At 45.6% G+C, this 115,343-nt stretch carries 87 protein-coding genes, 4 tRNA genes and 1 pseudogene (1 of these 92 cut by a window edge); 34 read left to right on the top strand and 58 right to left on the bottom strand.

Features of this window, described 5'->3' with window-relative positions:
* The first annotated feature begins 134 nt into the window (after window positions 1-134).
* Window positions 135-2,339: a DUF5686 family protein gene (locus tag BDI_RS01415; protein ID WP_011965946.1), complete on the top strand. Its 2,205-nt coding sequence runs from the start codon at window positions 135-137 to the stop codon at window positions 2,337-2,339.
* On the opposite strand, the gene BDI_RS01410 is transcribed toward BDI_RS01415, so the two are convergent.
* The 12 genes from BDI_RS01410 to BDI_RS01355 all read right to left on the bottom strand — a co-directional run bounded on the left by BDI_RS01410 (window position 2,333) and on the right by BDI_RS01355 (window position 21,909).
* A complete protein-coding gene (locus tag BDI_RS01410) occupies window positions 2,333-3,205 on the bottom strand; it encodes an N-acetylmuramoyl-L-alanine amidase-like domain-containing protein (RefSeq protein WP_041525534.1) in 873 nt (290 codons plus the stop codon). The genes BDI_RS01415 and BDI_RS01410 overlap by 7 nt on opposite strands.
* Window positions 3,206-3,208: 3 nt before the next feature.
* Window positions 3,209-5,230: an excinuclease ABC subunit UvrB gene (gene uvrB / locus BDI_RS01405; protein WP_005861822.1), complete on the bottom strand. Its 2,022-nt coding sequence runs from the start codon at window positions 5,228-5,230 to the stop codon at window positions 3,209-3,211.
* 3 nt (window positions 5,231-5,233) lie between these two features.
* Window positions 5,234-5,428 (bottom strand): PspC domain-containing protein, encoded by a 195-nt coding sequence (locus BDI_RS01400; RefSeq protein WP_005861820.1) that lies wholly within the window; start codon window positions 5,426-5,428, stop codon window positions 5,234-5,236.
* A gap of 183 nt (window positions 5,429-5,611) precedes the next feature.
* On the bottom strand, window positions 5,612-6,508 hold the full coding sequence (locus BDI_RS01395) for a sugar phosphate isomerase/epimerase family protein (RefSeq protein ID WP_005861818.1): 897 nt from the start codon (window positions 6,506-6,508) through the stop codon (window positions 5,612-5,614).
* 32 nt (window positions 6,509-6,540) lie between these two features.
* Entirely contained in the window at window positions 6,541-8,340 is a 1,800-nt protein-coding gene (locus BDI_RS01390) for a RagB/SusD family nutrient uptake outer membrane protein (protein WP_009276573.1), read from the bottom strand.
* A gap of 17 nt (window positions 8,341-8,357) precedes the next feature.
* Window positions 8,358-11,555: a SusC/RagA family TonB-linked outer membrane protein gene (locus BDI_RS01385; protein WP_237702612.1), complete on the bottom strand. Its 3,198-nt coding sequence runs from the start codon at window positions 11,553-11,555 to the stop codon at window positions 8,358-8,360.
* A 346-nt stretch (window positions 11,556-11,901) separates the two neighbouring features.
* Entirely contained in the window at window positions 11,902-14,547 is a 2,646-nt protein-coding gene (locus tag BDI_RS01380; RefSeq protein WP_011965944.1) for a DUF5916 domain-containing protein, read from the bottom strand.
* A 232-nt stretch (window positions 14,548-14,779) separates the two neighbouring features.
* Complete coding sequence (locus BDI_RS01375) at window positions 14,780-16,222, bottom strand: efflux transporter outer membrane subunit (protein WP_011965943.1); 1,443 nt, start codon at window positions 16,220-16,222, stop codon at window positions 14,780-14,782.
* Window positions 16,212-19,370: an efflux RND transporter permease subunit gene (locus tag BDI_RS01370; protein WP_005861806.1), complete on the bottom strand. Its 3,159-nt coding sequence runs from the start codon at window positions 19,368-19,370 to the stop codon at window positions 16,212-16,214. Before BDI_RS01370 ends, BDI_RS01375 begins: the two co-directional genes overlap by 11 nt.
* Window positions 19,371-19,375: 5 nt before the next feature.
* The gene (locus tag BDI_RS01365; protein ID WP_005861805.1) at window positions 19,376-20,539 is read right to left on the bottom strand and encodes an efflux RND transporter periplasmic adaptor subunit; all 1,164 of its coding nucleotides are present in this window, start codon (window positions 20,537-20,539) and stop codon (window positions 19,376-19,378) included.
* A 90-nt stretch (window positions 20,540-20,629) separates the two neighbouring features.
* Window positions 20,630-21,010: a hypothetical protein gene (locus BDI_RS01360; protein ID WP_005861803.1), complete on the bottom strand. Its 381-nt coding sequence runs from the start codon at window positions 21,008-21,010 to the stop codon at window positions 20,630-20,632.
* Between the two features lie 167 nt (window positions 21,011-21,177).
* Window positions 21,178-21,909, bottom strand: coding sequence for a copper homeostasis protein CutC (locus tag BDI_RS01355; RefSeq protein WP_005861801.1), 732 nt, complete (start codon window positions 21,907-21,909; stop codon window positions 21,178-21,180).
* Window positions 21,910-22,286: 377 nt separating this feature from the next.
* Between BDI_RS01355 and atpD the strand changes: the two genes are divergently transcribed.
* The 13 genes from atpD to thrC all read left to right on the top strand — a co-directional run bounded on the left by atpD (window position 22,287) and on the right by thrC (window position 35,707).
* On the top strand, window positions 22,287-23,804 hold the full coding sequence (atpD, locus tag BDI_RS01350) for a F0F1 ATP synthase subunit beta (protein ID WP_005861799.1): 1,518 nt from the start codon (window positions 22,287-22,289) through the stop codon (window positions 23,802-23,804).
* Window positions 23,805-23,809: 5 nt separating this feature from the next.
* Window positions 23,810-24,043: an ATP synthase F1 subunit epsilon gene (gene atpC, locus BDI_RS01345; protein ID WP_005861798.1), complete on the top strand. Its 234-nt coding sequence runs from the start codon at window positions 23,810-23,812 to the stop codon at window positions 24,041-24,043.
* Window positions 24,044-24,055: 12 nt separating this feature from the next.
* Window positions 24,056-24,487: a hypothetical protein gene (locus tag BDI_RS01340; RefSeq protein ID WP_008774073.1), complete on the top strand. Its 432-nt coding sequence runs from the start codon at window positions 24,056-24,058 to the stop codon at window positions 24,485-24,487.
* Window positions 24,465-25,514: a F0F1 ATP synthase subunit A gene (gene atpB, locus BDI_RS01335; RefSeq protein WP_008780815.1), complete on the top strand. Its 1,050-nt coding sequence runs from the start codon at window positions 24,465-24,467 to the stop codon at window positions 25,512-25,514. Before BDI_RS01340 ends, atpB begins: the two co-directional genes overlap by 23 nt.
* Before the next feature lie 62 nt (window positions 25,515-25,576).
* A complete protein-coding gene (gene atpE / locus BDI_RS01330; RefSeq protein WP_005861792.1) occupies window positions 25,577-25,831 on the top strand; it encodes an ATP synthase F0 subunit C in 255 nt (84 codons plus the stop codon).
* Between the two features lie 14 nt (window positions 25,832-25,845).
* Complete coding sequence (gene atpF / locus BDI_RS01325) at window positions 25,846-26,346, top strand: F0F1 ATP synthase subunit B (protein WP_005861790.1); 501 nt, start codon at window positions 25,846-25,848, stop codon at window positions 26,344-26,346.
* Between the two features lie 3 nt (window positions 26,347-26,349).
* Window positions 26,350-26,892, top strand: a complete 543-nt coding sequence (locus tag BDI_RS01320; protein ID WP_011965942.1) for a F0F1 ATP synthase subunit delta — start codon at window positions 26,350-26,352, stop codon at window positions 26,890-26,892.
* Between the two features lie 12 nt (window positions 26,893-26,904).
* Window positions 26,905-28,482: a F0F1 ATP synthase subunit alpha gene (atpA, locus tag BDI_RS01315; RefSeq protein WP_005861786.1), complete on the top strand. Its 1,578-nt coding sequence runs from the start codon at window positions 26,905-26,907 to the stop codon at window positions 28,480-28,482.
* Complete coding sequence (locus BDI_RS01310; RefSeq protein ID WP_005865919.1) at window positions 28,470-29,333, top strand: F0F1 ATP synthase subunit gamma; 864 nt, start codon at window positions 28,470-28,472, stop codon at window positions 29,331-29,333. Before atpA ends, BDI_RS01310 begins: the two co-directional genes overlap by 13 nt.
* A gap of 156 nt (window positions 29,334-29,489) precedes the next feature.
* Window positions 29,490-30,455: a DMT family transporter gene (locus BDI_RS01305; RefSeq protein ID WP_005861782.1), complete on the top strand. Its 966-nt coding sequence runs from the start codon at window positions 29,490-29,492 to the stop codon at window positions 30,453-30,455.
* Window positions 30,456-30,737: 282 nt separating this feature from the next.
* Window positions 30,738-33,179, top strand: coding sequence for a bifunctional aspartate kinase/homoserine dehydrogenase I (thrA, locus tag BDI_RS01300; RefSeq protein ID WP_005861780.1), 2,442 nt, complete (start codon window positions 30,738-30,740; stop codon window positions 33,177-33,179).
* A 2-nt stretch (window positions 33,180-33,181) separates the two neighbouring features.
* On the top strand, window positions 33,182-34,390 hold the full coding sequence (locus BDI_RS01295) for a cofactor-independent phosphoglycerate mutase (RefSeq protein ID WP_011965941.1): 1,209 nt from the start codon (window positions 33,182-33,184) through the stop codon (window positions 34,388-34,390).
* Between the two features lie 3 nt (window positions 34,391-34,393).
* Window positions 34,394-35,707 (top strand): threonine synthase, encoded by a 1,314-nt coding sequence (gene thrC, locus BDI_RS01290; RefSeq protein WP_011965940.1) that lies wholly within the window; start codon window positions 34,394-34,396, stop codon window positions 35,705-35,707.
* A 1,003-nt stretch (window positions 35,708-36,710) separates the two neighbouring features.
* Here the strand turns inward: thrC and BDI_RS01285 are convergent.
* Window positions 36,711-37,151: a DUF695 domain-containing protein gene (locus BDI_RS01285; RefSeq protein ID WP_005861774.1), complete on the bottom strand. Its 441-nt coding sequence runs from the start codon at window positions 37,149-37,151 to the stop codon at window positions 36,711-36,713.
* A 118-nt stretch (window positions 37,152-37,269) separates the two neighbouring features.
* The gene (locus tag BDI_RS01280) at window positions 37,270-37,752 is read right to left on the bottom strand and encodes a ferritin (RefSeq protein ID WP_005861772.1); all 483 of its coding nucleotides are present in this window, start codon (window positions 37,750-37,752) and stop codon (window positions 37,270-37,272) included.
* Between the two features lie 157 nt (window positions 37,753-37,909).
* On the opposite strand from BDI_RS01280, the gene BDI_RS01275 reads away from it, so the two are divergent.
* From BDI_RS01275 to BDI_RS01255, 5 genes are read left to right on the top strand one after another with little or no spacing between them, the layout of a single operon-like run.
* On the top strand, window positions 37,910-38,410 hold the full coding sequence (locus BDI_RS01275; RefSeq protein ID WP_011965939.1) for a methylated-DNA--[protein]-cysteine S-methyltransferase: 501 nt from the start codon (window positions 37,910-37,912) through the stop codon (window positions 38,408-38,410).
* Window positions 38,411-38,422: 12 nt separating this feature from the next.
* Window positions 38,423-39,619 (top strand): hypothetical protein, encoded by a 1,197-nt coding sequence (locus BDI_RS01270; protein ID WP_011965938.1) that lies wholly within the window; start codon window positions 38,423-38,425, stop codon window positions 39,617-39,619.
* 10 nt (window positions 39,620-39,629) lie between these two features.
* Complete coding sequence (locus BDI_RS01265) at window positions 39,630-40,181, top strand: condensin complex protein MksE (protein WP_011965937.1); 552 nt, start codon at window positions 39,630-39,632, stop codon at window positions 40,179-40,181.
* Window positions 40,165-43,830, top strand: coding sequence for an ATP-binding protein (locus tag BDI_RS01260; RefSeq protein ID WP_011965936.1), 3,666 nt, complete (start codon window positions 40,165-40,167; stop codon window positions 43,828-43,830). Before BDI_RS01265 ends, BDI_RS01260 begins: the two co-directional genes overlap by 17 nt.
* Before the next feature lie 11 nt (window positions 43,831-43,841).
* Entirely contained in the window at window positions 43,842-44,711 is an 870-nt protein-coding gene (locus tag BDI_RS01255; RefSeq protein ID WP_005861765.1) for a DUF7281 domain-containing protein, read from the top strand.
* A gap of 114 nt (window positions 44,712-44,825) precedes the next feature.
* Here the strand turns inward: BDI_RS01255 and BDI_RS20005 are convergent.
* From BDI_RS20005 to BDI_RS01155, 21 genes and pseudogenes are all read right to left on the bottom strand, one after another.
* Window positions 44,826-45,182: pseudogene (locus tag BDI_RS20005) on the bottom strand (GNAT family N-acetyltransferase).
* 11 nt (window positions 45,183-45,193) lie between these two features.
* Complete coding sequence (locus BDI_RS01250) at window positions 45,194-46,231, bottom strand: PDDEXK nuclease domain-containing protein (RefSeq protein WP_011965933.1); 1,038 nt, start codon at window positions 46,229-46,231, stop codon at window positions 45,194-45,196.
* A gap of 19 nt (window positions 46,232-46,250) precedes the next feature.
* Complete coding sequence (locus BDI_RS01245) at window positions 46,251-46,565, bottom strand: exonuclease (protein ID WP_011965932.1); 315 nt, start codon at window positions 46,563-46,565, stop codon at window positions 46,251-46,253.
* Complete coding sequence (locus tag BDI_RS01240) at window positions 46,546-46,752, bottom strand: metallophosphoesterase (protein ID WP_005861762.1); 207 nt, start codon at window positions 46,750-46,752, stop codon at window positions 46,546-46,548. The genes BDI_RS01245 and BDI_RS01240 overlap by 20 nt, the downstream gene beginning before the upstream one ends.
* Before the next feature lie 6 nt (window positions 46,753-46,758).
* The gene (gene herA / locus BDI_RS01235; RefSeq protein ID WP_005861761.1) at window positions 46,759-48,513 is read right to left on the bottom strand and encodes an anti-phage-associated helicase HerA; all 1,755 of its coding nucleotides are present in this window, start codon (window positions 48,511-48,513) and stop codon (window positions 46,759-46,761) included.
* Window positions 48,514-48,518: 5 nt separating this feature from the next.
* Entirely contained in the window at window positions 48,519-49,694 is a 1,176-nt protein-coding gene (locus BDI_RS01230) for a DUF4297 family anti-phage-associated protein (protein ID WP_005861760.1), read from the bottom strand.
* Between the two features lie 2 nt (window positions 49,695-49,696).
* The gene (locus BDI_RS01225; protein WP_005861759.1) at window positions 49,697-50,488 is read right to left on the bottom strand and encodes a type ISP restriction/modification enzyme; all 792 of its coding nucleotides are present in this window, start codon (window positions 50,486-50,488) and stop codon (window positions 49,697-49,699) included.
* 240 nt (window positions 50,489-50,728) lie between these two features.
* On the bottom strand, window positions 50,729-51,682 hold the full coding sequence (locus tag BDI_RS01220; protein WP_005861757.1) for a transporter: 954 nt from the start codon (window positions 51,680-51,682) through the stop codon (window positions 50,729-50,731).
* A gap of 112 nt (window positions 51,683-51,794) precedes the next feature.
* Window positions 51,795-54,365 (bottom strand): glycoside hydrolase family 38 C-terminal domain-containing protein, encoded by a 2,571-nt coding sequence (locus tag BDI_RS01215; RefSeq protein WP_011965931.1) that lies wholly within the window; start codon window positions 54,363-54,365, stop codon window positions 51,795-51,797.
* A 67-nt stretch (window positions 54,366-54,432) separates the two neighbouring features.
* A complete protein-coding gene (locus tag BDI_RS01210; protein WP_041525533.1) occupies window positions 54,433-55,818 on the bottom strand; it encodes an SGNH/GDSL hydrolase family protein in 1,386 nt (461 codons plus the stop codon).
* A 163-nt stretch (window positions 55,819-55,981) separates the two neighbouring features.
* Window positions 55,982-57,496 carry a RagB/SusD family nutrient uptake outer membrane protein gene (locus BDI_RS01205; RefSeq protein ID WP_005861752.1) on the bottom strand — a complete coding sequence of 505 codons (1,515 nt, stop codon included), beginning with the start codon at window positions 57,494-57,496 and terminating at the stop codon, window positions 55,982-55,984.
* Window positions 57,497-57,529: 33 nt separating this feature from the next.
* Window positions 57,530-60,844 (bottom strand): TonB-dependent receptor, encoded by a 3,315-nt coding sequence (locus BDI_RS01200; protein ID WP_005861750.1) that lies wholly within the window; start codon window positions 60,842-60,844, stop codon window positions 57,530-57,532.
* A 190-nt stretch (window positions 60,845-61,034) separates the two neighbouring features.
* The gene (locus tag BDI_RS01195) at window positions 61,035-62,075 is read right to left on the bottom strand and encodes a FecR family protein (RefSeq protein WP_005861748.1); all 1,041 of its coding nucleotides are present in this window, start codon (window positions 62,073-62,075) and stop codon (window positions 61,035-61,037) included.
* A gap of 65 nt (window positions 62,076-62,140) precedes the next feature.
* Window positions 62,141-62,707 carry an RNA polymerase sigma-70 factor gene (locus BDI_RS01190; protein WP_005861746.1) on the bottom strand — a complete coding sequence of 189 codons (567 nt, stop codon included), beginning with the start codon at window positions 62,705-62,707 and terminating at the stop codon, window positions 62,141-62,143.
* Window positions 62,708-62,865: 158 nt separating this feature from the next.
* On the bottom strand, window positions 62,866-64,851 hold the full coding sequence (locus BDI_RS01185; RefSeq protein ID WP_005861744.1) for a glucosamine-6-phosphate deaminase: 1,986 nt from the start codon (window positions 64,849-64,851) through the stop codon (window positions 62,866-62,868).
* Window positions 64,852-65,033: 182 nt separating this feature from the next.
* A complete protein-coding gene (gene nagA, locus BDI_RS01180; RefSeq protein WP_005861742.1) occupies window positions 65,034-66,200 on the bottom strand; it encodes an N-acetylglucosamine-6-phosphate deacetylase in 1,167 nt (388 codons plus the stop codon).
* 12 nt (window positions 66,201-66,212) lie between these two features.
* Window positions 66,213-67,379: an N-acetylglucosamine-6-phosphate deacetylase gene (gene nagA / locus BDI_RS01175; RefSeq protein ID WP_008774091.1), complete on the bottom strand. Its 1,167-nt coding sequence runs from the start codon at window positions 67,377-67,379 to the stop codon at window positions 66,213-66,215.
* Between the two features lie 585 nt (window positions 67,380-67,964).
* The gene (locus BDI_RS01170; protein WP_008774092.1) at window positions 67,965-69,914 is read right to left on the bottom strand and encodes an ABC-F family ATP-binding cassette domain-containing protein; all 1,950 of its coding nucleotides are present in this window, start codon (window positions 69,912-69,914) and stop codon (window positions 67,965-67,967) included.
* Between the two features lie 38 nt (window positions 69,915-69,952).
* Window positions 69,953-70,918, bottom strand: a complete 966-nt coding sequence (locus tag BDI_RS01165; RefSeq protein ID WP_005861736.1) for an alpha/beta hydrolase — start codon at window positions 70,916-70,918, stop codon at window positions 69,953-69,955.
* Window positions 70,919-71,044: 126 nt separating this feature from the next.
* The gene (locus tag BDI_RS01160) at window positions 71,045-72,652 is read right to left on the bottom strand and encodes a RagB/SusD family nutrient uptake outer membrane protein (protein WP_005861734.1); all 1,608 of its coding nucleotides are present in this window, start codon (window positions 72,650-72,652) and stop codon (window positions 71,045-71,047) included.
* Between the two features lie 30 nt (window positions 72,653-72,682).
* Complete coding sequence (locus BDI_RS01155) at window positions 72,683-75,772, bottom strand: SusC/RagA family TonB-linked outer membrane protein (protein ID WP_011965929.1); 3,090 nt, start codon at window positions 75,770-75,772, stop codon at window positions 72,683-72,685.
* A 518-nt stretch (window positions 75,773-76,290) separates the two neighbouring features.
* Here BDI_RS01155 and BDI_RS01150 point away from each other — a divergent pair.
* Window positions 76,291-76,845 (top strand): DUF3332 domain-containing protein, encoded by a 555-nt coding sequence (locus tag BDI_RS01150; protein WP_005861730.1) that lies wholly within the window; start codon window positions 76,291-76,293, stop codon window positions 76,843-76,845.
* 104 nt (window positions 76,846-76,949) lie between these two features.
* Window positions 76,950-80,288: a glycoside hydrolase family 2 TIM barrel-domain containing protein gene (locus tag BDI_RS01145; protein WP_011965928.1), complete on the top strand. Its 3,339-nt coding sequence runs from the start codon at window positions 76,950-76,952 to the stop codon at window positions 80,286-80,288.
* Between the two features lie 124 nt (window positions 80,289-80,412).
* Here the strand turns inward: BDI_RS01145 and BDI_RS01140 are convergent, their stop codons facing one another.
* Together BDI_RS01140 and BDI_RS01135 are read right to left on the bottom strand one after the other, a co-directional pair.
* Window positions 80,413-81,396 (bottom strand): TlpA disulfide reductase family protein, encoded by a 984-nt coding sequence (locus BDI_RS01140; protein ID WP_008774095.1) that lies wholly within the window; start codon window positions 81,394-81,396, stop codon window positions 80,413-80,415.
* 20 nt (window positions 81,397-81,416) lie between these two features.
* Entirely contained in the window at window positions 81,417-82,193 is a 777-nt protein-coding gene (locus BDI_RS01135) for an EFR1 family ferrodoxin (protein ID WP_008774096.1), read from the bottom strand.
* An 88-nt stretch (window positions 82,194-82,281) separates the two neighbouring features.
* Here BDI_RS01135 and BDI_RS01130 point away from each other — a divergent pair, with 88 nt between their 5' ends.
* The gene (locus tag BDI_RS01130; RefSeq protein ID WP_008774097.1) at window positions 82,282-82,545 is read left to right on the top strand and encodes a hypothetical protein; all 264 of its coding nucleotides are present in this window, start codon (window positions 82,282-82,284) and stop codon (window positions 82,543-82,545) included.
* A gap of 172 nt (window positions 82,546-82,717) precedes the next feature.
* Here BDI_RS01130 and BDI_RS01125 read toward each other — a convergent pair whose 3' ends face one another.
* The 4 genes from BDI_RS01125 to BDI_RS01110 are packed head-to-tail and all read right to left on the bottom strand — an operon-like array spanning window position 82,718 to window position 88,658.
* Window positions 82,718-83,992, bottom strand: coding sequence for a TolC family protein (locus BDI_RS01125; protein WP_036631153.1), 1,275 nt, complete (start codon window positions 83,990-83,992; stop codon window positions 82,718-82,720).
* A gap of 28 nt (window positions 83,993-84,020) precedes the next feature.
* Window positions 84,021-87,134, bottom strand: coding sequence for an efflux RND transporter permease subunit (locus BDI_RS01120; RefSeq protein ID WP_011965926.1), 3,114 nt, complete (start codon window positions 87,132-87,134; stop codon window positions 84,021-84,023).
* Window positions 87,135-87,140: 6 nt separating this feature from the next.
* Window positions 87,141-88,250 (bottom strand): efflux RND transporter periplasmic adaptor subunit, encoded by a 1,110-nt coding sequence (locus tag BDI_RS01115; RefSeq protein WP_005861716.1) that lies wholly within the window; start codon window positions 88,248-88,250, stop codon window positions 87,141-87,143.
* Between the two features lie 48 nt (window positions 88,251-88,298).
* Window positions 88,299-88,658: a hypothetical protein gene (locus BDI_RS01110; protein ID WP_008774100.1), complete on the bottom strand. Its 360-nt coding sequence runs from the start codon at window positions 88,656-88,658 to the stop codon at window positions 88,299-88,301.
* Window positions 88,659-88,786: 128 nt separating this feature from the next.
* Between BDI_RS01110 and BDI_RS01105 the strand changes: the two genes are divergently transcribed.
* Window positions 88,787-90,334 (top strand): M28 family metallopeptidase, encoded by a 1,548-nt coding sequence (locus BDI_RS01105; protein WP_005865866.1) that lies wholly within the window; start codon window positions 88,787-88,789, stop codon window positions 90,332-90,334.
* A gap of 141 nt (window positions 90,335-90,475) precedes the next feature.
* Here BDI_RS01105 and BDI_RS01100 read toward each other — a convergent pair.
* The 9 genes from BDI_RS01100 to panC form a co-directional block, all read right to left on the bottom strand.
* Window positions 90,476-90,549 (bottom strand) — tRNA-His (locus tag BDI_RS01100).
* 92 nt (window positions 90,550-90,641) lie between these two features.
* Window positions 90,642-90,715, bottom strand: a tRNA-His gene (locus BDI_RS01095).
* Window positions 90,716-90,813: 98 nt separating this feature from the next.
* Window positions 90,814-91,710 (bottom strand): bifunctional methylenetetrahydrofolate dehydrogenase/methenyltetrahydrofolate cyclohydrolase FolD, encoded by an 897-nt coding sequence (gene folD / locus BDI_RS01090; protein WP_009276546.1) that lies wholly within the window; start codon window positions 91,708-91,710, stop codon window positions 90,814-90,816.
* A gap of 22 nt (window positions 91,711-91,732) precedes the next feature.
* Window positions 91,733-93,070 (bottom strand): signal recognition particle protein, encoded by a 1,338-nt coding sequence (ffh, locus tag BDI_RS01085; protein ID WP_005861632.1) that lies wholly within the window; start codon window positions 93,068-93,070, stop codon window positions 91,733-91,735.
* Between the two features lie 101 nt (window positions 93,071-93,171).
* Entirely contained in the window at window positions 93,172-95,082 is a 1,911-nt protein-coding gene (locus tag BDI_RS01080; RefSeq protein WP_011965925.1) for a heavy metal translocating P-type ATPase, read from the bottom strand.
* An 89-nt stretch (window positions 95,083-95,171) separates the two neighbouring features.
* On the bottom strand, window positions 95,172-95,600 hold the full coding sequence (locus BDI_RS01075) for a Fur family transcriptional regulator (protein ID WP_005861628.1): 429 nt from the start codon (window positions 95,598-95,600) through the stop codon (window positions 95,172-95,174).
* 98 nt (window positions 95,601-95,698) lie between these two features.
* Window positions 95,699-97,021, bottom strand: a complete 1,323-nt coding sequence (locus BDI_RS01070) for an MATE family efflux transporter (protein WP_008774105.1) — start codon at window positions 97,019-97,021, stop codon at window positions 95,699-95,701.
* Between the two features lie 98 nt (window positions 97,022-97,119).
* The gene (panD, locus tag BDI_RS01065) at window positions 97,120-97,470 is read right to left on the bottom strand and encodes an aspartate 1-decarboxylase (protein WP_005861624.1); all 351 of its coding nucleotides are present in this window, start codon (window positions 97,468-97,470) and stop codon (window positions 97,120-97,122) included.
* Between the two features lie 13 nt (window positions 97,471-97,483).
* Window positions 97,484-98,323 (bottom strand): pantoate--beta-alanine ligase, encoded by an 840-nt coding sequence (panC, locus tag BDI_RS01060; protein WP_005861622.1) that lies wholly within the window; start codon window positions 98,321-98,323, stop codon window positions 97,484-97,486.
* Window positions 98,324-98,423: 100 nt separating this feature from the next.
* Between panC and BDI_RS01055 the strand changes: the two genes are divergently transcribed.
* Both BDI_RS01055 and BDI_RS01050 read left to right on the top strand, forming a co-directional pair.
* A complete protein-coding gene (locus BDI_RS01055) occupies window positions 98,424-99,248 on the top strand; it encodes a glycogen/starch synthase (RefSeq protein ID WP_005861620.1) in 825 nt (274 codons plus the stop codon).
* An 11-nt stretch (window positions 99,249-99,259) separates the two neighbouring features.
* On the top strand, window positions 99,260-100,636 hold the full coding sequence (locus tag BDI_RS01050; RefSeq protein WP_005861618.1) for a DUF4270 domain-containing protein: 1,377 nt from the start codon (window positions 99,260-99,262) through the stop codon (window positions 100,634-100,636).
* Between the two features lie 139 nt (window positions 100,637-100,775).
* On the opposite strand, the gene BDI_RS01045 is transcribed toward BDI_RS01050, so the two are convergent.
* From BDI_RS01045 to BDI_RS01035, 3 genes are read right to left on the bottom strand one after another with little or no spacing between them, the layout of a single operon-like run.
* Complete coding sequence (locus tag BDI_RS01045; protein ID WP_005861616.1) at window positions 100,776-102,068, bottom strand: glycoside hydrolase family 57 protein; 1,293 nt, start codon at window positions 102,066-102,068, stop codon at window positions 100,776-100,778.
* A 35-nt stretch (window positions 102,069-102,103) separates the two neighbouring features.
* A complete protein-coding gene (locus tag BDI_RS01040) occupies window positions 102,104-103,372 on the bottom strand; it encodes a glycosyltransferase (protein WP_005861614.1) in 1,269 nt (422 codons plus the stop codon).
* Window positions 103,373-103,386: 14 nt separating this feature from the next.
* The gene (locus tag BDI_RS01035; RefSeq protein ID WP_011965924.1) at window positions 103,387-105,321 is read right to left on the bottom strand and encodes a glycogen debranching enzyme N-terminal domain-containing protein; all 1,935 of its coding nucleotides are present in this window, start codon (window positions 105,319-105,321) and stop codon (window positions 103,387-103,389) included.
* A gap of 406 nt (window positions 105,322-105,727) precedes the next feature.
* On the opposite strand from BDI_RS01035, the gene BDI_RS01030 reads away from it, so the two are divergent.
* The 4 genes from BDI_RS01030 (at window position 105,728) to BDI_RS01015 (ending at window position 110,549) form a co-directional block, all read left to right on the top strand.
* Complete coding sequence (locus BDI_RS01030) at window positions 105,728-107,827, top strand: M3 family metallopeptidase (RefSeq protein ID WP_009018586.1); 2,100 nt, start codon at window positions 105,728-105,730, stop codon at window positions 107,825-107,827.
* An 80-nt stretch (window positions 107,828-107,907) separates the two neighbouring features.
* Window positions 107,908-108,342, top strand: coding sequence for a deoxycytidylate deaminase (locus BDI_RS01025; protein ID WP_008778036.1), 435 nt, complete (start codon window positions 107,908-107,910; stop codon window positions 108,340-108,342).
* A gap of 13 nt (window positions 108,343-108,355) precedes the next feature.
* Window positions 108,356-110,089, top strand: a complete 1,734-nt coding sequence (locus tag BDI_RS01020; protein WP_008780784.1) for a S41 family peptidase — start codon at window positions 108,356-108,358, stop codon at window positions 110,087-110,089.
* Window positions 110,034-110,549, top strand: coding sequence for a 5-formyltetrahydrofolate cyclo-ligase (locus BDI_RS01015; RefSeq protein ID WP_022192887.1), 516 nt, complete (start codon window positions 110,034-110,036; stop codon window positions 110,547-110,549). Before BDI_RS01020 ends, BDI_RS01015 begins: the two co-directional genes overlap by 56 nt.
* Window positions 110,550-110,658: 109 nt before the next feature.
* On the opposite strand, the gene BDI_RS01010 is transcribed toward BDI_RS01015, so the two are convergent.
* Both BDI_RS01010 and recF read right to left on the bottom strand, forming a co-directional pair.
* Entirely contained in the window at window positions 110,659-110,952 is a 294-nt protein-coding gene (locus BDI_RS01010; protein WP_005865842.1) for a DUF721 domain-containing protein, read from the bottom strand.
* Window positions 110,953-110,954: 2 nt separating this feature from the next.
* Window positions 110,955-112,052: a DNA replication/repair protein RecF gene (gene recF, locus BDI_RS01005; RefSeq protein WP_005861599.1), complete on the bottom strand. Its 1,098-nt coding sequence runs from the start codon at window positions 112,050-112,052 to the stop codon at window positions 110,955-110,957.
* Window positions 112,053-112,200: 148 nt separating this feature from the next.
* Between recF and BDI_RS01000 the strand changes: the two genes are divergently transcribed.
* From BDI_RS01000 to BDI_RS00980, 5 genes are all read left to right on the top strand, one after another.
* Window positions 112,201-112,884 carry a tetratricopeptide repeat protein gene (locus BDI_RS01000; protein ID WP_005861596.1) on the top strand — a complete coding sequence of 228 codons (684 nt, stop codon included), beginning with the start codon at window positions 112,201-112,203 and terminating at the stop codon, window positions 112,882-112,884.
* A 76-nt stretch (window positions 112,885-112,960) separates the two neighbouring features.
* Window positions 112,961-113,443 (top strand): 6,7-dimethyl-8-ribityllumazine synthase, encoded by a 483-nt coding sequence (gene ribH, locus BDI_RS00995; protein ID WP_008774114.1) that lies wholly within the window; start codon window positions 112,961-112,963, stop codon window positions 113,441-113,443.
* A 54-nt stretch (window positions 113,444-113,497) separates the two neighbouring features.
* A tRNA-Tyr gene (locus BDI_RS00990) sits at window positions 113,498-113,580 on the top strand.
* Window positions 113,581-113,605: 25 nt separating this feature from the next.
* A tRNA-Gly gene (locus tag BDI_RS00985) sits at window positions 113,606-113,678 on the top strand.
* A 113-nt stretch (window positions 113,679-113,791) separates the two neighbouring features.
* Window positions 113,792-114,124, top strand: coding sequence for a hypothetical protein (locus BDI_RS00980; protein ID WP_008774115.1), 333 nt, complete (start codon window positions 113,792-113,794; stop codon window positions 114,122-114,124).
* A 9-nt stretch (window positions 114,125-114,133) separates the two neighbouring features.
* Here BDI_RS00980 and BDI_RS00975 read toward each other — a convergent pair whose 3' ends face one another.
* The 3 genes from BDI_RS00975 to secG form a co-directional block, all read right to left on the bottom strand.
* Window positions 114,134-114,334, bottom strand: coding sequence for a hypothetical protein (locus BDI_RS00975; RefSeq protein ID WP_005861590.1), 201 nt, complete (start codon window positions 114,332-114,334; stop codon window positions 114,134-114,136).
* Window positions 114,335-114,385: 51 nt separating this feature from the next.
* A complete protein-coding gene (locus tag BDI_RS00970; protein ID WP_008774116.1) occupies window positions 114,386-114,706 on the bottom strand; it encodes a DUF4491 family protein in 321 nt (106 codons plus the stop codon).
* Between the two features lie 293 nt (window positions 114,707-114,999).
* Window positions 115,000-115,343, bottom strand: the 3' portion of a protein-coding gene (gene secG, locus BDI_RS00965; RefSeq protein WP_005861586.1) for a preprotein translocase subunit SecG. It continues 40 nt past the right edge of the window; only the last 344 of its 384 coding nucleotides appear in the window; its start codon lies beyond the right edge, outside the window; it ends in the stop codon at window positions 115,000-115,002.

Genomic DNA, 115,343 nt, shown 5'->3' with positions numbered 1-115,343 from the left:
CAAATATACGATTTTTCTTTTGATAAAATAAAAACTTTTGTACGATTAATTACACCATATTGTAACATTTTACTTTCTTTCACGTCTAAACTGAAATTTATTCATTATGTTTGTCTGGAAAGAATGTAAAATCGTTGAAAAAGTTATATTCGATACTTACCTTGATTTTAATCTCTATAAGTATTTTCGCGAAGAGCACTGATACTTATAGTGATAAGATCCTGTCTTTTGGCAAGGGGAATCGAGAAACGAGAGAACGGGCGGACTCGATCATGCACCTTGTTATCGAAAAGGCAACCCAATACCAAAATACGGTATCGAAATATGAGGCTGAGATCTATATCAAAGGACGTACAGAAATTTTAAAACAAAATATGTTAATACGTCTCGCCCACCATATCTTCCCTATCGACCGAAAAAATAAGGATATGCTTTTTGAGATGGTCAGCCAATCTAAATTTAACGCTCCGCAGAACTATCTTCATGATCTAAAGGCGGTCAACGGAAACAGCATACCCAACGGGAAAAAGCAGCAGGAGGCCTTGGCCTTCTTGAATTTGAACGTATACTCCCCTACCGCTTACGATGATGCTATCTTCATGCCGATAGCTAGCAACGCTTTTAAGTTTTATACGTTCAATTTGGAAGGGCTGGAAACTATCAACGGCTTGACGATTTACAAAATCCGTTTCCTGCCGAAGCAATGGAGCCAGAAATTGGTATGCGGGGATCTATATATCATCGACCAGTCATGGACGATCGATAAGATCGATATGAACGGTCGTTACTCTTTCGCCGAATTCAACCTAGTCATGAGCTACGGACGGGATTTCAGGCGGTTCATCCTGCCCGAGAAGGCGGATCTATTCCTCCGATACAGGGTATTGGGAAACGCAGTGGCAACCACCTACCATTCTTCCTTTAAGTATCAGGAAGTGGAATGGGTGGAGGAGGACAACGAAAGCCATAAATGGAAATCCTTGGACCTGACCAATTATTACAAGCTCTCGTCCGATACGGTTCCTATTATCAGGGATTCCACGTATTGGAATATCCATCGTGACAATCCCTTGAGTCCGGATGAAGCCCACTTATACAATAAAGCCCAAGAGCAGAATATAAATAAAATCGATACGGCCGATGATCTCCAGAAGTACGTTAAACTAACGGAGCAGTTAACGAATACGGTCAATATGGATTATAAAACGACCCGTATTAAATATTCCGGGCTTCTGAATCCATTCCAATTGGGTTATTCCGCCCGTAACGGCATCACTTACAAACAGCGATTCCGTATCAGCAAGACATTTACCCGTGACAAGCAAATTCGTTTTCGTCCGGAGATAGGTTACGTATTCAAGCGCAAGCAGATATTTTTCAAGGTTGGAGGCGATTGGGAATACTCGCCGCAGAAACGGGGAATTTTATCGGTAGAAGTAGGAAACAGTAATGAAAGCTATTCCTCCGAGATCACCCAAAAGATCAATGAGGAACTAAAGGATTCCACCTTCAATTTTGATGATTTAAACCTTGAGTATTTCAAGCATTACTATGCGGAAATAAAAAACTCCATTGAGTTATTCAATGGGTTTCAATTAACAACAGGCATCTCTTACCATCGCCGTATCCCCTCTAAAAAGAAAGTGGCGATTGATCCCGGGGATGATGTAGAGGAAATACTTAGCCAAAATTATAATGACTTTACGCCCACGCTCGGTTTCTCCTATACCCCCCGCCAATATTATCGCATGGACGGATACCGGAAGGAGTATGTCTATTCGTATTATCCCACGATATCAATCGAAATAGCGAGAGGTATCCCCGGAGTCGGGAAAAGCTCGGGAGATTACGGACGTATAGAGGCGGACGTGCATCAAAGCCTTATGCTTGGCCTATGCAGACGATTGAACTATCATATCAGCGCCGGTCTTTATACGCAACAGAAGTCTACCTATTTCGCGGACTTTAGGTATTTCACCCGCAGGAATTTCCCCGATACATGGGATGATCAGATCGGCGGAGTCTTCAATCTGCTGAAAGGCGAGTGGTTCAATGCCTCCGATAAGTATATACAAGCGCATTTCATGTATGAAAGCCCTTTTGTCTTATTCAAGATCCTCCGCATCAACTCCACGAAAAAATTCATGCAAACGGCCTCACGCTATATCCTCTCCGAACGCTTTTATCTGAGCCAGCTATGGACACCGGTCTTGCCTAGCTATACGGAAGTCGGATACGGGATCGGGAACCATATCTTTAATATCGGGATATTCGCCGGATTCGATCGCTGGCATTACCAAAGCATGGGATTCAAGTTTGCCTTCGAGTTATTTCAATAAATCGATAGTGGGCGGGCTACCAATATCCCTTTACAGCTCTTTATCCCCTCGGCGTAATCTCGTAAGGAGGATACTTGGATGATTACCTTTTTAGCGGAAAAAGAGGCATGGATAAATGTCAGTTGTCCATCCTTCCAATAGGCGATCCCGACATGCGTCACGTCCAGCCCCTTGATAGAAGTAACAAAACAGAGGATATCGCCATTCTTGATTCCGGACGAACATTTCTCGATCTCCTGTTTAGGCACATAATAATGAGGACGCAGGTTTATCTCCTTTTCCTTATCGGCCATCCTTCGAACCCTTTCCGGATGGTTCTTCAATTGCTTATAGCTATCCGGATGCGTGGATATAAAAGATAAATCCAAAGGTAGGGAGGCACCACCGATCTCCCGCCCCATATCTTTCACGATTCCTTTTCGCTCGTTCTCATAGAACCAGTCGGTCATATAATGCAAACGATCCGTGTAATCATGGATCGTGCCGTCTCTGTACCGGAGCTGCTGTAAATTCTCACAGAAGTTCTCAAAGGTAGGATTTTCTTCCCACAGGGTGCGGGATAAAGCCAATACGGTCTCCGCGAATGTGGTACAATCCAGTTCCCGCAGATTGACCACCAAGCCCTCCGGCTCCTTTTCCAAGGTAGAGGCGACATAAGGAGTCCCCCGGAAGAAAAGGGCGGTATGGATCATTAGCTCGTCTAGGGGTAACGACTTCTTAGGTTCCATCTGAGTACAATACCGATCGAAAATAGCACGATCCTCATCCGTACAATACAACTTACGGGATGTATGCTCTTGGGCGTTCACTAAAAACACCATACATACACACATCCAAAAACCGAGCAGTATCATTCCCCTTCTCATAAGCTAATCCTTTTTCGTTTTCAGTAAATCCTCCAATTTCACCAGCTCGTCACGGAATTGGGCAGCCTCGATGAAATCCAGTTTCTTCGCTGCTTCCGTCATCTGTTTGCGAGTCCGCTCGATCGCCTTCTCAAGCTGCGTACGGTTCATGTATTGCACGACCGGGTCCGCTACCAAGCTTGGTTCCGGCTCTATATAAGCGTAAGGCTCCGCCGTTTGTTGTTTCTCGGCAAGCATGGATACACTGTTTTTCATGACTTGCTTCGGAGTAATGCCATGCGCCTCGTTATAAGCCATCTGTTTCTCCCGCCGGCGATTGGTCTCGTCCATGGTCTGCTGCATACTCGCCGTGATCTTATCGGCATAGAAGATAACCTTTCCATTCACGTTTCGGGCGGCACGTCCAGCTGTCTGCGTCAAGGATCGGTGGGAACGCAAAAAGCCTTCCTTATCCGCATCCAAGATAGCGACCAACGAGACTTCCGGTAAATCCAGCCCCTCGCGTAGCAGATTGACACCGATCAGCACATCAAACAGGCCATTCCGCAGGTCGTCCATAATCTGTACACGTTCCAAGGTATCTACATCGCTATGTATATAGTTGCATCGTACCCCCATGCGGGTCATATACGTAGTCAGCTCTTCCGCCATACGCTTGGTCAAGGTAGTCACCAAGACTCGTTCGTCTTTTGCCGAGCGCTGCGTGATCTCCTCCATCAAGTCGTCGATTTGGTTTAATGAAGGACGGACATCGATAATCGGGTCCAGCAGGCCTGTCGGACGTATCACCTGCTCCACCACCACTCCCTCGCTCTTTATCAACTCGTAATCGGCGGGAGTAGCGCTCACATAAATGCCTAGAGGCGTCAACGACTCGAACTCATCGAAGGTAAGCGGACGGTTATCCATCGCCGAGGGCAAACGGAAACCATACTCCACCAAGTTTTTCTTCCGGGCATAATCCCCGCCATACATCGCACGAATCTGCGGGATCGTCACATGGCTCTCGTCTACGACAAGCAGGAAGTCTTTCGGGAAATAATCCAACAGGCAGAAAGGACGATCTCCCGCCGCGCGTCCGTCGAAATAACGGGAATAGTTCTCGATACCCGAGCAATGCCCTAGCTCCCGGATCATTTCCAGATCAAACGTGACACGCTCATACAGGCGTTTCGCCTCGAAGGGCTTACCGATCTCCTTGAGGAAATTCACCTGCGTCCCCAGATCCACATCGATCTGACCGATCGCCATATTGATACGCTCTTGGGTGGTCACGAATAAATTGGTAGGATAAATATTCAGCTCATCTTGCTCATCATACTCCTCGCCTGTCAACGGATTGAAAGAGGAGATGCGGTCTATCTCATCATCCCAGAACTCGATACGGTACGCCATGCCGTCGAAGGTCTCGATCGCCGGGAAAATATCCACCGTATCACCATTCACACGGAAACAGCCGCTTTTGAACTCCAGCTTATTATTCACGTACAAGGCGTCTACAAACCGGCGCAACAGCTTATCCCGGTCGATACGCATACCCCGTTCCAGATGCGTCACTTTCTCGGCGAAAGCCGTAGGGTCTGCCATGCCATATAAGCAGGATACGGATGAGACCACGATCACGTCCTTACGACCCGACAATAAGGAAGCCGTGGCCCTCAAACGCAGCTTATCGATCTCCTCATTGATCGCCAAGTCTTTCTCTATATAGGTATCGGTAGAAGGTAGATAGGCCTCCGGTTGGTAATAATCATAATAAGAGACAAAGTACTCTACCGCATTATTTGGGAAAAACGCTTTAAACTCACTGTACAACTGAGCGGCAAGCGTCTTATTATGACTGAGTATCAAGGTCGGTCTCTGAACTTCCTTTATCACGTTAGCGATCGTAAACGTCTTACCGGAACCGGTAACACCCAAAAGTGTCTGGAAAGGAACACCACTCTTGATCCCTTCCGACAACGCCGCAATCGCCTCGGGTTGGTCACCCGTGGGACTGAACGAAGACGATATTTCAAAATTCATCCTTTACCCGATCTGTTGTTTAGGCATTATTAACCATAATATAATGTAGAGCAGTATACCGAATCCGGCGAAAAGAACCATCAATACCCATACGATCCGTACGATCGTCGGATCGATATCCAAGTATTCCGCAAGACCGGCACAAACACCCCCTATCATCTTATTATTCGAACGAGTCAATCTTTTCTTCTCTTCCATTATCCTCTATTTTAACAATTAGACAGTATACACGCAAAGATAATTTTTTCCCTCTAATAAAATAACAACTCCTGTCGATAATTCTTACAAATACGACAATGCCCATTGCAGGCTCTTTATAATGGGCATTATAAAGCACTTACAATGGGCATTCAACACCGCTTACAATCGTGATTAAGCGGCCTATCGATCCAGCAACTCTTGCAAATATTTACGAGTTTGGATCACATAATCATGGCGGGTACCATTCAGCTCACATTCAATTGTTATCGCACCCTTGAATCCTTGTTTTTTCAACTCGGCAATCACTGCGGGAAAATCTACATCGCCCGTAGGGATCGGTACCTCATGGCCCAGCTCATACGGATTGTTAGGATCCGGATACTTGCCATCCTTCGCATGGAACTCTTTAATCAAGTTACCAAACAACTTGACCGCATCCAGGGAGTTCGACTTGCCATACATTAGTAAATTCGCCAAATCACAATTGATAAACAAATTACCCGTACCGATATCCCGGATCGCACGAATCAAAGTGATTGGTGTCTCCTGCCCAGTCTCGAAATAAATCAAGACATTACGCTCCTTCGCATAAGTAGCCAAGCCACGCATCACCTCAATGAAATCCTTATACTGCGCCGAAGACGGATCCTCTGGAATAAATCCAAAATGCGAGTGCATAGCCGGAATACCAGCCTGTACACAAAAATCGATCATTTTACGGTATAAGTCCAACTTCTCGAAACGCTCATCGATAGGTACCAGGCCGATCGTAGCCGGTCCTTGACGAAAATTCCACGTACTTTTACTTCCCGGCACACCAACCAACGTAGTTACCCGGATCCGGTGCTTCTCGGAAGCGGCCTTCACCTGCTCCGCCAATTCCTTCGTGAATCTTTTTTCACTATAATTTAACTCACAAGAACCAAAGCCCTGCTCATGCAGGGCTTTGAAACTCTTATCTATATCGCGTACATCATATTGGATGACACCGATCGTGATCTGTTCCTGCGCCTTCACGCCCGGACAAATCAAGGCCATAGCCACCACGTACGCCCATATATATTTCCTAATGTTCATATTCCTTATTATTCAATCTAAGAATCAATCAATTATTGTTCCATAGTCGGATTGAACGTACCTCCCCAATTATTATTCTGCTCCAAATTCGGGTTCTCGTCCAAGTAAGTTTTCTTGATCGGGAAGAAATAGAAGCTTTCCTCGATCACGAACTGGCGCTCAGCTGCCTCCGTATAAGGAACTTGATGGATTACGTAGCGAAAATCACCGGTAGTCAACTCATTCTTGGCGATCCGGTCGCGAGCGACGTTCAAGTCCATATCCGAGCCATCCGGGTTGACTGCGATCGCCTCGATACCATGTTTCGTCCAACCGGCCAACATCATCATATTACGCGTACGGCGCAAGTCCCAGAAACGATGTCCCTCATAGCACAGCTCGATATGACGTTCATCCAAAATCGCCTGACGGATCTCCTCACGGCTACCAACCTTCAAGCCATACAAACCATCCGCCCCTGCCTCTATACCCGCACGCTTACGGATCTGTTTCAACAAATCGATAGCTACATCAGAATGTCCGTTCTCATTAGCGGCCTCCGCATAGATGAACATCACTTCGGCAAAGCGCATCAAGATATAATCAATATCGAACGTCATCACCTTGTCTTGTGTCAAGGAAAGATCAGACACTTTGTAATTATACATTCCAGAGAAAATATCATTGTTGGCCGCATTGACACCCGCATTCGGATTGACACCATATTGATCGTCTGCGTTGCTCACACCCAAGGCGTTATACATACGGTTGTCGGCAGATCTACCAGCTACCGGCCATTCGCGTCCGTTATACAAACAAGCCCTGTTGAAACGCGGATCGCGATTCTTCCAGAAAGCCTTCAGCAAAGCCTGCTCGTCACCTACGTAATACTTGCCCGTAGGATCGTCGTAACGCTTACCATCCAACATCGGGAAATCCTTTACGAATTCCCAAGTAGGATTATGATAAGGTTTATCACGGCTCACAGAAGCCGGACGCGTACCATACTCCCAAGTAGCGACACGGTTCGGATTTGAATAAATAACCGGGAAGATAACCTCCGGACCTCTTTCTTGCAACCAAATATCCGCCGGATTCTCTGTCAACGCGATGCCATTCTGCACACAAAAATCATACGCCTCCTTAGCCGCCACGTAAGCCTCTTTCCAGTATGCGTTATCATACATACGTTTCGGATTGAACTGAGGAGAAGCTTTCAGTAACAAGGTCTTTGCTTTCCAAGACTTTGCAAAACACTGGTCTATACGCCCATAATCACTGGAACTACCAGCTATTTTGGCAGGCAACAAGGAAATCGCATGATCCAAATCCTCTATCATAAACTGGAAACATTCCGGCGTAGAGTTACGTTTCACGTACAAATCATCCTTATCTTTATCTTGCGGCACTTTCAAATAAGGTACGCCACCATGATGCAACACCATCCAATAATACATATAGGCACGCATGAAATAGGCTTGTCCCAACATGAAATCCACAGCTTTCTTATCCTCTATCACGCTAGACTCCAGTTTAAAGATCGCCTCATTGATGTGGCGGATCTTGGTATAGTCCCATTTTTTATAACTATCCCCAGTCTCCGTGATCGTACCCAAATACCAAGGAATGCCCGTCACTTGATCCGAATTTTGGTCGGCAGAAACACTCCAGCCCTCAAAACACTCCTCATACAGATTGTTCACGTACGCCTGAGCCAGGTTAAGGTCTCCCCAAACCATAGACTCATCGTAGGTCTCTAGGTTGTCGATATCCAACGTGTCACAGCCTGTTGTCATTCCACCTAACAGAAAGGCCGCACTAATTATCGCGTATTTAAATTGAATCATTTTCATATCTTCCTATATTATATTTAGAATGAGAAATTAAGACCAAAAGAGAACGTTCTCATCAAAGGATAAGAATCATAATATTCTTGTTCCGGATCCAAGAACTCGGTCACAGCTGAAATACAGAACAAGTTAGTAGCATTCGCAAATACCTGAGCATGCGTGATTCCTAACGGACGAAGAATAGCCATAGGCAAATCGTAACCAATATTTAGATTCTTCAAACGCAAATAAGCGCCATTGCGCATCCAGTAACTCGTATTACCCGCTCCAGACTCATACCAACTCGTGCCCGTGATACGTGGATAAACCCCATCCGGATTAAGTTCCGGATCATACACCTTATCACTCGTCCAAATCGGGAAATAAGGACGAATCGTACCACCATGTTGATAGAAACCTCCATCTACGCCACCTACGAAGCGATCATATTTTCCGACCCCTTGAAAATGCACATCCAGCGTGATTCCCTTCCACTTGATACTACCGCCAAAACCATAATTGATACGTGGCGTACCATTCTCACTCAACAAATTATACTCATCATTGCTATCAATACGTCCGTCCGGTCCCTCCGAGTAGCCATCGCCTCTCGTATCCTTATACAAGATACCACCCAGATAAGGATCCCGTCCAAATTGCTTGAAACCTTTCGCCTTCAAGGCTTCCACCTCTGCCGGATCCGTCAGCAAGTGATCGGCGATCAGGCCCGTCAAGATTCCCTCAGCCTTACCCTGTTTTGACAACGCATGCAGGTTACCCCCTTCTCGATAAGTGGCATCCTCATCCAATACATCCCAACGATCACGAGCGAATCCCAGATTCAAGTAGGCAGAGTAAGTAATCTCGCCATTCGCGGCCTTATCCATCCAAGTCAGAGCCAACTCACCGCCTCGCCAAGAACGCTCGGCATAGTTTTCCGGAGCCAAAGCCTGTCCGTACGTGCTTGGGAGTGTCACCGTACGCGGTCCGAGGATATCTACCTCTTTCCGATAAAAGGCATCGAACGTTCCAGACAAACGATTATTGAAGAAACCAAAATCCAAACCACCATTATAAGTAGTTGAGGTTGCCCATGTCAAGGCATAGTTCGGAGTCGCTCCAGCCACAATCGTATTTGCCAAGTTATTACCAAAGATATATTTTTCACCCAATTGATACTTTTGCAAATAAGAGAACGCATCCACCTTGTCAATCGGGTCCTTGCTCAAATCCATATCATTACCCGTCGTACCATAAGAGGCACGGATCTTCAAATTACTCAACCAATCAGATGTCGGCTCCATGAAAGACTCTTGGCTGATACGCCATGCGGCAGATACAGAGGGGAAGAAGCCCCAACGCTTACCGTCTGGGAAAAGGGTATTACCATCGTAACGGAAAGAAAATTCTGCTATATACTTCTGATCAAATGTATAATTGAAACGGCCGATCCAAGAAAGGCGCCCTCCGTTCTTCTCCTTCGCCTCGCCCCAGCGTCGCAAAGCATCGGATGAGTAGTTGAACATCTGGTCTAAATTCGTAAGCGGAGACTCACCTTTGGCCGATACCTCCTCGCCACCATTAGATGCCTGCTCGAATACCACCATGGCTGCCACATCATGCTTACCGAACGTATTGGCATAATTCACGAACCAGTTGAATTGCTCGGTCCACAATTGTTTAGTCTTATACTCCAGATTCTCGTAATTCTGCGAGAAGTTGAAGGTATTATATTCATTCAAATTCAATGGAGCCGGCAAAAAACGATTGCCTTGCGGATCCGCTTGCTGGAATTTATAGTTTTTCTGGAAGGTCATAAAGCGCTTCCGGTTGTAATCGTGGCCTAGATAAGAGGCCATCACTTTCGTGCTCAAACCTTTCGTTATGAAATCAAGGTTGATATTGAACGAAACGATACCGTTCAAATTACGCCGACGTGTCTTCAAATAACGGTTTCCAACCACTTGATCCACGGGATTCCATCCCTGCCAAGAGCCATAGTCTTGATAGATCGGATAATCCGTGATGGTGTTAGCGGGCGTTCCGTCTAAGTAAGAGTAAAACGGCGTTGTCTTCATTGCGTTGAAGGTACAACGATATAAATCGTACACCGATTGGTCGTCATCGTCAGAGAAAGGCCAGTAGAAACGCTTATCGTTCGATTGATTCGCATCCAAGTTCACATTCATGGTTATATACTTGGTCAAATCGACAGAAAGGTTCGAACGTAAGGAGAATTTCTTATTCTCCAACGACACATACGATCCCTCCTCGGCCAAGAACGATCCCATCACATAATACTTTACCTTATCCGTACCACCGTTCACGCTCAAGGAGTGTTTCGTATTCCAGGGATTCTGCCAAATATAATCGTTCACGTTATAGTTGATCTTATTATCACGGAAATAGGCATACTCCTCCTCGCCATTAGGAAGCGGCGTACCTTGGAAACGAGCTACCGCATTCTGGTAGTCCAAATCATCAATCGCATCCCAACGGTCGGCAAACAATTCCTGAGTCGGTTTACTAAACGCATAAGAACCTTGGTAATTAAATATCGGTTTTTGGTTTTTCGTTCCTCCCTTAGTCGTTACCAACACGACACCATTTCCAGCAGCGGAACCATAGATTGAGGCGGTAGCCGCATCTTTCAAGAAGCTCATTTGGTCTATTTCATAAGGTTCCAATAAGTCGAAAGCCTCTTTATCGCGAATCACCCCATCAATAACGAACAAAGGATCACCGAATCCTCCACGCATACGAATCTCGGATTTAGCCCCCATCAAACCAGAGTTGCCCGTGATCATAGCTCCCGGAGCACGTCCGGCCAAAGAGTTTGAAAGGTTTGTACTCGGGATCACAGATAGATCATCCGCTTTCACGTTCGATATAGACCCGGTCATGTTCACTTTTTTCTGCACGCCATAACCTACGACAACGACCTCATCCAACTTCTGCGTATCCTCTTTCAAACGGATTTCCAACGTACTTTTCCCTGCCACAGGAATCTCACGGTCTAGATATCCGATATAAGAAACCACCAAGATTGCGTTTTCAGGAACATTGATTAACGTAAACTTACCATCCATATCGGTAATCGTACCGTTTGTCGTACCTTTTACAAGAATGTTTGCACCAATCACTGGTATACCGGCTTCATCAATAACGGTACCCGTCAATCTTATATCATTCTGATTTACAGAATAATTATGGGGGGGGGGGGGTATTTTGTACACCATACAACGGAGAGAACGCTCCTAACGCTAAAAGCACCGTTGCTAAGTAATATTTATTATTCATAAAACTAGATTTAAGTCTCTTTTACACTTGAATTATACTAAAAATTCTTTTCAAAAACATCTCATCTGAATGAGATTACCCACACACTGTTCTATCCATCTCTCACCATATCTAAAATTTAAGATTTATTCATTAAACATCAAGGTTAACTTGCCTCAAAATCTTGTTTGCATTGAGAAGCATTTTTCTTTTCACCGCAAATATAAATAAAAATCATAAAAAACAAACAACACGATCAGGTTCCGCCAACATCCATTCAATAATTCAATCCGAACTACAAATAGACTATAGATTGAACCAATAATTCATTTTGATCATGAACGTATTTGTAGCGGGGAGTCCCCACATACGATCCAGATTACTTCCCCAGCCGGAGGAGTACCAGTTGTCCCGGTTAGACATCCGGTGTTCCCATACGAAATAAAGCGTGGAACCGGGCAAGTATTCCCAGCGGGCTACCAAGTTGGAACGAAACTCGTTAAACCTAAAATCAGGGTTCCTAAAAGGCATCTGCCCAGCTCCCTCCCCGATGGTATAGACTCCATCCGCATAAGTCAATTGATCCGGATCAATACGTTGGAAACGGTTCTCAAAGGTATGCGACTTCGTATCCGCCGCTAATTTAAAATCATCGTATTTAGCGATGGAGGTGAACGGGGCACCATAAAATTGAATGGAAATATCGGGGGTCACGTTCACTTGTAATTTCAGCGTGAGACCATAGGTCTTCTGATCCATGTGGCCCATGACATAATAATAAGGGGCCAAGCTACTCGAGCTAAGCGGACTCGTCGTAGCCACATATTGCATCTCATCCGTATTCCACGCATAATCCAGTTGACCGGACAAATAGACATGGTTTCCCAAGCGGAATGTCAAGCTCGGCGAGATCGTATTGAAGCGATTTCCCTCGAAATTATGATCGCCCTCGTATTTGAGCATGAACATCATTCGTTTCGCCTTATCGGTATTGAACTTAGCGGAAGTTAAGAAATAAGAACCGAAGCGAACATCCGGTCCCCCTCGCAGCAAGCGGCTATCCAGCCAATTCCAAGCAAAGGTTTCCTTGACATCCCATTCATACCGGTTCATCGTCATACTTTGCCAACGCAAAGAAGCGTTGTTGCTAAAAGGAGTACCGCCGTAATTCCACATATTCTTTTGGGACAGGGTAAAGGCGTTGTACCGGAATATCTTCCAGATATCGGTCTGCCGATACATGATCTCCGTCTCATTCATCAGATAATCTGTCTCCTTCATATATCCCATATCATTCAAGTCGAAACCGGGTGACGACCAAGTAAAGGTCTCCGAGAAGTTCCATTTGGCGTTTCCTTTCCGTCCCACTTTCACATAACCACCCGTTCCGGTCAGGGAGCGACGGGTAGGATCCACCCCCAGATAATCGGCGGAGGAAGCCCTTTGATAATAATGCGCCACGCTATTCTGCAAAGCCGTGATCGCCCCGGCGCTACCATGCAAGGAACTCAACATTCCCTTTACATCTATATAATAAAGGCGATTCTTGAAATACTGGGTAAAGTCAATACCCGCCGTGAAAGCGTTACGCACCATGAAATCCTCCAGATAAGGCTGATCCAAGGCACGGTTTACCGAAGTCACCATACCGCCCAGCAAGGTATTCCCCTTCCAGTTCTTTTGCACACGGGCCACGGTATAGTTTGTCAAAGGCTCCACGACTTCCACATCCTCCACCCCGTTACGGGTAACCTTGGAGGAGGAACGTGCCGTTACACTCTCGATCACTCCGATCGTCAAGCCCCGTTTATTCGTACCCGTCAGTTTCAACGCACCGATAATCGGCACATTCTCTTTCGTCTCGGCATAACTGCCTACGTTGTCTATACCCCGTGGCGTATAAGAGGGAGAGGCGCCGATCCTACGGGTATAAAACATCATATCGCTACCGTTCGCAAAATCCAAGATATGTTTTCCTTCCAAGAAGAAGGGGCGTTTCTCATCGTAAAACGTCTCGTAAGCCGTAAGGTTCATTACGGAGGGGTCCAACTCCACTTGTCCGTAATCCGGATTGATCGTCATATCCAACGTATAATCCGAGAGGGCGAACTTAGCGTCCAAGCCCACGTTTCCTCCCCAGCTATACCCTTTTTGATAAGGGCTGCCGTCTATCCGGGGTTCCTGCCTGTATTTACCCATTACATACGGCAAGAACTCGATGCCGCGAGGCTTGGGAACAGAGTCCATGCCGCTCATGTTTCCGAACGAAAAGACATGTCCGTTATTCTTCAAGGGGATCATGCTCCAATTTTGCACCTCGTTATTCCTACGGATGATACGGCGTACATGCAAGCCCCAAACGCCATCCTCCGATCGCTGGTTATAACGCAACTGGCTGAACGGGATACGCAGCTCGGCGGTCCAACTGGAATCCGCCCGGTTGATATTCGTTCGTCCTTCCCAAACGGCGTTCCAGCTAAGGTTGACGTTCAACTTATCCGTTACGACCAGATCCGTCTTATTTCCTCCTAGATTGATATTGAATTCCGGTGCCGCACGATAATCATGGTAGGTGTCGAAAGCGACGCTGATCAAATCGCCCAGACTATTATCATCCCGGTTCCCGATAAAACGATTCATCTTATCCGGCACGGCGTCCTTGCAATATACACCTACATAGATATATTTATCATCATAGAAAAGTTTTACCCGGGTCGGGGATTGAGTGATCGCCCGCTCATAAGGGATAATCTGTACGAAACGATCCGACCATTCGCCTTGCTTCGTCCAAAAGTCCTCATCCAACTTACCGTCGATCGTAGGTTTCACTCCCGATACTTTCCGGATATTATAGGTACGCTTATAAGCTTTCTCAAAAGGGACGATCGAATCTTGCTGGGCTTCGCACAACAACGAGATTCCTAAAAACACGAGTAGAGTCAGATATTTCATAATGGCCTAGACTATAAGATAACAATAAGCCTCAAAGATAAGCACTTCTTTTCAGAAAAGAGCACATCTTCCCAAGATTTATCGCAACGTAGCCAAAGGCATACGATATCAAGTATTCACTGCAACCCGTATTGCAGTAGTACTGCGACGCATGTGCAGCGCTACTGCAACCGGCGTGCAGTAACACTGCAATGCGGGTTGCAGTACAATAACAATAGCGTCACGATAAAAATCAACAACCGCCTCCCAACGCCCGGTATAGCAATATCTTCTTCCGGCATAAATCGGTGACGATATCGATATGCTCCAGCTCGCTATCCAGATAACGCTCCTCGGCGGAAAGAACCTCCAAGAAACCGGTATAGCTTAATTGGAACATCTCACCAGCATTCACCACGGAACGTTGGTGGGCAAGGGATTCTTTCTCTTTCAAGCGGATACGCTCCGTTTGGGTCTGGCTGGCGCAATAGAGATCGAGCACCTCGGTGTAAGCGTTCAAAGCGGTCTCGTGGTATTGGGATAAAGCGATACGCTGGGAAGCCTTCGCCTCGTTCCACATCGAACGGATCTCATTGCGGCGGAAGATAGGAGCCGTGATACCCGCCGCCAAGTCGTACACCAAAGAGGCCGGCGAATGAAACCACTTACCCACATCAAACGCATTGAAACCACCACTGGCGCCAAGCACCAACGAGGGATAGAAAGCCGCCTTCGCCGCTATCACATCCGCCTTGGAGGCGACCAACCCCATCTCGGCGGAACGTACATCCGGACGCAATGTCAAGAGGTTCGCTGGAATCCCTTCCGACAAGGGAACCGGCAACTTACGCAACTCATCGAATCCCATCCGGCGAATCTCGAAGGGGAAAACACCCAACAGGCAAGCGATCGCCCGCTCCTTCTCACCGATCAACTGATCGTTTTCCAGCAATTTACTCTCGATCAACAACACACGGGCATAAAACTGATCGACCGCCAACTGCGTCTCCGCCCCTTCCTTCTTCAACTGGCGGGTCAGCTCATGGGAACGACGGGCACTGGCCAGCGCATTCCGCAACACCTCCTTACGCCGGTCCAAGCCGATCAACTCATAATATTGAATCGCCAAATCGGAGATCAACATCGACTGGGCAAAACGGGTAGCCTCCACGGAAGCCATCCAGCGAGCGGCGGCGGCCTGCTTCTTCCGGGTCAGTTTGCCCCAGATATCCGCTTCCCATTGAAAGCTCAAGCTCAAGCCGAAATCCCGGTAAGGGTCCGGTATATGCTTATCCTTTGGCAAAGAAGGCACGTTTGTCTCGCTATTCCCCACACCATCCATCGTATATTCACCGAAACGGTTCACGGAGGCTCCGATGTTCAAATTCACGTCCGGCAGCAAAAGCCCCTTCGCCCGCTGCAAGGCCGCACGGCTCATGGCGATGCGCTCCATGCTCTGCTGGAAGGAATGGTTATTGCGTAAAGCCACATCCACATAGCCTCGCAATAAGGTATCTTGGAAAAAGACATCCCACGAGAGCGGTTTCACGAACGTAGTGTCGTTCATTCCCATCTCGCCGGATTCCGGAAGCGAGATCCGCTCGTCCATCGATAGCTCGGGAGTCTTACAACCGGCCAAAGCAATCAGAGCCAAGGCGCAGCCTATCATTATATATCTCATCTTATCAATACACATACTCGTCTTCTTTAATTTGCTCTTTCTCTTTTCTCTTTTTAAAATAAGTAGCCAGCGACTCGAAGATCACGTAAAGCCCCGGGATCAAGAAGATACCGACAAACGTACCGATCAACATACCTCCGGCCGCCGCCGTACCGATCGAACGGTTCCCCAAGGCACCGGCTCCCGAGGCGATCGTCAACGGAATCAAGCCACTGATAAAAGCGAAGGAGGTCATCAAGATCGGGCGCAAACGACTGGTAGCCCCTTGAATAGCGGCCCCCATCACGCTGATACCTTCCTTACGGCACTGGTTCGCCACCTCGATAATCAAGATCGCATTCTTTCCCAGCAAACCAATCAACATCACCAACGCCACCTGCGCATAGATGTTATTCTCCAGACCTACCACGTACAGCAAGAAGAACGAGCCGAACACACCCGCCGGAAGCGACAGGATGACCGGAAGCGGAAGCAATAAGCTCTCGTATTGGGCGGCAAGCAACAGATAGACGAATGCCAAACAAATAGCGAAAATTACCAACGTTTGCCCACCGGACTCTTTCTCCTCCTTCGCCACACCGGACCATTCGGTATCATAACCACGGGGCAATACCTCGGAAGCGATCTCCTCAACAGCCGCCAACGCCTCACCCGAGCTGACACCCGGGGCGGCCTCGCCGGTAATCATGGCCGAGGTAAACAGGTTGTAACGGGTAATCTGGCTCGGGCCATACACACGCTCCATCGTCATGAAGTTGGAGTAAGGCACCATATTCCCCTCCTTATTCTTAGCATACAGGCTGAACAAATCCTCCGGATTCATACGATACTCCGGCGCCGCTTGCAACATGACCTTGTACATCTGGCCGAAACGGACGAAGTTGGAGGAATAGAAACTACCTACATAGGATTGCAAGGTTTCCATGGACTCGTTCACGTTGATGCCTAGCTTAGCCGCCTTCGCCAAATCCACCCGGAGCAGATATTGCGGGAAATTCGGGTTGAAGCCGGAAGTGACACCGGTCAGGCGAGGATCAGCGTTCAGCTTCGCCACGAAGTTCTTGGCGACCTCATCCAGCTCGGCGAACGTACCGGCGGTCTTATCTTGCAGACGAAGCTCGAAGCCACTCGCGTTACCGAATCCCGGAACCGTAGGCGGTAGGAAGAACTGGATGTCCGCATCCTTGATATGGGCGACACGATCGGCGTACACGCTCATCAACTCCGCCGCTGTCTGCTCCCGTTGATCCCAAGGGGTCAGGTTAATCATACCCATACCGAAGCTGGCACCCTCCGTCTCGGTCATCAAGCTATAGCCGGCCAAGGTAGAGATCGTCTCCACCTCTTCCAACGGCAACAAAGCCGCTTGCACCTTGTTCAAGGCAGCTTCCGAACGCTCCAAGGTAGCTCCGGGAGGTGCGTCTACGTTCACATAGATCATACCTTGGTCCTCATTCGGGATAAAGCCGGAAGGCAACACGAACGTCATGCCCCACGTGGCCAGACAGAAAAGGATCAAGGTTGCGTACGTCAGCATCCGACGGTTCAAGAACCATCTTAAATTCAAGCGGTAACGACGCTCCAAGAAATCATAACGGCGGTTAAAGCCCTCGAAGAAACGAGTCAGAAGGCCCTTCTTCGCCTTTTTCGAATGAGATACCGGCTTCAGTAACAAGGCGCAAAGAGCCGGAGACAACGTCAAGGCGTTCACGCCGGAGATCACGATCGCCACAGCAAGCGTCAATGAGAACTGGCGATAGAAGATACCCACCGTACCATCCATGAAACCGACCGGGATAAACACGGCGGACATCACCAGCGTAATAGCGATAATCGCCCCTCCGATCTCACCGATCGCCTTTTTCGTCGCCTTCAACGGGGGCAGCTTCTCGTTGTGCATCTTCACGTGGACCGCCTCTACCACCACGATCGCGTTATCCACCACGATACCGATAGCAAGCACCAAGGCGAACAAAGTCAGCATATTGATCGAGAAACCCAGCATCTGCATAAAGAAGAACGTACCGATCAACGATACCGGAACGGCGATAGCGGGTATCAACGTAGACCGGAAATCCTGCAAGAAAAGATACACCACGATAAATACCAAGATAAACGCCTCCAGCAAGGTCTTGAGCACGACCGATATGGAAGCGTCCAAGAAACGGGATACGTCGTACGAGATATTATATTCCATACCCGGGGCAAATGTCGTTTCCTTCAATTCCTCCATCTTCGCCTTGATCTGCTGGATCACCTCACGGGCGTTAGAGCCCGGACGCTGCTTGATCATGATAGAGGCCGAGGGCTTTCCGTCCGTCATGGAGATCATATTATAATCCTCGGAATCAAACTCGATCGTAGCCACGTCTTTCAGGCGAAGCACGGAACCGTCCGGCAGGGCTTTCAAGACGATCTCGCCATATTCCTCCGGCGTGCTGAACTTACCGCTATACTGCAAGACGTATTGCAATTGCTGCGGGATCTTGTCGGAGCTGATACCCGTCTTACCCGGCGCCGCCTCGATATTCTGCGAGCGGATCGCCTCCGTAACCTCTTGCGGCGACATATTATAAGCCGCCAACCGGTTCGGGTTCAGCCATACACGCATCGCATAGTCGCGGCTACCCATGATCTCCACGAATCCCACGCCGTCGATGCGCTTCAACTCACGCAAGATATTGATATCGGCAAAGTTATATACGAATTTCTCCGTATGGGTACTATCCGAGCTCATGATGTTCAGGTACATCAACATACTGTTTACCTCCTTCTCCGTAATCACGCCGGCACGGATCACCTCTTCCGGAAGCTCATCCAGCACGGTGGTCACACGGTTCTGCACATTCACGGAAGCTACGTCCGGGTCGGTACCGACCTTGAAATAGATCGTAGTCAAGGACATACCGTCGTTCGTACAAACAGAGGTCATATAGGTCATTCCGGGCACGCCGTTGATAGCACGCTCCAGCGGGGTCGCCACCGTTTTCGCCATCACGTCGGCGTTCGCTCCGGTATAACGGGCGGTAACGGTAACGGATGGGGGCACGATATCCGGGAATTGGGTGATCGGCAAGGAGTTGATCGCCAGCAATCCCAAGAAGACAATTACCACCGAGATCACGCCCGATAAGATAGGGCGTCTGATAAATATTTCAAACATAGGGCTTACTTATTATTCTCGATTTCATTAGACGATTCCAATTGGCGACGGATCGTGGCTCCATCTACCATATCGGGATTGATAGTCATGCCGTCCGTGATCATCTGGACACCCTCGTAGACGATGACGGTCTGGTCCGGCAAATCCTGTGTCACGTAATAAGAACCGTGGCGGGCCAACGGCTCGAAGCTACGCACGCTCACCTTTCCATCTTCCGCTACCGTATATACATAGGTAAAATCCTGTATCTCGAAAGTGGATTGCTGGGGAACCAAGACCACGTTCTCCATCTTGGTCAGCATCCGGATCTTACCGGATACGCCATGTCGCAGCAAACGTTCCGGATTCGCGAAACGGGCACGGAAAGCGATCGATCCGGTACCCCGCTCAAAGTCGCCCTCCACGGTCTCTACCTTCCCTTTATACCGATAGGTGGATTGGTCGGAAAGGATCAGTTCCAGATTATTATACTCCGGCTGGTCGATACCGCTCAACTGCGTCCGTTTATATTCCAGATACTCCTTCTCGTTGATCTTGAAATAGGCGAACATATCCGATACGTCCGTCAAGGAGGTCAATAAGCTGCTCGGCGTAACCAAACTTCCCACCTTAAAGGGGATGCGGTCCACGTATCCCTCGAAAGGAGCCGTGATCGTCGTGTACGAGAAATTAGTCTCCGCACGTTGCAAACGGGATTTGGCCTGTTGCACCTGCAAGCGTGCCACGTCCGCCTCGGCCATCGCCTGCTCCAGACGAATCGGCGAGATGATATCTTTCTCCACCAAACGCTTGATGCGGTCTACCTCTACCTCCGCCATCTTCAACTCGGCTTGGGCCTGTTTGTGATTGGCTTGCGCCTCTTTCACCTCCTCGTACAATTCCGCCGAGGAAAGCTTGAAAAGCACCTGCCCTTTCTTCACGTGCTCGCCCTCATCTACAAGGACGGCCTCCACGAACCCTTCCACTTTCGGTTTCACCTCTACGAACTGTACGGCTTGTACATCCGCTACATAGGACTGCGGCACCTCGATCGTGGTCGTGGTTAACCGCATCACCGGCGTATGATCTTTCTTCCCGGACTTTTTCTCCCGGTTTTGGCTACAAGATACCCATACACAAGCCGTTAAGCATAGTAAGGGTAAATAGTTAGAAAACAATTTTATCCTCATAAAACTTATAGATTTATAATTATTTGAATACGACGAAAAGCACATAGGCGAATCACCCCATGCGCGACAATAAGAAACAGGTAAGTTCTACTAAATCAGATAGGAACAGAACCAAACGAAATTCTGTGCTTTGTGTAGGTTATAAAATAAAGGAAGCTTGGCGCATTGCCGTAGTTCCAAGGAATGAATTAATTCATGTAAATCCAGAATCGTAAACAAGTCCCATATCAAATCGATCTCCAAGGCTCGGATTTGCACTTGCTCCTGACGTACCGTTCGCAAGGAGGCGTTATCGTCAAAATCCAACAACACATCGGGTGCCTCTTTATCGACTATTTCCATCGAGGTAGTGGTAATATTCTCCGGAAAGAAATCGCTTCCAATGGAATAAAACTGTAACAGCACCAACATGATCATAAGCATGATACGCTGGTGAAACCCAAAACGATTATTCACTGTTACATTTAGCATCTTTTATCTAATGGAGGCGCAAAGATAAACAATCTTTTTGGGAAGAAAAAACATTTCACCCGCATACGAGTATTGGTATCGCCCCACGCCGGTATAGGCATGAGGCGATGCCGGTATAGGCGTAGGGCTACACCAATACCGACACAGGCTCACGCCTATACCAGCACTTAAATATATGCTTTTACCTTCTCCCGATCCGTTTGCACCGTCTCGAATTCGGAGGACACGATACTGCTTCCCATCGGGACATTCTCATTGCGGTATTCCATTTTACTATATACGATACTTCGGGCGGACGTATGAAACTCTTTCGCTCCTGTCTCCGCCTCTATTTTCCCGATATTATTCTCACGTACGCCACATCCCGGCATGATGATGATCCGTCCGTCCGCACGTTTCACCAGCTCGGCGATCAAGGGGATTCCTTTCACGGCATCCGATTGCTGGCCGGAGGTCAAGATACGGTCGCATCCCAACTCGATTAGCTGCTCCAACGCAGTGAATGGGTCCCGGCAAACATCGAAAGCACGATGACAAGTTACGGACAGAGGTTTTGCCGCCTCGATCAAGCGCCGCATCAAGGGTACATCGATATCCCCGTCTTTCGTAAGACAGCCGAAAACGACGCCATGCACTTTTAGCTCCTTGCACAGTTCTATATCCAATAGCATGGATTGTACCTCGGCTTCCGTATACAAGAAATCACCGCCTCTCGGACGGATAATCACATTGATATCGATCTTGGAAGTCAGAGCCTTCGCCGTCTTGATCTCTCCATAACTAGGTGTAGTTCCCCCTTCGGGTATCCCGGCGCAAAGCTCTACACGGGTAGCGCCTCCCGCCTCCGCCTCCACACAGCTCTGGGCGGAGTTCGCGCATATCTCAATAATTCGTTTCATGTTTATTTAGTATTGTTGACGTACAAAATTACATAAATATCACCACTTGCTCAACAGAACCACAAATAACTATCCGATACCATTAAAAACACCTCTATTATGGATTAACAAAATAAAACAGAACTGTCACCTTTACTATCAAAAAGGCAGCAAATTCGTATCTCCTTATCTATCTATGCCTTAGAAATTTGACTATAGCTTTCTGATTCGTCCAAATAAGAAACAAATTGGTCTATTTCGGAACTACAGCTAAATAGTTTAATGTTTAACTAATCTCAAAAAGACACAAAAAGTTCTATTTTCAAGGATCGAAACGCCATAAAACGTAATATTGCAACGACATTTTAATAGGTTAAGATAAATAACAAATAGGCTTTATGGGAGAAATAAAAGGCTATATCTCACAGGTTATCGGCCCGGTAGTGGATATCCACTTTGATTATGGGACAGAAGAAACAGTAACCCTCCCCCGTATCCACGACGCCATGGAGATTTCCCGCCCAAACGGAAAGATCTTGATCGTCGAAGTTCAGCAACACATCGGGGAAAACACCGTCCGTACCGTAGCGATGGATACGACCGACGGATTGAGACGAGGCATGGAGGCCGTGTCATACGGAATGCCCATCACCATGCCGACCGGCGACCAAGTCAAAGGACGTTTAATGAATGTCACCGGCGACCCTATCGATGGCATGGCCCAGCTTACTAAAGACGGGGCTCTTCCCATCCATCGTGAGCCTCCTAAATTCGAGGATCTGACAACGACCCAAGAGGTCTTGTACACGGGTATTAAAGTAATCGATTTATTGGAACCTTACGCCAAAGGAGGCAAGATCGGACTTTTCGGAGGAGCCGGAGTCGGCAAAACGGTATTGATCATGGAATTGATCAACAACATCGCAAAGAAAAACAACGGATTCTCCGTCTTCGCCGGTGTGGGTGAACGTACACGTGAAGGAAATGACCTATTGCGTGAAATGATCCAATCCGGTGTCATCCGATACGGCGAGGAGTTTAAGAAGAGTATGGAGGCAGGCAACTGGGACTTGTCGAAGATCGATTACGATGAATTGGCTAAGTCGCAGGCTACCTTGGTATTCGGGCAGATGAACGAACCGCCGGGCGCCCGCTCGTCCGTGGCCTTATCCGGTTTGACGATCGCCGAATCCTTCCGTGACAAAGCCTCTGAGGGAGAAAGAAAAGATATATTATTCTTCATCGATAATATCTTCCGTTTCACCCAAGCCGGTTCCGAGGTTTCCGCCTTGCTGGGGCGTATGCCTTCCGCCGTAGGTTACCAACCGACATTGGCCACGGAAATGGGAGCTATGCAAGAGCGTATCACTTCAACCAAGAAGGGCTCCATCACCTCCGTACAGGCGGTGTATGTTCCTGCCGATGACTTGACAGACCCAGCTCCGGCGACTACCTTTACGCACTTGGACGCAACAACCGTCCTCAGCCGCAAGATCACGGAACTCGGTATCTATCCGGCCGTAGACCCGCTGGAATCCACCTCCCGCATCCTTGATCCGCTGATCGTAGGCAAGGAGCATTACGACACAGCGCAACGGGTAAAACAAATCCTGCAACGGAACAAGGAACTTCAAGATATCATATCCATCCTCGGTATGGAAGAACTTTCCGACGAGGACAGGCTAACGGTCAACCGGGCCCGCCGTGTACAACGTTTTCTGTCCCAGCCCTTCTCCGTGGCAGAACAATTCACTGGCGTACCCGGTGTCATGGTCTCTATAGAGGATACGATCCGGGGATTCAAGATGATCATGGACGGGGAAACGGATGACATACCCGAACAGGCATTCTTAAACGTAGGAACCATCGAGGATGTCTTGGAGAAGGCCAAGCAGCTGAAAGAACAAGCAAATTAATCGATATGAAACTGGAAATTGTATCACCGGACGGCATTCTTTTCGAAGGCGAGACCGAATCTGTCTCATTCCCGGGAGTTGCCGGTTCATTCGATATCTTGCCTCATCACGCCCCATTGATAGCAGCGTTGAAGGCGGGTACGATCCGGTTCGAGGCAAACGGCAAAAGACAAGAACAAACGATACAAAGCGGATTCGTAGAGGTAAAAGACGACATCCTATCCGTTTGCGTCGAATAAAAACATACGACAATGAATGGCAGATTAAAAATGAGGTTAATGGGTTTGATCACGTTTATCAACGTGGCAATAGGCGTTTCATTGGGTGGTTTATTATATACCATCTGGCCGGAACACTATTTCTCGTGGTATCCGTCCATTCCCTTCTTTTACTGGGTCATGGCCATGGCGATGACTTTCTTCCTAGACCGGGTAAAAAGGAAAAACGGAGATGTGACCGTAACCATGTACATGCTAGTCCGGTTGTGTAAGTTCACGCTCGCTTTCGTCTTTTTATGGATGTACGCGGCGTTTGTCGGGCAACAATTAAAGACATTTGGTTTCACGTTGATGTTATTCTATTTCATTTACCTCGGACTGGAGACTTACATTTTATATCTGTTTGAAAAGAAAAGAATGAAAAGAGAGAAAAGGGAAAAGGATGATGAGTACAATCAAAGATAACAAATACATATGGATCGCTTTCTGGATGTGGCTCAGCTTTCTCACTCCGGCAAAAGCGGCGTCCGGCGAGATAGACGTGCAGGATATCGTCTTCTCCCACATTCAAGACGCCTATACATGGCATATCACGGAATGGAACGGACAAGAGATTGCGATTCCCCTGCCTATCTTGGTAAAAAGCGAGGAAAGAGGATGGGATTTATTCCTGTCATCCCATCTACATCATGGCCGGACGCATCACAATTATTATATCGCCGGGGAAGGTGAGCATGCGGGAAAGGTTGTTGAGAAGAACAGTGCAGGAGAAGAGGTTCGCCCGATGGATTTCTCATTGACCAAGAATGTTTGCGGACTGTTCCTCAGTTGCGGCCTCTTGCTTTTCATCGTTCTCCGGACCGCCCATTGGTATAAAAAGCACCCGAACGAGGCGCCGGGCGGATTTATCGGATTGATGGAAATGGCCATCTCCTACATACAAGACGGGGTGATCAAAGAGGCGATCGGAAAAGAATATAAGCCGTTCTCGTCCTATTTGCTGACGGTATTTTTCTTTATCTTGATCAATAACCTGATCGGGATCATACCGGTTTTCCCGGGAGGCGCTAATATTACGGGAAATATAGCGGTAACAGGCGTATTGGCACTTTGTACGTTTATAGCGGTCAACCTGTTCGCCACGAAAGTGTATTGGAAAGAGATTTTTTGGCCCAAAGCGCCGATCTACTTGAAACTGCCCTTGCCGATCATGCCGTTCGTGGAGTTCTTCGGGGTATTCACCAAGCCGTTCGCATTGATGATCCGTCTGTTCGCCAACATCATGGCGGGCCATACGATTATCTTGGCGCTAACCTGTTTGATATTCATAACGGTAACGATGGGAGTAGCCGTGAATTTCGGTATGACGATCGTATCCGTCTTGTTCTGTGCGTTCATGAACTGTCTGGAATTGTTAGTGGCTTGCTTGCAAGCTTATATTTTCACCCTGCTGTCGGCCAACTATATCGGATTGGCCAAGGTAAGGGAATAAATCCAAAGAAATTAAGGTATTAGAATTATATTATTAAGGTTACTAATTTAAAATTAAACACTATGTTATCGACTATTTTATTACAAGCGGCAGCCGGGATGGGCGTAGCGAAGATGGGAGCCACTATAGGAGCGGGATTCGCCGCCATAGGTGCAGGTATCGGAATCGGATTGATCGGTAAAGGTGCCGTTGAAGCTATTGGACGCCAGCCGTCGGCCGCAGGAGAGATCCGTACCTCGATGTTGATTATGGGAGCGTTGGTAGAAGGTGTGGCATTGTTCGCTATTGTCGTATGTTTCTTAGCGTTGTTCCAATAAAAAAGTAACAAACTATGTCTTTATTAACACCGGATTCAGGGCTTCTATTCTGGATGATCGTTTCATTCGGGATTGTCTTCGTGATCCTTTCCAAATACGGTTTTCCCGTGATCGTCAAGGCAATCGAACAACGGAAAGCTTACATTGACAATTCCTTAGAGACGGCACGTCAGGCGAATGAGCGACTTGCCCATATCCAAGCCGAGGGCGAGAAGATGCTAGCCGAGGCCAAGGAAAAGCAAAACGCCGTCCTGAAGGAAGCCTTTGCCGAAAAGGAGCGGATCATCGAGGAGGCACGGAAAAAGGCCGTCTCCGAGGCACATCTGCAGATAGAGGAGGCTACCCGGCGTATCCGCGAAGAAAAAGAGAAAGCTATTCGCGAAGTCCGCTCGGAGATAGCGGATCTGTCTATCGCTATCGCAGAGAAAGTAATGAAAGAGAAAATCGGCCGGGATAAGGAACAACAACAGATGATCGACCGGCTGCTGGATGAGGTATCGTTTAGTAAATCGTAAGGTATGGATATAGGAACTATTTCTTCCCGGTATGCCAAAGCGCTTTTCTCCCTAGCGAAAGACAAGGAACAGGAAAGCCGGGTATATGATGATATGAAGATGTTGGCGGACAGCTTCTCGATGGAGCCAGAGCTTAGGGGTGCCTTGAGCAACCCGATCGTTTCCGTACCGGAGAAAGTGAAATTGCTTACGGCGGCGGGAGGTATCGAGGTATGCGAGCTATATTCACGTTTTATCAATCTGGTATTAGCCCATAAACGGGAGACACTACTGCCCTTCATTGCATACATTTATATCCATTTGTACCGGAAAGAGAAGAAGATTACCCGGGTACGATTCGACACGGCCGTAGCGGTAGACGATGCGGTCAAGTCTCACCTGCAAGACAAGCTGCGGAAAGAGACGGGATGCACAATCGAGTTCTCCGGCCACGTGGAACCGGAACTAATCGGGGGCTTCCGCCTACGCATCGGCAATTACCGGATAGACGCCAGCTATGCGACGCAACTACGGGATATCCGTACCGGGCTACTCGAAAACAGATAAAAAAGAAGAAGTATGACAGAACAGATAAAAGTGAGTGAAGTCTCCTCCATCCTGCGCCAGCAATTGGAAGGAATCCATACCAGCATCAAGCTGGAAGAGGTCGGGACCGTATTGCAGGTGAGCGACGGCGTGGCCCGCATCTACGGGTTGGATAATGCGGAGGCGAACGAGTTGCTTCAATTCGATAACGGGATGGAAGCAATCGTGATGAACTTGGAGGAAGATAATGTAGGCGCCGTCCTTTTAGGTCCGACCGACCAAATCAAGGAGGGCGACACCGTAAAACGCACGGGCCGTATCGCCTCTATCGATGTCAGCGAGGGGATGATCGGGCGTGTGATCGATCCGTTGGGAAACCCGATCGACGGGAAAGGCGAGATCCTTGGCGAGACTTGCGAGATGCCGCTTGAGCGCAAGGCTCCGGGCGTGATCTTCCGTCAGCCGGTAAACGAGCCTTTGCAAACCGGTATCAAGGCCGTAGACGCTATGATCCCTATCGGGAGGGGGCAACGTGAGTTGATCATCGGCGACAGGCAGACGGGAAAGACCTCGATCGCTATCGATACCATCATCAACCAACGTAGCAACTACGAGGCAGGGAACCCGGTTTACTGTATTTACGTGGCGATCGGGCAAAAGGGTTCCACGGTAGCGGCCTTGGTGAACACCTTGCAAGAGAAAGGAGCCATGGACTATACGATTGTCGTAAGCGCGACCGCCTCCGACCCGGCAGCCATGCAATATTTCGCCCCGTTCGCCGGAGCGGCCATCGGAGAGTACTTCCGGGATAGCGGACGACACGCCTTGGTGGTCTACGACGATCTGTCCAAACAGGCGGTCGCCTACCGTGAGGTTTCCTTGATCCTTCGCCGTCCTTCCGGACGTGAGGCGTACCCGGGTGATATCTTTTACCTGCACTCCCGCCTATTGGAACGTGCCGCCAAGATCATCAACCAGCCGGAGGTAGCCCGTGAGATGAACGATCTCCCCGAAAGCATGAGAGACAAGGTGAAAGGCGGTGGCTCCTTGACCGCTTTACCGATCATCGAGACTCAGGCGGGAGACGTATCGGCTTATATCCCGACCAACGTGATCTCTATCACCGACGGACAGATATTCCTTGAGACCGATTTATTCAACCAAGGGAACCGCCCAGCTATCAACGTCGGAATCTCTGTTTCCCGTGTAGGCGGTAACGCGCAATTAAAGGCGATGAAAAAGGTAGCGGGTACCTTGAAAATCGATCAGGCTCAGTTCCGTGAATTGGAATCATTTTCCAAGTTCGGGGGCGAGATGGATGCCGTCACCGCTTTCACGATCGATAAAGGGCAGAAGAATACCCAGTTACTGATACAGCCTCAATATAGCCCGATGCCGGTGGAAGAGCAAATCTCGATCCTTTATTGCGGAACGCAAGGTCTGCTGAAAGAGGTTCCATTGGACAAGGTGCATGAGTTCGAGGCAAGGTTTTTGCAAGAGTTACGTACCTCTCACCAACGGGACGTACTGGATGTCTTAAAGACCGGCGTTATCAATGATGAGATACGAGGTATATTGGAAAAAACAGCGAAGGAGTTATGGGTTCATTGAAAGAAATAAAAGTCCGGATCGCCTCTATACGGAGCACGCAGAAGATCACCGCCGCCATGAAAATGGTATCGTCGGCCAAGTTTCATCATGCCCAGACGCAAACCGAGCATACACTTACATATGCTAATAAACTATCCGCTATCTTAAACGGTCTTCTTTCGGCGGAATGCGACCTAGACTCACCTTACACCGAACAGCGTAAGGTGAGCAAGGTGGCTATCGCCGTATTCGCCTCGAGCACGGGTTTATGCGGGACATTCAATGCCAATATATGGAAAGAGTTATCCGCCACGATCCAGACTTATAAGAACCAGCAAATAGAGGTAGGCCTCTACCCTATCGGCAAGAAAATAGCGGATGAGCTTCATAAAGCGGGGTATAGCTTCGACACTGATTTCGTCACGATCGGCGAAAAGCCGTCTTATGAAAGCGCCGTATCCTTGGCGAACCGTCTCATGGAGCTGTTCGTCACAGGTAAAGCAGACCGGGTGGAATTACTGTATCACCATTTCAAGAACATGGCGACACAAGTCGTAACCCACAAGACGTATCTTCCCCTTTCCCTCTCGGATACGGAAGCGGCGGAAACGGCCACCGACTACATCCTTGAGCCCTCGGCGGAAGAGTTGCGTAACCGGCTTTTCCCGAAATTGCTGAACCTAACCATCTATACGATCCTACTCGACACCTCAACCGCCGAGCACGCCGCCCGTATGATGGCCATGCAGACCGCCAACGACAATGCGAACGATTTAATCCAACAATTAACTTTGCAATATAATAAAACCCGCCAGCAAGCCATCACCAACGAATTGCTGGATATCATGGGAGGAGCGGCCGTTTCATCGTAATAAAAACGGGATGCTTCCTTGACTAAACAGACAATGATCCGTATGTAAAACACTTTACTAACGGATCATTTCTTATTTACAAAAAAAAGTAAGACCTTTGCTCACCAAAACATAAGCCTGTATACATTTATATTATACCAATCTAGGATCGTACTTATGATGAATCAAGAAAAGCTAAAAGGGCATCTCCTTATTTTAGCGGCCAACATCCTGTTCGCCATTAATATGCCCGTATCCAAATATCTACTCCCCGAGCATGTGCAACCCGAGGCGCTGACCAGTATGCGGATGAGCTTCGCTTGCGTGATGTTCTGGATCACCTCCCTATTTGTTCCCTATGAGAAAGTGCCGTTGAAGGACTTGGGACTTCTATGCCTTTGCGCCCTTTGCGGAGTAGGCTTGAACCAAGGGCTTTTTATCTGGGGATTGAATACCACGTCGCCGGTAGACGCTTCCATCATAGCGACCGCCGTCCCCATCTTTGTCATGATCCTGGCGGCCCTGATCCTAAAGGAACCGATCACACGGATGAAAACGTTCGGGGTACTGCTTGGCATATGCGGGGCGATCTCCTTGATACTACAATCCACGCAAGGTTCCAATCAAGCGAGCAGTCTGGGGGGAAACCTGTTGATTACGGTTAGCGGATTCATGTACTCGATCTATTTGGTAGTATCCAAACCTCTAACACTCAAGTACTCATCCGTCACGATGATGAAATGGATGTTCCTGTTCTCCACGCTGATTACCCTGCCTTTCGCTATCGAATCCATCTGGAATACCCCGGCTTTCCACAAAGAGGTCTTCGACGGCCAAGAGTTGGGAGCCATCTTCTTCGTGTTATTCGGGGCCACGTTCGTACCTTATTTATTAATACCGCTGGCCTTAAAGCGAATCCGCCCGACTACCGTCAGCATGTACAATTATATCCAACCGATCGTAGCTTCCTTTATCGCCGTATTCATCGGTCAGGATAGTTTTAGCGTAACGAAACTAGTATCGGCCGCACTTGTTTTCTCCGGCGTCTATTTAGTGACCCAAAGCAAGAGCCGGGCGGACCTTGAACAACAAAATAGTCAATCTTTTAGCAAAAACGCTTGCAATATGAAAAATAATGCGTAATATTGCCCCCATAATATAAAAGAATAAGCACAATACAAAATCAATGATGAGTGTAGAGTCCTCATATTATACATGGGCATTGATGACCCCTTGGGGGGTTAGAATCTATTAATAAGCATTCGCGTAGACCACGTCACGCTATGTCGCAATCTCGTATTGCATCCTTTTTTATTTCTCCTTTTACATAAATAAGTTTAATCAATCGGTCATTGTCGGTTGCTAATCATGAAAAAGCCTTTTCTTGATTGCCAATCCTCGATGAACCATTAAAAATACATATCGATGAAAGTATTAAAATTCGGCGGAACATCCGTAGGTTCCGTGAATAGTATCTTAAGTGTAAAGAAAATAGTAGAGGCTATCGAAGAGCCCGTAATCGTGGTTGTCTCCGCTTTAGGGGGCATCACCGATAAATTGCTGGCCACTTCTACCATGGCTTCTAAAGGCGACCTTGCCTACGAGAAAGAATTATCGGAGATCATCGCCCGCCATCTGGACGTGATCGAGGGAGTGATAGAGGACAAGGAGGTACGCATGGATGTCCAGAAGAAAGTGATGGCTTTACTGGATGAATTGAGCAATATTTTCAAAGGTGTTTATTTGATTAACGATTTATCCGCCAAGACATCCGATACGATCGTAAGTTATGGCGAGCGCCTATCTTCCTTGATCGTCTCGAACGTGATCAAGGACGCTAAGTTATTCGACTCACGCAAATATATCAAGACAGTCAAGCAATTCAACAAGCATATCGTGGATTTCGACTTGACCAACAAGCTCATAAAAGAGACCTTCTCGCCGCTGCCCAAGGTTTCCTTGGTGCCCGGATTCATCTCTTCCAGCACGGAAACCGGAGAGGTTACGAACCTCGGACGAGGGGGATCGGATTATACCGCCTCCATCTTGGCGACCGCCTTAGACGCTAACACCTTGGAGATATGGACGGACGTGGATGGTTTCATGACCGCTGATCCCCGTGTGATCAGCTCCGCCTACGTAATCGACCGGCTTACTTTTACGGAGGCGATGGAGTTGTGTAACTTCGGGGCGAAAGTAATCTATCCGCCGACGATCTATCCGGTTTATCATAAGAATATCCCGATCCGTATCTTGAATACCTTCAACCCGACCGCTCCCGGAACCTATATCTCGAAAGAGCGGGTGAAAGAGGAAGGCAAGGCCATCATCAAGGGTATCTCCTCCATCAACGATACCTGTTTGATCACGGTACAAGGTTTAGGTATGGTGGGCGTGATCGGCGTGAACTACCGGATCTTTAAGACGCTCGCCAAGAATGGCATCAGCGTATTTATGGTATCGCAGGCCAGCTCCGAGAATAATACGACTTTCGCCGTACGTAACGCCGACGCTGATTTGGCCGTACAAGTATTGAACGACGAGTTCGCCTTGGAGCGTGCGCAGGGTGATATGAACGATACCGTAGCGGAGAAGGATCTGGCTACCGTCGCTATCGTAGGCGAGAACATGAAACGTACCCCGGGTATCGCCGGTAAGCTGTTCGGTACGCTGGGACGTGCGGGCATCAGCGTGATCGCTTGCGCCCAAGGCGCTTCCGAGACGAATATCTCTTTCGTTATCAAGCATAAATACCTTCGCAAGGCGTTGAACTCCATTCATGACTCTTTTTTCCTATCCGAATATAAGGTATTGAACCTTTTCATCGCCGGTGTAGGAACCGTAGGCGGCAATTTATTGGAACAGATACGCATCCAGCAACCGAAACTGATGCGGCAAAACGGTTTGAAGCTGAATGTCGTAGGTATCTCAAACTCCAAGAAAGCCCTTTTATGCCGGGAAGGGATCAACCTCGACAATTATCTGGAGGAGCTGAAGGAGAACGGGGAAGAGAGTAACCCGGAACATCTATGCGAGGAGATCGTAAAGATGAATATCTTCAACTCCGTATTCGTGGACTGTACGGCAAGCCCGGACGTGGCGGCTCTTTACGAGACGTTGATGAACAATAACGTATCCGTCGTGGCGGCTAATAAAGAAGCGGCTTCCTCCTCCTACGATAATTATACCAAGCTCAAGGAGACCGCCCGCCACCGAGACATCAAGTTCTTGTTCGAGACGAACGTAGGCGCCGGCCTCCCGATCATCAATACGATGAACGACTTGATCAATAGCGGTGACCATATATTGAAACTGGAGGCCGTACTTTCCGGTACGCTGAATTATATCTTTAATACGATCAGCGCCGATATTCCTTTCAGCGAGGCGATCCATATGGCAAAGGAAGCCGGATACGCCGAGCCGGACCCACGTATCGACCTTAGCGGCAAAGACGTAATCCGTAAGCTGGTTATCTTGGCCCGTGAGGCCGGTTATCCGGTGGAGCAAGCCGACGTAAAACGGAACCTGTTCATCCCGGAAAAGTACTTCGAGGGTTCCCTTGAGGACTTCTGGAAGAATATCAAGGATACAGATGCCGGTTTCGAGGAGAAACGCCAGCTACTGGAAGCGGAAGGCAAACGCTTCCGTTTCGTGGCGAAGATGGAGAACGGCGCTTGCGAGGTAGGCCTACAAGCCGTAGACAGCCACCATCCGTTCTATGAACTGGAGGGCAGCAACAATATTATCATGATCTCCACCGAGAGATATCATGAATATCCAATGATCATCAAGGGATATGGTGCCGGAGCCGACGTGACAGCCGCAGGCGTATTCGCCGACATCATATCCATTGCTAATATTCGATAGGTATGAAGCACATTATCATTTTAGGCGATGGAATGGCCGACGAGCCGATAGAGGCTCTGGGAGGCAAGACCCCGATGCAATACGCCAAGACTCCTTATATGGATAAATTGGCGGAACTGGGAGTAACCGGGCAGATGAAAACCGTAGCGGATGGTTTCCATCCCGGTAGCGAGGTCGCGAACATGGCGGTATTAGGCTATGACCTGCCCTCCGTATACGAGGGACGGGGTGTATTGGAAGCCGCCAGTATAGGCGTCGCCCTGCAGCCCGGCGAGATGGCGATGCGTTGTAACTTAATCTGCGTAGAAGGCGACATCTTGAAGAATCACTCTTCCGGCCATATCTCCACGGAGGAAGCGGACGAGTTGATCCAATGCCTGAACGAGCGATTAGGTTCCGACCATGTCAAGTTCTATACAGGTGTCTCCTACCGCCACCTATTGGTAATCAAAGGAGGCGATAAGCATCTGGATTGCACGCCACCACACGACGTACCCCTCCATCCTTTCCGGCCTTTAATGATAAAACCGGAAGTTCCGGAAGCACGAGAGACCGCCGATTTATTAAACGAATTAATCCTCAAGTCCCAAGAGATCTTAAAGGATCACCCGGTGAACCTCAAACGTATGGCAGCGGGGAAAGATCCGGCGAACAGTATCTGGCCTTGGTCTCCGGGCTACCGTCCGGCCATGCGAACGATGCGGGAGATGTACGGCTTCGGGAAAGGCTCCGTGATCTCCGCCGTCGATCTCATCCGGGGAATCGGCGTTTACGCCGGCCTCGAGGTGCTTCACGTAGAGGGAGCTACCGGATTATACGACACGAACTACGAGGGAAAAGCGCACGCCGCCCTTGAGGCCCTCAAGACAAACGACTTCGTCTACCTACATATCGAGGCTAGCGACGAGGCCGGGCATGAAGGAGACGTAGACTTAAAGATCAAGACGATAGAGTATCTGGACGACCGTGCCGTACGTATCATCCACGAGGAAACGCAAAAATGGGACGAGCCGGTAGCGATCGCTATCCTTCCGGACCACCCTACTCCTTGCTCCATACGTACGCATACGAATACCCCGGTTCCATTCCTGATTTACAAGCCGGGCGAGCAACCCGACTCCGTTACCACATTTGATGAGTTCTCCGTATCAAACGGCAAATATGGCATACTGGAAAAAGATCAATTTATAAAAGAATTTCTAAACGATTAGAGCATGAAATATTACAGCACAAACAAACAAGCCCCTGTAGCCAGCCTAGAAGAGGCCGTCGTAAAAGGTCTGGCCGGCGATAAGGGATTATATATGCCCGAGTATATCGACTCCTTGGACGAGGAGGTGATAGCCAACATGAAGAACCAGTCCTTCCACGAGATCGCCTGCACGGTAGCTCAGATGTTCTTCGGGGAAGACATCGAGCCGGAGGTATTGGACGGTATCGTAAAAGATACGCTCTCCTTCGAGACCCCGGTGGTACCCGTAAAGGATAATATCTATAGCTTGGAGTTATTTCACGGGCCTACATTGGCCTTTAAGGATGTAGGAGGGCGCTTCATGGCTCGTCTGCTCGGTTATTTCATAAAGAAAGAGGGATTGAAGCAAGTAAACGTATTGGTAGCTACTTCCGGCGATACGGGAAGCGCCGTCGCCAACGGATTCCTAGGTGTCCCGGGCATTCACGTGTATGTGCTTTATCCCAAGGGAAAGGTCAGCCCGATACAGGAATGCCAGTTCACGACATTAGGACAGAACATCACGGCATTGGAGATAGACGGCACGTTCGACGATTGCCAAGCGCTGGTTAAATCCGCCTTTATGGACGAGGAATTAAACCGTCATATGAAACTGACCTCGGCGAACTCCATCAACGTAGCCCGTTTCTTGCCCCAATCGTTCTACTATTTCAACGCTTACGCTCAGCTGGACAAGCTGGGAAAAGCGGACGAGCTGGTCGTTTGCGTGCCGAGCGGTAATTTCGGAAACATCACCGCCGGATTGTTCGCCTATTGGATGGGGCTCCCTATCAAGCGTTTCGTAGCGGCAAACAACCGTAACGACGTATTCTTGGAATACCTAAATACAGGAACTTATACACCCCGCCCATCAGTCGCCACCCTAGCGAACGCCATGGATGTAGGCGATCCGAGTAATTTCGCCCGTATCATCGACCTATTCGGCGCATTCAATGATCCCCATAAAGAAATATGCGCACTGATCTCCGGACATCGCTATACGGACGAGGAAATCGCCTCTACGATGCGAGCCGTCTATAAAGAGACGGGATATATCCTCGACCCACACGGAGCCTGTGGCTACCAAGGATTACTAGACAGCGACCTAAGCGAGACCGAGACGGGTCTATTCCTCGAGACCGCCCATCCCGCCAAATTCAAAGGAACGGTCGATAAGATATTGGAGGCAGATATCGAGATCCCGGCGAAACTGAAAGCCTTCATGGAAGGAACCAAGCAAAGCATCGAGCTGGCAAAAGATTTCGAGGGATTCAAATCTTTCTTGATGAGCCGGTAAAAAGAAGAATAGTTTTCGTAATTGATATAAAATGGAAGGTGTAGCAAATTGATATTATCGATATTTGCCACACCTTCCATTTTTATCACCTAGGACATACAAAAACAGGCGAGAATTTCAAAAAGAAATTCCGTAAGCAAGCTTTTCTTCCGAAAAGTCATGTTGTTAAATTCGATTAATTATAAGCCAAATGTATAATTATTGGAGAAATAGAGTTTTTATAGGATCAGTTGATAATTGGTGGGGATAATTATTTTCATCTATTTAAAATCTCTACCTTTGCTCTATGGAAACGAATCAACTTTATACATTAGCTCAGATAGTACTACCAAGTGCAGTTCTTACGTATTTTTAATGTCGTCAACATAGAAAGCACATCCACCGAGATTTTCATCCATCTTGATGAAAAGATGAGTGACAGTCTTAATATACATTAACCATCTCTCCCCCGATGGTTATCGGGAAATGGCAGAGGAACTATAGATACAAGTGACACATTTGTCTTTTTGACAACTTGTAATCTGAAGTCCCGGAGAATCGATTATTCCGTACCCAAGTGCGTCTCGCTTCCAAATTCGAGAGAAAAAAACAGCAATTCTCTGTTTGATAGCTGTTTGCTAAAAAACGGCCTTTCGTTCCAGCCGAAATAATTCACCCTAGTTCATGTTTTACGGTCGTAAGGCGGTAATAATGCCCAACGCTACCGCATGCGAGGGCCGATGCCTATATATGTGTAGGCTTACGCCACTATATGTGTAGCTTGACGCGACTATATGTGTGGGTTGACACTGCTATATGTGTGAGTTGATACAGCCATATGTGTAGGTTGATACGTATATATTCGTTAAAAAGCGACGCTTATCATGTTAAAAAGCGGAGGTGGCAGCTTGTTCGCACTCCCCGTTTACGCCCGTTGGCTTTTATAGCCAGAGAGCCGTGTCGTGAAAAAGAAGGTATTTCAATCAAAAAGATACCTTTCACGCCAAACTCGAAGCACAGGATCTCAATCCACCGCCCACTCTTTCATCTCATACATATCCTTATATTCTTCCCAATCTGGATCCATCTCGGTATAAATAGAGATGGGCAGTAATTCGAAAGGAGCCAAGGCCTCATTCAAGCGTTCGCCGAATACACGCACGGTACGTGTGTAAAACACCCAGACCTTCTCTCCTCCTCCGGTATAGACACCCGTCAGGATAGCCAGCTTGTCTTTCTTTTCCATCGCCTTACGAAGCGCTTCCTCCACGGCCTCCATTTTCTCGCCAAGGTCATCGCTAGGAAGGCCTCTCCCATCTCCCTCGTATTTCCAAGTGATCTCGACACGTTCCTTGAACTTACCGGATTCGGTAAACTCATTCAACTCGTCCCGCCCGTAAACGGTAATCATTTGCCCTGACTCGTTTTCCGAGAGAGCCGTAAACCATACATCGCTTAATCTCATATTTATATTTTCTATTTATCTATAAGTATTCCTTACTGACTTTACCGGGTAAAAATACGACAAAAAAGGCTGCGTCCGGTGAAGATACAGCCTTTTTATATTTCTCGACGGAAATTTATTATCTCTTTCCTAATCTATGATCCATAATGGCGTAATGGCATTCCCCATAATTCTTCAATTGATCCACGATCTCTTTAGCCGTAGATTCTTCCTCTACTTGCTCGCGTACGAACCAGAACAAGAAATCACGGGAAGCATGATCCTTATCAGCCTCGGCGATATCAACCAATTTGTCGATCAACTCTGATACATAGCACTCGTGTTTGTAAACATGCTCGAATACCTCCAACGGATTTCCCCAGCCTGTCGGAACCACGTTGATCTGGCCGATCGTAATATCGCCGCCACGATCCAAGGCGTAATCGATCAACTTATGAGCATGCTCCAATTCCTCAGCCGCTTGTTTCTTCATCCAATGGGCGAAACCGTTCAACCCTGCTTTCTGGAAATACACGGACATTGACAAATACAAATTCGAAGACCACATCTCCGCATTAACTTGGGCATTGAACGCCTCTGATAAATTTCTACTTAAGATCATAATTTTATCATTGTTTAAAAATGTTGAAGTATTATCCGTTCACGAAATTTCACTATGCAAATATAAATAAAAGTAGGATTCCTTATCTCATTTCCGCCCTTAGATATTGGCTACTTTCGAAAATTTTTCTAACTTACGCCCTTATTTGATAAACATCATGCAATACACCGACAAATATCGATCTCCCTTGGGAGAAATAACCCTAGCCAGCGATGGCGACCACCTGACAGGATTATGGTTCGACGGGCAAAAATATTTTGCCGCCACTTTATCGGCGGAACACCAAGAAAGAGAACTGCCGATATTCGAACAAGCCAAAGAGTGGCTGGATAGCTATTTCATGGGTAAGATTCCCAGCTTCACCCCTCCTATCCATCTGGAGGATACGCCTTTCCGACTTGCGGTATGGGACTTATTGAGCAAAATACCTTATGGCGAAGTCGTAACCTACAAGGAGCTCGCCGGCGAAATCGCCCGGCAAAAAGGTATCCCGAGCATGTCTACGCAAGCGATCGGAGGAGCGGTAGGCCATAACCCAATCAGTATCATCATCCCCTGCCACCGTGTCGTAGGCAGCGATGGCAGCCTAACCGGATACGCAGGAGGTGTCGACAAAAAGAGAAGCCTGCTTACTATCGAGCAGGCCAAAGGATTCTAAAACCGTATCAGTATGCGCACATTTCGTTCTATCGAAGAATTGGTTCGTACGCTCGACCGAGAGAGGGAACTGCTACGTGAGATGTTTCATAAACGGACCTCCCTTTCCTTCAAATACGATTTCGCGGTGGAGCTGACCGATTATAAGGAGGAGCGGGTACAGAGCTTGATCAATTACGGAGTGATACGTAGTAGCGGCGATTTCTTGGAGATGGAAGACATTTACCTGAAGTTTTTCGAGGAGGTGCTGCAAGTGAACGAAGAGGTGAATGTAGCCTATATACAAGGACATCTCAGCAAGCTGAACGAGCAGATAGAGTATTATCTGAAAGAGAATAACGAGAGACGGCGATATAACTACCATAATGACGTGCGCCGTACGCTCAAGAACATAGTGCTCACCACGGTACGCAACGTGATCGACCTGAAGCGGAATCTGGACAGCACGTATAAGAACGAGCCGAACTATCAGATAAAGAAAGTAAAACTGCAACGACTGGGCGAGAAACTGAAGAATATCATCCAACTCATCAACAAGTGCGAAGATGCGATCGATAAAGATCAATTGCTCTTCTTCCGCAAGGCAATGGATGCCCAGATGCGTGCCACGGTGAGCGACGTGAAGTTGCAACTCATCGACTCCTCCCACAACCTCATGGAGATACAGCGGCAAATCGTTCATTACCTCAACATGATCGAATACCAGAATCGAATCTTCGAGAAAGTACGCAAGCTAAAGTATCTTAAAGAGCAATTCCTGCTGGAGGAGAATACGAATATCAAGCAAGTGCTGGCTGAACGTAACCATGTGTGGATGGAGCCGCAACCCTGTTATCGCATCAAACTTTCAATAGATTACCTGCGCAATTCGGACGAAGCGCTGACACTTATCAAGAAACTCGCCACTAAGCTTAAAAGGCGTGACGATAAATCGAGAGACGTAGCGGAAGCAATACCTGCCGAATATCTGGAAGGTAAGGCGGAAGTGATCGATCAAGTGAACTTGAGGGAAGTGTACAACTCGTTTGTGGCTTCCGGCGAGCATCTTTTCGCTTTTGTCATGAATTACGCTTATAAGAATGCGGTAAGTACAGAAGACAAGCTCGTCTTTTTCTGCCAGATAGCCTCTGAATATGCCGAAGATTTGAACTTTTCCGACCGTTACGAATGTAAGGGACAGGTAGAGTATCCCTTAGTTTTCCCTAAATAATTCATCGACCATGAAATATACCGAAGAAATATACAGTACATTGAGCCATGGCGGATTTATCTCGTCCAATAGCCTTTCGCCCGCAGTCCGTCGTTACTACGATGCCATCGAAGAGGAGTTGACCGACTATTATGAATATTATAAAGGCATAGGTTTCTATCTTGAAAGCGGCAATGGCTACTACTTTTTCGCACGTAAAGAAAGCAAGGCGGATATAGATCGTAAACTCGAAGCCGCCGCTCGCTGGATAGATTATCTCTGCTTCTTGAAAACCTACAATTCAGCCTTCGGCCCCGGTTTCGTATTCAGCAAGTCGGACATAGTGACACAAATACGTACCGAAATCGAGCTGAAGGAGCAAGCCAAGGAACTCTTTAGCGACAAGAAAGGTTTCGAGGAAATCGTTGATAAGCTCATCAACGAGTTAAAGACTATGGGATTTATAGAGTATGAAGACGAGGACGAAGGCACTTGGAAGGTACTAACGGCTTTTCATTATATAGAAGAGTTGGTAGATTGTATTAACATAACAGAAGAGGGACAATATGAGATACCTGAATAAAATAGTTTTCCTGAATAGCGCACATATCCCTTATTCCGAGATTCAACTGGACGGAAACGTGCATTTCATTGGTACGCAGGGTGTAGGAAAGAGTACGCTGCTCCGGGCTATTCTTTTCTTTTACAACGCCGATAAGCTGAGGCTAGGCATACCCAAAGAGAAAAGAAGTTACGATGAGTTCTACCTTCCTTATGCCAACTCATTCATCGTCTACGAGGTGATGCGTGAAAACGGCCCTTATTGCGTGATGGCTTTCAAGCAACAAGGGCGTGTGGCTTATCGATTTATTGACGCACCCTATCAGTCATCATGGTTCGTCAACGAGCGTCGTGAGGTTCGTGCCGATTGGATCTCTATTCGCAAAGCCATTGGCACAGAGACGCAAATCAGTCGTATCGTCGTTTCTTATCAAGAGTTCCGGGATATTATTTTCGGCAACAATCGTCGTCCCGATCTCATAGGTTTCCGTAAATACGCTATCGTAGAAAGCCCTAATTATCAAAATATCCCCCGAACCATACAGAATGTGTTCCTCAACTCCAAACTGGATGCCGATTTCATCAAGGACACGATAATCCGCTCCATGAATGAGGAAGAGGTGAATATAGACCTTGATGTCTACCGTAACCAGACGAAAGATTTCGAACAGAATTACAATGACGTTACGCTTTGGCTGGACAATGAAAAACCCGGAGGGTCGCCGGTACAAAGACAAGCCGGGAAAGTGATGCAAAGCTATCGCGACTTATTGTACATGGATAGCCACATAGCCAAGGGACGTGCCGAATTATGCTATGCAGAGAAATCAGCCTTGAAGCAGCGCCCATTAATTGACGAGGAAATATCCAGACACAAAACCGAGCTGGAACGTGTACATCGCTTACAAAGTGAGGAGACAAAGAAATACCAAGATGGACGGGACAAATTGATAAAAGAGAAAGGCTCGGTTGATGCCGACTTAAAACGTGCCAAGCAGAAACAGCTGGAGTACGAGCAGATGAACATTACCGAAATAATTCGCAGGGTAGAGCAGAAAAATGCGGTTACCGATGAATTAACACGCCAACAGCAACGGAGGCAGGAACTCACACGTGCCTACGATGATGTCATAGCCAAATACAGTGCACTTATAGAACGGGTAGATACCGACTTTCGAGCCTTTGAGAATGCGCAACACGCATTGGTGAACGAAAGGGAATATGCGACAAATAAGCAGAACGAGAGCTTGATGCAGACACGGCGCAATGAAGAGAACGAGGTATATACGCGTTTTGAGGAGAAATCGCAACTCTCGGCAGACAAACTCCAGCAACTACGAGAGGAGAAATCGCAACAAAACAATGAGTTGCTACGGATAGCCCACGAAGATCCCTATAAAGAAGAACATGCCAAAGCCGACGAGGAACTGAACAAACTGAATACTCGTGCACAGGAGTTGAAAATGTCCATTCAGCAACTCTCTACGCAAGCTGTAAGCCTGCGTCAAGAGGCTGGAATGAAGTTACGGGAATTGGAGTTGGCACAGGCTCAGCCTCTCGCTAACGCACAAAAAGAGAAGCAAGAGATAGAGGAACAAATAGCCCGGCTGGAGTCGCTCATCGAACGGCGCAAAGGTTCGCTGGCCGAATGGCTGGACAGGAACAAACCCGCATGGAAAGATACGATCGGAAAAATAGCCGATGAAGAGAAAATACTTTATCGCGATGACTTGGCGCCGCAGGTAACCAACCAAGGGGAGGTTTCCTTGTATGGCGTGCAAATAGACCTTACGGCATTGGAACGCAATTTCCGTACCCCCGAGGAATTGAAAGCAGAACTGGCCATATACCAAGGAGCATTGTCACAGTGCGTCAAGCGGATCAATATGCTACACCAAGAATTGGCAGAGCAAACGGAGGCTTTGAAGAAACAATACAACAAGCGCTTGCGTGAGATAACAGACCGACAGCGTCTGCAAGAATCCGAACAACTTCAGCTTCCCGCATTCATCAAGAACGCCATGGCACAATCCGCCTCATGGCAAAAGAAGACGGACGATTGGCGTGAACAGCGTATGGTTGAAATCCGGATGAAACAGAACGATACGGCTCATCGACTGGCTCTTTGCGAGGAAGAGATAAAGAAGTTGAAGGCTGATCGTGCGCATCGTCTTAAGGTATGCGAGAAAAGTTACAAAGAGAAGAAGCTCCAACTGGAACAGGAACTGAATAACTACCGCAACAGTATCGAGACAGAAATAAAACTTCACAAGCAGCAATCGCAGGAACGCCGTAAAGAACTGGAGGCTTCCCAACAAGCGGAGCTTAGCGGAAAAGGCGCCGACACGGCAGCCATCGGAAAATATGACGCACGCATCCTGCAGATTCAAAAAGATCTGGCTTACATCGAGAAACATTTCCCCGACACCATCCGCTATCAAAAGGACAAAGAGGAACTTTTTGATCGTGAACCACAACTTCGCAGTAGAAAGAAGATGCTTGAGGATGAATTGGCCACGCTTGAAGAACGTTTCACTTTGCGTAGCGAGAAACTGAACATACAAGAAAAACATCAGCAAGCCTTATTAGGCAAGGGCATCGAAACAAAGAGAAGCTTGGAGGAAGGTTTGGCACAGGCCGCCAAATTTCACGAAGACTCCACTTTCTGCCCACCCGAAGTAGTAGTGACCGAAGAGAGGCAGACCTTGAAGAGTTGCGCAGAGTTGGTGCAAGAGTTGAAAGACCATATCACCGGCCGCATGAAACAATTGGAAGAATTCAAACGGATGGTTAATCTGTTTAAAAGCAACTTCTCGGCCAAGAACACGTTCAGTTTCCGCACCGATCTGTCTACGGAGGAAGACTATCTGGATTTTGCCTCCAACCTCTGCGAGTTTGTGGATAATAATAAGATCCTCGATTTTCAGAAACAAATCAGCGAACGCTATACACACATCATTCAGCGCATCTCCAAAGCGGTAGGCGAGCTTACCCAGAATGAAGGTGAGATACATCGTACCATAGGCGATATCAACAAGGATTTCGAGCGCCGTAACTTTGCGGGAGTGATACGCAAGATAGAACTCCGTGCACAACCCAGCAGCGACCGACTGATGCAACTCCTCAAGGAAATAAAGAAATTTTGCGATGAGAACGAATTCAATATGGGTGAAGTAGACCTCTTCTCGCAAATGGATCTGCGCGAGGTCATCAACAGGCAGGCCGTGCGCTATTTGCTCAACCTCATGAAGGAATTGCAAAATGAACCGTCCCGTAAGCGGTTGCTGCTCACCGATACGTTTAAACTGGAGTTCCGCATCACGGAGAATGACAACGATACGGGATGGGTAGAAAAGATATCAAATGTAGGTTCGGATGGAACGGACATCCTAGTGAAGGCCATGGTAAACATTATGCTCATCAATGTCTTCAAAGAGAAAGCCTCACACAAGTTTGGAGAGTTTCGTTTGCATTGCATGATGGATGAGATCGGGAAATTGCACCCCACCAACGTGAAGGGTATCCTTGACTTCGCCAACAGTCGCAACATTTTGCTTATCAACTCCTCACCTACTACCTATAATGTAGAGAGCTATCGCTACACATATTTGTTGGGTAAGGACAGTGGAGCCAACACCAAAGTTACGCCATTATTGAAATATGATAATTAATGTTAGGAACCATGATTGATAGAGAACAGAATTTACGTTTGGGCGATGCCCGTAAACTGTCGCAAATGATGCAAGGCGAGAGCGTGCCCTCTTCCGGGCTTTCCAAACAGATGGCAGAAGAACTGCTCTCCGAGGATTTGATTTGGCAGCAAGTCTATGGTAGCAGAAGAAAATTCAAACTGAGAGACGCAAATGCGTTATCTATCTATTTAGCACAGCGATATGGGATACAAGTCTCGCTGGATGAGTGGATCAAGGTAATGGAGAGTGGCGAAACGGTGAGCCGTGCCAGACAAGTAGAAGTTACATCACGTTCTAAGGCGAAAAGTACCCGTAGTTTTACCGGATTCCTCGTTAAAAGTTATCAGCCCATTGAAACGTCGCTGTATGGAGAACCGCTGCTAATCAACCCTCCGCAGGGACTCTCTCTCTTTATAGAAGATTTCACGCATTTCCGCTTGGCGGATGATGTTACGGTGGTAGGTATCGAGAATGGAGAAAACTTCCAGCATATAGAGCAGATGAGGCATTTGTTCAAAAACATCAAGGTATTATTTGTCTCTCGTTATCCCCAGAGTTCGGATCTTCGCACATGGTTGCGGGCCATTTCCAATCCCTATCTTCATTTTGGGGATTTCGATCTTGCCGGCATTCACATTTTCCTCACTGAATTCTTCACTCATCTCGGTCTTAAGGCCCGCTTCTTTATACCTTCCGACATCGAGACGCGTCTTCAAACGGGAAACACCCTCCTTTACAACCTACAGTACGAACGTTTTAAAGAGATGAAAGTAATTGACGAACGGCTGAAACCACTCGTAGCGATGATCCACCGCTACCGTCGTATCTATGAGCAAGAAGGATATCTTCAAAATAGATAAAAGACACGCATTCAAAACAAGCAAGCTTCAATCCCAAAGTAAGTTAACTTACTTCATCATTTAAGTCAACTTACTTGGCCGCAAAGTTAACTTACTTTTTTTCGCCTTGAAATCTTATAAGTTTTTACCTTTATCAAGCTCTTTTGCCATCCAAAAATTAATAAGACAAAGCTGATTAGCCTTGCGTTTTCGTTCCACTTCTACTATATATCTTTTTTTTCAAAGAAAGGGCGAGCGGTTAGGCTCACTTCCGATGTAACTCGTGTGATACCAGCCGTAATCGCATACCGCTCTATATCGTTTAAAAGTATCGTAACGATACCTTTACTTTGGAAGTCCTTGTGAACAAACATCGAATGTAGATGCCCAATCTTCTACCTCTGCTTGCGAATAATCGCACCTGTTCACCACCAATACGGTATTCTGAAATAAAGCTCGAATGCAAAGGTAGGAAAGTTTTTGGAGTAGCAAAACAAAAGTTGCTACTCCTCGCTTACATCACCACTCTCCTCGATGGAATTAATTTCTTGAATGAGTAATGCCTGAAGTTCGTCTTTGGGCAGCAACAGTTGATACTCGGCAACCCCAATCGGCTTGTTTATATCTTGCAAAGCAATCTCTACATCCAAGTGGTCCTTGTCGGCGCAAAGAATGATACCGATTGACGGGTTCTCATTCTCTCCTTTTTCCAAGCGGTCAAGCAGCGAAAGGTAGAGATTCATCTTGCCTACATACTCTGCCTTGAAGGCCCCGAGCTTCAATTCAATCGCAACGAGCGACCTCAAACCTCTGTGAAAAAAGAGCATATCCACTGCATATTCCTTATTGTTATACTCCAGACGATATTGGTTTCCGATAAAAGAAAAACCTTTGCCCAACTCCAGTATAAACGACTTGATTTTAGATACTAATCGCTTCTCCAGTTCCAACTCCTTAACAGGCTCTGTTATTCTAAGGAATCCTAAGTTGTACGAACTTTTAAATACTTCATTAGCATAGTCGGCATGCGCCATCGGCAGTACGGCATCAAAGTTATTCGTTTTGATTTTCGTCTGACGGGCTGCGTAGGTATTCATCTTTATTGCATTGAGCAGCATATCTCTCGACCAACCTTTTTGCAAGCACTCTTCTGCGTAGAATAAGGCTTCATTAGCTGACAACGACTTATCCAACAGTAGTAAATTATGTCCCCAAGGTAAAACTGCCACAGCTTGTAGCAGTTTTGTATCTTCTTGATAATAACGCTCGTATAGGCGTTTCATATTCCAAAGGTTACGAGGAGACAATCCCATATCCGGAAACTGTTCTTTCAAGTCCACTGACAATCGTTTAACCACGCCACTACCATATCCACTCTCTAAATTTCTATCAAAGAGTAACTTCCCGATATTCCAATATACAGAATTGACGGTAGTGTTTACTTGCCGAGCAATGGTCGTGCGAGCAGTTTGAATCTCAGAAACCGCCTGCTGCAATATTTGAGCGTACTCGTTATCATTTATTCTTATTTCTTTTGCCATATCATGAATCTTTTCAATGCTAATCTATTATATTTTCTTCAGTAACACCTTCTTTGTTATTTTTTTCAACAAATAACATCGGTAACGGAGCACCAGCATATCGGGCATTCTCATGCCTTAACACCCTTTGGGTACGGTGCAAATGTCCGAGTGCCGTGTATGCAATCTTTTCGTCGAATACTTCAGACGAAAAACACTCTAACCTTCCGATAATAGTGCGTTCGGCACGGTTCTTTTCCAAAATCTTCGAACACGTAGCCTGCAAATACCACATTACAATGAAAGGTTTACTTTTGTCCGGCATAGGTAGTATATCAAAAAGTTCTCTGTACATCACTTGCACTCCTTTCAGCCGATAGGTTTGGGATATCAAACAAATCTCCGGCAATAAACAACCCATCCACCTCGTGAACTTTCACTTGCTCTCGAAGCCACGTCAAAAATAGAGTATGTTCACCTTTACGGTCATATTCAAAAAACGTTTGCCCTAAATGCCAATCTGCGGTATGGATTATTTTCATTTATTATTATTTATACCATTCTTTTTTTATCTCATCTATTTTGAGATCTTTCCATTCCTCTTTCCATAATTTCCAATAAGGGATATCATTTGACGATGGTTCTGGGCTACAACGATCTATTTGAACTATTGAAGGTAGTATAACTGATTCACCTATTAATATACACTCTCCGGCTTTGAGTGTCGGCATTTTATCAATAAGATTTCCAAGTGTATCCGGCAACAGTCTCTTTACATAATTTTGATCGTTTGGATTTGTTAATCGCATGGCTAAAAAATTGTTACACTGAGAAAATATTGTTTCTGATATTTCAGAAGGTCTCTGACTAGCTAAGAGTAAAGATACACCATATTTACGTCCCTCTTTTGCTATTCTTTCAATGGAGTGTTTAGATGACCGATATTTTGCCAAATCACTATTGGGAACATATTTGTGAGCTTCTTCATACACAAGTAAGATAGGGACATCGTTATTAATTCTTTCCTCACCATTCTTTGAGCATCTTAGTCGTTTATAAAAATAACCATATTCAAATATTATCCTTGAAATCAAAGAAACGGTAATACTTAACACATCAAATGGAACCCCACTTAAGTCTATAATTGTGATATTGGAATGTTTTGTTTCCTCATAAGCAATTAAATGCTTTAAAGTATCTTCGAATGTAACGTCTTCTGTGATTTCACCTAAAAGAAAATTTAATCTTTTATCATTAACTTTACTTTTTATTCTAGAGATAAATTTGTCAATGCTTCCGTCTGCGTACGTACCCTTTGAATAATTTTGGCTCTTTGGCTCTTCAAATGTATATATTTTCGTAAAGTAATGATTAATTTTAGCTGACTCATCATTAAAACACTGATGCGCTTCTTTTATTGCTATTTCATTTGTCTTTTTATAATCCTTCGTTTCTCTAGAAAGATTTGACAAACAAGTGATTACTTCATTTAAAATAAATTTCACGGGTGTATCAAAAGATATATTTTCTAGTTCTGAATTATATTTTTTCTTGTTTTCAGTTATCACTTTTTGTAACAAAGAAGCCTGATTGTAATTATTAAAATCTCCTGATTCTAAAAAAAGCTCTTCCAATTCATCCCCATTAAGAAGCCAATATGGGAGTATAAGATTATTGATATCAATAAAGTTTGCATCTGGAAATGCTGATTTGTATTCTGAATGAATATCAAATATTATAATATGAGAATTATTCAAACCAGAATATTCTCCTGTTTTTTCATGTGTAGCACTTTGAATTAGTTTCGCTACAGTATGGGATTTCCCTGAACCTGTTGATCCTACGATGGCAATATGCTTATTGAAAAACTTATTACCATTTACAGGAACCGAAATATCTTTATTTGTAGAAAGTTTAGAGAAAGTGAACTTGTCTTTTGCCTCAAGAGATTCTTCATAAATTTTAGAAATTTCTTCTTTCTTAGCAGGCTCAACTTTTTTAGGTGGAATAGCTATTGTATCTCCACCACGCTCAAACTTGTCACCACGAATCAATCCTAAGGGATTAGCTTCAAGAATATACTTTCTTGTTGCATTTCCTTCCTTATCTGCTCCAACTTCAATGGAAAAGTTCTCAATAATGGCAATTAACACAGCATTATCATTGTCTGCGATTCTTAAATATGAACCAACTTTAAGCTTTTCTTCTGCTAAACAGAAATCTTCTAATTTATCTACTGATATTTTTACTTTATTGGGAAATACAGATATTACTTCTGCATTAATTTTTTCTTGTTCTACCATAATAATTATATTATTTTATTGATATGAATTGTTTGTTCAACTAATATCTTGATATGTTCATGGTTCGTATTTTCATAAAAAGGTATTCTTGTATAAAATTGATAAATCTTTCGAGTCTTTTGTATACTATCTATTACAGAATCTAAATCTTCCTTATTGTACAAGATTTTAAGTTTTAATCCATTGTAACAAGTAGCCTTTTTAACAATTGAATTGACTGAAAATTCAGCATCTTTATAATCGTAGCCATCTATAAAAATAAAGTTGTCATCATGTAAACTTTTTAAAATATTTTTCAATCTATTCTCAGGTAAACCATATAGATATACATAAGGGCAGAATGGACTTGGATTTTTTGCTTCTATTTTTGAATATTTATTTCCAATTTGGATTAGTAAAGATTTTATTTCTGTATCAGAAATTATCGAGTCGCACTCTATAACAAAAAAACGTTCAAAAGGAGATAAATTTAAAGGAGAAAAATATTCTCTTTTAATCATTAAGCAATATTCTTTGATGCTTTTTTTTATCAAGAACCACTGGTTGAAAAATATATCCTTACTATTGATTTTATCAATAAATTCACGTTTTGTTATTCTTCTTTGAGAAATATCCGGATTTATCGATAATTCTTTTACTATTCTTAATGAATTATTGTAATAAAAGTATTCTGCTTCAAAATCATTACAGCTAAAGAGTCTTTTTAGTTCATTAAAAATATCAGTCTCTTGCTGTTCAAACTCTCTTGCTGCAATATCTATCTCCAAATTTGATAAAAATGATATTATTTGTTTATCTTCTATCGAAAGACCTTTAAATGCTTTTAGACTTATAAAGTTACTTTTAAAAAATTCTATATTAATAGGTAATATAAGTTTATCTTGACCTGATTTGTAATACCCATAAATCTTATATTTTATACCATTATTAGCTTTTGATAGATAATGATCTAACATATATCGCAATGGTTGAGCTATAACAGAATGATTATATTCTGTTCCTGCATAATATTTGCATTGAATAGCAGTACTTTCATCAACTGTTTTTAAATCAACATCCTCGATGCCTTCAATACAAATGGAATCAGTTTCATTATTGCATTTTAGTAACTGAAGGATAAAATAGTCAAATTGATAATAATATCCTTTGATTGTTGCTATTGCTGAACGTTCTTTTGCCATATTTAAAAGGTTAATTTCGGTAATCCATTCACTATCTCCATCATCTCTATACTTAATAAAATAACGCTGAGGAGCAAATCCAATATATAGCGGGGATTGTCATGTTCCGTTGCCCAGTCATTAGGATTATTAGTGATGCCGCTATCTTTGTGAGTGATGACGGCATAACGCTCCATAATCCATTCGATAGCACTTTTGCCATTTACTATGTATTCATAAGCTGTGGCTGGTATATTTTCAATCGTTATCTGGCTGTTGTATATAATTTTGCTTTTATCCGTTTTGGAGGGAAAGCGCATCTTTTCAACTTGATAATTGATTGTCTCCATCTCGCCTGATTGCATTACTTTTTCTATTTCGCTCTGCGGAATGGTATTATAGGTCACAATGACTCCGGTTGCCGAAGGACGATTCTCATAGTTCAAATGCAATTCCGCTAAGTTTCTTCCTGCTTTGCTAAAACTCCAAAAATCAAGGGCTTCATCCACTAATGGAATACGGGGCAACATCTTTTTAAGGTCGGCGGCAAAGGCGGTGCGATATTCCGTGCTGTGCAGAATGCCGTAAACATAGTAAAAAATATCTTCTTTACTCACATGTGGACCGTAGGCTTTGCGACAACGTTCTGAAATGAAATCGGAGATGGCATCACGACGAATATAATTATTCTGAATGGTGTCCTCGGCATCATCAAACAAAGTTTTACTCTCAATTTTACGTTCCTCATAGTGATACATTGGGAAACATTGAACTCCAGCCTCAAGAAAATTCAAGTCAACAATCGTTTCAGACATTAAGAAACTGTTTAAAAATGAATTAAAACAATTACTATATAATTATCTATCATATTGAATATCAGTTAATTAACTGATATATTATTTAAAACCTAGTGGTTACTAAAACATTAAGTTATGGAACAATATTCAACCAACCTCACTGATAAACAGTGGCAATTTATAGAAAAAATAGTGAATACGCAAAAAAGAAGACGAAAATATTCTGTGGTCAAATTATTATATATCAGCTATCGATATTTAATTTTCCAATTCTTTATTTCTCTTTTTCCACAGCTGATAACTGTTAAAAATATTTTGCCACAGTACATAGCTTCCCGGGCCAACAGAAGACAAGGGGTTCAAATAGGTGTAAGACATCCAGATAGCTAACACGGTATTTTTTTGTCCCAAGGCTTGTCCGGCGCTAATACGGTCATTGTATTTCTTGCCGATGCGCTTTCCCCAATAAAACTGCGCGATACAGGTTATCAAGCCGCCTAAAGCGATCAGGATTTCTACATAAATCTCCGCCTCGCTATTGACCAAGGATTTCACGGTCTGCCCGGTCACGATAGCTAGAGCGACGGCCCAGAGGTAAAAGGCCATGTCTCGAAGCCCCGCAAGGAAGCGATGGATAGGTGGTATGAATCTACGCAAGAACAAAGCGAGGAAAAACGGGAATAACAGCAATGGAAAGACTTTTCCCAAGATCTTCAAGAATGCGGCGAAGAAAGTAATCTCGGCATGCGGTTCCACTAATGGGAAGACCAGCGGCACGACAATCGCTGCCAATAGATTCGATAATAAGGTATAAGTAGTCAGACTAGAGGCGCTTCCCCCTAATTTACCCGTAATCACGGCGGCCGCCGTAGCGGTTGGGCAAATCAGGCAGACCATCGCTCCCTCGAACACATCCCGGTATTCCTCTCTCATTGGCAGCCAGAGCAATAAGGCGGCAAGCACCAAACTGGAAACCGCTTGGATAAGCAATAGCCAACCATGCCAAGGGCTGGGCATCAATTCCCGGACAGAGATCTTACAGAAGGTTAAGAGCAACTGCGCAAAAATCAAAAAGGGCGTCAGATACGCTATTAAAGTGTACATGAACGGCTTTGTAGGCTCCAGAAAAGTAACATTGGCGAAAACAAAATACCCTATCGCACCCGCTAACATGGAGATAGGGAGTGTCCATGTCTTGAAGAATTTCAACATAACGCCTATTCTTTTAATTCGGGATGCAAAATAACATCTTTCCACCGAAAGAGGCAAGAGAAACGGGGATTAATTAGGGATAAAGAGAGACGGGGCATGCCCCGTCTCTACATTAGATATTCTTACAGCTTACTTTTAATGTCCTTATCCCGTAACGAGGGATAGAGAGACGCATTGAACTGGCGCCTTTCTTCTCGGTGACGGTTAAGTCCTCAACCAGACGGTTATCCAATTCCACCAAGCTCGCTTTCACGTCTTGTCCTTGGAAGGTTATCGTTTTAGGGGAGGCATCGCTTTGGGCATTGAATAGGCGGATGTAAAGGTCATTACCTTTATAGACCATGGAGACCAACTCGTAGGCATTATTCTCTATCCGGAAAAGGGAACCGGATGTCAAGGTAGCATCGCCGTCCAAGGTTGCGACCAAAGGCTCATTGCGTCGTTCGCTTTGTGTCCAAATACGGCTTTTCTCCCAAGTTCCGGCATGAGGGATCAAGGCATACGAGATCTCGGTCGGACGGTCTATGATATAATCCCGGCCCCACAAGCCTTTACCGGCGTATTGTACGTTCAAGGCCAATGGGAAATCCTTACCATGCGCATAGCTGGTCGTATGATCCGTGAATAATGACAGACCGCAAGAGTTATCCTTGCTCGCTACATCCACCCAATTCAAGATGATATTATGCTTGATGCTATCCCAACGATTGAAAAAGGTATTCTCCAACCGGCTCTCGCAAACATCGAACGGAGCATCCTTATAAATCTGTTGGTTGGCGATCTGGATAGGCAGATATACCAGAAGTTTGTAACGGTCGTCATAGAATGACTTACGAGGATTATCCGCACGGAATTCGATACCCGGCTCACCAATACGAGGGCTTCCTATCCAATCCAGCTTAACACTCATATCGATGCGAGGCTCTCCCTGCGTTAACCGGATCGTTTGGGTAAATGAATACTTTCCAATCTTGCCTTTCACAGCTACCTTCACGAATAAGGGCCCTTGCTCCAACACGCTCACCTCAGCCGGTTGATCCATACTGGAAAGGAAACCACCCTCATCGATAAAATATCCCCGAAGCTCATTGAACCCACGTTCATTCCGGTTATCCACGAATTCCTTGCCTCGTACGGCTTTCGCTTTCAAGCTTTCTATTACACCTCCTTTAGAGGGGTTTAGCACCAAGGTGTATAAATCACTTTCCATGCGAAACGTACCGTCTTTCTGTCTCTCAGCCTTCAAGGTTCCGGACTGTTTATCCTCTGCCTTCCGGATCGCATAAGAGGCATAACCGGCAGAGGGGACTTGCGCACGAAACAAGAGTTTTGAAACGCCGTCTTCCGTCAGCCATTGAGCCGGCTGTTTCTTCCCTCGCTTATCAAGAACCACCCAATCTGAGTTTCTCCATGAGGCGGGAACTTCCACCGCCACCAATTCATTCCGGTCGGTAGCCAAGGTATTATATACGTACACCGTGGATTCACCTTCCTTTTCTTTCAATAAGGACAAGGCGTTATCAATTATCTGACGGCTGTTTTGAATGGTCACCCCAGTCCAATCCGTAACCGTCTCCGCCCATGTCTTTTTCCCTTGTAGTTGATTGTAAGGAACGATCCAGCAATCATGATGCTGCGACAATAAAAGCGTGCGCCATCCCTCATCGATACGTTCGGTCGGCCATTCCATGCCTTTGTATAAGCGAGCGTAAGCCGCCATTTTCTCCGCACGCACGATAGCGTTCTCGGCTACCCGTACCTCTCCGGCCAAACGCTGCATGACCTGCGTTCCCCACATCAAGCCACCTAGGACATCCTCTTGCGAGAAATACCAATCATCCTGAGTAGTCCCGACGGAACAGTCTTGGATGTAATTCCGCCAAGTCTTATAGGCGGTCGGCGTATAATAGCCCGTCGTATCCTGTCCCAGCCAAGGGCCTTTATCCCAACCATGGCTCCATGAGGCATCTTGGATACACATGCCGACCGGGTGCTGGATACCGGCATCCAAGCATTTATGGATGTAGTCCTCCGTATTGAACCACGAGATGGATTGCCAGCAAGAGCCGGGTTGTAAATCCTCGCAGGCGTAACGGGGGACGGTGGTAAGTCTCGTACCATCCGGCCCTACCCAATTCACCAACTCACCTCCGTAGGCGCTTACGTAGCCACCCCACATCGTATTCGGGTTCTTAGTAGAGGCATACGAGAAGCCGAATGACTTCAATATATAGGGCAGGCAACTGGTAAAGCAAGGCTCCTCCGCCGAATAGGTGGTGAATACCGCCTCGGGGAAATGTTTCCGGATCAGCCGTATTCCATATTCGAATTGGCGGATAGCGCTCTCGCCGGATGTCCCGAAGAAATAACTTTGGGCATAGGTCGGGTTTACGTACTCGATCCGCCCGCTCTCCACGGATTGATCCTTAAATAAGCGCTTGAAAGCCTCGTAACCTTCGGGGTCTCGTTGCCGTACGACTTCCCATGATTCAGGCTCGATCTCGATATTGATATTCCAGTTGGGATTCTGCCTTAATTTCTGGGCGATAAAGGCGGTTTGTCCCACCGGGTAATGCCCGTAGATACCGCCATGATAGCCATCGATGAAATAGGCTTGTTGGGCATCCGCCCAACCGGCCAACAAGAATTGGCTTAATACGAATATCGCTAGTTTCTTTTTCATATAATATGTACTATTAATTCACATTTAGAATACTTCCAGTCGGTGGAAGACGGGGCACGCCCCGTCTCTACAAGTCTGTAAATTTCTTGATCTCTATTTGCAAGGGGATTGGTTTATTTTGCTCATAGATCCGGTTGACCAGATCCTGTTGCTCATTCACGCAATCCTCACGAATCCCCTTGTGCATGTATTGTAGCCAAAGGTCGCCGTTCCATTGCAAGAAGATGTCGTGGGGACGGTATTTGCGTAAAGTGTCCACGGCAGCCTCGTCGCAGGCCCAAAGCATGCCCGTCTTCCGCATCAAGTTATATTCCACCCAATAGAACTCGCGCATCTTACGCTCTTTCAACCAGCGTTCCTCGTTCATCTGGCGGATCTTCATCGCTTGTTTATACTGCGGGGTATTCTGAAGAAGAGCCATATTGATGCCTCGCTCCAACTCCCTCGCCGTAAAACGACCGATAAACTCCCCACCGATCGTCAACCCGTAATATCCATCCGACAAACCGCTCACGGACAATCCCTCATAATTCATCTCATCCATAAAAGGGATAACACTCAAGGCATCTGCCTGCGTATGTTTCTCATTATCATAATAAGAGGTATCGATAGGATACGGAAGCGATTTCGCCTCGTACGTAAAAGTAAGGTTATCCGAGGAAACAGACAAATCCGAGACACGGCAATTATCCGAGCGAGTCACCTTTTTCCCCGCTCCGTCTATCCGGATATCGGCTACCAGCTTACCGGCCAGGCCTTGCGCTTTCAAGAAAAGATAAGCCATGACCAGATGTCCGTCCGTAGAGGGATGTATACGATCCTTCCCGCATAAGGTATACATGGAATCCGCCGCTTGCTCCCATTGGTTGATCGCTACCATCGGGCGATTGAAATCCACGAATCCCCATTGATTCTCCCGGGCACGGGCATTCAGGAAATCCACGATCTTCAAGATCTGCGTATTCTTCCCCGGGAAAGCGACCTTATTGAAACGGGAAGTCTCGTCATAAGGAGAACTTCCGATCAAGATTTTCCTCACCTCCGGATACTTCTTATAGACCTCCTCGATAAGAGCATAATCCCGACAAGCTTTCTCTACCCGGTTCCGAGCGATCGTATCGGCCCCCGGCTTCCGAAAATCCATATAGCCGACATCGTTCATGCCAAAAGATAGCGTCACCACTGTAGGCTCATGTTCGAAAACCTTATCCAACCGCTGGTAAATCATCTCGGCTACATCCCCACCTACTCCCTCGTTAAAGATATCGATGCGTTGATCCGGGAAACGGGTCATATAGTACAGCCAGATATATGAATGATAATGACCACCGCAAGTAATGCTGTTTCCCACGAAGGCGATCCGATCTCCTTTCTGAAACGGAGCTATCGACTGAGCATATACTCTTGCAAGACCTGATAAAAGCAAACAGACAAACAAAACATATCTTTTCATCTCTATTTCTCTCTTCTCTAATTTTCTGTGATGAATAATATATACCGTGTTAAAAAATATTACTATCAATAGTAATCGTATTTATCATGGATAATAATCCGGATTACTACGGATAGTAATATCCTCCCACACACCTCTAGTCTAGAGAATCGCCCGCTTACTTTTAGCGAACGACATCCTCACCGAGCAGAGGGTTCAGTTCTTTCTCACGCAAAGGTACCGGGAAAACCAAATCCGATTCTTTAAACGGATACGTATGATTAACCGCCTGATAGCCGAATAAATCAACCATTTGCTTCGATACCGGATCAAACGCACGGTGAGTACGCAACATATCATACCATCCTGTAAACTCATAACAGAGTTCCCACGCACGCTCTTTCAATACTTGATCAACCGTGATCGAAGTTGGTCTCGCCTCATCAGGTAACGCACGGTGACGAACTTGGAAATAAGCATCAACCGCCGTAGCGTCAGAAGTAGATCCTCCATCCAAGGTAGCTTTTGCCTCCGCACACATTAATAGAACATCCGCATAACGGTAAACCGGGATATTCGCCCCGCTCTTTCCTGTAGATTCCGCATTCTCATCCCAATATTTGCATAGATAAGGAACATCCAAAGTAATCGTTGTCTCCGGATCACCATATTTGGGTTTAGAAGTATAGAAAAACTCCTCATTCCGTTTACGAATATCTTGGTCATCATAACTTTCATAAAACTCTTTACGAGGAGCCAAACCACCCCCATAAGCCGGAGTAATGGAAATCGGTTGTTCCGGATAAGGCAAAAGGCCAAAATGGAAAGGAGCCCCGGCATCTTGCGCCTCACGCTGGATCATAAAAATATGCTCACCACTATTTTCGTTCTCTAACGCACGTAAATCCTTATAATCAGCGAACAAGCTAAAGGCTCCACTGTCAATAACCTCCTTGGCTTTCTCGTAAGCCAATTGATAATACTCATTTCCTTTTTGAAGCGGATAACCTGCCATTGTCAAATAAACCTTGGCTAAAAGGGTTTTGATCGCTCCCATAGAGACATGGCCTGTTTTATCACTCCAATCCAAACCGGACTGCTCCGCCTTTTTCAAGTCTTCCACGATCTGGTTATAAATATCTTCCTTAGGAGACCTTGGAATCTTCACCGTATTCAAGTCTACCGTAGGTTCCGTCTTCAACGGGATATCCCCGAATAATTGTACCCCTTGAAAATAGTAATACGCCCGCAAGAAATAAGCCTCTCCCAGATACTTCGCTTTCTGGCTCTCGCTAATAATATCCGTAGCGGAAACATTTTGAATCACGCTATTACAATTTTCCAAAGGAAAGAAAGTAGCCTTCCAGAAGTTACGAATAATGCCGTTACTCTCTTCCAAACCGGAAAGCAACAAGAACTGGTTCTGCTCATTACCGGCCGCACGAGGACGATAACTAGTACCTACAAGATATTCCAAGTTAAAAAGGTGAACTGTGGCAATCTCGAGGTCGGAACTCAACAGATCATCAAGCCCGTCATAAGTGCCATCCACAGCCGCCTTTATCTGGTTCTCTGTCGTATAATATTCAGAAGGACTCAAGAAGGTTTTCGGGTCTTCCTCTAAAAAATTCGTACAGGATGTAAAAGCCATTGTCGCCGAAAGCAAGCCACACATCCATACATGCGCTTTATTTTTCATATCTTAGTTTTTTACGAAGTAAAGATTAAACAATTAGAAATTAACACCTAAAGTAAATGAATACGTACGAGGTTTGGGATAGGTATAAAAATCCACTCCTTGCTCAAATACAGCATCATAACTCGTCACCTCCGGATCACTACCAGAATAGTTCGTAATCAAGAACGCATTCTCCACATTGAATCCCAAGGATAAACTCTTGATGTGAGCGGCAGAAAGCATACGGGAACTAAAGTCATATTTCAAGCCGATATTACGTAAACGCAAGAACGAACCCGGCTCACAACTCCAAGAATCTACGTCATTCTCATATCCATCTCCCGGAAGGCGCAAGCTAGGCACCATCGTGTTTTGGTTTTCCGGCGTCCAAGCGTTCACCGGAATGTCCGCATAAGCATTGGAGAATGTCACACGGTTACCCATCAACTGGCGAGTGAAGTTAATCAACTTATTACCATACACCCATTGTAAATCAAACATAAACGTGAAGCCTTTCCACGAGAATGTATTTGTCATATTCATCTCGAATTTAGGAGCGCCATTTCCGATATAGTCTTGGTCTTCACCATCCTTCATTCCATTACCATTTTTGTCCCAATACTTGATATCGCCGGGTTTCTTATTATATTTAGCGGCTTCTTCCGCCTCATCGGTTCCCCATGTACCTAGGCGAACATAGCCGTAAAGGGCATTTAAAGGATGTCCCTCTTCAATACGTCCTCCCCATTTACCAATGATATTATCATTTATATCCAGTACCATCGATCGGTTCATCGTATAATTCCAAGAGGTAGTCCATAAGAAATCACGGCTTTGGATATTGCGTGTATTCAAGCTCATCTCAAGACCTTGATTACGGATCTTACCCAGATTTGTCATAGTTTTCTCATATCCCGAGTTAGAAGGCAATTGTAGCTCATACAATAAATCAGTCGTAATCTTATGATAATAATCCGCCATAAACTCGATACGCCCATTAAAGAAACTCAAATCGATACCCGCATCAAGTTGTCTGGATTTCTCCCAGCGTAAATCCGGATTTGCCATACTTTTCAACGTAACGATCGTCGTCATATCCTTGCCAAAAGGAAGGCGTTTATTCTCATAACGTGCCATAGACGCATAATCACCGATTTCCGCGTTACCCACCGTACCGTAGCTCAAACGGACTTTCATATCATCAATCACCTTTTTTGCGTTCTCGAAGAAATTCTCATTGGATACACGCCAAGCGGCCGAGAATGAAGGAAAGAAACCATATTGGTTATTCAAGCCAAAACGAGAAGAACCATCCTCACGGAAAGAAGCGCCCAATAAGTAACGATTGTCAAAATTATAGTTGATACGGGCATAGTAAGAATTCATTTTATTATCCGTATAGTCTGAGCCAACCTTAGAACGTACGGTGCCGACTCCCATATTATTGTACTCAAAATAATCATCGAAGAAATTCTCGGCCCCTAGCTCGCTTTTCTCTGTTTTTGAGTAATACCAACTGGCTCCCGCTACGACATTCAAGTTATGCTTATTCCAGCTTTTATCAAAAGTCAAGTAGTCCTCATTCGTCCACGACATCGTATTTCGATGTGCTTTCTCCGCTTTACCCTTTTGAGTATCTCCATAGCCGAATAAGGTACTCGGGTTATAAGATGAATTGATATAAGAACCATCCTGGCGGCTGAAGCTAGTCGTTAACTTTAACCAAGAGGTAATCTTAAACGTACCAATCACGTTAGCCAACGTGTACTGATTCTTATCGATATTCTTACGTTCCTTTAAAATCCTCACGGGATTCTCCGTATCTTCCGCACCTGGATAATCTCCTTTACGGGAATAGGTACCATCCTCATATTGAACCGGAAGGAACGGTAATGCTTCCAATGTATACCGAGAGATCGCATTCTCCGAGTTTCGGGCATTACTAGATCCAACATTCAACATGGCCTGTAAATGGAACCATTCTTTCAAATCCCATCCGACATTGATAAATGCGTTTAACTGACGTTTATAGGTCTCCAACATTATACCTTGATTATCTTTGTAACTTACATTCGCCACAGCGGTCAGCTTATCGCTTCCTCCAGAGAAACTAAGTGAATGCTGATGAGAAAAAGCCGTACGAGTCACGGCATCCTGCCAATCCGTATCATATTTCGGAGTCCCGTCCGGATTGAACAGGTCATTCTTATGCGTAAACATATTGCTCGGATCCAGATGGGGAGCGATACGTCCCGGTTGAGCCTCATAAGCACGCTTGAATACATCCAAAGCCTCTTCCGCATTTAAGACATCGACTTTACGAGCTAACGTTCCTGCTGACAGAACTGTATTATACGAGATATTCGTCGTATTTTTCTTACCTTCCTTTGTTGTTATCACCACAACGCCATTCGCACCTCTCGCACCATAAATAGAAGAGGAAGTAGCGTCTTTCAAGATATCGATAGACTGGACAATATTCGGATCAATCTGGTCCGGATCCACGCCAACCACACCATCGACCACATATAGCGGTGTATTAGAAGAATTCAAAGAACCGATACCACGGATTTTTATCGCAGGACTACCACCCGGCGCACCAGAATTCAAGGCGATATTAACACCAGCCACCTTTCCGGCCAATCCTTGGAATACGTTCGTGGCATTCGGACGCTCCAATAACTTCTCCGAGTCTACGGAACCCACTGATGTTGACAAGTTTCGTTTCAACATCGTACCATATCCAACGACAACGACCTCTTCAAGCGCCTTATAATCCTCGGCCAACTTCACGTTAAACAGTGTACGATTCCCGACCTCGATCTCTTGCTCCGCATAGCCGATATAGGAAAATGACAGGATATCGTTATTAGCCGCATCCAAGCTAAACTTTCCATCCAGATCCGTAACCGTACCGACCGTCGTACCCTTTATCACGACATTGGCCCCGATAACCGGTATGCCATCCGGATCCGTAACGATACCGGAGATCTTTTTCTTTTGTTGCTGTACGGCGTCTTTCTTCAAGATCGTGATGTGCTTACCTGATATGCGGTAGGTCAAGTTCGTGTTTTTCAACAACTCATTCAACACGTCGGTGACTTGGCGATTCTTCACCTGTATATCCACCTGCTTACTATTATCGATATCCTCGCTCTTATAGAAAAACATGAACTCGGTCTGTTTCTCAATCTCCGAGACGACATCATAGAACGTCCCGTTCTTTACTTCTACCGTAACTTGAGCTTTTTGCGCATAGGTATCCGCCGAGACATGCAATATACCCAGTATTAAAAAAAGCAATGTGATCTTCATGATTGATTTAATTTTTTTAGGCAATAGCTCATCGCTATTCCAGACTTTTTCCATAAGTTTGTAATTATTTTTTATTAATGACTTACCTTGCTCGCTACTTTTTAGAGGACAGCGATAAAGGTGATTAAACGAATAATGAACGTCTAAGAATCGGGGGTGAGTGGTGTCAGTCCCGATTCTTTTTTGTGATCAGGTATTTGTCATAGGCAATTCGAATGTTTAAGGTTATACATCTATTATTTTGTTATTTGCTCCTCGCCGATATCAGGATATCTTTTCCGTCTTTCGTGAAAGTGAATTGTTTCTCCGAGTTAATAATATCTAGCACCTCTTGTATACCTTGATCCAAGGAGAAGGTTCCTGTGTAGCGGATGTTCCGCAGACTGTCATGCGCCAAGCGGATATTTACCCCATAGTAATTCTCCAGACGTTTTACGATAGAGACTAAGGTCTCATCCTTGAAACGATATTTCCCTCCTACCCAAGCGTTCGAGATCGAGGCATCTGTCTCTGACAAGAAAATAGAGCCGGTCCGGTTATCCGACCGGGCTTGTTGATTCGGCTTTAGCTTCATGCTACTCATTTTCCGTCCTTGAGCGTCAAAAGATTCCAACAGGATACTACCACTTAATAAGGTGGTGACGCTAAAGCGATCATCGTTGAAAGCCTGTATATTGAATGAGGTTCCGAGTACCGTGATTTGTTGGTTCTTTAGTTTTACGATGAAAGGTTTCGAATGATTCTTCGCAACCTCGAAATAGGCCTCACCCTCCAGATGAACCACACGCTCATCTCCATTAAAAGAGGTGGGGTATTTAAAACGGGTGGAGGCATTGAGTATGATCTTACTGCCGTCGGATAGCAATAGCGTGTTCGCACGTCCGCCTTTTTCCACTACGATCTCGTTATATTCCATATCGCCGGCATATAAACGATTGCTTATCCATTGATTCATACCCACACCTATTCCCATAGCGATTACGATAATCGCCGCATATCTCAAGAATGAAAGCCAGAACTGTTTGCCAAGGACCTTGGATTTCACAGATACGCCAGAGATCGCATCCAGCTTTCCAGCCATTCGCTCCCAACTACGCTCCACGGAATAATGGTTCAAGAACGCCACTTCTTTCCGAGTGTCAAAAAGCCCCTTAAGCTCAAAGAAGTGGGCTTTATTAGCGTCACTCTCATGAATCCAAGCATCCAACACTCGAAGTTCATCCTCTTGAATCTCGTTCTGCAAATAGCGTATGATCAGTTCTTCTATCGAATTATTAGATTCCATTTTCTGTTTCATTTATAATATATACGACCGGTTTCCTCTTTTTACTTACGTATTCTACCGTATTTTCATCTAAAAAATAAAACCAGTGCCAGAAGCGCCAACACATTCCGTATGATCTTCAATCCTTTATAGAGTTGCGCCTCTACCGTACGTTGAGAGATATTTAGCATTCCTGCGATCTCCACTGATTTCTTCCCGTCCACATAAGCCAACGTAAAAACCTCTCGGCATCTGTCCGGTAACTTGGCTATTTCCCGGTAAACGGAGTCCAGACGCTCTTTCTCCAGCTCCGCCGCATCCGACTGATTATAATAATCTATCTCCTCTATCTTTAGTCTACGAGCAACCTCATCCGCATAAGTCATTTCTATTGATTTATGCTTTAGGTAATCGAGGCAAGCATTTTGAACGGAACGGAATAGGTATGTCTTCAAGCCTTCTTCCACGGAATAAATCTCTTTCTTTTGCCAGATCTTGATGAATATATCATGCACTAAATCTTCCGCCGTATCGCTATCCACATATTTCGAGGCATAAAAGATCAGTCTGGGGGCATTCTCCAGATATAATAATTTAAATTTATCCAACTCATGGTTCTTAATAATATAGTCTTTCATGCTCAATGTGGACATTTCTTGTATTATATTAGACAGTTCAAGGCTTCTCCTTTATCTATATACGATCATAGAAACAGATCTACTTACGCCCACACGAAAAAAATAACACAAAAACAAAAAGCCCTATCCGAACTTAATCAGATAGGGCTTTCAGATTATTCTATCGCTAGATATTATCTCAACGGGATATATTGTACAAACGCCTCGATCGCCTCATAAGAAGCCAAACCTAATTGGCGATACAACTCCGCGGTAGCACGGTTGCGATCTTCGGCACGCTGCCAGAACAAACGCTCGTCGTCACCCAGATACGGAGCGCTCTCGGCCTGCGATTGATGCTTCAAAATAGCGTTACGTTTGAAGCGCAACTCCTCCGGACTGATAGGTACGGCCATCTCAATATGGTCCATTTCCCATTCTGCCCATGCGCCGCGATACATCCATACACGGCAGTTCTTCATCCATTCCTCGTCTTTCACCTCGTCGATAGCGGCCAGTACGGCATCCAGACAAACCTTGTGGGTTCCGTGCGGGTCAGCCAAGTCACCGGCGACAAACATTTGATCCGGCTTGATCTCGAGCAACAGGGCCTTTACGATATCCTTGTCGACCTCACTCAAATCATTCTTTTTCACTAATCCGGTCTCGTAGAACGGAAGATCCAAGAAATGAACATGATCGTCCTTCACGCCCGAGTAGCGGCAACCGTGACGGGCCTCCTCCCGACGGATCGTTCCTTTCATAAAGAGGACATCCTTCCGCTCCGGCTCGCCGTTCTCCACCTTCTCGTAACGCAGGTAGTTGATGATCTCGTTCGCCTTATCCTTCACGGCCGAGTCGGGAGAGTATTTCTCACATACATCACGCAAATACTCGCAATAACGGATTACCTCCTCGTCGCCTACGGCAATATTACCGGAAGTCTCGTAAGCCACATGCACATCATGATGCTGGTCGCACAAACGACGCAAGGTTCCGCCCATGGAGATCACGTCATCATCCGGGTGCGGACTGAATACGATCACTTTCTTCGGATACGGGTTAGCACGCTCCGGACGATTGGAATCGTCGGCGTTCGGCTTGCCACCCGGCCATCCGGTAATCGTATGCTGGATATCGTTGAATATCTTGATATTTACGTTGTAAGCGGAACCATATAACGCCAATAGCTCACCCAATCCGTGCTCGCTATAATCCTTGTTTGTCAATTTCAAGATCGGTTTGTCCGTCAACTGACACAACCAAACGATCGCACGGCGGATCAACTTATTATCCCACTCGCAGCTAGTCACCAACCAAGGATGACTGATACGAGTCAAGTCATAAGCGGCGGAAAGATCGATCACGACCTTGGCGTTCGGATGATTCTGCAAATAGCTGGAAGGAACGGCATCGCTAACCTTGCCCTCAACGGTCTTAGCGACAATGCTAGCCTTATCCTCGCCCCAAGCCATCAAGATCACGCTGCGGGCGTTCATCATCGTAGAGATACCCATCGTGATGATACCTGCCGGGACATTCTCCTGCGAAGGGAACGTACGGGCAGCCTCTTTGCGGGAAGCGCCTTCCAACAAGACCATACGGGTACGCGAGCTGATCGTCGTTCCACCCACGTTGAACATGATATTGCTGGAGTTACCGATACCTAGCAACATGCAATCGATACCTCCCACGGATTGGATCGTCTCCTCATACTGGCGACAGAAATCTAGGATAGCGTCTTTCGGCATGCTTCCGTCCGGGCAATAGATATTCGCAGGATCGATATCGACCTGATCGAATAACTCCTCTTTTAGGCGAGCCAGATTTCCGGCGCTGGGATTAGCCAATGGATAGAACTCATATTCCACGAAAGCAATCACATTGCGGAAACTTAATTTCTCCTCTTTATGCATACGGATCAACTCCTTGTAAACGCTTAGCGGAGAACGTCCGCCGGGTAAAGCGATCACGAAGGGCTTACCAATATCTTGTTTTTTACGGATTTGTGTTGCTATCTCTTTAGCGATAGCGAAAGAACCTTCCTCGGCCGATTCGTAAATGTTTGTCGGAATCTTTTCCAAACGAGTTAAAACTGAATGCTCGAAAGCATTTTCCGGGCGATAATACCGCAACGGTATACGCGTCAGAGTAATTTGAGAACTAAGGTTCGTTTTCATGTTTAATTATTGATTTAGTATTACAATCTTACTTGAATCACAAATATATGAAATAAGTACTGATTTCGCCATACGTTGATAGAACAAATTTATTAGCCGAAAGGTTTGATCTATATCGCCTAAAAATAAAAAAGGACCGTCCCGGCCAGCCAAGACAGCCCCTCTCTTTATTATTAACGTGTTTAGACCAATGTATTTGTCTCCGGAACTAAGTTTCCCATGCTCCATACCGCACGCACGTTCAACTTACGATCCAAGATCACGATATCCGCATCCTTCCCTCTTTGCAAGGTTCCGGTGCGATCGCTTACCCCCATCAGGCGGGCCGGAGTCTCGGAAGCCATACGGACTGCATCGGCCAAAGGAATGTCAGCCTTCTGCACCATCGTACGTACCAGTACGTCCATCGTGGCGATACTTCCCACCAATGAAGAATGATCCGCCAACTTGCATACGCCATCCTCAATGATAATGCGGGGATCGGATAACGGCTTACCCTCGTTGGCTGCGCATGAGAGAGCGTCCGTAACCAAGCAAGTACGTTCCACTCCTTTCAACTTATAGACCAATCGGAGGATCGTAGAGGGTAAATGACGCCCGTCAGCAATCACCTCTACCGTCATATCGTCCATCAAGAAAACACTTTCCACCGTTCCCTCGTACTTATATTCACGACGCTTATGGAAACCAGGCATGGCGTTATAGAAATGAGCCGCATGCGTGAAACCGGCATTGTAAGCGGTCTTAATATCATCAAACTCCGCTTCCGTATGCGAGATAGCGGATAGGATTCCCCTCGACTTCAAGTATTGGGCGAACTCAAGCGCACCCGGTATCTCCGGGCTGGAATCCCAGCGCTTGATGCAATCCGTGCGTTCCAATATCTCTTTATATTCTTTCGGGTCGGCGGGATTCTCCTTATCGATAAACAGGCTCGCCGCCATCTTCGGATTCAGATACGGTCCCTCGATATGCAATCCCAAGATAGGGCCGTCTTTTTTCCTCATCATCTCCTCGCATACGGCCACCGCCTTATCGATCACCCCGATTTCCGGAGCCAACACGGTAGGGAATATCGTCGTGGCCCCATGCTTCTGATGGGCAGCTACCGCACCGTGGAAAGCCTCTTCCGTACATTCGGAGAAGTCGAAGCCCCCACCGCCATGGATATTCATCGCCACGAAACCGGGAACGATCGACATTCCTTTCGCATCCACCACCTTGGCGCCAATCACCGCTAAATCGCTATTTGTAACCTCCAATATCTTCCCGTCGCTAATCAATACGGAACCATCCTTCATCCATCCTTGCGGCGTAAGGATATGGCCATTTATAATCTGTGTCAACATAATCGTTCTTGCTTAGAATAGTTTATTCGTACCTTCAACCAACTTACCCATCGCCCAGACCGCACGGACATTCAAGTCACGGTCCAACAAGACGATATCGGCGTCTTTGCCCCGCTGCAACGTTCCCTTGCGATCGGATACGCCCATGATACGGGCGGGAGTCTCCGAGGCCATACGCACGGCATCCTCCAAGGGGATCTCGGCCTTCTGCACCATCGTACGGATCAGGCGGTCCATCGTGGCGACACTACCCGCCAAGGCCGAGCGGTCGGCCAACTTACACACGCCATCCTCGATGATGACACGGGGATCGAAAGCGACTTGGCTATCACTGGCAGCGCAAGCCAAGGCATCCGTGATCAGACAAGTGCGTTCCACACCTTTTATCTTATAGACCAGACGAAGGATCGTAGGCGGCACATGGATACCATCGGCCACGACCTCGACGGTCATATCATCGAGCAGATAGATACTTTCCACCGTTCCCTCATACTTATACTCGCGGCGTTTATGGAAGCCCGGCATGGCGTTATAGAAATGGGTGGCGTGGGTATAACCTACCTCATAAGCGGTCAGGATATCCTCAAACTCGGCTTGGGTATGCCCTACCGAGGCGAGCACGCCTTTCGAGGTGATATATTTACCAAACTGCATCGCTCCCGGAAGTTCCGGAGCGGCATCCCAGCGCTTGATACAATGCGTTTCCTCCAGCAAAGGGATATATTCCTCGGGATCGGGATTCTTGATGTTCTCAGGGATTTGTCCACCAGCCATTTTCATATTGAAATAATGTCCTTCTAAGTGAAGCCCCAGAACCGGGCTATCTTTCTCGGCCATCAGTTTCTCGGTGGTCTCGGCGGCGGCACGGATCATCGGGATGGTAGAAGAGGATAAGGTGGGGAAGATACTGGTAGTACCGTGTTTCATGTGTGTGGCCACCGCCGCACGGAAAGCTTCCTCGGTGCCTTCCATAAAATCACGGCCTCCACCTCCGTGCACGTGAATTTCCACGCCTCCGGGGACGATGTACATACCTTTGGCGTCTATCAAGGTTGCCCCCACTACCGCTAAGTCGCAGTTTGTCACTTCTAAAATCTTCCCGTCGCTTATCAATACCGAGCCGTCTTTCAGCCAGCCTTGCGGGGTAAGAATCTTTCCATTAATGATCTGTGTTAACATGATATGTGTTTTAAGCTTTCGCGTTTCTTTGGATAGCAAAGTTAAGGACTTTCTTTTTAAAACGAGTAAGCTATTAGAGGTTATTTTCAAAGAATAATCAAAATGACACTTTGTAATCCGAACCTCCGGAGAATCGAATATTCCGGGCCCTAAGTACAGCTCGCCTCTAAATCCGAAAGAAAATTTCAGTAATCAACTAATGGCCAACACCATACCCCAAAACAGCCTTTTATTCTAGCGAAATCAATTCATCCTAATTCATATCAAAGGGAGAGATTGGTATCATTTATAGGGTTACAATACGGTTCTAGCAGGGTAAGAATGCCTATTCACGAGTAGTCATAACCCTATTCTTGAGTAGTCACGATGCCCAACGGCGGCATATGCGTCGGCCGATGGCAGTACTGGCGTAGCCCAATGCGGCCTATCACGCATGGGAAAAGGGATATTCTCCCTTTTAAAAGCCAGCTCTCGCACTCTCTCTTCCGCTATTTCGCATCATCAACGGCAAGCACTTGTCACGAAAACAGGAGTATTTGAATCAAAAAGATCAGATAAGCTGCCTTTCACTGACTAGCAGCCTTTTCATGAATCCTGCGTATTCAACTCTTCCAACTCCATTGTCCGTTCGGTCCATAGATCCATCGCATCGGAAAGTTCTTTTTTTAGGGCAGAATATTCACCGTAGAGAGAAGCGTCGGAGGCACCTTCCGGCGTAGCCAGCTTCGCCTCGATAACGGCAATGCCATTCTCAAGCTCCGAGATACGGGCCTCGGCCTCGGCAACAGCTTTCTCCGCTTTCTTAATCACTTTACTCAGTTCCTTCCTTGCCTCATAGGAGAGCTTGTTATGGGATACCTGAGCCTCACCGGTACCGGACATGGAAGTACTCGTCCCAGTAGAACGTTCCAATTCACGCAAGCTATCCATTTTCTTATGCTCCAAGAAATTATAGATGCCGCCTAAATGCTCGACGACTTTCTGGTTACCGAACTCATAGACCTTATCGACTAGGCCATCCAAGAACTCACGGTCGTGGGAAACCACGATCACCGTGCCGTCGAACTCCCTCAAGGCGTCTTTCAGCACGTCTTTCGAACGCATATCCAAGTGGTTCGTCGGCTCATCGAGAATCAGCAGGTTGACCGGCTCCAATAACAAGCGGATCATCGCCAAACGGGTACGCTCGCCACCCGACAGGACTTTCACCTTCTTATCGGAGGCCTCGCCGCCAAACATGAAAGCACCTAGGATATCCCGTATCTTCAAACGGATATCCCCTTGGGCTACGTAATCGATCGTATCGAAAACGGTAAGGTTCTCGTTCAATAGCTGCGCTTGGTTCTGGGCGAAGTAACCGATCTTCACGTTATGGCCTAATTGGAGCTTTCCGGTGAAATCGGTAATCTCTCCCATGATACATTTCACCAAGGTAGATTTACCCTCACCGTTCTTTCCGACAAAAGCGACTTTATCACCCCGGTTGATCGTAAGCGTCACATGATCGAAGATCAGATGATCGCCATAACGCTTCGCCACCTCCTCGCAGATCACCGGATAAGAACCGGAACGGGGAGCGGGCGGAAATTTCAGCCGCAACATGGCTGTATCCACATCGTCTACCTCAATACGTTCCACTTTTTCCAATTGTTTGATGCGGGATTGTACCTGTACGGACTTCGTGGCTTTATAACGAAAACGCTCGATAAACGCCTCGGTATCGGCCAATTTCTTCTGTTGGTTCTCATAAGCGCGCTGCTGCTGCTCACGGCGTTCACGGCGAAGTACGACGTACTCCGAATATTTTACCTTATAATCGTAGACCTTACCTAGTTCGATCTCCAAGGTCCGGAAAGTCGTATTATCGATAAAGGCACGGTCGTGCGACACTAAGATCACAGCGTTGGCACGGGTAGCGATAAAGTTCTCCAACCATTGGATGGACTCGATATCCAGATGGTTCGTCGGCTCATCCAGCAGCAACACGTCCGGCCTACGGAGTAAGAGCTTCGCCAACTCGATACGCATGCGCCAGCCTCCGCTGAACTCAGACGTCGGGCGGTCGAAATCGCTACGGCTAAAACCTAGTCCGGCCAATGTACGCTCCAACTCCGCATGGTAGTTGTTTCCTCCCATCATCTGGAAATGCTCCGATAGATACGTGACACGATCAATCAGCTTTTGATAGCCCTCGGAGTCATAATCCGTACGCTCCGCCAATTGAGTATTCAAGCGATTGATCTCCTCCTCCATCTCATGGATATGCTCGAAAGCGCATTCCGCCTCCTCCCGAACCGTACGGGTATCCACCAATTGCATGTGCTGGGGCAGGTATCCGATCGTGACCTCCTTCGGTACGCTAACAGTTCCAGAAGTCGGCGATTGCAGGCCTGCGAATATTTTCAACATTGTAGATTTGCCCGCTCCGTTCTTGCCCACCAAAGCGATACGGTCCTTCTTGTTTACCACAAAAGAAATATCATCAAAAAGCGTAAAACCGCCAAACTCCACTGTTAGTCCTTCAACCGAAATCATACTGTCTCTTTAATTTATGACCGCAAAGATACAACAGTTCAAGGTTTACTCACAAACTTTTCAATTAATATCAGCACATCCTTATGCAACGGAAGGGCCGGATCGGTATAGGTAGCCATCTGTTTTTGCTGATCCATCGTATCGCAAGTCTTCATCAGATGGTTCATATTCCCGATCAAATGGTAATCGGCCGAAGGTTGGGATCGCTTCAATAGTTCGGCGTCTTTTACGGATACTTGCATATCCTTATCCCCTTGCAAGATCAACACCGGGACTTTTAGTTTCTTGATGATTTCCTGCGGATTATACGTATACCATGAGATCATATAAGGCTGTACCGACGAGCGGAACAGGGCTTGCAAACCGATCGGCACGTCCGGTACGAGCTTCCCTTCCTTCAAGGACGTGTTTATGGATCTCACCATATTCCGGATCACTTCCGGTTGACCGGCCATCTGTTCCTCTATGATCTCATAAGCGGGACGCCCCGCACCCGCCACCGAAATGTATCCTTTCACTTTCGGATTATCCACCGAAGCCGCCATACCGACCAACGCTCCCTCGCTATGCCCCAACACATAGATTCCGGAGATCCGTTTGTCCTTGCTTAAATAATCGATCCAGCCTCGTGCGTCCTTGATCCCGTCCTCGAAACGCATGGAATACTCATCCTTTCCGGCCGAGGCGCTCGAAGCGATACCCCGCTTATCATAACGCAGGGAAGCGATACCCTTCCCTGCCAGCCCTTCCGCCAAATATCTCAAGGAATTATTCTTACCCGGCAAGGCGGCGGAGTTCCCGTCCATATCCGTAGGGCCGGAGCCGGGGATGATCAATACCACAGGATAACCGGACTCCTGATTGGGAGTTACCATCTTCCCTTTTAATACCCCGGTAGACGTATTCAACACCACCGGACGCTCGTTCAACCGTACAGGCAACTGGGGCAGACCAGACAAGGATACGAGAAGAAAGCAAACGAAAGCTATCAGTTTCTTTTTCATAACGGAATCAATTTATATACTTAAAGCACACATGAGACATACAATCTCAGTATCCGCCAAATGTAACTAAAAAAGGGGAAAACCTCTCGGCCTTCCCCCTTCTTTATCTAACATCTTTATAGGAAATTAATAACCCGGATTCTGTTTCAAGTTCGGATTCTTATCCATGCTTGTTTGAGGAATCGGCAAGTAACGGTTACGAGAAGAGAACTGGCGAGTCTCAATAACAGCCGTACCCGTGATTTCCGCACGTTTAGTAGGCTCAGACTCCCCATAATTAATCGTTCCTGTAACACGTAACAAATCACCATTCATGACTTTCTCGGCAAGCATCTTTCCATCTTCCTGCCAACGGACGATGTCCGCACGGCGCAAGCCTTCGCCGGCCAACTCTACCGTACGCTCACGACGGATCAATTCACGAAGTTTATCCTTCGTCCCATATTTAGCCTTATCCACTTCCCCCATTCCTACACGCTGGCGGATCTGGTTCAAATAACCATAGATCTCATCAGAAGGACCGCTCAGCTCATTCGCGGCCTCCGCATACGTCAATAGAACCTCCGCATAACGGAATACGATCGGACAAGCTCCCGAACTCCAAACATCTCCATATTGATCCATCGGATCCAAGTATTTCGCCCAAGTCAAAGCACTCTTGGAAGCATTATCTGTATAAGTCGGGAAGTTCTTGTTGACAGTACCATCTTGAAGTTTCTCATCCAAAGTATTCAAGACATCACCTCTCCAGTCACGTCCCGGATATAAAATGGTCATGGCCATACGAGGGTCGCGATTCGCGAACGGATGCTTTGCGTCATAAGTCTTCGACTCTTCTTTCGTCAATCCATCTGACATTTCATACATATCCACCAAATTCTGGGTCGGGACGATAGAAGACCAACCTTGGTCAACATTATTATACATTTGCCCGATGGTTCCCAATCCGTCCAACGTCTCAATATTCTGATCCGCTAGGATTATCTCTTTAGAATCCACTCCCGATACCTTAAAAAGATTCGTATAATCCGGATCCAACTCATACTGCTTCAAATCAATGATTGCCTTAGCTGCGTCTTTTGCCTTTTGCCAATCACCATAATACAAAGCCTCACGCATCTTGATAGCTAAAACAGCACCTTTAGCGATATAGCCACGAGCCTCCGGAGCCTCCGCAATCCCAGCTAAGGCCTCGTCTAAATCCTTAGCTATATAATCGCGTACCTCTTGTTCCGTATTACGTTCCACTTTAGCCTCGTCCGCACTTGAATAAGAACTAATAATAGGCACACCACCATACCACCAATTCATCAAGAAATACTTATAAGCACGGATCGCTTTAGCTTGAGCCACATAATTAGCTTTTACAGCGTCACTAGAAAACGTCACCTTGTCTACATTCTCCAAGAATGTATTCGCCTTACGAATCGACTTGTAATCATAAAGGATCTGCCCAGGATTAGAACTAGACAATGACCCATCCCCCCACGGGCGGAATCCTTCCCAAGGGAAATTATTATAGCCTATATCTGAGCCACAATCCAGATAAAGCAACGTATTTCCATCTAGCAAATCCTTATAACAGCCTACTATGAAGCCCTTCGCATCCGCCTCTGTCTGCCATGTGGTAGAAGGAGCCAACTGATCCTTAGGCACCGTATCCAGAAAATCCGAACACGAAGTAGATAACGCAGCCATACCAGCCGCCAACATATATATTGATAATCGTTTCATAAAATCTTCTATTTAAATGGTCTTAACTAATTAGAATGTCACATTTACGCCAAAAGAATTTGTCATCACTAATGGGTAGCTAGACAAACGGGAACTAACCGTCTCCGGGTCTACGTTCAATGGCATAGAATCTATCGTAAACAAATTCTCCGCAGAATAATAAACACGTACATTCGACAAACCGATAGCGTTCAGCACACTCTTTGGAAGCGTATATCCCAATTGCAATGTCTTCAGACGCAGGTAACTGGTATTAATTACCCAAAAATCAGACATCACGTTAGAAGCCTCACTCGGAGATTTTCTAGACTCCGCTACACGCGGCATACTTGCATTGGTATTTTCCGGTGTCCAGCTATCCAGCCATGCAGTAGAAGGATGTCCGGCACTACCCGAGAACTCACCAAACGCTTCTTTCGTAAACGCACGGCCTACATTAGCCGCACCGGTGAAGTTTAAAGTCAAGTCAAATGCTTTATAGCCTACATTCAAGTTCAAACCAAATGTAACAACTGGATTGATAGTCTTAGACAATACACGGTCATCCGCATCCAGCTTTCCATCTCCATTCGTATCTACATAACGTAAATCACCAGCTTGGAAATCCTGTCCGAACGGGTAGCCGTCTTTTCCTTTATAGGTATCCATCCATTGCTGTGCCTCCGCGTCAGATTGGAAAAAGCCATCAGCCTTATATACATAGTAAGAATCGATTGGCTTTCCAACAAAACGCCACAAATCACCGTCATCAGGATTTGTCATACGGTCTACACCTCCTAAATCCTCGATCTTGTTCTTATTATAGGCCATATTTCCCATCACATTCAATGACCAGTCATTCCACTTATTGTTATAACCTAGCTGTACCTCGACACCTCGGTTACGCATAGAACCCACGTTGTCGAAATAAGGATCCAAGCCAAACTCAGTCGGGACCGGTACCTCCATGATGATATCCGTAGTCTTGCGATCATAGTAATCAAACGTGAAAGTCACATGATTAATAACCGCATCCAAGCCAATACCCCAAGTCGTAGATTTCTCCCATGACAAATCCTCGATACGATAGGCTTTCTGATAATATCCCGTCGTCAAGTTGCCTCCCATAGGATAATTACCATCCAAATTATAAGTCTGCATCCAAGGATAATATTGGTTCTCCCAAGGATTCGATTTATTTAAGGCGTCTTGATTACCTAACATACCCCAAGAAGCACGAATCTTCAAACTGCTCAACCAATCATGCGTACTTTCCATAAACTCCTCCTCGCTGATACGCCAAGCACCGGAGAAAGAAGGGAAATATCCCCAACGATGTCCCGGAGCAAAACGAGAGGAAGCATCCGCACGGAAGTTTGCCTCTAATAAATATTTTCCCGCAAAATCATAATTAATACGCCCAAAATAGGAAAGCATGGCAAGCTCTCGGCTCAAACCATCATTTGTTTGTGTAGAAGCCCCACCGGCATCCATATCATTCAGGCTATTACTCGGGAAATTATTCCTCTGCATCTGATTCTTGCTAACCTCATACTTCTCCGCATGATAACCTACCATCACTTTCAAGCCATGCTGACCAAAGTTCTTGCTGTAATTCAGCAAAGCATCGAAATTATAACGTTTCCAATTCACGAAACGTTCAACCAAGGAAGTGGTACGAGACGCAGATGCCGGATCATCCGGTATGCTCAGAACTCGCTCCGTATGACGTTGGTCCTCGTTCACATAGGCACCCGTCACAGTAGCCTTCAGCCCATCAATAATATCATAATCAACAGAAAGTGCCCCCGTAAAATTCTGGTTACAATTATCCACCGTCTGCCCGGAATCCAACCATGCGATAGGGTTACCATCGTTAGTTTGTCCGTATTTGCCATCCTTATCCTTGACAGGGATCATCGGGCTAATAATATTCAATTGACGGATAATCTGGTCGGAAGAACCACCATAATAGCTAGCATTCGGATCCGAGAAGTCATTCTTGATAAAAGACATGTTCATCCGAACAGCCAGTTTCTTCGTCAACTGCATATCCAGATTCGTACGTCCGTTAAACTGTTTACGATCTGAGTTAGGAAGGATACCCGTCTGCCCTAAATATCCGGCCGAAGCCATATACTTCACGTTCTCCGCACCTCCTGTAATACTAACATTGTGCTTATGCAACAAACCTGTCCGATAAGCCTCATCATTCCAGTCCGTATTAGGATGTCCGTAAGGATCAGAGCCATCCTCAAACATCCGGATGTCCTCGTCACTATAATGTCCCGGCTCGAAACGATTCCACAAACGTGCGTAATCGGCTGAGCTGACACGATCAATCATGGAAGTAGCTTTCGAGGCACCCACATATCCGTTATAAGAAATACGAGGAGCACCCGTCTTACCACGTTTTGTCGTGATCAAGATAACACCATTAGAAGCCTTCGAACCGTAAATAGCGGCGGAAGAAGCGTCTTTCAATACAGAAATACTCTCAATATCATTCGGATCGATATCATTCATGGAGCCACTTTCGATACCATCGATCAAGATATATGGGCTGGCAGAGTTCAAAGTACCGACACCACGGATACGGATCGTACTACCATCCTGTCCCGGACGGCCTTGCCCCGAGGTAACGGTTACACCCGGCATCATACCTTGAAGACCGGAAGACACGTTGGAGATAGGACGGCTTGTCAACTCCTTGCTATCCAATTGGGCTACCGCTCCCGACAAGTTCGCCTTCTGTTGCGTACCATAACCGACAACGATCACCTCATCTAATTTCTGGGTATCTTCCTGCAAGGATACATTGATGGAAGGCTCTCCATTATATTTGAATTCTTGAGTTAGATAACCGATAAAGGATACTTGGATCACATCCCCTTTCTTCACATCCAACACGAAATTACCATTCATGTCGGTTACAGTACCATTCGTAGTACCTTTTACAACTATTGACGCTCCAGCCACAGGGCCAAAACTGTCACTAACCGTTCCCTTCAAACTACCTTCTTGCTGGGAAATACCTACCCTCGGAGTTATCGCCGCACGATCAGAAGCATGAACCACACCCCCGGAACAAAACGCTGCAGACAATAGAACAAAACTGACAGGTCTTACAATTTTCAACATAAGAATCGTTTTTTGTTTATTAAATAGCTGTTACTATTATAAGACTTAAGGCATACTATTTTAGATCTCGTTTCTTATAATATTCACTCTTCTAAATCATTAATGTATAATTATAAATCCTCGGTTAACTACCATGAAAGCGCTTCTTCATCGTTCTGGCGGAACTTATAATCATTAGACGCAGCAAATATAGCACTATTTTTAATTATAAAACAAAAAAGACTAATTTTTCGCATACGAATCTAAAACGACACCACCTAATTATTAAAATATTTAACAAACAATCTTTTCAACCATAATCTTTTTTAGTATGGAGCTATGGACATCAAAGAGGTATATGGTTTGAAATTCAAACATGAAGTTAGTGTATATGAGTAATAAACGGAGTTCCGCCAGAACTACGTACTTATAGAAGCCTGACTAATATTAAGGCACTTATTCCATTTATTCCTTTATAACCACTATTTATCATGAAAAAGTTGTTATCTTCGTCCCTTGTAATAACTAATTATTAAATTATGAAAAAGAAAAGCTTAACTTTATTACTAGCGACTACGGTGGCAAGTAGTATCCTATTTTCGTCCTGTATAGGATCTTTTGGTTTAACAAACAAACTTTTAACGTGGAATAGAAGCATCGACAGTAAGTTTGTTAATGAGCTAGTGTTCATTGCTTTCTGGATTGTCCCGGTTTACGAGATTTCCGCTTTGGCTGATGTCCTTGTGATCAACTCTATCGAATTTTGGAGCGGAAGTAATCCTGTAGCGGATGTAGGTAACGTTAAAACAATCGATGGTAAAGACGGCGTTTATACCGTAGAAACAAAAGTTGATGGATACCATATCCAAAAGGAAGGCGATGAGAAAGCGGTTGACTTAGTTTTCAACGAGGCTGACCAAAGCTGGAATGTAGAAGCTAACGGAGAAAGCACAAAATTATTAAAATTCAATGGTGATGACGAAGTTGTCATGTATTTACCCGATGGCAAGGAAATGAATGTCGAGCTAAACCAAGCAGGTGTTTTAGCTTTCCAACAGGTAGCTGACGGATATTCTTACTATGCAGCTAAATAATTGAAAATTGAGAATTGAGAATTGAAAATTACGTAGAGTCACTTCTAATTCTCAATTCTCAATTTTCAATTCCCCAGTGCTAATCTAAATAAAATACGATGAATATGAACTCTATCAAAAAAATGATGCTTTCCGGAGCATTAGGTTGCCTTATTTCCGGAATGGCTTATGCGGACGGTTCTTCACCCCAACCCGTAAAACCTTATTGGCAAGACATTCAAGTCGTAGCCGTAAACAAGGAAAAACCCAGAAGCTCCTTCATGAGTTATGCGGACCGAGAAACCGCCCTCACCTCTCGATTTGAGAAAAGCCCGTACTATTTCCTATTAAACGGTACTTGGAAATTTTTCTTTGTCGACTCTTACAAAGATCTTCCTCAAAATATCACAGATCCTTCCGTTAATACCTCTTCATGGGATGATATAACCGTTCCCGGAAACTGGGAAGTACAAGGACATGGCGTAGCCATTTATACGAATCATGGTTACGAGTTTAAACCAAGAAATCCCCAACCTCCGTTATTGCCGGAAGCGAATCCGGTTGGCGTATACCGCAGAGACATCGAGATACCCGCAAGTTGGGATAACCGGGATATTTATTTACACATCGGCGGAGCTAAATCCGGCCTTTACGTATATTTAAACGGGAAAGAAGTGGGTTATAGCGAGGATTCCAAAAATCCCGCCGAGTTCCTGATCAATAAATACCTGCAACCCGGAAAGAATGTGCTTACATTAAAGATATTCCGTTGGAGCACCGGTTCTTATTTGGAATGTCAGGATTTCTGGAGAATGAGCGGTATCGAACGTGACGTATTCCTTTGGTCTCAACCCAAGGCCAGTATTCAAGATTTCCGTGTCGTCTCAACCTTGGACGATACGTATACGAATGGAATCTTCAAACTGGCGGTAGACTTAAAGAATCATACCCAAGAAACGAAAAATTTAAATGTCGGATATGAGCTTTTGGACGCAAAAGGTAATCTTGTGACCTCCGAGGCTAATGATATATGGGTAAGTCCTGCAAGTCCTCAAACAGTATCTTTCGAGTATGATTTAAAGAACGTAGCCCCTTGGAGTGCCGAGCATCCGAATCTATACAAATTATTGATGACGATAAAAGAAGAGGGTAAGGTAATCGAGGTAGTTCCATTCAACGTTGGTTTCCGCCGGTTCGAGATGAAGCAAATTGACCAAGTAGCGGAAGACGGAAAACCTTATACGGTCTTATTGTTCAATGGGCAACCGGTTAAGTTCAAGGGTGTCAATATTCATGAGCATAACCCGGAAACCGGACATTACGTAACCGAGGAACTCATGCGTAAGGATTTCGAGCTGATGAAGCAAAACAATATCAACGCTGTCCGCCTATGCCACTATCCGCAAGACCGTAAATTCTATGAACTCTGCGACGAATACGGATTGTATGTTTACGATGAAGCGAATATCGAGTCTCACGGTATGTATTACAGCCTGAAAAAAGGCGGCACTTTGGGTAATAATCCGGAATGGCTGATCCCGCATATGGACCGTACGATGAATATGTACGAACGAAACAAGAATTATCCGAGCGTTACTTTCTGGTCACTCGGAAACGAGGCTGGAAACGGATACAACTTCTATCAAACTTATTTATATCTGAAAGACAAGGAAATAAATAGCATGAATCGTCCGGTGAACTATGAACGTGCCCTTTGGGAATGGAATACGGATATGTACGTACCTCAATACCCGAGCGCTGAATGGCTAGAGGAAATCGGGCGTAAGGGTAGTGATCGTCCGGTAGCTCCTTCGGAGTATTCACATGCGATGGGAAACTCTTCCGGCAACTTATGGGATCAATGGAAAGCTATCTATAAATACCCGAACCTGCAAGGCGGATTCATCTGGGACTGGGTGGACCAAGGTATCTTGGAAAAAGATAAGAATGGACGTGAATATTATACCTATGGTGGTGACTATGGAGTAAACGCCCCTAGTGACGGAAACTTCCTTTGCAACGGTATAGTAAACCCGGATCGTACCCCGCATCCCGCTATGGCAGAGGTTAAATACGCCCATCAAAATATCGGGTTTGAGGCGATCGATTTAGCGAACGGTTTATTCCGCGTCACGAACCGTTTTTATTTCACGAACCTAAAGAAATATATGGTCCACTATAGCGTAACAGCCAATAATAAAGTTGTACGCTCCGGTAAAGTCTCTTTGGACATAGAACCCCAAGCTTCTAAGGAATTTACGGTTCCCGTAGGCAACTTAAAGCCACAAGCCGGTACGGAATATTTCGTAAACTTCAACGTAACGACCGTAGAAAAAGAGCCGTTAATCCCTATCGGACACGAAATCGCTTGCGATCAATTCCGCTTACCGATCGAAAGCCCCAAGAAGGCGTTTAAGACCAGCGGCCCTAAATTAACGGTTTCGACAAATGGAGATAACTTATCGGCATCCTCCTCAAAGGTAAACTTCGTGTTTAACAGGAAGACAGGAATCGTTACTTCTTATAAAGTGGATGGTACGGAATATTTCAGCGAGGGTTTCGGTATCCAACCGAACTTCTGGCGTGCGCCGACCGATAACGATTACGGAAACGGTATGCCAAAACGCTTGCAAGTCTGGAAGGAAAGCAGCAAGAACTTCAACGTGACAGACGCTACCGTCACTATGGATGGCAATAACGCCGTGGTTAGCGTGAACTATTTATTGCCGGCAGGAAATCTATACATTGTTAATTATACGATCTATCCAAGCGGAGCCGTAAATGTGGCCGCCCGTTTCACATCCACGGATATGGATGCCGCCCAAACCGAGGTATCGGAAGCTACTCGCACGGCAACTTTCACTCCGGGACGTGACGCCGCCCGTAAAGAGGCTTCCAAATTGAATGTTCCCCGTATCGGTGTTCGCTTCCGCTTACCGGCAAGCATGAATCAAGTGGAATATTTCGGACGAGGACCTGCTGAGAACTACTTGGATAGAAACGCCGGTAGTATGGTCGGCTTATATAAATCTACAGCCGAGGAATTATATTTCCCATATGTACGCCCGCAGGAAAACGGTCATCATACCGACACTCGTTGGGTATCACTTAGTACCGGCAAGAAAGGCTTGTTGATCCAAGCGGATAATACGATTGGATTTAACGCTTTGCGTAATTCCATAGAGGATTTCGATGACGAGGAAGCAACTGGGCTACCCCGTCAATGGAGTAATTTCACACCAGAGCAAGTAGCGAACCATGATGAAGCCGCAGCAAAGAACGTATTACGTCGCCAGCATCATATCAACAATATCACGCCTCGCGACTTCGTTGAAGTTTGCGTCGACTTGAAACAACAAGGTGTAGCAGGTTATGATAGCTGGGGTTCACGTCCGGAACCAGCTTATACATTACCCGCAAACCGGGAATACAACTGGGGCTTTACCCTTATTCCGCTTAAATAAAGAAAAGCCATAACTTATCCATAACAAAGGGAGTGTATTAGGCTTAATCCAATACACTCCCTTTGTTTATACTACTGCAACGGCTTTGCAGCACTACTGCAAGGCGGGTTGCAGTAACGTATCCTTATTTAATCACTTCCTTCAAGGTATTCTGTAAGTCTTCTCCAGTGATATTCTTGGCGATGATCACCCCATTCGGATCCAATAACACATTTGCCGGAATACCTCGTACCCCATAAAGAGCAGGGATCTCAGAATCCCAATATTTCAAGTCGGAAACGTGAGCCCAAGTCAGATGATCGTCTGCAATCGCTTTCTGCCATTTAGCCTTATCCTTGTCCAAGGATATACCTACGATCGTAAAGTTCTTATCCTTATATTGCTGGAAGGCATTTACCACGTTAGGGTTTTCCTTGCGACACGGGGGACACCAAGAGGCCCAAAAATCCAATAACACATATTTTCCCCTAAAGTCCGACAATGACACAGAAACTCCTGCAGTATCCGGCAAGGAAAACTCCGGAGCGACTTGTCCGATCTGTACGTGTTCTAATTGCTTGATAATACCGTCCAAGTCCTTCACATAAGGACTATTCGCCAATGCCGGGGAAATCTTCGCACGAGTCGCCTTCAAATCATCCAAAGATAATTGGTAGGTAAAATAACGATATAGATAGAACGCCGCCGCCGGAGAATCCGGATATTTCGAAATCAAACTGTCAATATCATACCCTTCCTCAAATACCTTCTCCGCATTTTCTTGAAAGACATCATTCACCGGCGAGTTCCGTACGGTGATGGTCTCCCCGTCATTCCCGATCTTGACATTCATATCCGTATTCTCCAAGAAGAGCTGAACCGGATAGTTCATATTCTCGGTTGCCAAACCAAAAAGTAAAGGCTGATCTACCTCACCCTTAAAGGTGAATTTCCCGTCTTTTACCTCTGCCGTATCCACGTCAAAGAACATTTTATTACGGAATGACTTCAAGTAAATCTTGCCGTCGGGCATATTCTCTACCTCGCCATTGATAACATATCCTTTTGGAACTTCTTGGCAACCAACCACCAAAAGGCCGGCAAGCGCCATCATACAAAATTGCTTCATTTCTCTATTCTATTTATTGATTACTTAAACTCTGGGTGATGATAACGTCCCTTTTTCAACGAGATCGTCCCATATTCTATCGCACGCACCGGACAACGATGAATACAGGCAACGCACTGAACGCAAGTATCAGCCCATTCCGGTTTTCCGTCACCCGACAGGGAAATCGTACCGGTCGGACAGACCTTCGCACAGATACCGCAAGAGATACAGGTATCCGTAGCATAAAATCGGTTGCTGCCTATCGCAAAGTGAGTAAATAACGGATAGACCATATAGCTCTTCAAAAGAGGGGCACTTCCCGCACAATACAAAGAGGGATTTTTCTTCTGCCGGATCGCCTCTACGATCTCGTCTACACGTTCCGGTGCTTTTTTCAGTTTTTCAGTCTCTACCTCCTTACTATCCACGTCGAAGCCGGGCATTAAGATATAATTGTTCGGCATTTGTATAGAGAATCCTCCGGTTAAGGTAATTCCCCGTCTCGCCAAGGTGCTCCGCATGATCCGATCCGTATATCCACAATCATCACCACAAGTACAGACGAAATAAACCTCTTGCCCTTTATATCCAGACAGGATCAACCGGGAAATAAAACGGGACACCAATACAGCCGGCCCCCAAGAATGGACAGGAAACACAAAAAACACTTTCTCCCTCTCCCTCAATGGATAAACATTCTCATCCTTACCCTCATTCAACGCATCGGCAATGGAAACCAACGGCTCATCGAAAGCCGTTCCTAACGCTTCCGCAACCCAACGGGAGTTTCCTGTCCCTGTAAAGTAGAATATCATGCGCTCATTTTTTAGATGCAAAAATACATAATATCCAAATATATACGCTATCTTTGTCTAGTTTAAGAAACCTAAAAAACAAATCGTTATGACAACGATGGAATTAAATTTACGGAAAGAATATCTCTATGACTTGATAAAAGGCATGGATGAGGAAAGATTATCGAAAGTGGAGACCTATATAAAACGTCTATGCCTTGCCAAGCAAAAGGAGAGTCTTTATCCTTGGGCACCAGACGAGGCTGAATTAACTTGTAAGATAGCTGAATCTGAAGTAGATTTCAACAATGGGGATTATTGTACGCAAAAAGCGCTGAAGAAAAAACTACAAAAAAAGTTGGCTTCATGGTAAAAGAAATCCAATGGTCTAAACATGCAGAAGAATCATTTACTGAAATATCAGATATTCGATACTAGGCAATCACCGGATAAACTGATGGATTTATTCAGATAAAATAACAAGGGATAGAAATGTAAGCGTCTTACAATTTATCCCTTGTTACTTTTCTGAATTATAGCGCAAATCAAATCTCAATATCCCAAATACCCGTCGAACGTTCTAATTCGACCAAGGCTGAGCTGTAATTAAACAGCGTCTCAATATACTGAGCTTGTACCTCATCGTAAGTACGCTGGGCGTCCAAGACTTCCAACAAAGAGACTTCCCCCCTATTATAGCTGTAAATCTTGCCATCCATCACCTCACGAGCTTGCCTTAAAAGCCCATCCTCATAATGATTAACTTGCTCGGCGAAAGATTGATAATTACGATATGCCTGCATCACCTCCGTCTGTACTTGCAAAAGAGCCTGCTTATATTGCGCTTCCGCTTGTTGCTCCCGATAACGAGCGGCACGAACCGTCCCCTTATTGAAATTAGAGAATTTCAAAGGAACAGCGATACCTGCCGTCACTCCGGTAAAAGGAGGTGCCGGGGCTTCCTCATTATAAACCCGGGCATTACGGCTTACGGCGATAGACAAATCCACATCCGTATTCCGCTCCCGGCGAGCTACTTTCAAGGCTCTAGCGGCCACTTCCTTGTTTTTTAAGGCGGCTACCAAATCCGTACGCCCCTCGCTTGCCGCCGTGATTAAGTCAGCAAGAATAAAATCCCGAGGCTCCGTACGTAACTCAGCCTCTGGGTGAAATAAAGTATCCGTACTGAAAGTCCCCGTCAAGAAGTTTAAGTTCGAGAAAGCATTCTTTAATTCCGCTCCGGCTTGCAGCAACTCGTTTCGTAAGACCCCGGCCTCTACCCGGCTCTGCGTAGCATCCACCTCACGGATTTGCCCCAATGAGAAACGGATACTGTCGCTCTCCGCCAATGTCCGGATATTCTCATAGGCATTCTCCTTTACCTTATACAACTCATGTTGCTTCAAGGCTTCCATATAAGCAATCGTAGCGTCTGCCCGGAGATTCCGGAAATAATCGGCCAACAAAGCCTCGGTCAACTCACTCTCGCTACGTGCCAATGAGATATTCGCACCCCGTTTTCCAAAAGAGAAAGTTTTGCTCAGTTCTACTTCAACACCTTCTCCCATTTGCAAGGAATTATTCTCATTATTGAAATAAGACACGGAAAGGTTCGGATCGTTAAACACCTTTGCCGCCGTTACCTCGGCCTTAGCGGCCGGCACATTCAATTTCTCCGACGCATACTCAAGGTTACCTTCCGCAACCCGCTCCATATATTGCCGATACGTAAGCGGAACCATGGTCTGGGCATTCGCAGATAAGCATCCGCAGAGTAACGACAGGATTATATATTTCTTCATATCTTCTAATCTAAACATAGTACATCTTTTTAATTCCACCGCCGGATTAAGCGTGCAGCTCTTTTTCCTCCGATACCGGCGTCAAATCCTTCCCCTCATAATGCTTCTCGATCATATAGTATAAAGCGGGAAGCACATAAAGCGTGATTACCGTAGCAAATAAAAGCCCGTAAACGATTACCGTAGCCAAGGGACGCTGCACGTCCGAACCGATCCCCGTACTGACAGAGGCAGGAAGCAATCCCAAGACCGCAACCGTAGCCGTCATCAAGATCGGACGGAAACGGTGCTTGGTTCCCGTTATCACCGCATCTTTCAAATCCCGCTCCCTCGTACGTAAGTTATTGATATGGGAAATCATGATCACGCCATTTTGGATAGCGACACCGACCAAGGCGATAAAACCAACCGCCGAGGAGACATTCAATGTCATTCCCCGCACATTCAACGCCAACATACCACCAAACAAAGCCAAGGGAACGACACTCATCATCAAAGCCGCCTGCCGGAATTTACCGCAAGCCGCAAACAACAAAAGCAGCATCAGCCCCAACGCCAAAGGAACCACAGCCCCCAAACGGGCATACGCACGATGCTGGTTCTCGAACTGTCCGGCCCATTTCAAATGCACGGAATCATGATCGTATTTCACCTCTTTATCGATCAACGCATTTGCCTTATTCAAGAACGCCGTCAAGTCCACGCCACGTAAATTAACCCGTACCGTCAAGTGCCGCTTATTCATCTCACGGGTAATCGTACTGGCACCAGTTGTCATCTTAATCTCCGCTACTTGCGAAAGAGGAATCTTTGTTCCGGAACCGGTAGTCAGCAATAGATTTCCGATACGTTCGGGAGAATTGCGGCTAGCGTCATCGAAACGACAAATCACGTCATAACTTTTACTTCCGACAAATATCTGGGAAATAGAAGCTCCACCGATCGCTAACTCAATCAAATCAGCCACATCCGACACGTTCAAGCCATACTGGGCGATACGGGCACGATCCGCAATAATCTGCAATTGCGGCAACGGAGGCTCTTGATCTACCGCTACGTCGGCAGCACCCGGTATTTCCTTCAACACATTAGCGACTTGATCTGCGATATGGCGACTTTCCGTAATATCATCGCTATAAATCTTCAGCGCCAAATCACTATGAGCCCCGGCGATCTGATCCATCACCATATCGATGATCGGCTGGGAGAAACCGACCGAGTAGCCGGGCATGGTCTCCAACTTAGCCGCCATTTCCTCGATCAGATCCGCTTTCGTCTTACCGAATTTCCATGTACTATAGGGTTTCAATCCCACGCCACACTCCACATGAGAGAGTGAGAACGCTTCCGCCCCCTCATCATCGCGACCGACTTGAGTCATTACATATGAGACTTCCTTAAACTCTTTCAAAGTCTTCCGAAGCTCCGCCCCCATCTCCTTCGATTTCTCAATGGAAATACCCGGAGGAAGCTGTACCTGTATCCAGATCGCCCCCTCATCCAACGGAGGCAAGAAGTCTTTTCCTACGGTATAACTTAAAATCCCCGCTCCCAGCAATATCGCCAGTAACGGTACAATAACCCGTCTTGGCTTCTCCATCAATCGGACAATTTGTGAATGATAAGCCGTGGAAAGTTTCTCCAACCAACGATTATGGTAAATCTTTCCCGGCTTACGATACGCATAAAAGGCCAATCCCGGAATCAAGAACAAGGCCACACACAAAGCGCCCAGCAAAGCATACCCTACGGTATAAGCCATCGGCGTAAACAATTTCTTCTCAATATGCTCAAAAGCGAACAAAGGAAGATAGGCTGTTATAATAATTAATGTAGAGAAAAAGATCGGGCGAGCCACCTCAGTCGTACGGCGCAAGATCGAATCTTCCGTCAATACCTCATCCGGATGCCGTTCCCTTTTCTTCAAGACCGTCTCCATCATCACGATCGCTCCGTCTACCAAAATACCGAAGTCTATAGCGCCTAAGGAAAGTAGGTTCGCAGGAATATTCGTAACATGCATCAAGATAAAGGCAATCAATAGAGACAAGGGAATGGTTAAGGCCACCAACAAAGCGCCACGCCAACTCCCCAAGAATAAGATCAGTACTAAGACAACCAATACCATACCCTCGAACAACGTATGCGATACGGTATGCAAGGTCGTATTAACCAAATCCGTACGATCCATAAACGGATGGATACGGGTTCCCTCGGGAAGTGTCTCGTTATTTAGTTCGTCTACCGCCTTATGCACATCATCCAACACCCGGGACGGATTCTCCCCCCTGAGCATTTGTACGATACCTTCCACGCCATCGGAGTAATCACGGGTACCGTCCGTAAAACCTAAAACGCCCTTACGCTCCAAGTTTCCGTATTTCAGTTTACCGATATCATTCAAGTAGACCGGGACACCATTCACTGTCTTGATCACGATATGCCCCAAGTCTTCCAAGTCCTTAACCAGACCGATTCCACGGATCACATAACTCAAATCCCCCCGGCTTAACATACTACCACCGGCGTTCACGTTATTCTTCTCTATCTTTTCCGTAATATCCCCTAAGGTAATGTCGTATTGCTCCATCTTATAAGGGTTCACCTCGATCTGATATTGGGTAGTGATACCGCCGTAATTACTTACATCCGCTACACCCGTAACCTGTTTCAGTCTCGGAATAATTACCCATTTATGCAAATCGGTCAACTCCCTCAAGTCTAAACGGTCACTTTCCACCACATAACGAAAGATCTCTCCCGTCGGCGAAGTCAAAGGATTTAAGCCGGGAACCGCATTATAAGGAAGCTCCACGTCTACCAACCGCTCTTGTACACGTTGCCGGGCCCAATAATCCTCAATACCATCATCAAAAACCAATACGACCGTAGATAAACCAAACGTATTCTTGCTACGCATTACGTTTAATCCCGGCAGACCATTCATAGCCCGCTCGATCGGAATACTGATTTGTTGCTCGATCTCCTCGGCGGCCAATCCGGGAACCTGCGTCACGACTTGCACGGTGGTATCGGCGATATCCGGATAAGCATCTATCGCCAACCGCGTCCAAGAATAATAACCAACGATCGCTAAGAACAGAAATAACACGAACATCAGTCCTCGCCGATGTATCGCCAAGTAAATAATCCTTTTCATAATCCGTTAGCGTGCGTCAAGTAAATAAAACGCTCCCGTAACTACGATCTCGTCACCTACGTTCAAGCCGGATAAAACCACCGTCTTGCCATCTTCAGTATGGCCGGTCTCGATCTTTTGTTTCCGGTAATCGTTATTCCCCAATTCCACCAATACGTACATGTTCTCCTCTTCCTGCAAGATAGCGGAAGTAGGTATACGGATCACCTCCGCCTCACGGTCGCTCAGCTTGACCGTGCCGTACATCTCCGGCTTCATCAAACGGGTACTGTTATCGCACTCGATCAAGACCTCCACCGAACGGGTATCGGGGTCCAGCATCTCGCTGATGTGATAAATCTTTCCCGATATCGGTTTATCCGGCATGGCTACCAACCGGATTTCCACCTCATCCAAAGCCTGTATTAAACTCAAATCCTTCTCTTTTACATGGGCGACCACCCATACCTTGCTCAAATCGGCGATGACAGCTACAGGCTCGGCGTCCTCTTTCATATATTGCCCGATTACGATCCGATCTTTCACGACCTCACCGGCTATAGGCGAGCGAACGATCAATGGTTGCCCCAAAGCCATTTCATCCGGATTAATCTGAAAGACTTTCAATGCGGCTACCATATTCTCATAGTCTTTTTTCTTTAACTCGTAATTCACCTCGGCCTCTTCCAATTCCTTTTGGACACCAACCTTGTTTTTCATCAAGTCTTTCTCCCGATTCAAGCTTTTCAAAGCCAGTTCCATCTCTTGGCGAGCTTGGTAATAAGATTTCCCCGCCTCATAAACAGCGGGAGCGCTAATCTCGAAGATCGGACTACCCGGGGCCACTTTCTGCCCTAAGCGAACGAACGATTTCGTAATTCGCCCGCTTACCGGTGAAGCCACCTCTGCGTAATTAGAAGGAATCGCCTGTACGACCCCCGAGGTGGTAAACTCCATACGGTAAGGTTCCCGTTTAACCGTTTCCTTTGTCAACTTGGATAAAACAGGAGATTCGGAACCGATATGTATAATATCCCCTTTGAGTGTTACGGCATGCGCAGACTCATCCTCTTGCTTTTGGGTATGGCAAGAGCATAGTACTATCGCTGGAAGCAATAGTAAAAATATAGATTTCATATAAGATGCGTAAAATGTTTAGTATAAAAAGTGATTCTAATGCTTGATTCAAACTACTATACCAAACGAGGGAGGCGCACGGGATTCGCCACGCCGCACAAGACGCAAGACAACCTCTTTCTTTAGAAAGACGAGCACTACCATCAAAAGCGCCCAAGCCATAACCAAAGGTAAGTACGGAATTAACTCCAGACACAATTCGGTCAGCTCTTCAATCGTATTAAACGCTACCGTACTATGCTCATGATGAGGCAAGCCGTCGGCTCCCGGCAGATAGGGATGAGAGTGAGTGATACTAGAGTTTAGGAAATGATGCGTATGGGTAAAGGCCGTGCCACCCACGTAGTAACTCATAAAGAGTACTACCAAGAGGGGTCTTAACCACTTCAAGCTACGCATTGTTTTCATTCGCCATCTGTTTACTTCGCAAAGTTATAAAAGAAACTGCCATTTCATTTGCAATAAGTCAAAATTTATTCCTTTATTTGCATACACTGAATAATAAACAGTCATATCAATGAAATAAACACTACTTTATGAGAAAAATCTTACTTGTTTGTGCGGCATTAGCCTGCATGACAGTCTCCCCTGTACCAGCTCAGGACGCTGCCGTAAAAAAAATCATCGAGATGGGTCAGAACGATAATCAAGTGATGCATCAGCTGGATATCCTTACGAACCGCTTTGGCGGACGTTTAATCGGTTCCGACGCTTATGAGAACGCCGCCGAGTGGATGGTGCGTGAGTTTAAGAGTTGGGGACTCGATGTCCAATTAGAAGAGGCCGGTACCGTCCCTGTCGGCTTTAATCGAGGACCTTGGTTCGGACGCTTGTTGAGCGACAACGGAATGATCCTGCATTTCGCCACCCCTTCCTACACTTCCGGAACGAAAGGCGTGCAACGTGGGCATGCGGTGATGGAGCCTCGTAACGACGAGGAGTTCCAGCAAATCAAAGGAAGATTGAATGGTGCTTGGGTTCTTATCTCAGGGAAAAATGTAGGTTGGCCTATCGACCGCTCCGCCTCGGGAGATTCCATCCGTGCGGAGATCAAGAAAGAGAACAACGAGATCATGAAGAAAAACAATGATCTAAGACGCCGCAACTGGGAAAACGGGGAGAAAAACGAGATGTTGCCTTATAAAGAATTCCCCGGATTATATTATAAGGAAATGTGCGAGGCCGGAGCTTTAGGTTTTATCCAATCCTCCACCGTACCTATCCGTGCGTTATACGACCGGAAAATGATGAACGACCCGAATACGAACTTCGACAATCTGCCGGAACTTCCGGATATCAAATTAGACGAGCATCAATTCGCGATCATCGAACAAATGGTGAAAGAGAGACGTACATTCGAACTAGAGTTCGATATTCGTAATCATTTTAAATTAGGCCCGGTTAAATACCATAATGTCGTAGCGTCTATCAAAGGCAGCAAATACCCGGACGAATATGTAATTATCAGCGGTCACCTAGATGCTTTCGACGTGGCTACCGGAGGCATCGATTGCGGTACTGGAATCGGACCGATGATGGAAGCCGCTCGCATGATCGCCAAATCCGGAGCCAAGCCTAAGCGCACGATCTTATTTATCGGATTCGCCGGTGAGGAATTTGGCTTATTAGGAGCACAAGCTTGGGTGAAAGCGCATAAGGATAAATTACCCAAAATCGCTAATTTGTTCAATCGTGACGGTGGCCCGGAACCTCCTGTCGGTATCTCCGTCCCTCAAGCCATGTATGATGATTTCGTGAAGATCAGCGAACCCATCCAAAAAATCCGTCCGGACTATCCTTTCGAGGTAAAAGTTCGTGAACCCCGTAAACGCCCGACACGCATGGGGGGAACAGACGCATCAGTTTTCGCCATCGAAGGTGTCCCCACATTAGGTTTCACCACAGAGGATTTCAAAGGATATGATTTTGATTACGGCGAAATCTGGCATACGGAACGGGATTTATACACAAAGAACATCCCCGAATACCAAGAACATACGGCTACGGTTACCGCTATCATAGCCCTCGGTGTAGCGAATCTGGATAAGCAATTATCAAGAGAAGGTTTATATACCGAAGAGTAGGTCAGCACGATCGCTATTATAAGGAGTTTACAATGCCTATTGTAAGCTCCTTATGATGGGCATCATAAAAGACTTACAATGCCCATTATAAGAAATAGAAAAAGGATATGCCCTAATAGACATATCCTTTTCTCATTCTAGGGTGAAAGATGGGGCTCGAACCCACGACCCTCGGAACCACAATCCGATGCTCTAACCAACTGAGCTACTCTCACCATATAAAAAAACCTTTCATTCTTCACAGACGCCTTGGTTCATAAAACCTTGTTTTATTCATAACAAGATTTTTATCTAAAAAACCACAATGGGTGAAAGATGGGGCTCGAACCCACGACCCTCGGAACCACAATCCGATGCTCTAACCAACTGAGCTACTCTCACCATATCCGCCTTTCAAAGGATTCCCCCTTTAAGACGGCGCAAAGATAGGTATAAATTCTGATTACACAAACCTTTTGCGAACTTTTTTATCCATCCACTTACTTATAGATCGCTTTCTTTCCCGCTAACAATGTGTTACGCATCAAAGAAATGATTGTCATAGGCCCTACGCCACCCGGAACCGGAGTGATATAGGAACATTTAGGAGCGACCTCGTTAAACAAGACATCTCCCGTTAACTTAAATCCGCTCTTGGTTATGCTGCTTGGCATACGGGTTGTTCCCACGTCAACGATCACGGCGCCTTCCTTCACCATATCCCCTTTCAAGAATTCAGGAACACCTAAAGCCACGATAATAATATCAGCAGACAAGCACATCTCCTTCAAGTTCTTAGAACGGCTATGGCATACGGTCACCGTACAATCGCCCGGATAAGATTTCTGCATCATCAAGGTAGCCATCGGCTTGCCGACAATATTGCTGCGTCCCAAAACCACGCAATGCTTTCCTTGCGTCTCGATATGATAACGCTTCAATAATTCCAAGATACCGGCAGGCGTAGCCGATACGAAACAAGGCAAACCGATAGACATACGTCCCACGTTAATCGGATGGAAACCGTCCACGTCTTTACGATAATCGATCGCCTCAATCACCTTCTGCTCGGATATATGTTTCGGAAGCGGAAGCTGTACGATAAAGCCATCCACATCCGGATCATTATTTAACTCATCGACCTTACGAAGCAATTCTTCCTCCGTAACATCCTCCTCAAAGCGAATTAAGGTAGACTTAAAACCAATCTCCTGACAAGTCTTGACTTTACTAGCCACATAAGTCTCGCTACCACCGTCATGGCCCACCAAAATAGCAGCCAAGTGAGGGATCTTACCTCCGGCAGCCTTGATCTGGGCTACCTCCTCAGCCATCTCCTTCTTCATCTGAGCGGAAACGGCCTTACCATCCAGCAATTGATAATGTTGTTCTTCCATATTATTGATTGTCTCCTGTTAATTAACGTCTGAACGAGGGCTTCATCGAAGGTAGCTTCATCTTCCCCGACTTCGCGGAAGTAAGCATACGCATCATCTTACGGGTCTCATCAAATTGCTTGATCAGCTTGTTTACCTCCTGGATGCTCGTACCGCTACCTTTGGCGATACGCTGACGGCGTGAGCCATTCAAGATAGCCGGGTTGCTGCGCTCATCCGGAGTCATCGAATAAATGATAGCCTCGATACTCTTGAACGCGTTATCATCGATATCCACATCTTTCAATGCCTTTCCTACACCCGGGATCATGGATGCCAACTCTTTCAAGTTACCCATCTTCTTGATCTGTTGGATCTGGGAGATAAAGTCGTTAAAATCGAACTGGTTCTTAGCGATCTTCTTCTGCAAACGTTTCGCTTCTTCCTCGTCATATTGCTCTTGCGCACGTTCCACCAAAGACACGATATCACCCATGCCTAAGATTCGATCCGCCATACGTTCAGGGTGGAAAATATCCAAGGCATCCATCTTCTCGCCCGTACCGACAAACTTAATCGGCTTATCAACAACCGTACGGATCGACAAAGCGGCACCACCACGGGTATCACCATCCAACTTCGTAAGTACGACGCCGTCGAAGTTCAGCCGCTCATTAAATTCCCTCGCGGTATTCACGGCATCCTGACCCGTCATGGCATCTACCACGAACAAGGTCTCATCCGGCTGGATAGCGCTCTTGATAGCGGCGATCTCGTTCATCATCTGCTCATCGATAGCCAAACGACCGGCGGTATCCACGATCACGACGTCATTGCCTTTAGCCCGTGCCTCGCGGATAGCGTTCATAGCGATCTCCACCGGATTCTTATTCTCCAATTCCATGTATACCGGAACACCTACCTGCTCTCCGACTACACGCAACTGCTCGATAGCTGCCGGACGATACACGTCGCAAGCGGCTAATAATGGTTTCTTATTTTTCTTGGTCTTTAATAAAGACGCTAGTTTACCAGTGAAAGTAGTCTTACCCGAACCTTGCAAACCGGACATCAATATAATGGCGGGATTTCCCTGCAAATTCACGTCGACTGCCGTACCTCCCATCAAGCTGGCCAACTCATCGTGAACAATCTTAACCATCAACTGACTAGGCTTAACCGATGTAAGCACGTTCTGTCCTAAAGCCTTCTCTTTTACCGTATCCGTAAAACTCTTGGCAACCTTATAATTGACGTCGGCATCCAACAACGCTTTACGCACATCCTTCAATGTTTCCGCCACATTGATCTCGGTAATCTTGCCTTCGCCCTTCAACAGTTTAAACGATCTGTCTAACCTTTCGCTTAAGTTCTCAAACATAATTCGTATGTGTATTTATATTATTTTCTACTGGATTAAGGGGCAAAGGTACGAAAAAGAGATGAGTATGCGATGAAAGCGATCTCGAAATTCTTCACTTCTCAACGTTTTAGTATACGGATCGAATTAAGAACCGCCAGCAAAGATACACCTACATCCGCGAAAACAGCTTCCCAAAGCGTGGCAAAACCGAAGGCTCCCGCCACAAGGACTATCACCTTCACGCCAATAGATCCCACGATATTCTGACGGACGATATTCCGGGTAGCACGTCCGATAGAAATAGCTTCCGCTACTTTAGAGGGCTGGTCCGTTTGGATAACCACGTCCGCGCTCTCGATGGCCGCATCCGATCCCAATCCACCCATCGCAATACCGACATCACTTAAAGCCAGTACCGGCGCATCGTTCATCCCATCGCCCACAAAGGCAACCGACTTATCCGGCTCCGCCGTTAATCGCTCTATATAAGCGGCTTTATCCTCCGGCAGCAGATTACCATACGCTTTATCGACACCCAAACGCTCAGCGAATTGATTCACGATCTCTTGCTTATCCCCGGACAACAAGCAAATATCTTTAACATCCAAATCCTTTAACCGACGAATCGCATCCACGGCATCCTTCTTCAAGGTATCCGAAAGGAGAAGATGCCCCGCATATTTCCCATCGATCGCACAAACCACCACGGTAGAAACACTATCGGATAATTCCTTCGGGACAGGAATATCACGTTCGGCCAATAAACGAATGTTACCGACAAGCACCTGCCGACCGTTCACGATAGCCTCGACACCATGCCCTGCCAATTCCCGCATGTCAGTGATTTCCATCGGCACGCTATCTTGTTTTTCCGCATAGCGAACTACAGCCTGCGCTACCGGATGGGTACTTTTCCGCTCTACTGATAACAAAATACTCAAAAGATCAGAAACCGGGATCTCCGTGCTTTCCACCGTTGTGACCTCAAAACGCCCGGTAGTCAATGTACCGGTCTTATCGAACGCTACCGTATTTACCCGTGTGATCGCATCTAAATAATTACCGCCCTTAAATAATATCCCGGCACGAGAAGCGGCGCCTATACCACCGAAATATCCGAGCGGAACACTTATAACCAAGGCACAAGGACAAGAAATAACCAAGAAAACCAATCCCCTATATAACCAATCCGAGAAAACATACTGGAAAGAAGGCGTCACCATCCCTACCAAAGCAGGAACCGACACGATTAGAAACGACAGAAGAATCACGATTGGGGTATAAATCCGTGCGAAACGCCGAATAAACAATTCCGCCGGCGCTTTCCGCTCCGAGGCATCTTTCACCAAAGCCAAAATACGGGCCAAGGCACTTTGCTCGTACGGCCGATTCACTTGTATACGTACCGCCTGCCCCTGCACGATCATTCCGGCAAGCACCTCCTCACCCTCACGGATAGAACGAGGCATACTTTCCCCGGTTAATGCCGAGGTATCGAACTGTGCCTCGGCTTCCAATAAAACGCCATCCAAAGGCACACGTCCGCCGGGTTTCACCTCGATCCGCTCGCCTACTTTTACATCCTTCGGAGATACATTCATATATGTACCCGTCCGCCATACATCCGTTCGTTCCGGCCGGACATCTAACAAGTCACTGATATTCTTCGAGGCTTTATTCACGGCTAGAAGTTGCAACCTCTCTCCTACCGTATAGAAAAGCATCACGGCTACGGCCTCGGGATACTCCCCAATACAAAACGCCCCAATCGAGGCGATCGCCATTAACGAGAACTCACTAAAAAAGTCTTTCCGCAAAGCCGCTTCCCAAGCTTCTCGCATAACAGGAAGTCCTACCGGCAAAAAAGCGACCAGAAACCAAATGGCCTCTATCCAAGACTCAGCAAACCAACTTATCCCCGAGTACTTCCCGATAAGTCCTATCACCAACAAAACGAAAGAAATCGTCGGCATCCATAAACCGGAACTTCCGTGCGAATGGCAATGTTCGCATCCACATGTTGTACTCATAATCTTATCTATTTTAATTATTTACTTCTTGATTACGGTACAAAGGTAAGAGAAGGGAGTTGCAACTTGATTGCAAATTATCAGGGTTTCTAGGAACGTCGCTTATTACACAATGGGCAAACACCCTTTACCGTATAATTAATGGTATCCATTATATATCCTTCCGGCAATTGAGCGACCGGGATCTTGATATTATTCAAACAAGAGGTTTTACGGCATACCTCGCAGAAAAAATGAATATGCCTATCACCCACTGGGCATGTCTCCGAACGGCTCTGGCATATCTCATATTTTATAGAGCCACTACCATCTTCGAAAGAATGGATCGCATGATGTTCCAATAACAAGGCCAATGAACGGGAAATGGTCGATTTATCCAACGTCTCCAACTCCGCCTCCAATTCGAACAGGGAAGCCGGGCTGGTTCGTTCTGATAATTTTTGCAAGACAAGGATCCGTGCGGCAGTAGGCCGTACTCCTTTTCCTACCAACATATCTTCACATTGCTTCGTGGACATGAGTTACCTTTCTTATTTGATTACAATACAAAAATACGAACAATTTCCCAATATTCACAGTTCAAAAAAAGACGTACGTGTTTTTTCCCCTCATATACTTATATTCTTTTATTTTGCCAAGAGGCTTTCTTTAAATAGATTACGCTAGCGACGAGCAATCCACTATAGTAAATAGCCTCTGTCAAGAAGCATACGGCTACCGGCAAACGTAAACGCATCCCCGCGACATATACAAAAAGCACATACAGAATCAATACCGCCGCTTCCATAAAAAGCGCAGAACGTGTATTTCCCGTACCCGACACCCCGTTGAACGCCACATTAGCTACCGATCCGATCAATAAAGAACCGACAATCACGTAGACGGATGGAACCGAGGCCGCCACTAATGAAGCGTCATTCGTATAAACAGACACGACCCATCCCGGCATCAAACTGACAATAGCGGCAAACACGACCATAATGCCCAACGATAACTTACAGATCTTCCAGATAGTCGGTATAACTTGATTGATCGCTCCCGCCCCGATACTATTACTCACGAACGTGTTTGTCGTGGTCGCCAAGGAATTAACGGGAATCAACATCACGACGTAAATACTACGTACGATATTCGCCACCGCCAACTCCCGTTGCCCCAAATGCTCCACAGCGATAAAGAACATAAACCAAGTAGCGATAGACAAGAAATATTGCAGCATCGTGAACACGGAAATATCCAGCACCCGTTTCAACAAGCCAAAATCGAAAGAACGAATCTGGTTAAGCGCATATTTACGTATATCTACGGTAAGTCTCGTGTAAACCACGAAAAAGAGAATCGATACCGCCTCGGCTATGACGGAAGCGATAGCCGCCCCTTGAATACCCATCTTTGGGAATCCGGCATGTCCGAAAATCAAAAGATAATCCAGTAAGACATTCGTCATTGCCATCAAGACAGCGTTCAATGTCAACACCTTTGTACGGGTAATACCAATAAAAAGAGCCCGGAACATCACGTTCACGAAAGAGAAGAAGAAGCCAAACACACGCCAATCCAAAAATTCCTCCGTGGCATTCAAGATAGCGTCCGAAGAAATCAATACACGCATCACGTCTCCCGCGAAAAAACGAGAAAACAAGAACAATATAGCAGCCAGCGACAATAGGAAGAAAACGCCTTGTATCATGACAGGCCCTATCTGGTCATAACGTCCCTCTCCGTTTCTACGGCCAATCACGATTTGAGATCCCGTACTAAAACCGAAGGCGATCGTAAAAGCGCAGATATAATAAAGTCCTCCCATAGCGGAAGCCCCCAACTCGACTTCACCAACCCTACCTAGAAAAGCCGTATCAGTCACGTTTATCACGTTTTGCGCCAACAAGCTCAAAAAGATCGGGTAGCTAACATTCCATATATTCCTGTTCGTGTACATAACTCGCTTATTACTTAAATTTATGAAGATAAAAAAAGCCCGCCGCATCCCGACGAGCTTTTCTTATGATTAGAGATCTCTACAAAGCCTAGCGTCTGCTATATCAACTTATTTGTCGCCGTATCGGGAAATACCACGGAAGGCTTGAATGTTTTCGCCTCCTCGAAATCCATCATGGCATACGACATAACGATAATAATATCTCCGGGTTGAGCCTTACGGGCAGCCGCTCCGTTCAAGCAAACCACTCCCGAGCCACGTTCGCCCTTGATAATATACGTCTCAAAACGTTCTCCGTTATTATTATTCACGATCGAGACCTTCTCGTTCGCGATCAAATTAGCGGCGTCCAACAAATCCTCGTCGATAGTGATGCTACCGATATAGTTTAAGTTAGCTTCCGTTACCGTTACCCGGTGAATTTTTGACTTTACTACCTCTATAAACATGTATGACTTATAATTAGTATTTGATATTGTCGATCAAACGTACCTCTCCGCAATATACCGTGATGCAACCTACCGGATAATCGGTATCCGACCAGTTCTTGATAGACTCTAACGTATTGCCATCTACGATCTCGTAGTACTCAACTTCCATGACTGGATCGCTATTAATCGTATTGACAACATAGTCAATCACTTCTTGTACGCTTTTTCCGGGCACAAAGGTAGTACTTTCTTTTAACGTACGAGCAATTAACGGAGCTTTTTGACGTTGTTCCGGTGTCAAACGGGTATTCCGGCTACTCAAGGCCAAGCCATCGCCCTCACGAACGATCGGACAAGCATTGATCGTTACAGGGATATTCAATTGTTTCACCATCGCCCGGATCACAGCGATCTGCTGGAAATCCTTTTCCCCGAAATAAGCGTTATCCGGCTCTACGATATAGAACAACTTACTTACTACCTGCGCTACACCGTTAAAATGCCCCGGACGCTTAGCGCCTTCCATTACCTCAGATACCGTTCCCAAATCAAATGTACGGGTATCTGGCTCCGGATACATCTCTTCTACAGAGGGAGCGAATACATAGTCACAGCCGGCAGATTCTAATAACACACAATCAGCCTCCAACGTACGGGGATACGTTTCCAAGTCGTGTTTGTCATTAAATTGGGTTGGATTTACAAAAACACTGACTACACATACATCATTGTTTTTCACGCAATGTTGTACTAAGCTAAGATGTCCATTATGCAGTGCTCCCATGGTAGGAACAAAGCCAATTTTCTTATTATCCTGCTTTGCCTCAGCAAGATAAGCCTTCAAATCTTTAATACTATTTACTATTTTCATCAGATAGATGCTTAATTGACGGTGCAAAGCAACTAAATAATTACCGTAAATAAAAGATTTTTCGTATCTTTGTAGCGTCTTTATAAAACTAGTTTACAGAATGGATGCAAAAAAAATCTTGTTTATAGCCCAAGAAATCACTCCCTACCTTCCCGAATCCGAGATTGCGACAATATGTAGAAATTTGCCGCAAGGAATTCAGGAGCGTGGTCGCGAAATCAGGACATTCATGCCAAAATTCGGAAATATCAACGAGCGCCGCAATCAGTTGCACGAGGTTATCCGTCTGTCTGGTATGAATCTTATTATTGACGACACGGACCATCCTCTGATCATTAAGGTAGCATCCATTCAATCGGCCCGGATGCAGGTTTACTTTATTGACAACGAGGATTTCTTCCAACGGAAATCCACGGTCAGCGATGAGAATGGAAATGAGTATGAAGATAATGACGATCGTTCGATCTTCTATGTACGCGGAGTATTGGAAACCGTAAAAAAATTGCGTTGGATTCCTGATGTAATCCATTGCCATGGCTGGATGTCAGCGTTAACAGCTCTTTACATCAAGAGAATGTATGCCGATGACCCGTGCCTGCGTAATGCGAAAATCGTTTATTCGATCTACAACGATGACTTCAAGAACCCGCTAAACAAAGATTTCGCGACAAAACTGAAGGCGGACGGAGCCAAAGAAGCTGACTTGAAGTTAATCAAGGCAGATACAAGTTTTGTGGGCCTAACCAAATTAGCGATTGATTTCGCTGATGGTGTAATCCAAGGTAGCGAGACGATCAATCAAGAAGTCCTTGATTATATCTCTGCCAAGAAAGATACTCCTTTCCTTCCCTATCAGTCACCGGAAACTTATATGGACGAGTTCAATAAGTTCTACGACGTGGTATTGGATTCTAACACGAAATAATAAATGTAGTAATGAAAATCAAGCTTTTAATACTTGGACTTGGCCTTGGTGCTAGCATTTTGGCCGGGTGTAATGATGATTTTAGTTCGATAGGAACAAGTATTCAGCCAGGCGACGATACAATTGCGGTATATATGGACACGTTCCAGATACAAGCCACTACGGTGCAATTAGATTCTATTTACGCAAGGTCTACTAGCGCCCAGTTGGGTGAACTCTACGATCCGCTGTATGGTAACCTTGTATCGGATTATATGTGCCAATTCTATTGTCCGAGTGATTTTCAATTTAAGCATACACCTTATGAGGGAAAAATTGATTCGGTGGAATTCAATATATATTATAATGGTTCCAATAAAAACGGTGTATGGGTAGGAGACTCCTTGGCGCCTATGCGTGCGGAGATCTTTAAAATTACAAGTCCGTTACAAAAGAATTTTTATACAAATATTGACCCTAAGCAATATTGCAATATGCAAGAGTCAATGGGTGCTCAAGCTTATACAGCTTATAACACAAGTATATCCGACTCCCTTAGAAACTCTGATGGTTACAGCCCTCATGTAAGCATTAAAATGCCTACTGAGTTCGGACAAAAATTTTATGATGAAACGATTAATAATCCGGGTACATTCAAGAATCAAGAAACTTTCAATGAGTTTTTCCCGGGGCTTTATGTAACAACTACCTTCGGTAGTGGTAATATATTGTCCGTGGCTAGCTCTGTCCTTAAGATATATTATAATTATGCGGTTAAAAGCACAGCAGGAAAAGACTCTTTAATAACCACGTGGGAAGCTTTCTCCGTCACTAAAGAGGTCATTCAGCTAAGTCGTTTCAAAAATACGGATATGAGTCAATTGCTACAACCGAACGACAGCTATGCATTTTTTAAGACTCCTGCCGGCGTTTGTACACGCATCGTTCTTCCGACACAGGAAATTACTCCGATCATGGAAAAACGTATCGTGAATAATTTACCACTAGAGTTAAAAGCGATGCCGCAAGAAGATTGGCAATATGCGCTGGCTCCTCCTCCTTATTTATTGATCTTGCCGGAGGATTCTGTAAAGAGTTTCTTTGAGGGTAGTCAAATTGACAATAATGTAACCTCGTTTCTATCCAAGGCTTACGATGCGACTACTCGTACGTACTCATTCCCGAATCTTGCCAATTTATTAAAATATCAGATGGAGAATAATCCGGACAAAGATTTGAGTTTACTTCTTATCCCTGTTCAACGGACAACGACCACAGGTAACAGTTACGGTCAAAGTACAGTTGTTACAACAGCCATCACGAATTATCTAGCTCCCTCAGGTGTAAAGATACGAAAGGATGAAGAGGTGATGAAAATTGGTATTACATCATGTAAATATGTCAGATAGCAAAGAATCTATATAATAAAAAAAGCGAGATGTTTTTCATCTCGCTTTTTTTATATCCGTATCTCTAAGGCAAAAAATAACGGGTCCCTAAAAGGACCCGTCACTCTCCAAAAATAGTCTAGTCAAATCAATTAACGACTTATTTCTTCGCCGCCTTCTTTTTTAATTTATCTAATTCTTTCTGTAGACTCTCGATTTCCTCTCCTTGATTCTTAATCGTAGAAAGCAATGAATTCAATTCCTCATTCTCTATATTCTCCGGGAATTCCGCATTTACACGAACAATGAAATCGGAAAGAACATTCATATAGTTATTAAATGCATCATACGGATTATCGTAAGGGCTAAAGCCACCTTGTCCCATATGCTTTGTACTCATATAATAGAAATGGTCACTGCTCTGCAGATAGTACCAGTCCTGACGGATACGACGAGTCTGAGACAAACGAACACGTTCACCGATCTCATTAATCTTACGGAACGCTTCCTGCTGCAATACATTTCCTAACCAAGAACTACAATCTCTCTCCTCATCTACCCAAGAGATCGGATAAGGAACGGAGATAGAGTCTACCGGCTTGATCAATGTAAATACTTCCGATGGAGTAGAGAAGCTAATCCCCTTATCCGCAGCAAAACGAGGCAAAGCCTTGAAGAACTCAAAAATACCGGTTGAAGCTGGATGCAAAGATCCCAGCACCTCATAATTCATAAACAAATTAATGATTTGCTCTGAATCCGGAGTAGCAGCGATCCATGACATATACTTATCGGCTGTCAAAGGATACTCATTCCAACTATAATCACTGAAACGGTTCGATAAATCCTCGCTGAAACGGTCATTCTTCAATAATAAACTCAACTTCGGAGCTACGCAAGAAGAATACATATAGTTCGGACTCTTCCAACCTAAGATATGCTTAGCACCCTCCGTCAACATCCCCTTATAGCCCATCTCAGAAACCATAGCGGAAATATCATCCGAGTAAATCAACTCCGTATTACGGAACACTTTCGGTTTAACCCCGAATAAAGTCTTGATCTTATCTTCTTGTTTCTTTACTTGATGCTTGAACTCCTCCGGATCTCCCAAGGAAGAAAGAGAATGAGCATAAGTCTCAGACAAGAATTCCACATTCCCCGTAGCCGCCAATTCCTTAAAGCTATCGATCACTTCCGGAGTATAAATCTCCATCTGCTCCAACGCTACGCCGGAAATAGAGAACGCTACCTTAAACTTACCACCACTGGTCTTAATCATCTCCAAAATAGTCCGGTTAGCCGGCAAGTAACATTGTTCAGCTATACGATGGATAATCTCCTCATTCTGGAAATCATCGTAATAGTAATGGTCGTTACCTATATCGAAGAAGCGATATCTTTTTAAACGGAACGGCTGATGTATTTGAAAATAAAAGCAGATCGTTTTCATAATATTGTTTGTTTTATTTTTGTCTTGTCGTTAATTTATTTGTTACCTATCACATTGTCGTAAATACGACGAACCTTTTGTCCGGCATATTCCCATTTGATATTATCCACCTCTTTCTTACCTTCCACTTTCAAGAACTCATGCATGGCAGGATAAGTAATAATAGAATACATGGCATCCGCTAACGCCTCAATATCCCAATAATCCACCTTAATCGCATAATCCAAGATCTCGGCGCAACCGGATTGTTTAGAAATGATAGAGGGTACACCACATTGCATGGCTTCCAACGGAGAGATACCAAAAGGCTCAGAAACCGAAGGCATCACATATACGTCACTGGCTTTCAACACCTCATAGACCTGCTTGCCCTTCATAAATCCGGTAAAGTGGAAACGATCTGAAATATTACGTGCTGCGGCCAAACGAATCATTTGATCCATCATATCACCACTACCAGCCATCACGAAACGTGCATAAGGAGCCTTAGCCAAAACCTTTGCGGCAGCCTCAACGAAATATTCCGGCCCTTTCTGCATCGTGATACGACCTAAGAATGTAATAACCTTATCCTTTACACCCTTTTTATCTGGGATCGCTAAAATCTCAGGACTTAAAGGCTCTACGGCGTTATGTACGGTCGTTACCTTAGCGGGATCTTGATGATATTTCTCGATCACCGTCTGACGAGTCAAATTACTCACCGTTATGATATGATCTGCATTGTCCATACCATTCTTCTCAATCGCATAGACATCCGGATTCACATTACCACGGCTACGATCATAATCCGTAGCATGAACATGGATTACCAAAGGCTTACCACTCACATTTTTAGCGTGAATACCCGCCGGATAAGTCAACCAGTCGTGCGCATGGATGATATCATACTCTTCCGTACGAGCGATTACTCCCGCAACGATCGAATAGTTATTGATCTCTTCCAGAAGATTATCCGGATAACGTCCGGAAAACTCAAGGCACCCTAAATCAGTCACATGACGATAACTGAAATCCGCATAAATATGATCCCTGTACTTATAATACTGGTCAGCGTTCATTCCCGCTTTGGAAACCCGTTGCTGCACATATTCACGGTCAACATCCTTCCAAACAATCGGAACTTGGTTGACACCCACTATCTTTAGAAAGCTCTGGTCTTCATCGCCCCAGGGCTTCGGTATACAAAAAGTAATATCCATATCGGGCTGCATTGCCATGCCTCGTGTCAAACCGAAACTGGCCGTTCCTAAACCGCCCAAGATATGAGGAGGAAATTCCCATCCAAACATTAATGCTTTCATAATGGTACTTAGTTTTATTCGGCGTTATACTTCTTCAACAAATCCACAACACGGAGGATAGCCGCAACATTCATCGCAAAAGAGACAGCTCCACGTCCGGTAAACGGTGGGTTACCATCAAACAATTCCGGGATCGTCCCGATACAGTGTAATGACATCTCCTCCTCCAAGCTTATCAACATACGTTCAGCAAAAGCAACGCCACTCTTTCCGAATACACGCAAATAAGCTTCCAAATAGGCGCCTAACAACCACGGCCAAGCAGTACCTTGGTGATAAGCCAAATCTCGTTCATATTGCGGCCCCACATAATACGGGCGATATCCTTCGCTCTTCGGACTCAAGGAACGCAAGCCCTTCGGGGTAAGCAACTCTTTCGTCACGATATCCACTACGGCACGTTTCTGCATCCTCGTCAATGGGGAATAAGGCAATGCCACAGCGAAAATCATATTAGGCCGTACGCTCCAATCTACCGTAGAACCATTCACGGAATCGAACAAATAATTATACCCGTTCACAAAGGTTTCCGGGAACGATTTATCCATCGACTTGATAATCGGATCAATACCCTCGACAGGTACTCCCCCCATCAATTCTGTATAGAAACAAAGAGCATTATACCAAAGAGCGTTAAATTCCACTATATAACCGGAACGAGTTACAACAGGTTTTCCGTTTACGGTAGAATTCATCCAAGTAATCGCCTTATCTTTTCCATTAGCGAAAAGTAAACCATTCTCCATCAATTTCATATCGGGATGTTTCTGGTCCCGTATATAATCGATAACTTCTTTCACGAAATCGCCATATAGCTCACGTGCCTTTTCAACGCCTTCATGCTTAGCATACTGTTGGATCGCCCAGATCGCCCATAAAAAGACATCCGGATGCTCGATCTCACGAATCACCGCATCGAAACGCCCACTCTCCATATACGCCCGCATCGCCGGCATCGCCGTATGCATGATCTTCTCAAAACGAACCGGATCATCGATAGACAACGTACTACCCGGAAGAGCTACGAACAAATCTCTCGCACGTACTTTAAACCATGGATAGCCCGCTAATAGATAAGCGTCGTCTTCCTTGGGACGAAAATAAAATTGCTGAGCGGAATTCTTCAAGCAATTGAAGAAGCTAGTACGAGGTGTACGAGCTACGACCTCATTCTCATACAGTGCCTTCAAGCGGGTAGTTGCCACTGCACTATCGCCAGCGCTGAAAATAATAGTCTCCCCTTTTTTGATAGGGACCTCGAAATATCCGGGAACATACAAATCCTCCTGATAAGGATATCCCCTCTCTTGTTCTTTCGGATACTCGATGCCATTGTACCAATACGGCTCATACACAAATTTAACTTTCTTGTTAAATTGCATATACAGTTCCGGATAACCGGGATACATACATGTCTTGATTCCGTTTGTGACTTCCTCGTAAGATTGGTTCACGTTACCATTGGCTTGCGTTAAGTTCTTCACGCTACGGAAAGCGAGGAAAGGACGGAAACGTAAGGTCGTAGCGGAATGAGCATCTTCCAACGTATACTTAATCATGATACGATTCTCGTACATGGAAAACACTTTCTCTTTCGAGAAGATCACACCTCCTACACGGTAAAGCGTACGAGGTACTGTCTCTGAGCTATACTCGCGGATGTACTTATGTCCCTTGGGACTGAAATTATCGCCTGCATATTTATGCAACCCAAGATTAAATTCGGCACCATGTTGAATTACCGTCTCATCAAAAGAAGATAGTAACACATGGTTGTCATCATCAATCGCAGGCACAGGCATAACGAGTAGTCCGTGGTATTTCCTGGTATTACAATCAACAACAGTAGTGCAGTGATAGGCTCCCAAACGGTTGGTTCGAAGCACCTCACGAGTCAGCGACTCTTCCAGGTTTATCATTACTGTTTTGTCAAATTTAAGATAACTCATATGTGTATTTGGGTTTTAAGTTACTTTCTTTAATATCAAAATGAAATTATTTTCGTTTCTGAGAATCAAAAGTATTATTTAATAACTAAAAAAACAAACTGTCTTTTATATTTATTTAGAAAAAAAGGCATCCTTCTTCTACGATAAACTTATAGATCAAGGCTTTAAAAAGAAAGGTGCTCTAAAGGAGTGTTTTCAAACATATAAATTTTTGTTAAATCAATCCTATTATCATATTCATCAAAGCTCAAAATCAAGGTACAGCCCCCCGAAAACAAGCCTCGGTTTAGTCATAGGAAATGTTCTATTTTTCATTTTAAATCAATCTGAATATAAAAACAGATGCCTATAATGTTCCTGTGATTAAAATGCCTACCTTTGCGGAAATTTTCAAACAATTTTTAATATGAGGAAGTTATTATATAATGTAGTAATTTTATTAAGCGCAATTCAAATGACACACGCAGCAAATAACCCTTTCTTCGGGAAGTTTAAAACACCGTTCGAGACCCCTCCTTTCGATAAGATCAAGATCGAGCATTATGAGCCCGCTTTCGACGAAGGAATCAAGCAAATGGAAAAAGAGGTGCAAGAGATCGCCAATAACCCGCAACCGGCTACTTTCGAGAATACGGTAGTAGCTCTGGAACGTAGCGGCAAATTATTAGAAACAGTCTCTTCTGTTTTTTTTAATGTATTAGGGGCAGAGGCTAACGACGAAATGATGGAAATCTCGCAACGTGTCTCCCCGAAGTTATCCCAGACATCCAATAACATCTTCTTAAATGAGAAGCTACTTGCTCGGGTCAAATCAATCTATGATAAAAAAGAACAATTGAACCTTTCTACCGAGGATGCTAAATTGCTGGAAGACCTTTACGAGTCGTTTAAAGCGAATGGGGCTACGTTAAATAAAGATGACAAGGAAAAATACCGCAAGCTAAGTATGGACCTAAGCATGTTAACCTTGCAGTTCGATCAAAACGCCTTGAAAGATAAAAACCGATTCGAATTACTAATAACGGACGAGAACGAACTATCCGGCTTACCCGAAAGTGCTCGTGACGCAGCGGCCATGTTAGCCAAAAGTAAAGATAAAAATGGATGGTTATTCAATCTCTCGGCTCCGAGTTACATTCCATTTATGCGTTATTCCGACAAGCGTGATTTGCGAGAAAAAATGTATCGTGAATACATGAGCGTAGGAAATAAAGGGGATGAGTTCGACAATAAGGACATTATCAAAAAGATCGTTAATATCCGCCTAGAGATCGCCCAGTTGATGGGATTCAAGAATTACGCCGAATATGCGCTGGAACACACGATGGCTAAAAACTCAGCGAACGTATACAAATTATTGAATCAGTTACTCGAAGCTTATAAACCGATAGCGATCAACGAATACAATGCAGTAGAAGGATTCGCATTAGGTACAGAGAAAGAGAATATCACCGTTATGCCTTGGGACTGGAGTTATTATTCCGAGAAGTTACGGGATATCCGCTTCAAGGTAAACGACGAGATGACTCGCCCTTATTTCGAGTTAAGCAACGTAAAGAAAGGCGTATTCGGATTAGCTACCCAGCTCTACGGTATCACCTTTAAGGAAAACAAGAAAATCCCGGTTTATCATCCGGAAGTAGACGCTTATGAGGTATACGATGCCGATGGTAAGTTCCTTGCTATCCTTTATACGGATTTCTTCCCTCGTGACGGAAAACAATCCGGCGCTTGGATGAACAATATCAAGGCTCAATACAAAGATAAAGACGGAAAAGATAGCCGTCCTCAGATCGTTATCGTGATGAACTTTACCCGTCCGACAGACACGAAGCCCTCTTTGTTAAGTTTCGACGAGGTGAACACGCTCTTGCATGAGTTCGGGCACTCCTTGCACGGCATGCTAGCGCAAGGAACCTATTCCAGCCTTTCGGGAACCAGCGTTTATCGTGATTTCGTAGAATTACCTTCCCAGATCATGGAGAACTGGTTGACTGAAAAAGAGTTCTTAGATCAGATCGCCGTTCATTACCAGACCGGAGAGAAAATCCCGCAAGAGATGATACAAAGCTTGGTAAACGCCTCTAACTTCAACGCCGGCTACCTTTGCTGCCGCCAATTAAGCTTTGGCTTGCTGGATATGGCATGGCATACGTTGGAGCAACCTTTCGACGGTGACGTAGCGACATTCGAGAAAAAAGCTTGGGCTCCGACGGTAATCGTACCGGAAGTACCGGAAGCCTTGATGGGCACAAGCTTCGGACATATCTTCTCCGGAGGATACGCGGCAGGCTATTACGGATATAAATGGGCCGAGGTATTAGACGCCGACGCTTTCTCCGTTTTCAAATCGAAAGGAATCTTCAACAAGGAGGTCGCGAAATCTTTCCGTGACAATATCTTATCCAAAGGTGGTACAGAAGATCCCGCCGTGTTATACAAGCGTTTCCGTGGACAAGAGCCTACGATAGACGCCTTATTAATCCGTAATGGTATTAAGAAGTAATAATTTACCGGGCTTATCGCCCGGTAAATCTAAATAATCACTACCTTTGTGTCTGGATTAAAAGACAAAAGAGTAAACAAATGTGCGAGAAAACAGAAAAACAGCACGAATTAGATAAACGTTACCTGCGAATGGCCGCTATCTGGGCCGAGAATTCGTACTGTAAACGACGCCAAGTGGGCGCATTATTAGTAAAAGATAAAATGATCATATCCGACGGATACAATGGAACACCCGCCGGTTTTGAAAATGTTTGCGAAGACGAGAACAATGTCACCAAGCCTTATGTTCTACACGCGGAGGCTAACGCCATCACAAAAGTGGCAGCCTCATCGAACAGCAGTAAAGGAGCGACCATTTATGTGACCTCCTCCCCTTGCATTGAATGCGCAAAATTAATCATACAATCCGGGATCAAGCGAGTGGTCTATTCCGAGAATTATCGCATAGCGGACGGCTGCGAATTATTGAAGCGTGCCGGTATCATAGTAGATTATATAGATTTGAACGAATAAATAAAACGTTTTTATGGATAAAAACAAAAGACTGACCGTATGGCTCCCGGTTATCATCGCGGCTAGTATCGCTTTAGGTATCTTTATTGGGAACCATTATTTATCTATCAGTCAAGGAAAAAAACGGTCCTACTCCAGCGGTAACAAGATAAATGCCATCTTGGACATTATCGACGAGCAATATGTTGACACGGTTAGCATGTCTAAGCTGGTAGAGAGTACGATCCCGAAAATATTCAGTGAATTAGACCCTCACTCCGTATATATCCCCGCCGAAGACGCTTCCGTGGTGAATGAGGAGCTGGAAGGTTCTTTCAGTGGTATTGGCGTATCATTTAATATGCAAACCGATACGATCCTAGTGATCAGCGTAATTAGCGGTGGTCCCGCAGAGAAAGCAGGTTTACTGCCCTTCGACCGGATCATCTCGATCAATGATTCTATTTTCTCCGGTAAGAAAAAGAACCAAGGAGAGATCATGAAGACACTCCGGGGCGCAAAGAACAGTACGGTGAAACTAGGCGTACAGCGAGGAAATTCTCCTGAGTTGCTCTATTTTGACGTAACCCGTGGAGATGTCCCTGTTAATTCGGTCGATGTTTCTTTCGAAGCGGCTAAAGGTATAGGTTACATCAAGGTTAGCAAATTCGCCCGGAATACTTATAATGAGTTCATCACGGCGATCGCCAAGCTGAAACAAGCGGGCTGTACCTCTTTCGTGATCGACTTACGGGGTAATACCGGCGGATATATGGATGCCGCTATCAATATGATTAACGAGTTTATGCCGGAAGGACGCTTGATCGTCTACACGGAAGGTAAGTCGTTCCCCCGTTCCGACGTATACGCAAACGGAACCGGAACTTGTAAAGACGCCCCGATCGTAGTATTGACCGATGAGATCTCGGCTTCCGCCAGTGAGATATTCTCCGGAGCGATCCAAGATAACGACCGTGGTACGATTATCGGACGAAGAACGTATGGCAAGGGTCTGGTACAAACTCAAATGTCATTGAGCGACGGTTCAGAGATGCGATTGACCATCGCCCGTTATTACACGCCGTCCGGTCGCTGCATCCAGAAGAAATATGAGATGGGTAATACGGACGCTTACGACCAAGATATCTATAACCGATATATGCACGGCGAGTTCGACTCGGCCGATAGCATCAAGATGGATGATTCCTTGAAATACCAGACCGTAGGCGGACGTACCGTATACGGCGGGGGCGGTATCATGCCAGATATCTTTATCCCTCGTGACACGAGCGGCGTTACCTCTTACTACTCAAATGTGGTAAATAGCGGCGTGCTTTACCTGTATGCGCTCGAGTACTCAGACCGCCATCGGGAGAAACTAGGCTCATTCAAGACTTGGGAGGAATTATATAATTACTTGCAGCAACAACCGCTCCTTTCCGACTTCGTGAACTTCGCCGCTACCAAGGGCATCAAGAGACGTCCTACATTAATTAATATATCCGGCAAGTTAATCGAGAACCAATTGCAAGCGTATATCGTAAGGAATTTCTTCGACGAGGCGGGCTTCTACCCCATTTTCCTAAAAGATGACGTTACCTTATTACGTGCGATCAAGATCTTGCAAGAGGGAAAATCTGTGCCGAATGCGGAACTATTAAAACAATCAGCGAATGGAGACTTACACAGCCAAGCAGGCCCTACGAAAAGATATGGCCTCTCGAAAAAAAGAATATTCGAGGATTACCTTGTGCGAGCTATCGGATAAGATCATGGACCGCTTGGAACAGACGGAACTGTTCCAAGCGGCTTCTTGCATCGCCCTTTATCACGCCATACCGGGAGAAGTACAGACCGCCGGCTTTATCGAGAAATGGTACCAGAAGAAAAAGCTTCTGTTGCCCTTGATCGTCGGTGATGATTTGAGATTGCTTCTTTACGAAGGACCGGAATCCCTAAAACCCGGACCTTTCGGAATATTAGAGCCTAAGGCGGACGGCATAGAAGTTCCAAAGAATGAGATCGACTTGATTATCGTGCCCGGAGTCGCCTTTGATAAAGACAAGAACCGCATGGGACGAGGAAGGGGATTCTACGACCGCCTTCTTTCCACGCTCAACGCTCCCAAGGTTGGCATATGCTTCGGGTTCCAGATGATACCGCAAGTCCCGGTAGAGCCACTCGACAAGAAAATGGATTACGTAATAACAGAAGACACCATCTATTGATCTCTCCGCAGAATATATACTTACTGGGTCAAGCCATATATACTTACCGAGGCTGGGCAGTATATGTTACTTGACCCTGTAAGTAATATTGCGAATGGTAAAGCCACACTCAATGAAAAACGATGTTGGTAATGACCGAGGCACCCGCGTAATCATTCAAGCTTTTCACCAACCGTTCCCGGCAAAGCGTCAACTCGCTACGAAGTACGGAGGAAGTCAATGAGACATGAAGCACCTTATCACGTACATATATATTACGTGTGTACTGCATGATCGTAGGCCCTAAAACTTCTCCCCACGCACGCTGAACCCGGATCTCCATCATTTTCTCGTACAACTCGGTATTATCCTCGAAAAAGTCACGAAGCACCTCACCCAATGTCTGTGTATTTCTTCTCTGCATCCTTATTCCTCCATAGGTTGTACCTCGCCACGTTCCACACGGAAGAGGGCATAGTCATGATTCATAGCCAATAAGATCTCATCCAGATACTTCCGGTTCGTATCCGTAATAAAGATCTGCCCGAAGCCATTCTCACTGACCAGTTTGATGATCTGCTCCACACGGCTAGCGTCCAGCTTATCGAAAATATCATCCAACAGCAAGATAGGTGTAGTCTGTCCCCGTTTATTTAGGAAAGCGAACTGAGCGAGTTTCAAGGCGATCAGATACGTCTTATTCTGTCCTTGCGAACCAACCCGGCGAATCAGGTACCCGCCCAACGTCATTTCCAGCTCATCCTTATGGATACCGGAAGAGGTATAGCCCAATATACGATCCCGTTCCCGGCTCATCGCCAATTTACCGGCAAGCTCCGTTTCCTCCAATTGCGAGATATAATGTAGCCCTACCTCCTCGGCAGAGCCGCAGATCGTCTGGTAGTACTCATTAAAGATCGGGGTAAAATCCTCCACCAGTTTTTTCCGCTTCTCGTAAACGATTTGGCCGTACATACCCAGCTGCATCTCCAATACCTCATAAAGAGAGGCATCCATGCTCTGATCTTTCAGCAACGTATTCCGTTGGAGCAACGCTTTATTATATTGGATAAGCGCATGCAGATAAGGCTTGTCCTGCTGCGAGATGATTAAGTCCAGAAAACGGCGTCGCTCATCGCTCCCCCCCCGGATCAAGTCGGCATCAGCCGGAGAGACCATGACCAACGGTAATAGGCCGATATGCTCGGACAGCTTGTCGTACTCCTTCTTATTCCGTTTGAACTGTTTGCGTTGCCTACGCCGCATGGCACAGAAAATCTCCTCCTCACGTCCCTCATAATCATAGTTACCCTGCACCACGCAAAGATCTTGATCACTGTTTATTATCTGGCTATCAGGCGTATTGACATGACTCTTGCAAAACGAGAGATAATGAATAGCATCCAATAGATTCGTCTTCCCCATCCCGTTATTGCCGAAAAAGCAATTCATCTTGGGCGAGAAAATAACCTCGGACTGAAGTATATTTTTGTAATTGAGAACAGAAAGCTTCTTTAGTATCATCTAAACCGTATTAATCGTACAAAATTAAAAAATATACTTCTAAGTATAGATTATATCAGCAAAAAAAACTACTTTTGCGCTTTGAATCGCCAACCGTATGGTATGGCTTAAAATCAGCGATAAAATTAATAAATAACTATAACACATTATGGCTACTAAAGAAAAGGACACCAACAAGGAGTTAGAAGTAGAAGAGATTGTCTCCAAATCGGAGCAATTCATTGAAAACAATTCAAAGAAGATTATTTACGGTATAATAGCTGTCGCACTCGTTGTTGGAGCTGTTTTGGGAATCAAGCATGGTTATTTAGTTCCTCAGGAGAAAAAAGCCGCCGCCGCCATGTTCAAGGGCGAGCAATACTTCGCCAGAGATTCTTTCGCCTTGGCTTTAAACGGCAATGGAGCTGACTATGAAGGTTTCGAGGCTATCATCGACCAATATGGAAGCACGGACGCCGGAAACTTGGCGAAGGCTTACGCAGGTATCTGTTACTACAAGATGGGCGATACACAGAAGGCGCTCGATTTATTGAAATCTTTCAGCGGAAAGGACCAAATGGTATCTCCGGCGGTTACAGGCTTGATCGGTGATTGCTACGTGAACATGGGTAATACGAAAGAAGGAATCAGCTATTTCGAGAAAGCCGCTAAGGAGGCCGACAACGAGGTAATCAGCCCGATTTACTTGAAGAAGGCCGGTATCGCTTACGAGAACTTGAAAGAGTATGACAAGGCTGTAAAGGCTTACACGACTATCAAGGACAAGTATTACACTTCCATGGAGGCATCCGATATCGATAAGTATATCACCCGTGCTTCGGCAGGAAAATAAATAAACAGTATATTATATAGTATAACAGAGGATGTCTCGGTCAAACAAGGCATCCTCTTCTTTTAAAGAGACAAGTATGGCTACAGCTTATCAGAATTTATCCGAGTACGACTTCAACAGCGTACCTGATGCTTCAGAGATGAACATCGGCATCGTAGTTGCTGAATGGAACAAGAACATTACCGAGAAGTTATTGGAAGGTGCTTGCAACACGCTTGAAAAGCACGGGGTGAAACCGGAGAACATCGTAGTTAAACGAGTTCCGGGTAGTTTTGAACTGACTTTTGGAGCCAAAAGATTGGCCGAGACTAAAGAATTAGACGCTGTGATCGTTCTGGGATGCGTCGTAAGAGGCGATACGCCACATTTTGATTACGTTTGTTCCGGCGTTACGCAAGGCATTACAGAATTGAATTTAATGTACGATATTCCTTTCATTTTCGGCCTGTTAACTACCGACACCATGCAGCAATCCGAGGATCGTGCGGGAGGTAGATATGGCAATAAAGGGGACGAGGCAGCGGTTACCGCAATAAAAATGGTAAATTTTTCTGCCTAAACGCTTGCAGGTTTCAAAATAAATCGTACCTTTGCACTGCAATTAAGAACAAGGGGGCAGTTACCAGAGTGGCCAAATGGGGCTGACTGTAACTCAGCTGGCTTTCGCCTTCGGTGGTTCGAATCCATCACTGCCCACCTTTTTAATTCGCAACATATTATTGCGGAAGTAGCTCAGTTGATAGAGCATTAGCCTTCCAAGCTGAGGGTCGCGGGTTTGAGCCCCGTCTTCCGCTCTAGGAAAAGAGGAAAATCGAAAGGTTTTCCTCTTTTTTTATATCCTCGTATTACTATATATCCGGGATAATGTCTACTTTAGCCCCCAATACAACAAATAACAAAAAGAGAGATGAAGATGGTGAAAGGGATATACGTGTTGCTGACAATGTTCCTATTGATGGGATGCGCTACGGTAATGAATCCTTATAAAATGGACAACCGAATGCATAAGATAGAGCTAGGGATGACCAAGCAAAAGGTTATATCGATACTAGGAAAGGATTTTGAGTCGGCTGGCGCACGGATAACCCCCGACGGTCCGATAGAGAGTATCAGTTATAAGACGGTAACCATGACGATAGCCGACTACTCTGAAGGCTACTACATCCTAAGCTTCAAGAATGGGATACTAGTGGAGTGGTTCAAGGAAAAGACACCGATCAATAACAATACAGCGAACTAAGGTCTCCTTTTAGGCCACTAAAAACAAATAAGGCAGATGCCTCTGGGCATCTGCCTTCATTCTTTTACGATTATAAACTTTCTTCGATACATGAATCCGGTTATGACTGACCGGCCTGCCGTGGTTTTCTAACTCGGCCTCACGACTGCCTTTCCGGTTAGCCTTTATGTACTCGACTAACGGATCTTGCTTTTTTCTCTTTGTCTTCATAGCTTTATTGCTTTTATATCGCTTTCACGAGCGCAAAGATACGAAAAGAATTCATTTCACCTCACTATCGTCCCAAGGGTATTTTCTTTTCGGATTTCTAGGGAACCAACCTTTCTGCACACGCTCCTCCTGCTCGAAAATCTCCTTGATCGTCCAGAACGATGAGAAGGCGAATACGCCGCAAATAGCGGACACAAACACGCTGTCTATAAACAGGGAAGCTATCACCCCTAAAATCCCCAAGACAAGGAATATCCACCAGCACTTCGTCCCCCAATAATACTCGGCCTTCACGACTACCGGATGAAACAGACCGATAATCAAGAATGTAACGATACCGATCAACAACCCATCAAAATTTATCATATCCATATCTGAATATTTATACTTATTACTATTATATGTAACAAATATACAAACAATATTCCACTTAACTAATCATTTCTTTCTATGAAGAGATAGAAACCTCTATTCGTAATAATCGTCTCACAAAGATGAAACGATCTTTTCATATACGTGATACGATCTTTTCACCCTTGTGATACGATCTTTTCACATAGGTGAAAAGATCAAGACCTAAAGAAGCTTACACTTAAAGTAGCACAAAAAAAAGTCACATCCATTGTTAGTGGACATGACTTCTATATTGTTTTCAAATAAGATTCTTATCTGTTGCTTTCCTCCGCAGGTGTAGTAGTAGCGGGAGTTTCCTCTGCCGGAACTGCCGGTTGTTGAGCCGTACCAAAGTCCGGAGCGATCGTATTCGGATCGATAGAGATAGCGTCGTTTACTTGTTGCTTGATCTCAGATTGAGCGGCATGCTCCGCTCTGGGGATAAATGCGGTAATCAAGATACTCAATACGATTACGGTACCCGCCAAACTCCAAGTAGCTTTCTCCAAAAAGTCCGTGGTCTTACGTACACCCATGATTTGGTTAGAAGAAGAGAACCCTGAAGCCAAACCTCCACCTTTCGAGTTCTGGATCAACACGATCAAGATTAATAGTA

Source organism: Parabacteroides distasonis ATCC 8503 (assembly GCF_000012845.1).
Taxonomy (GTDB): domain Bacteria; phylum Bacteroidota; class Bacteroidia; order Bacteroidales; family Tannerellaceae; genus Parabacteroides; species Parabacteroides distasonis.
The sequence above is the reverse complement of the archived record's forward strand: the minus strand, read 5'-3'. Positions and strand labels throughout refer to the sequence as shown.

Coding starts and splice junctions, on each gene's coding strand:
- BDI_RS01120 (WP_011965926.1), bottom strand. CDS start 87,134: ATGAAAAGGATTATTTACTTGGCGATACATCGGCGAGGACTGATGTTC.
- ribH (WP_008774114.1), top strand. CDS start 112,961: ATGGCTACAGCTTATCAGAATTTATCCGAGTACGACTTCAACAGCGTA.
- BDI_RS01260 (WP_011965936.1), top strand. CDS start 40,165: ATGAGATACCTGAATAAAATAGTTTTCCTGAATAGCGCACATATCCCT.
- BDI_RS00980 (WP_008774115.1), top strand. CDS start 113,792: ATGAAGATGGTGAAAGGGATATACGTGTTGCTGACAATGTTCCTATTG.
- folD (WP_009276546.1), bottom strand. CDS start 91,710: ATGGAAGAACAACATTATCAATTGCTGGATGGTAAGGCCGTTTCCGCT.
- BDI_RS01245 (WP_011965932.1), bottom strand. CDS start 46,565: ATGTACAGAGAACTTTTTGATATACTACCTATGCCGGACAAAAGTAAA.
- BDI_RS01305 (WP_005861782.1), top strand. CDS start 29,490: ATGATGAATCAAGAAAAGCTAAAAGGGCATCTCCTTATTTTAGCGGCC.
- BDI_RS01130 (WP_008774097.1), top strand. CDS start 82,282: ATGACAACGATGGAATTAAATTTACGGAAAGAATATCTCTATGACTTG.
- BDI_RS01045 (WP_005861616.1), bottom strand. CDS start 102,068: ATGAAAACGATCTGCTTTTATTTTCAAATACATCAGCCGTTCCGTTTA.
- BDI_RS01250 (WP_011965933.1), bottom strand. CDS start 46,231: ATGGCAAAAGAAATAAGAATAAATGATAACGAGTACGCTCAAATATTG.
- BDI_RS01240 (WP_005861762.1), bottom strand. CDS start 46,752: ATGAAAATAATCCATACCGCAGATTGGCATTTAGGGCAAACGTTTTTT.
- BDI_RS01365 (WP_005861805.1), bottom strand. CDS start 20,539: ATGAGGATAAAATTGTTTTCTAACTATTTACCCTTACTATGCTTAACG.
- panC (WP_005861622.1), bottom strand. CDS start 98,323: ATGAAAATAGTAAATAGTATTAAAGATTTGAAGGCTTATCTTGCTGAG.
- ffh (WP_005861632.1), bottom strand. CDS start 93,070: ATGTTTGAGAACTTAAGCGAAAGGTTAGACAGATCGTTTAAACTGTTG.
- uvrB (WP_005861822.1), bottom strand. CDS start 5,230: ATGAATTTTGAAATATCGTCTTCGTTCAGTCCCACGGGTGACCAACCC.
- BDI_RS01160 (WP_005861734.1), bottom strand. CDS start 72,652: ATGAAACGATTATCAATATATATGTTGGCGGCTGGTATGGCTGCGTTA.
- thrC (WP_011965940.1), top strand. CDS start 34,394: ATGAAATATTACAGCACAAACAAACAAGCCCCTGTAGCCAGCCTAGAA.
- BDI_RS01380 (WP_011965944.1), bottom strand. CDS start 14,547: ATGAAATATCTGACTCTACTCGTGTTTTTAGGAATCTCGTTGTTGTGC.
- atpF (WP_005861790.1), top strand. CDS start 25,846: ATGTCTTTATTAACACCGGATTCAGGGCTTCTATTCTGGATGATCGTT.
- BDI_RS01320 (WP_011965942.1), top strand. CDS start 26,350: ATGGATATAGGAACTATTTCTTCCCGGTATGCCAAAGCGCTTTTCTCC.
- BDI_RS01115 (WP_005861716.1), bottom strand. CDS start 88,250: ATGAAATCTATATTTTTACTATTGCTTCCAGCGATAGTACTATGCTCT.
- BDI_RS01310 (WP_005865919.1), top strand. CDS start 28,470: ATGGGTTCATTGAAAGAAATAAAAGTCCGGATCGCCTCTATACGGAGC.
- BDI_RS01210 (WP_041525533.1), bottom strand. CDS start 55,818: ATGAAAAGATATGTTTTGTTTGTCTGTTTGCTTTTATCAGGTCTTGCA.
- BDI_RS01105 (WP_005865866.1), top strand. CDS start 88,787: ATGAGAAAAATCTTACTTGTTTGTGCGGCATTAGCCTGCATGACAGTC.
- BDI_RS01030 (WP_009018586.1), top strand. CDS start 105,728: ATGAGGAAGTTATTATATAATGTAGTAATTTTATTAAGCGCAATTCAA.
- thrA (WP_005861780.1), top strand. CDS start 30,738: ATGAAAGTATTAAAATTCGGCGGAACATCCGTAGGTTCCGTGAATAGT.
- BDI_RS01075 (WP_005861628.1), bottom strand. CDS start 95,600: ATGTCCACGAAGCAATGTGAAGATATGTTGGTAGGAAAAGGAGTACGG.
- BDI_RS01270 (WP_011965938.1), top strand. CDS start 38,423: ATGCGCACATTTCGTTCTATCGAAGAATTGGTTCGTACGCTCGACCGA.
- BDI_RS01190 (WP_005861746.1), bottom strand. CDS start 62,707: ATGTCCACATTGAGCATGAAAGACTATATTATTAAGAACCATGAGTTG.
- panD (WP_005861624.1), bottom strand. CDS start 97,470: ATGTTTATAGAGGTAGTAAAGTCAAAAATTCACCGGGTAACGGTAACG.
- BDI_RS01165 (WP_005861736.1), bottom strand. CDS start 70,918: ATGAAAAAGAAACTGATAGCTTTCGTTTGCTTTCTTCTCGTATCCTTG.
- BDI_RS01015 (WP_022192887.1), top strand. CDS start 110,034: ATGGCCTCTCGAAAAAAAGAATATTCGAGGATTACCTTGTGCGAGCTA.
- BDI_RS01035 (WP_011965924.1), bottom strand. CDS start 105,321: ATGAGTTATCTTAAATTTGACAAAACAGTAATGATAAACCTGGAAGAG.
- BDI_RS01145 (WP_011965928.1), top strand. CDS start 76,950: ATGAACTCTATCAAAAAAATGATGCTTTCCGGAGCATTAGGTTGCCTT.
- BDI_RS01295 (WP_011965941.1), top strand. CDS start 33,182: ATGAAGCACATTATCATTTTAGGCGATGGAATGGCCGACGAGCCGATA.
- BDI_RS01280 (WP_005861772.1), bottom strand. CDS start 37,752: ATGATCTTAAGTAGAAATTTATCAGAGGCGTTCAATGCCCAAGTTAAT.
- BDI_RS01185 (WP_005861744.1), bottom strand. CDS start 64,851: ATGAAAACGAACCTTAGTTCTCAAATTACTCTGACGCGTATACCGTTG.
- BDI_RS01020 (WP_008780784.1), top strand. CDS start 108,356: ATGGATAAAAACAAAAGACTGACCGTATGGCTCCCGGTTATCATCGCG.
- BDI_RS01155 (WP_011965929.1), bottom strand. CDS start 75,772: ATGTTGAAAATTGTAAGACCTGTCAGTTTTGTTCTATTGTCTGCAGCG.
- atpA (WP_005861786.1), top strand. CDS start 26,905: ATGACAGAACAGATAAAAGTGAGTGAAGTCTCCTCCATCCTGCGCCAG.
- BDI_RS01125 (WP_036631153.1), bottom strand. CDS start 83,992: ATGTTTAGATTAGAAGATATGAAGAAATATATAATCCTGTCGTTACTC.
- BDI_RS01215 (WP_011965931.1), bottom strand. CDS start 54,365: ATGAAAAAGAAACTAGCGATATTCGTATTAAGCCAATTCTTGTTGGCC.
- BDI_RS01355 (WP_005861801.1), bottom strand. CDS start 21,909: ATGAAACGAATTATTGAGATATGCGCGAACTCCGCCCAGAGCTGTGTG.
- atpD (WP_005861799.1), top strand. CDS start 22,287: ATGGGAGAAATAAAAGGCTATATCTCACAGGTTATCGGCCCGGTAGTG.
- BDI_RS01135 (WP_008774096.1), bottom strand. CDS start 82,193: ATGATATTCTACTTTACAGGGACAGGAAACTCCCGTTGGGTTGCGGAA.
- BDI_RS01340 (WP_008774073.1), top strand. CDS start 24,056: ATGAATGGCAGATTAAAAATGAGGTTAATGGGTTTGATCACGTTTATC.
- BDI_RS01230 (WP_005861760.1), bottom strand. CDS start 49,694: ATGGCAAAAGAACGTTCAGCAATAGCAACAATCAAAGGATATTATTAT.
- BDI_RS01220 (WP_005861757.1), bottom strand. CDS start 51,682: ATGTTGAAATTCTTCAAGACATGGACACTCCCTATCTCCATGTTAGCG.
- BDI_RS01080 (WP_011965925.1), bottom strand. CDS start 95,082: ATGAGTACAACATGTGGATGCGAACATTGCCATTCGCACGGAAGTTCC.
- recF (WP_005861599.1), bottom strand. CDS start 112,052: ATGATACTAAAGAAGCTTTCTGTTCTCAATTACAAAAATATACTTCAG.
- BDI_RS01050 (WP_005861618.1), top strand. CDS start 99,260: ATGAAAATCAAGCTTTTAATACTTGGACTTGGCCTTGGTGCTAGCATT.
- atpE (WP_005861792.1), top strand. CDS start 25,577: ATGTTATCGACTATTTTATTACAAGCGGCAGCCGGGATGGGCGTAGCG.
- BDI_RS01195 (WP_005861748.1), bottom strand. CDS start 62,075: ATGGAATCTAATAATTCGATAGAAGAACTGATCATACGCTATTTGCAG.
- BDI_RS01360 (WP_005861803.1), bottom strand. CDS start 21,010: ATGCTAAATGTAACAGTGAATAATCGTTTTGGGTTTCACCAGCGTATC.
- BDI_RS01150 (WP_005861730.1), top strand. CDS start 76,291: ATGAAAAAGAAAAGCTTAACTTTATTACTAGCGACTACGGTGGCAAGT.
- BDI_RS01390 (WP_009276573.1), bottom strand. CDS start 8,340: ATGAAAATGATTCAATTTAAATACGCGATAATTAGTGCGGCCTTTCTG.
- BDI_RS01275 (WP_011965939.1), top strand. CDS start 37,910: ATGCAATACACCGACAAATATCGATCTCCCTTGGGAGAAATAACCCTA.
- BDI_RS01140 (WP_008774095.1), bottom strand. CDS start 81,396: ATGAAGCAATTTTGTATGATGGCGCTTGCCGGCCTTTTGGTGGTTGGT.
- BDI_RS01395 (WP_005861818.1), bottom strand. CDS start 6,508: ATGAACATTAGGAAATATATATGGGCGTACGTGGTGGCTATGGCCTTG.
- nagA (WP_008774091.1), bottom strand. CDS start 67,379: ATGTTAACACAGATCATTAATGGAAAGATTCTTACCCCGCAAGGCTGG.
- BDI_RS01025 (WP_008778036.1), top strand. CDS start 107,908: ATGTGCGAGAAAACAGAAAAACAGCACGAATTAGATAAACGTTACCTG.
- herA (WP_005861761.1), bottom strand. CDS start 48,513: ATGGTAGAACAAGAAAAAATTAATGCAGAAGTAATATCTGTATTTCCC.
- BDI_RS01170 (WP_008774092.1), bottom strand. CDS start 69,914: ATGATTTCGGTTGAAGGACTAACAGTGGAGTTTGGCGGTTTTACGCTT.
- BDI_RS01070 (WP_008774105.1), bottom strand. CDS start 97,021: ATGTACACGAACAGGAATATATGGAATGTTAGCTACCCGATCTTTTTG.
- BDI_RS01370 (WP_005861806.1), bottom strand. CDS start 19,370: ATGTTTGAAATATTTATCAGACGCCCTATCTTATCGGGCGTGATCTCG.
- BDI_RS01410 (WP_041525534.1), bottom strand. CDS start 3,205: ATGAGAAGGGGAATGATACTGCTCGGTTTTTGGATGTGTGTATGTATG.
- BDI_RS01010 (WP_005865842.1), bottom strand. CDS start 110,952: ATGCAGAGAAGAAATACACAGACATTGGGTGAGGTGCTTCGTGACTTT.
- BDI_RS00970 (WP_008774116.1), bottom strand. CDS start 114,706: ATGGATATGATAAATTTTGATGGGTTGTTGATCGGTATCGTTACATTC.
- BDI_RS01205 (WP_005861752.1), bottom strand. CDS start 57,496: ATGAAAAATAAAGCGCATGTATGGATGTGTGGCTTGCTTTCGGCGACA.
- BDI_RS01400 (WP_005861820.1), bottom strand. CDS start 5,428: ATGGAAGAGAAGAAAAGATTGACTCGTTCGAATAATAAGATGATAGGG.
- BDI_RS01040 (WP_005861614.1), bottom strand. CDS start 103,372: ATGAAAGCATTAATGTTTGGATGGGAATTTCCTCCTCATATCTTGGGC.
- BDI_RS01000 (WP_005861596.1), top strand. CDS start 112,201: ATGGCTACTAAAGAAAAGGACACCAACAAGGAGTTAGAAGTAGAAGAG.
- BDI_RS01375 (WP_011965943.1), bottom strand. CDS start 16,222: ATGTGTATTGATAAGATGAGATATATAATGATAGGCTGCGCCTTGGCT.
- atpB (WP_008780815.1), top strand. CDS start 24,465: ATGATGAGTACAATCAAAGATAACAAATACATATGGATCGCTTTCTGG.
- atpC (WP_005861798.1), top strand. CDS start 23,810: ATGAAACTGGAAATTGTATCACCGGACGGCATTCTTTTCGAAGGCGAG.
- BDI_RS01385 (WP_237702612.1), bottom strand. CDS start 11,555: ATGGTGTACAAAATACCCCCCCCCCCCCATAATTATTCTGTAAATCAG.
- BDI_RS01055 (WP_005861620.1), top strand. CDS start 98,424: ATGGATGCAAAAAAAATCTTGTTTATAGCCCAAGAAATCACTCCCTAC.
- BDI_RS01285 (WP_005861774.1), bottom strand. CDS start 37,151: ATGAGATTAAGCGATGTATGGTTTACGGCTCTCTCGGAAAACGAGTCA.
- BDI_RS01200 (WP_005861750.1), bottom strand. CDS start 60,844: ATGGAAAAAGTCTGGAATAGCGATGAGCTATTGCCTAAAAAAATTAAA.
- BDI_RS01265 (WP_011965937.1), top strand. CDS start 39,630: ATGAAATATACCGAAGAAATATACAGTACATTGAGCCATGGCGGATTT.
- BDI_RS00975 (WP_005861590.1), bottom strand. CDS start 114,334: ATGAAGACAAAGAGAAAAAAGCAAGATCCGTTAGTCGAGTACATAAAG.
- BDI_RS01110 (WP_008774100.1), bottom strand. CDS start 88,658: ATGAAAACAATGCGTAGCTTGAAGTGGTTAAGACCCCTCTTGGTAGTA.
- BDI_RS01225 (WP_005861759.1), bottom strand. CDS start 50,488: ATGTCTGAAACGATTGTTGACTTGAATTTTCTTGAGGCTGGAGTTCAA.
- nagA (WP_005861742.1), bottom strand. CDS start 66,200: ATGTTGACACAGATTATAAATGGCCATATCCTTACGCCGCAAGGATGG.
- BDI_RS01255 (WP_005861765.1), top strand. CDS start 43,842: ATGATTGATAGAGAACAGAATTTACGTTTGGGCGATGCCCGTAAACTG.